The organism is Leifsonia sp. LS1 (assembly GCF_020521355.1).
In the GTDB taxonomy this organism is placed as follows: domain Bacteria; phylum Actinomycetota; class Actinomycetes; order Actinomycetales; family Microbacteriaceae; genus Leifsonia.
Window position 1 is genome coordinate 108,327 of sequence record NZ_BPER01000001.1, and the last position, 114,786, is coordinate 223,112.

Below are 114,786 nucleotides of genomic sequence, written 5' to 3' on the forward strand. Positions count from 1 at the left end.
CCGCGGACTATATCGAGGAGCTCCTCGACATCGCCGACATCGACGGGGATATCGACATCGACGCCCGCAACGGCCGCGCCTACATCTCCGTGAATGCCGAAGACGGCGCGAATCTTCAGGTGCTGTCGAAGCCCGAGACTGTCGCCGCTCTGCAGGAGTTGACGCGTCTCGCCGTGCAGAACCAGACGGGCGGCTTCTCACGTCTGATCCTCGACATCGCCGGCTCGCGCGATGCGCGCCAGGCCGAGCTGGGCCAGCTGGTGGCGCGCGCGATCGCCCGTCTCGAGGAGGGCGCCGCGGAGGCCTCGCTTCCCCCCATGTCCTCGTATGAGCGGAAACTCGTCCACGACATCGTCTCGGAGCGCGGCTTCGTGTCGAACTCGCGCGGCGAGGGTCGTGACCGCCACACGGTCATCACCGCTGCCTGACGCCGCCGCATCGTGACGGACGCCCTCGAATCGGAGCCCTCCGCTGCCGCGGCCCTGTTCGGTGATCGCCTGGACGTTGCTCGAGCGTTCACTGGGAACCTCGCCGCGCAGGGCGAGGAGCGGGGTCTGATCGGTCCGCTGGAGCTGCCGCGACTGTGGTCGCGTCACATCCTGAATTGCGCGATCGTCGCTCCTCTCCTGCGGCCCGGTCTCGTCGGTGATATCGGGAGCGGTGCTGGATTGCCGGGCCTCGTCCTCGCGATCGCTCGCCCCGATGTGTCGTTCGTCTTGATCGAGCCCATGGAGCGTCGGATCGCCTGGCTCGACGAGCAGGTCACCGAACTCGGTCTTACGAACGTCGTCGTCATGCGGGCTCGTGCGGAAGAAGCCAGACTCGACACCCCGCTCGATCAAGTGACGGCTCGCGCGGTGAGCGCGTTCCGCAAGCTGCTCCCCCTCACCGCACCCCTTCTTCGCGACGGCGGCGAGCTCGTCCTCATGAAGGGCGCCGGTGCACAGGCCGAGGTGGAGGCGGCGTCCAAGGAGATCCGCAAGTACAAGGTTCACGATGTGGTCGTCGAGACTCTCGGTGAGGGCATCCTGGACGAGGTCACGCGCGTCATCCGCGCCACCGTCCGCTGACACCCGGCGACCGACTGGTTCGCGCTCGGTCTCGATGCTGGAGTGATTTCGACCCTTTCGTGTCGTGTTCCTGTCCGACGCGGTGCGCGGTGTGAGCCGGAGGATGGCTCTGTGAGCGACGAAACAGGGTGCTTCCGCGCTGTGGGAGCCATTCTCCGGGCTCGCCGACGAAGTCGTTCGGACGGAATCGAGCCCCGATTCGGCTGATTCTCGGCACCGGGACCGCTTGTCGTTCGGTCGACGTTCGCTCTGTGAAGGTCGGTGGATGATGATCCGAAGGGGCGGCGCGGGAGCGCGAGGAGGGAGGCGGGAGGGCTGTCTCTGACGCTCGCTCGAGTCGGCAGTGTGTCCCCATGGGCTGCCCGCCGCCATTGAGTTGAGCTGGTGAATGACGGATCGAGAGCGCTCGCGCTGCTGCTGCACTCCCCTGCGATCGGACGACCTGTGGTCTCGCGAGCGTGGTCTCGCTAGCGGTGCGACGTGTAAAGCGATGACGCGTGACCGTGCGTCGTGTTCGTCTGTGCGGGGAAGTCGGGGGTGGTGGAGTGTCACGGCGAGCGTACATCCACGCGGCTGGAGCGCTTCGTCGCACCGATCCGAGTTCGATCATGACCACCCCGCGTGCGTGCAGGTGATTTCGCCGCTTCCTCTGGTCGCCGTAGAGAGGCGAGGAGCGTGGACGTGTTTCACGTGAAACCCATGCTGTTGGTCAGCTACCTTCCGTCAGCCGGCGTCGGCGGATCCGCCTCCTATGCTGAGCTCGCGGGACATCTCCCTCCCCCACTGTGGTCGACCGGGCAGCTATGCGCGGTCGCTGAACGAACGAACGCGGCGATGAGGACGGGCGCGGAGTCGGAGGTCGGCGTGTCCCCTGTGTCCGCACCCGAGGCGACAGGGGCCTCGATGCCACGGCTGACAGGTTGGTACCGATCCGCCAGATCTGTGGGTGCTTCGCGGAGATCACCGAGCCGGCGAGCTTGCGGGACGGAGGGTGCCGAGCAGTTTCACGAGAAACATGCTCCGTGGTCCGCAGGTGCCGAAGCGGGTAAGCCCGTATGGCGGAGGTGCGACGGATGGGCCAGTGGCGACCTGAGCGGTCGGCAGTGAGAGGGCCGAGTGGCGGGGAGCGCTCGGGCGACCTGCTGACAGACCGTCAACCTCGGTCGGTGGACGAGCAGACGGGCGACCCACGAACAGGCCGACCATCGGATAGATGAGCAGGTGGGCGGGGACGCGGAGAGGCGTGTGAACGGGCGGTGCCGGAGTGGGCTCGGATGATGTGAAGAACAGGCGGGTTGAGATAGGAACAGGCGGGTCGCCCACGGCGCGCGAGCGTCGCCGGTGGCGCCAGTGGGAGCGCAGCGGGTACGAGAGTCGTGAAGGATGACCGACGTCCGGGCGGGTGCGGGACACAGCGCGCATGACGATGAACGCAGGACCACCAGATAGGCCCGCGGAATGCACGGACGTCGAGAAGGGAGGGTCAGGAACGTGCAGCTGGAAAGGGGCGGAAGGCAGGGATCGGGAGGGTGCACTGAGCGGTGGCCGCGCCGTCGGTATGTACGTGTACGGACGGGCGGGAGCGTCGACGGCATGGCAGACGCCTCGACGGGCGAGGAGGAATGCGGGCAATCGTGTGAGTAGCCGGGGCGGCGGCGGGCGGCATGGCCGGCTCGGCGAGCTGACGTGGGGATGATCATCGGCACGGGAGCGAAGGCGGCGGGCAAACTCGTAGGCAGGAGGCCGCCTGACCGGTTGATGGGTTGGCGGCCCGCGGGCTGATGGGCTCACAGATCAGCGAGGGGATGAGTGCCCGACTCCCTCGGCAGGTGCACAGCCGACAGTAGGGAAGCGGCCTCGAAAGCTGGCGGCGTGCTGATGGGGTGCCGGCGACACGGCATCCTGGAATCGTCGAACGACGGGCAGCTCCTCGTATGAGCGGCACGCGCCAGGTCCCGTCCCGGTGACCACTCCCCCACCATGCCCGCTCCCACGATGCCCTCACCCACCATGTGCGCACTCGCGGGCGGCAGCGATTGTTTCACGTGAAACACAGGCGCCAACGCGACGTCGACCATGCCACAACCCACACGCCTCATCGCCGAACTCGGGGAGTTGAGGCCACGTCGATGTATCAGAGAGAGGAAAGTCATAAGCACCGTCACCCAGAGCTGGCGCGCCCGTCCACCTCGTCCTGGCTGTGTCCTCGTCGCAGACGAGGTGTCCACAAATGGCCGGACGCCTCGCCGATCGCCGACAGGCGCCATCTTCCAGCCTTCCGCTCGCTGAACCCGACGGTCCCGTCGGTCGCGCAAGATAGAGTTGAAGGGAAGCGCGCCCCGGTGCGCTCCCCCGACCAGACCGGTGCGGCGCACCAGATCGAGCGACGAGGTTTCACGTGAAACAACCGGACCAGGATCCGTCCATCGCGGTGGAGACGCCCGCCTTCGATGAATCGACGCCTCTGGCCCGGGAGATCGAGGATCTCGCGCGGAGGAGGCAGGCGATCGCTCAAACAACTCTTCCCCTTCCCTCTCGAACGCGAGTGTTCACGATCTCGAACCAGAAGGGTGGAGTGGGCAAGACGACCACGGTCGTCAATCTCTCGGCCGCCCTGGCGAAATCCGGCGCGCGGGTGCTGGTGATCGATCTCGATCCGCAGGGGAACGCCTCGACTGCTCTGAGCGTCGAGCACCGCGAAGGAACCCCGAGCGTCTATGACGTGATCGTGAACGACAAAGAGCTGGAGGAGGTCATCCAGAAGAGCCCGGAGTTCGACGGCCTCTTCGTGATCCCCGCGACCATCGACCTCGCCGGGGCGGAGATCGAACTCGTGTCGATGGTGGCGCGTGAGCAGCGACTGGAGCGGGCGCTCCGCCGATTCCTCGACGAGTACGACATCGACTACGTGCTCATCGACTGCCCGCCCTCGTTGGGCCTCCTGACGATCAACGCCTTCGTGGCGGCGACCGAGGTCCTCATCCCGATCCAGTGCGAGTACTACGCGCTGGAGGGGCTCAGCCAGCTGCTCAAGAACATCCAGCTGATCGAACGGCACCTGAACCCGAAGCTGCGCGTGTCGACGATCCTGCTGACCATGTACGACTCCCGCACCAACCTGGCGCACCAGGTGGCAGCGGACGTGCGCGACCACTTCCCCAACGAGGTGCTCGACACGATCATCCCCCGCTCGGTTCGCATCTCGGAGGCGCCGAGCTATGGCCAAAGCGTCATCAGTTACGACGCCAACTCGTCCGGCTCGCTCTCGTACCTCGAAGCGGCCGCCGAGATCGCACGAAGAGGAGCACCACGTTAATGGCAGCGAAGCGCACCGGACTGGGCCGCGGCATCGGCGCCCTCATCCCCACGTCCGACCAGTCGTCCCGGCCCGTCGACGTCTTCTTCCCCGACACCAGTTCAGCCCCGTCGACGGATGACCTCGTCGCCGTACCGGGAGCGCGTCTCGCATACCTCTCCCCCGTCGACATCGTCCCCAACCCGGTCCAGCCGCGCACGGAATTCGACCGGGACGCGCTCGACGAGCTCGTCGCGAGCATCCGCGAGGTCGGCGTCCTCCAGCCCGTCGTGGTGCGCCCTCTCGCCGGTCAGAGCGACAAATACGAACTCATCATGGGCGAGCGCCGCCTGCGGGCGACCAAGGAGCTCGGGCTCGCGAACATCCCCGCGATCATCAAGGACACCGCGGATGATGACATGTTGCGCGACGCTCTGTTGGAGAACCTCCACCGCTCGCAGCTGAATCCGCTGGAAGAGGCGTCTGCCTACCAGCAGCTCCTCGCCGATTTCGGCATCACGCAGGAGGAGCTCGCGAACCGGATCGGGCGCTCCCGCCCGCAGATCACGAACACGATCCGGCTCCTGAAGCTCCCCGCTCCGGTGCAGACCCGCGTCGCAGCCGGCGTCCTCAGCGCCGGGCACGCCCGCGCGATCCTCTCCCTCGGTGATGACGCCGACGCGATGGTGCGGCTCGCCGACAAGATCATCAACGAGGACCTCTCCGTGCGCGCGGCGGAGGCCGTGGCGGGCAAGAGCCCTAAGCCTGCGCGCTCCAAGGCCACCGCGGGAAAGCACCGCGGTCACCTGGACGAGATCGCGGAGAAGCTCGGCGATCGCCTCAACACGCGCGTCAAGATCACCCTCGGCGCGCGCAAGGGGCAGATCGTCGTGGACTTCGCGACGATCCAGGACCTCAACCGCATCCTCGACGAGATCGGCCAGCCCAGCTACAACTGATCAGCGGCGACCGCGCGGGGTGCTGACAGGGAGCCGGCCCACTGCGCTATCTATCCGCTATCCCTCCGCTATCGCTGCGACCGCGAGTGCGGCGTAGACCTCGCCGAGGTCGCGCCCGGAGGCGGCGATCGCCTGCGGCATGATCGACGTCTCGGTGAGCCCCGGCAAGACATTCGCCTCGAGGAACCACGGCACGCCGGCATCGTCCACGATCAGGTCGATCCGCGACAGGTGCCGTAGGCCGAGCGCCTCGTGAGCAGCTGAGGCGGCCGCCGCGACGGCTTCCCCGACCTCCGGGGCCAGCCGTGCCGGCACATAGAAACGGGTCTCACCCGCGTTGTAGCGGGCATCGAACGAGTAGACCCCGTCGACGGGCTCGATCTCGACCGCCGGGAGCGCCTCCGCGCCCGAACCGGAATCGATCACGGCGACCGACACTTCCACACCCTCGACCTTGCGCTCGATGAGCGCGATCTCGGAGTAGGTGTATGCATCCACCATGGCACGCGGGAGCTCGTCGGCGGAGGCGACGATGGTCACGCCCTGCGCCGAGCCGCCCTGAGCGGGCTTCACGACGACGGGCATGCCCAGCCCGGCGATGACGGCGGAGAGCACGCTGTTTGCGCCCAGCTCGCGGAAGGTCTCCTTCGGGAGCGTCACGGAGTCCGGGGTGGCGACGCCCGCGCGGCCGACGATCGTCTTGGCGGTGGGCTTCGACCACGCCAGCCGGGACGAATCAGTCCGTGAACCGACGAAGGGGATCCCGGTCAACTCGAGAAGGGCACGCAGCGCGCCGTCTTCGCCGCTGGCGCCGTGCAGTGCGGGCCAGACGACGTCCGGGCGCGACCCGGTCAGGAAGCCGAGCAGTTCTCCGTCGGGCTCGCGCACGGTGACGCGGTGGCCCAGAGAGTTCAGGCCGTCTGCGACCCGGCGGCCGCTGCGGAGGGAGATGTCGCGCTCGTGCGAGATCCCGCCGGCGAGCACGACGATATCGAGGGCGTCGAGGGCTTCTTTTTCTGCCATGATCAGCTCTTTCTCGTTGTGCGTGCGCTCAGCGCAGATCGGTCGGCGGGTTCGCGCTGGTCCGGCTCGGACGCGCTGCGGTCAGCGGGCCCGTTCCGGCGAAGGTGTCGAGCAGATCCTGCTCGCCGTTGATGACGTTGGCGAGACGACGGATGCCGACCTTGATGTTCTCGGGGGTCGGGTAGCAGAACGACAGCCGGATGTTCTGGGCGCCCGAGCCGTCACCATAGAAGGCGGTGCCGGGCGTGTATGCGACGAGCTCCGTCACCGCGCGCGGCAGCATCGCCTTCGAGTCGAGATGGGGAGGAAGCGTCAGCCACACGTAGAAGCCGCCGTTGGGGTTCGTCCAGCTCAACTCGGGCAGATGTTCCTCGAGTGCGGAGATCATGGCCTCCTTGCGCTCCCGGTACACGCCGCGGAAGGTGTCGATCTGCGCCTTCCAGTCCGCATCCCGCAGATACTCGGAGATCACCAGCTGACTGAAGGAGCTCGGACTCAGCACGGCGGCTTCGTTGGCGAGGATGAGCTTCTCGCGGATGGCATGCGGGGCAAGGGCCCAGCCGACTCGGAAACCAGGCGCGAGCGTCTTGGAGAACGTCCCCAGGTAGACGACACCCTCCTTCTCGACCGACCGCATCGCCGACGGAGGCCGTTCGCCGAAGTACAGCAGGCCGTACGGGTTGTCCTCCAGCACGAGGATGTCGTTCTCGCGCGCGATCTCGAGGATCTCGAGGCGGCGCTCCCAGGTGAGCGTCACGCCGGCGGGATTGTGGAATGTCGGCACCGTGTACAGGAACTTCACGCGACGCCCGGCGGCCTTCAGACGTGCGATGTGCTCGCGCAACGCCTGCGGGATGAGACCGTGCTCGTCCATGGGCACGTGATCCACCTCGGCCTGGTACGAGCGGAAGATCACCATCGCGGTGACGTAGCTCGGACCCTCCGCGAGGACGACGTCTCCGGGATCGATGAAGAGCTTGCTGAAGAGCTCCAGCGCGTGCTGAGAGCCGGTCGTCACGATGACGTCGTCCGCACTGCCGCTGATTCCTTCCAGCGCCATCACGTCGAGGATCTGCTCGCGGAGCGCGGGGACGCCCTGACCGGAGCCGTACTGGAGGGCCACGGGGCCCTGCTCGCGCATCACGCGATCCATCGCACCGACGACGAGGTCCTCCGGCAGGGCGGCCACATAGGGCATGCCGCCGGCCAGCGAGACCACCTCGGGGCGGCTGGCGACGGCGAACAGGGCTCGGACCTCACTGGCGGCCAGGCCGCTGGTGCGCTGCGCGTAGTGGCTGTACCACGGGTCCAGATTGTTGCCCCGCTGCTGCGGGATGCCCTGTTCGGTCACGAGTCATTCCATTTCTAGTGGCGTTTAGTCATGCTATTTGGGTGGTGCGTCCCGCGGAAAATCCGAGGGAGGTCCGAGTGCCGGCGGATACGAAAAAGACCCGCCCGGCGGGTGAGCGCCGGACGGGTCTGCGAAGAGGCTGGTCGGCTACGCGAGGTAGGCGGCCAGGTCGGCTTCGAGGGCGGGCTTCGGCTTGGCGCCGATGACGGTCTTGACGACCTCTCCACCCTGGTACACCTTCATCGCGGGGATGGAGGTGATCTGGTACTTCGCCGCGGTCTGCGGGTTCTCGTCGACGTTGAGCTTGACGATCTCGATCTTGTCCGAGTGCTCGGCGGCGATCTGGTCGAGGATCGGGCCGACGGCGCGACACGGGCCGCACCACTCTGCCCAGAAGTCCACGAGGATGGTCTTCTCGTTGTTGAGGACGTCCTGCTCGAACGTCGCGTCCGTGACCGAACGTGCTGCTGACATTGTCTGATTCTCCTTAGGCGGTGGTCGAGAGTTCACGATCGCTGGAGGCGGTCTCGACCGTCTGCTCCAGCAGGTTCTGGGGAAGCGAAGCGAGGTAGTGCTCCGCGTCGAGGGCGGCGACGGTGCCGGACGCTGCAGCGGTGACGGCCTGACGGTACGTCGGGTCGATCACATCCCCGGCGGCGAACACGCCGGTGAGGTTCGTCTTCGACGAACGGCCGTCGACCGCGATGGTGCCCTCGGCGGTCAGATCGAGCTGACCGTGGACCAGGTGCACGCGCGGGTCGTTACCGATCGCGATGAACAGCCCCTGCAGGTCGAGCTCGCTCTCCTCGCCGGTGATGAGGTTGCGCAGCTTGACGTGCTGAACCTGCTCGCTGCCGCCGATGCCCACGACCTCCGAGTTCCAGACGAACTCGATCTTCTCGTTGGCGAAGGCGCGATCCTGCATGATCTTGGAGGCGCGGAGGCTGTCGCGGCGGTGGATGACGTACACCTTGTCCGCGAAGCGGGTGAGGAAGTTGGCCTCCTCCATCGCGGAGTCGCCGCCGCCGACCACGGCGATCGTGCGCTCGCGGAAGAAGAACCCGTCGCAGGTGGCGCACCAGGAGACGCCGTGTCCGGAAAGGCGATCCTCGTCCTCCAGGCCCAGCTTGCGGTAGGCGGAGCCGGTCGCGAAGATCACGGCGAGGGCCTCGTGCACGGCGCCGGAGCCGAGGGTGACAGTCTTGACCTCACCCGTCAGATCGACCGACACGACATCGTCGAGCACGACCTCGGTGCCGAACTTCTCGGCCTGGGCCTGCATCTTGAACATGAGGTCGGGGCCCATGATCCCGTCGGGGAACCCGGGGAAGTTCTCGACCTCCGTGGTGTTCATCAGTTCACCGCCCGCCTCGACCGAGGAGGCGATCAGCAGCGGCTTCAGGTTGGCGCGGGCCGCATAGATGGCCGCGGTGTACCCGGCGGGGCCGGAACCGATGATGATGATCTGCCGCACGGCGGAACTCCTTGACTGTCTGCGGGGCCTTCGGGACCGGAGGCACCGACCAATAGAACACATCCTAGGCGGATGCTATTCCGTCTCACCCGCCCTGTGGAGTTCGGCGCCGAAGGCGATCGAGGATTGGTCCGACCCCCGCCTCCAGATCGCTCGAACGGAGCATGGCGAGGAATCCGACGTACACGACGAGCATCACGACACCCACGACGGCCGACGAGACGATCGCGCCCAGGATGCCGCTCACCGGGAAAGCGTCCGGCTCCACTCCCCCGAGCAGCACCAGGAACCCGGCGCCCGCGACCATCGCCGCCACCGCTGCGAGAAGGAACCGCCACAGTCCGCTCGCGATGCGCCTCCCGTCCACTCCCCCGACGCGGCGACGCAGGAGTGCGAAGGCGAGCACCGCCTGGATGACGCTCGCGAGCGAGACGACGAGGGCGACGGCTGCGGCGCGCATGTCGGGGCCCACAGCGAAGCAGGCCAGCACGCCGACGATGATCACGACGACCTGGGCGAGGGTGAAGAGGAACGGCGTGCGGGTGTCCCCCAGCGAGTAGAAGGCCCTCTGCGCCATGAACACGAGCGAGAAGGGAACGAGGCCCACCAGATAGGCGATGAGGACGAGTCCCATCGGCTGATAGCTGGAGGTGAAGACGCGAGCAACGGGGTACGCCACCACGATGAGCGCGGCAGAGGAGAAGACGATGAGGAACATGATCGACCGCGCAGCGCTCGAGAAATCACCGCGGAAGTCGGAGACGGCACCGCGGGCGGCATGCTCCGCCATCCGCGTGTAGTACGCCGTGACGATCGAGACCGCGATGATGCCGTGCGGGAGCATGAAGATCAGCCAGGCGTTCGTCATCACGAACGAGCCGGCGTAGCCCTCCCCCGCCGAGTTCGAGACGTTCATCTCGATGAGCCCGGCGATCTGGGTCGCGATGAGCATTCCCAGCGTCCAGCCGGCCGCCCGGCCCGCGCTCCCCAGGTTGACTCCGCGCCATCCGAAGTCGAAGCGGAACCTCAGACCGATCCGCCGCCAGAAGAAGAACAGCACGAGGGCCTGCACCGCGATACCCAACGTGGCTCCGCCCGCGAGAAGGGCGATCATCCCGATCGACCATGTGTCGTGGGCATTGCCGGAAGCGGAGTACGCGCCGAACAGCAGTATGAAGCCGCCGAGCATGAGGATGGCGACGACGTTGTTGATCACCGGCGCCCAGGTGAACGGCCCGAACGACTTGCGGGCGTTCAGGACTTCGCCCAGGAGCGTGTAGAGGCCGAGGAAGAAGATCTGCGGCAGCGACCAGTACGCGAATGTGGTCGCCAACTGCGCCTGCTCGCCGCGTAGCCCGTACAAGGTCATGAGCAGCGGCGCCGCGACCGTGGCGACGACCGCGACACCCGCGAACACCACCATCCCCAGTGTGACGAGCTTGTTGATGTAAGCGCGCCCGCCGTCGGCGTTGATTGATGCGCGCACGATCTGCGGCACCAGGATCGCGTTCAGGATGCCCTGAGCGATGATCGCGTACAGGCTGTTGGGCACCTGCGTCGCCGTGCCGTACGCGTTCGCTGCGAGGCTGAGAGTGCCGATCGCCTGCACCAGCAGCCACGCCTTCGCGAATCCGAGGATGCGCGAGACGAAGGTGCCGGAGGCGAGCATCGCGCTGGCGCGTCCCACGCTAGCCACGCGGTTCGTCCTCCTGCGGTGCGCCGGAGGTGTCGCCGACTCCGGGGTCCGGCTCTTCCTGCTCCGTGTGCGGAGGGGCCTCCGGGGCGATCTCCGCGCCGGCGGTCTCGTCGCCGTCCTCCGGCTCGCGGCGCTCCTTGCGGCGTCTCAGGATGTTGCGTACGACGCCGAAGCCGAAGAGCAGGACGAGCAGGATGCCGAGGATCAATGCGCCGAGCCCCTCCCAGTCCGCGTGCACGTCGACGGTGACCGTCGTCGGGTCGCCGATCGGCACGCCGGTGGGGCTGTAGAGGCGCAGCGAGAGCACGACCTGGCCGTTGCCCACCTTCGCCTTCACCGGGACGAGGAGCGTGGCACGGGAGTCCTGCGGGATCCGCTTGGTCGTCGCGTCGTCGATCTCCAGGCGGCTGTTCGAGGGCGACGCGGTCAGCACGACCGTCACTGCCTCGTCCTTCAGCTCGTTGCTGACCGTGAACGGGATCGACCCCTGGGCGCTGACGAGGTTGATGTTCTCCGTCGGCAGGATGTGGATGGAACCGAGGGTGTCCCGCGTCGTCTTGTGCGACGCGGCGACCGCGGCGGCCCAATCGGCCTTGGGGTTCTGCCAGGAGACCGCGAGCAGGGTGAGCAGCTGTGCGCGCACCCGGCCGGTGAGGGTCGTCGGGTCGTCGAGCACCGAGGAGAACGCCCCGAGCGACGTCTCATCCGAGAAGAGGGCGCGGATGGCGTCGATCCGAGCATCCGCCTCCGGAGCGTCGGTGAGAGCCAGCCCGCTGGTGGCGGCCGCCGCACGGACTGCGACGAGGGTCGACGACGTCGCCCACGGCGACGACGACAGCGCGTCCAGCGTGCGCTTGAGCTGGGTCCCGCTCGACGGCCACGACCGGTCGAGTCCGACGAGCAGGTGGCGGGCGTCTCCGCCTTCCGCGCCGATCAGCTGGAGCTGGGCGTTGAGCTTGCCCATGGCCGTGTTCCAGGCGACGTCGCTCGGCGCGGAGACGGCCGATCGCAGAGCATCGGAGAGACGCTGATCGAAGGCCACGACCGTGCTTCCGCTCGTGGACACGGCGGCGTTCGGCGTGGTGTCCAGGTCGCCGGCGTTGGTGTTGTCACCCGAGACGATCACGCTCGTCAGCCCGGCGGCGGCGAGCGGGGCCAGGTCGGCCGCACGCGCGCTCCGATCGCCGGGCCAGGCGATGCCCTTCAGGGTGAAGTCCCAGGCGGTGAGCTGCTCGAGCGTGGGGAGCACCGGTCCGGAGGTCGGCGTCGGCGTCGGCGTCGAGCCTCCCGTGATCGCCGTCGTCGGCGCCGTCACGGGCTGGCCGATCGAGGTCGGAGTGGGTGAGAAGTTCTTGGGGTCGAGGGCGTACTGCAGAGAGGTCGGAGTCAGCGGGGCGGCCCCTCCTGCCTGGATCTGCCCGGTCGGGTCGGCGTCGCCGTAACCGAGTGAGAAGGTGTCATTGGGCAGGGTCGCGAGGCGCGACAGCCAGTCGATGGCGGTCGCCGGAGCCGCGTTGCCGAGCGCGCGGATGGACGCGATGATCATCGGGTCGATCCCGACGGTCACGGCGCTGTGCCCGTCGAGCCCGTCCAGATCGCGGGTGAGCACGCCGTTCGCGGCCGTGTAGGTGGCGAGATCGTCGGCGGAGATGAGGCCGTCCGCGCTGGAGGGGCTGACGATGGGCATCACGACGCCCACACTCGACCGCGTGCCGGTCTCCGCCGCGCTCCACACGACGGAGCTGCGCGCCTCGATCCGGGAGTCTGCGGACGTCACGGTCGCGCCGATCCCGAACACCGCCGAGTCGGGGCGCGTCCCGAACGGGACCGCCGCGGCCGGGACGGTCACCCGGACGACGCTGCTGGTGCCGCTCTCCAGAGGAGGGAGGGTCGCCTCCCCCAGCGGCACCGGCGCCGTGACCGGATCGGCGGACCCGAGCCAGTCGGTGAGGGTGTTGCGTGAGGCCATCGCCTTCGGGTCCAGCCAGACCGAGACCGTTCCGGTGGAGACGGCCGACCCGGTGGGATTGGAGACCGTGACGGAGACCGAAAGGTCTTGACCGGTCGCGAGCACGCCCGCATTGTCGGCCGCGACGCTCGCGGTCAGGCCCGACCCGTCCGACGTGCGGGGAGACGGGGTCGCGGTGACGGAGGAGGTGGAGGGGCTGGGGGCGTCGGTCGCGGCGGTCGCCGCCGTCGGCGTCACCGTGACCAGCGAGAGCGCCGCGACCACGGCCGCGACGACACCGGCGAGTCGGCCGCCCGCGCGCCGGCGACGGGCACCCCGGAGGAGGGTGGGGTCGGCTGCGCTCATGCGACGACGCACGATCCCTGCTCGGCCTCCATGACCACGATTCTAGATGCCACCCCCTGAGAGCCCGGCGAGCACGCCCGTAAACTAGGTCACCATGCAGAGCGTCGCCGAATCCCTCGAACGTCTCGGCGACCTCGCGGCGTCGCCCACGGTCAGCCGGGTCGCCTCCCTGTTCGCGGCCTCCGGCCACGAGCTGGCCCTCGTCGGCGGCCCCGTTCGCGACGCGCTGCTGGGCCGGTCCGTGCACGATCTCGACTTCACGACGGACGCGCGCCCCGACGACATCCTGAAGATCGTCTCCCCGCTCGCGGACGCGGTCTGGGACATCGGCCGGCAGTTCGGCACCATCGGGGCGCGGTTCGGCGACGACACCGTCGAGATCACGACCTATCGCAGCGACAGCTACGACGGCGAGACGCGCAAGCCCGACGTGGTCTTCGGCGACTCGCTGGAGGGCGACCTCCTGCGCCGCGACTTCACCGTGAACGCGCTGGCCCTCCGCGTGCCCGACGTCCGGCTCGTCGATCCGTCGGGCGGTGTGGAGCACTTGCTCGAGCGGCGGATCACGACCCCGTCGACCCCGGAGGTGTCGTTCGGCGACGATCCGCTGCGCATGCTCCGCGCGGCGCGGTTCGCCGCACAGCTCGGGTTCGTCGTCGACGACGAGACCGTCGGCGCCATGGGTCGCATGGCCGATCGCATCCGCATCATCAGCGCCGAGCGCGTGCGCGACGAGCTCTCCAAGCTCCTCACCGCGGATGATCCACGGGCCGGCATCGAGCTGCTGGTCCAGACCGGGCTCGCCGACGAGGTGCTGCCGGAGGTGCCCGCGCTGCGGCTCGAAGTGGACGAGCACCACCACCACAAAGACGTGTATCAGCACAGCCTGACCGTCCTGGAGCAGGCCATCGGATACGAAAAGGAGCGTCATCCGGGCGAAGCCCCCGATCTCGTCCTGCGTCTCGCGGCCATCCTGCACGACATCGGCAAGCCGGCGACCAGGCGGTTCGAGCCGGGCGGCGCCGTGAGCTTCTACCACCACGACGTCGTGGGTGCGAAGCTCGCCAGGAAGCGGCTGACCGCACTGCGCTTCGACAAGGCGACGATCGACGCGGTCGCGCGGCTGATCGAGCTGCACCTCCGCTTCTTCGGCTACACCGACGCCCACTGGACGGACTCCGCGGTGCGCCGCTACGTGCGGGACGCGGGCGAGCAGCTCGAACGCCTCCACATGCTGACGCGTGCCGACGTGACCACGCGCAACCGCCGCAAGGCCGACCGTCTGGGGTTCGCGTACGACGACCTCGAGCAGCGCATCCGGGAGCTGAAGGAGCAGGAGGAGCTGGATGCGGTGCGTCCGGACCTCGACGGCCAGCAGGTGATGCGTGTGCTCGGCATCACGCCGGGGCGCGAGGTGGGCCAGGCGATGAAGTTCCTGCTCGATCTACGGCTCGACGAGGGGCCGTTGGGCGAGGAGGAGGCAACGCGTCGTCTGCTCGACTGGTGGGGCGCCCGCTGACGCATCGCCCCATTCACAGCGCACGCCGCGCGCCGACTTCTCCACTGTTCCGGTCGAAGGCCGACGGCGGCGGGCCGGCGCATCGAGGCTGGGGACATGACGAAGCTCCTCGACTCCCCCGCCTCCCGCACCTCCACACTCCGCAAGCCGGCACTCTGCGAGCCGGCTCCCGGCTGGCGGGATGACGCGCCGTCGGGTACCCTTGGAAAGTTGCCTGGGCAGAAGTCTGCCCGCGCGACCGATGTACAACCCTCCTGCTGCAGAACGTCTGCAGCCGCTGAGACCAGAGGAGGTGGGTTAGTCATGCATCAGTACGAGCTGATGGTCATCCTCGATCCCGAGATCGATGAGCGCACCGTTGCTCCCAGCCTTGACAAGTTCCTCAACGTCGTTCGTAACGACGGTGGAACGATCGACAGCGTCGACATCTGGGGTCGCCGTCGCCTGGCCTATGAGATCAACAAGAAGTCCGAGGGCATCTACGCCGTCGTCCAGCTGACCGCGAACGGCGACACCACCAAGGAGCTCGACCGCCAGCTGAAGCTCAGCGAGGCCGTCATGCGCACCAAGGTGCTCCGCGCCGAGGAGGCCATCGCCCAGGTCGCCGCCGCTCAGAAGCGCGCCGACGAGAAGGCTGCCCGCAAGGCCGCCTCCGCCGGCACCGAGAAGGCCGGCGCCTAGTCCGATGGCCGGCGAGACCGTCATCACCGTGGTGGGCAACCTCACGGCCGACCCCGAGCTGCGTTACACGCAGAACGGGCTGGCCGTCGCCAACTTCACGATCGCGTCCACTCCGCGCACGTTCGACCGTCAGGCGAACGAGTGGAAGGACGGAGAGGCTCTGTTCCTCCGGGCGAGCGTCTGGCGTGAATTCGCCGAGCACGTCGCGGGCTCGCTGACCAAGGGGTCCCGCGTCATCGCTCAGGGGCGGCTCAAGCAGCGTTCCTACGAGACGAAGGAAGGCGAGAAGCGCACGTCCATCGAGCTCGAGATCGATGAGATCGGGCCGTCGCTGCGCTACGCCACCGCTCAGGTGACCCGTGCTCAGTCGTCCGGCGGCGGTCGTGCCGCCGGCGGATTCGGTGGCGGTGCTCCCGCTGTCGAGGAGCCCTGGGCCGCCTCCGCCCCCGCAGACCCGTCCGCGGGCGCCGACGTCTGGAACACTCCCGGTTCCTACAACGACGAGACCCCCTTCTAAAGGGCCCTCTTACATTCATCAGCCCTCCCGGTTCGGCCGGGATGGGCGGAAAAGCAAAGGAAATCATGGCTGGAAAGTCGAGCGGCGACCGCCGCAAGCCGATCCGCAAGGGCAAGGACGGCAAGAACGCCGCTCCTGCGAAGTCCGTTCGCGTCGGCGTCATTGACTACAAGGACGTCGCAACCCTGCGGAAGTTCATCTCGGAGCGTGGAAAGATCCGCGCCCGTCGCATCACCGGTGTCTCCGTCCAGGAGCAGCGCCTGATCGCCCGCGCCGTCAAGAACGCGCGCGAGATGGCTCTTCTCCCCTACGCCGGCTCGGGCCGTTAAGGAGAACCCCCATGTCGAAAGTGATTCTGACGCACGAGGTCACCGGCCTCGGTTCGGCCGGTGACGTCGTCGACGTCAAGAACGGCTACGCGCGCAACTACCTCGTCCCGCAGGGCTTCGCGATCGCGTGGACCCGCGGTGGCGAGAAGCAGGTCGAGCAGATCAAGGCGGCCCGGGCCGCTCGCGAGCTGCACACCGTCGAGGCCGCTCAGGACCTCAAGGCCAAGCTCGAGGCGACCAAGGTCAAGCTGGTCGTGAAGGCGGGCCGCGAGGGCCGTCTGTTCGGCTCGGTCAAGACCGGCGATGTCGCCGACGCCGTCAAGGCGGCGGGCATCGGCGAGCTCGACAAGCGCAAGATCGAGATCCCCAACGCCATCAAGGTCGTGGGCGACCACGAGGCCACCGTGCGCCTGCACGAGGACCTCTCGGCCGTCATCACCCTTCAGGTGGTCGCTGCCAAGTAGGCGCGAAAAAGAGTCAGTGTAGCGGCGGGCGGTGGCCCGCCGCTACACCTCGTTAAGGGAGATTTTCACCGCTCTTGTACACAGGTCGACTCGCCCGGGCCACAGCAAACACCACAGCGAACGAAGTAGTTTTTACACACACCCTGGGGAAAGCTTAAGGGCTGGTCAGGGCCTATTTCCTCAGAGAAATATCTTCTCTCTCCACAGTTTTTCCCACATGTTCTGCACAAGCTCCGCGGCGTTTCGCGCAGTTTCTTCACATAGTTATCCACAGGCTGAGTTGTGGATGACCCAGCGGGTTCGTAGGGTGAAGCGACGCCGATGGATCGCCCGCCGGATGGACCGGTTCTGTCGGTGGTCGGCAGGACGATCGGACTGCGGCGCGAGATCCGCGAGCCGCAGGATCCGGTCACGACATCCGCGGCGAGCCTGCACCCGGAGCCGCACCGGGCGGCGAAGCTGAGACGTGTCCACGCGTGCGTGGACAGCGGCAGAGAAGAGGAGTGCACGTGTCGATCGCTCACATCGGCCTCGCCGACGGCGGTGCCCCCGCGACCGAGCCGCGGAACGCGGAGCGCACTCCCCCGCACGACCTCCTCGCCGAGCAGAGCGCCCTCGGCGGCATGCTGCTCAGCAAGGACGCCGTCGCCGACGTGGTCGAGGTCGTGCGCGGTACGGACTTCTACATCCCCAAGCACGAGATCATCTACGACGCGATCCTGTCTCTCTACTCGCACGGCGAGCCGACGGACGTCATCACCGTCACGGACGAGCTCACCAAGCTCGGCGAACTCTCGCGCGCCGGCGGCGCCGAGTACCTCCACACGCTGACCAGCCTCGTGCCGACCGCCGCCAACGCCGGGTACTACGCCAACATCGTCACCGAGAAAGCGCTCCTGCGCCGACTGGTCGAGGCGGGCACCCGCATCACGCAGATGGGCTACAAGGCCGAGGGAGAGGTGCTCGACCTCGTCAACAACGCGCAGGCGGAGATCTACTCCGTGACGGGTGCGCAGGAGGCGGAGGACTACGTCCCGCTGACGGAGGCCGTCACCGTCGCCATCGACGAGATCGAGGCGGCCAAGCACAAGGACGGGTCGATGACCGGCGTCCCGACCGGGTTCACCGAGCTCGACGAGCTGACGAACGGCCTGCACCCCGGCCAGATGGTGATCGTCGCCGCGCGACCAGCGCTCGGAAAGTCGACCCTCGCCCTCGACTTCGCGCGCGCCGCCGCGATCAAGCACGACCTCCCCACGATCTTCTTCTCCCTCGAGATGGGGCGGAGCGAGATCGCGATGCGCCTCCTCTCGGCGGAGGCGACCGTCCCCCTCCAGCACATGCGCAAGGGAACGGTCGACAACCGCGATTGGACCACCATCGCCGCCACCCGCGGCCGCATCAACGACGCTCCGCTCTACATCGACGACAGCCCGAACATGACGCTTGTCGAGATCCGCGCCAAGTGCCGCCGACTCAAGCAGCGCGTCGGACTCAAGATGGTCGTCATCGACTACCTTCAGCTCATGACGAGCGGAAAGCGCGTCGAGAGCCGCCAGCAGGAGGTCAGCGAGTTCTCCCGCGCCCTCAAGCTCCTCGCCAAGGAGCTCCAGGTGCCCGTCATCGCCCTCTCGCAGCTGAACCGCGGCCCCGAGCAGCGCGCCGACAAGCTCCCCGCCTTGAGCGACCTCCGCGAGTCCGGCTCCATCGAGCAGGACGCCGACATGGTCATCCTCCTCCACCGCGAATCCGCCTACGAGAAGGACAACCCCCGCGCCGGCGAGGCCGACCTCATCGTCGCCAAGCACCGAAACGGCCCCACCAAGACCGTCACCGTCGCCTTCCAGGGCATGTACTCCCGCTTCACGGACATGGCTCCGGTCTAGTCGGTTGTGAACGGACCATGGAAAGTGTCGCTGGCTCTCACAATTTGTCGCCGCATGTCCGGCGCGACAGATTGCGCGGTTCCTGCGCCGAGCGCCATCCTTATGCTGCCCACGATGTCGGGCCGTCTTCGGTTCGTGTCCTGGCAGCCGTGTGTCGGACTGGCGACACGCCCGGAATTATTTCGCAGATGAAACGCGAGATTGTTTTCTGTGTGTTAGGTTGCTCCTGTGGATAACATGCTGGTCGTAAATGGGGAGACGCTCTCCATGCTCCGAACAGCCCGCGGCTTCTCGCAGGCCGGGCTGGCGGAAGCTGTCGGCATGGCCCAGAGCCGTCTCTCTCGTGTGGAGCAGGGCACCGAGCTGCTCCGTGTTTCGGACGCTGGTTGGTTGGCTGCTGAGCTGGAGGTTTTGCCGGAGGTGCTTGCGGAGAAGAGCGGTGAGTTTTCTTCGGCGCGGGTGTTCCATCGCAAGCGGGCGAGTTTGCCGGTGAAGTCGGATCGGCAGATTCGTGCTGAGGCGGCTGTACGTCGTTTTCAGTTGCGGCGCGCGATCGGCGAGGCGTTACCGGGGTTGCAGTTGGAGTTTCGTCCGCTGCCTGCTGATGGCACGTACAGTCCGGAGGATCGGGCGATGGAATTGCGCCGCGGGCTCGGATTGGGCTCGGAGCCGATTGAGAGCATGACGGAGGTGTTAGAGCGGGCCGGCGTGATGGTGGTTCCGGTGGAGCTGGACACGGTGAAGCTCGACGCGATCGGGGGCTGGCCGGAGGATGGCGCACCGATTGTGATGGTCTCCACCCACGCGCCGGGCGAGCGGCAACGGTTCACTCTCGCTCACGAGCTCGGCCACGCGATCATGCACGACGGGACGGGTGATGACCAGGAAGCGGAGGCTGACCAGTTTGCCAGCGCCTTCCTCATGCCGGTTTCGATGGCGAGGAGCGAGCTGGTGAATCCCACTCTGTCATCCTTGACCGCACTCAAGTCCCGGTGGGGTGTTTCGATCGCTGCCCTCGCACGGCGCGCTCGGGACCTCGGTCTTATGACCGAGCGCGAGTACCGGTCGTTCAACATCCAGCTCAGCAGCACGGGAATGCACCGACGCGAACCGCTCCCGATCCCGCCGGAGCGTCCCACCCTGATTACTCGAACCATCGACCAGCTCATCGCGCGTGGGGATACCCTCGGCGAGATCGCCGCCCGCGCCGGGATGAGTGCCGACAGCTTCACCCGAACTTATGTGGAGGCACGATGACACCCGCCCAGACGATCACCCTCAACCAGATCGGACACGACCCCTCCCGCCGCGGCGCACCTTCCACCCCGAACCGCGGGATCGAAGAGATCCGCGGGAAGGTTCTCTTCGCTGCGGGCGAGGACGCCTACGCGGTCGCCGCGCACCTCCGCGGCAGTGGGACGGGCATCGTGCTTACCGGGAGTGAGGCCGCTGGTCAGCTGCGCCGACTCCGCGCCACCTACCCGAAAATGCCGCTCATCGCCGACCCCAAGGTCTACCAGGACTACACCGCCACCCTCGAGCGGCCGTTCGCGATGCCGGACGCTGACGACCAGCTCAGCGGCTTGCCGGCCGCGAGTCTGGCCGAGATCGCTCAGGCGCAGCTGGATCAGGGAGCAACGCTCGCCGTGCTGCCGATGGGGTACCTCGCTCCGGGCGACGCCGGACCGTTGCGGTCCGCGGTCGCCGAGGCGAACGAGCTCTCCTTGCGGGATGTCATGCTTGTGGTTCCGGCGGACTGGTCGTGGCTGCGTGGCAGCCACCTGAAGCAGTTCATCGCCATCGTGCGGCAGAGCACGCACCCGGTCGCGGTCGCGCTGAACAACAAGGGAAACGCACTGGATGACGCAGCCTGCTTGCATGGGTACCGGTCGCTGTTCGAGCAGGTCCCGAACGCGATCGCGTGGCGCACCGACCACAACGGGCTGGGCGCCGTCGCGCACGGGGCAGCGGCGGCCGTCATCGGCTTCCGCGCGAGCCTGCGTCACATCTCCGTGGAGGGCGACTTCTCCCGCAGCCCGGAGAACAAGCACCCGCAGGTGTTCGTCCCGGATCTGATGATGTGGGGAAAATCCGATTTCTTGCGGGCGACCTACTTCACGACGGTGCCCGCGGCAGGATGCACCTGCGGGGGGTGCAAGGGTGCCGCCCCGGATCGGTTCCGGGACACCCCAGCGGACATCCTCGCTGGGAACCTCCACAACGTGGACGCGTTCCTCGCCGACAGCCGTGCCATGTTGACGGACCCCGCGGGAGCGCGGGAGTGGTGGCGGCAACGCATCCTCACCGCGGTGCAGGCGATGGAGCGCTTCAAGCTGGAGGCTCAGCGGCCCAGGCTGAAGCCGCGCGCTGATATCGAGAACTGGTTCAACGAACTGGTCTGAGCGCGCGGATCACCGGTGGTGACCAGGTGCTCCCGATACATGTTTTCCACGAACAGCCACCACTCGGGCGACACCCGGTGCACCCGCATCGGTATGGGGGCAATCAGCGACGTGCACCTCTCGGCCGTGTCACCGACACAGACGCCGAGACCATAACAGCCGGCCTCGGTCAACATGCGGTCTGTCGGTCGGCTGCCTGGCGGCAGGAGAACCGTGCGGGCGGCGTAGCCGGCGAGCCTCTCGGCACGAGTGAGACCCTCATCCAGGCGCCGCGCAGGGATGACCGCCTCGACCGGGGTGAGAGGAACAGCGCCGACACGATGCGCCCAGACCATCTCGTCCACGTCGTGCACCGCACTGATCAGGGTGGACGCCAACACCGAGGCAAGGTCCGTGCGGGCGCCGCATTCGAGCAGACCGATCTCCGCGGTGGGCACCGACAGGGCGGTCTCCAACACGGCGACATCAACGATGGCACCGATCCCGGCCGTGCTCCGGCGCGTGTCCTCACCCGTTTCAATGGCGTATCGCAGCGAAAAATCCACGCCCCGCCATCGCGTTCGAAGCATGCCAGGGACAGCCCCCACCTGTTCCCTCTCGTACGCCAGACCGGTGGGGGGACGTGTCATGTGGCCCTCTCCCTCCCGGTGTGCGTGCGATCTCAACCAGGCTCCCGGCGCCCAGAAGCGCCCTACGAGACCTGCTTGTACCGTTCTACCCGGTCGAAGGCAGTTCGACCAAGCCCGAGGATCCGCCGCTGTGCGGCGTGGACCCCTGGCCACGCCCGTGCCGGAGTGAACGCTGCCCGAGGGGGAGCACGGCTCGCGGCGAACAGCGTCCACCCTCGGGAAACACCGGCCGAGCTGCTCGCACGAGCAGGTCGCGCGTATGGTGGCCCACAAGCCGCGTCTGGAAATCCCGCCTGATCGAGGGTCGACTGGTTCAGCGACTAAACCCACGGGGAAGGCGAGGAGTCGACATGCCGAGAACACGAATTCCGGTGGCCATCCAGCGTGCCTTCGACGAGCTTGTGCGGGCGGCGGCTGCCGAGGGAAGGCGTGGAGAGGTTGTCGCGGTTCTGCGCACATTGGCCGACCTGGTGACAACCTCATCGGTCACTGGTCCACAGAAGTCGGATCCGGAGACCCACCCGGAGGGGTGAGGGTCCGTCCCGGTTGCGCTGCGCGTTCATCTCAAGGCACATCCACGCCCGTCTGGCGTGACCTCCCGCGCGGGCGCGCCGGTCGCTCGGAGGACCCGACCACGCTCGACTCAAATATGCTCGTAGATGAGCGAAATGCGAGTTCGGGTGGCACGCTTCGTGGGCGTGATGGAGGTGAGTGGCTACGATGGCTGATGGGCATGCGTCGTCGCCGTCGCCGTTGACGGTTCTGAGCGCGACTAGCGGGTCGCGCGTGATGCCCGTTGCAATCGAAGAGTGGCCCTCGGATCCGAACGAGTCTCGTGTCGGATCATTTCACGCGCCTGCATGCGTTGCAACCGCCGGTCCGGCACTCGCCCAAAGGAACGGAATGACGCACACATGACATCACCCTTGCCTCCTCGGCGCACACGGAAACCCCGCAAGATCGTCAGCGACGAAGCCCGCGCGGCGGAGATTCTGGAGCAACTTCGCGTGACGGAGCTGCAGATCCGGGAGCTGGCCGAACGCCGGTTGGAATTGATGCTGGAGGCCAACGAGATCGGGTTGACCACCGCGAAGATCGGCGAGGCTGTCGGTGCCAGTCAGACGGCCGTCTCCAACTGGGTCCGCACCGCCCGGCACAACCGGCAAGCCACATGACAAGCATGCTTATGCTTGCTTAGTTTGCTTAATAGTTGGTGAAGCTTACTATGTAGACATGTGGGCTGTTCTCCAGAGTGTTAATTCCCGTCTCCACGACGTCGGCAGTCACTGATGGGGACGCTCAGCCTGGGCCCGGATCGAGTCCTCTCCACTGTTGGCCGCATGTCACCGGCGGAATCGTGGGAGGCGGCGATTGCGCAGGGTGGCGCTCGCACGCCGATGCCGGTGGAGTTGCAGAACGCGCTCGCGCTGCTACATGCCGAGATTGTGCAGGGCGAAGGTCGTCGGGCGCGGCTGTTCCGGCCGGTGAAAGGTCCACGGCGTATTCGATTGCCGCAGCGGCAGCCGCATGAGACCGGCATCCGGATCCTGCTGTCCCGGGACGGGCGGACCGCGTACGGACGCAGCGTCGGTCACCTGGGGCTGGAGGACCTGGTGCACTGCCACCCGATGCGGGACTTCTCCCGCCGACACGGCCAGCCAAACAAGCCGGTCGCCTTCTTCAGCCGCACCGTCGGCGACTTGATCTCGTGCGAGTCGCAGCACGAGCGACGGTTCGCGATCCTGGCGGACTGGAACGAGGATGTGGTGCACATTGCGGCGCAACCGTTCACGATCGATTTCCCGCCCGGACACGAGTTCGATTCGCACACACCCGACTTCGTCCTCATCGGTCGAAGCGGCATCGTCGTCGTCGTCGATGTGAAGTGGCCGTCCGCGGCTCTGACACCAGAGGCGGTGCGTCGTCATGCCGCCGTCGAGCAGGCCCTCCGGGTGGCGGGGATCCGCCATGTGGTGTGGACGGATGCGCCCTCGGTGGTGACCAGCAATCTGGCGCTGTTTGCGGCCGCGCGCGTCCCGCAGCAGATGCTGGCCCAGCTTGAGCCGGCCGTGCTCGCGGCCCGTCGTCCCGGCGTACGTGTGCGGGATCTGGTCGAGACGGTGACCCGTGGTGAGCAAGTCCCGGCGCCGGTCGTTTTGACCGTTGTGCGGCGGATGCTGTGGGAGCACCACCTGGACGCTGATCTGCTCACCCCGTTCAGCGCGGATTCGGTGCTGCTGTGAGCCCAAGTGACGTGCACTGGATCCGGCAGGGCATTGAGTTCGGGTGGCTGGGCGAACGGGCGGTGATCCGCAAGGTCGGGGCGATGGTCACCGTCTCAGACCTCGACGGTTCACGGGTACGCGAAGTGCCAGCGGCGGAGGTCGCCGCAGTGCTGCGTGGGGAGGGCGCCCCGGCAGATCTGGGGCACCTGCACGAAATCGAGAAACGCCTCTCCCCCGCCGCCCGGGCGCGGTTGACGGAGGATTCCGAGTTGCTGCACATCATGCTCACCGGCCGGCGCATCGACCAGCCGGATACCGACAAGCCACCCCGCGACCTGGACCCGGCCTACACCCCCCTGGGGGTGCGTCGGCGTCGGCTGGCGGTGCTGATGGCGCAGCAGCCGCGCACCAAAGGCAGCCGGAAAGGGTTCACGGTGACCGTCGACACGGAGATGCGGCGGTTGCAGCGGATCATGAAACGGTGGGAGGACGGCCAGAACCTGCTGGATGGACGGTACCAACGGCCGCGCAGCTGGCACACCCGGGACGAGGTGGTCGACGCGCTGCTCACCTTCTTGAACGACCACGCGCTGAAGTCGACGAAATCCGATACCGCCTTGGTGCGTGCATTCCAGATCCATTGCGCACGGGCGCTTCCCACCCTGGAACTGCCGTCGATCGCCACGTTGCGGCGACGCGTGAAGGAGCTGCGTGCCGGCTGGTCGCACCTGGGAGCCAGCGCCAAGAACCGGATCTCCGAACTCAACATCCCCGAATCCGCCGCACTGACCCGGTTGGCCACCCGTCCGGGCGAGCTTGTCCTGTTCGACACGACGACGTCGAATGTGTGGGTTCAAGATCCCCGAACACGCAAGAAGTTCCGGTTGGATGTCACCCTGGCCATTGACCTGGCCAGCCGGTGCATCGTCGGGATGGCGATCACCCACAGCACCACCAAGTTCGCGATCGGCCTGTGCCTGGCGGATGTGCTGCGACCAAAAACCGCGGCGCTGGCCGCCGAATGGGGCAGCGACACGGCGCAACCGTTCATCGGGAAACCCTCGGCGTTCGTCTCCTTCTACTCGACCGCGTTCCACCCGGAGGGAGTCGTGGTCGATAACGGCAAACCATACGTGTCCACCTACGTCACCGCGCAGATGGCCCGGCTTGGTATCCACTACGAACCGCAACGCTCCTACAGTCCCACCGACAAACCCCAAGTGGAACGAGTCTTCCGAACCGTCAAAGACATGTTCGAAGCGCAGATGCCCGGATTCACCGGCGGCTCCGTGCATGAGAAAGGGCAGAATCCGCAGAACGAGCAGCTGATGTCACCGAGCGAATTCGAGCGGCGCATGCGGCAGTGCATCGACTTGTACAACCACCGAACCCACGAGGGTCTGGTCCTGTACGACGACCCGTTCGCACGTCTGAGCCCGTACGTGATGTACGGCATCCTCGCCGCCCGGGCCGGGGCGATCCCCGACATCCACTACCAATACGACTGGGTCCGGTTCCTACCCTCCGTGACCGCGAAGATCTCCCCCAGCCGGGTGCGGGTGCGGCGGCTGAACTACACCAGCCCCCTTTTGCGGCGGATGCAGGGCGATCCGCTGGTGATGGAGACCGGAAGCCTCCGCGTGTTCTACGACCCGTTCGATCTGCGCATCACCTGGTGTTTCGAGGCCGACGGGACACTGCACCCGTTGCGGTGGCACTACCTCACCGACACGACCCCACGCTTCGGTGAGTTCCACACCAACCACGTGGTCGAGCAGTTCGCCGACAAGAAAATCAGCAGCCAGCAGGCCGAACGCGCTCTGGTGCAGATCTTCTCCGGCGCCTACGACGACGGACAGGCCCTCGAAGCCATCCGCCACGACGATCTCGCCGACGACCTGATGCGCACCAACGCCGGCCACCTCACCCAGACGGTGGCGATCGACGCCCCTGCCACGCTCGCCCTCCCACCGGCCGCCGGGTCCTCACCCGATTCCGCGCTCAGCCTCGTCGAGGACGAGCCGGAAGCCCACACCGCCCAGGCAGAACCGACCGTGATCGCGCCAGCACCGCCCCGCCGGCGTCGCGCGCTACGCCCGTACTCGCAGGACCGATTCTGATGCCGCCGACCGCCGAGCACACCGATCATTCTCATCTGCAATTGCTGACCGCGCGGGACCGGGAGTGGATCGACGAGGTCTTCGCCACCAACGTCCCCGACCCGGGCACCTGCACACCGGAACAGTTGGAGGTGATGGAACTCCGGGTGCGGGAGCGGTATCGCATGCAGCGCACCCGGTACTTGCGGATGATGCCGCTCCTGGAAACCCCGGTCGTCACCGACGTGATGAGCCGTCTGCGCTTGATGGCAAACTCTGCCATCGACTCGGACATGCACCAACAGGACATCCTCATCCTGAACGGTGAGCCAGGGGTGGGAAAGACCATGATCCTGCGTACCCACGCCGGCGATGAGATCCGCCGCCTCGCGCTCCACCGCAGCCTCGCCCTGGAAGACGGACACGCCCCACCACTGGCGACGTTCCGGCCGGTCCTTTACGTACACCTGCGCGGACCGATGACCCGCTTCGACCTGATGCGGCTGTTGTGCGACGCCCTCTCCTGGCCATCAGACACCAACCCGCAACGCGGCCTCGAACGAGCCATCCAACAATGCGGGGTGCAGCTGATCATCATCGACGAGATCCAGCATGTGAACTTCGACGGCAAGACCGGCCGCGACGTGCACAACATCATCCGCTGGATGTCCAACTTCGGGTTGCGTGTCATCCTCGCGGGCACCGACGTCGACTGGGTGCTGAACGGAGCAGGAACCCCCGCGGTCGAAGTGGCCGCCCGCAACTCCCGCGGGCGGTGGATCCGCGTCGAGGTCCCCAAACTCGAGGTGAGCACCCGACAGCAAAAAGAGAACTGGCTCGACCTTGTCTACGCGTTCGAATGCCGGCTCCGGCTCGCGAACGCCCCGACCAGCGACGGCTGGCTCACCGACCAGTTCGGGCTCTACATGTATGCGCGCACGCAGGGATACTTCAACTCGCTGGTGCTGATGATCAACCTGGCGGCGGCATACGCCATCGACACCGGCTCCGAGACGATCACCCGCACCATGCTCGACTCCATCGACCTGGAATACGAGGTCGAACGACAGCGCGTCCAACGGATGGCACTCTTCGACGCCGGCGCCTATCCGGTGATCTGCGAACCCTGATGAACGCCGCCGCCCCCGGCCGGCTTCTCGGCGCGCCGGTCACCCTGCACCAAGGTGAGTGGCTGCAGAGCGCGATCAGCCGGTGGGCGTGGGACATCTTCGGGGTCTCCCGCGGCGCGCTCATCGATGCCATGGGGCTTGCCCATTTTGGCGTGGAGATGATCTCCACCCTCGGCACCCGGCTGTATGCGGAACCCGCCCAGGCTCTGGCTTACGCCACAGGGCTCCCCCGGGCGCGCCTGCACGAGGCCACGATGGAGAGCCAGGATGGAAAACTGATCTGGCTCAACCGCACCCGTGAGGATCTCACCTCCGCTACCGTTCTCAAGGACGGAATGTGGACGTGGCAGGCCGGCACCCGCTACTGCCCCGACTGCCTCGCCGAGGCCCCGGGAGTGTTCCAGCTGATCTGGCGCAGCCCCTGGGTCTACGCCTGTCTCCTGCATAAACGGATCCTGCTCGACGCCTGCCCGGTGTGTCACCACGACCTGGTGGAGATGCGCAGCCGCAACCGCGACCCGTTCGATCCCTCCACCTGCCGGGCGAACATCGCTCCCGGAGGAGCGACCCGTCAAATCCACTGCCTGGCGGCACTGACCGAGACGTGGGATAACACCCCGATCCGACCTGATAGTGCCCCGTTCCGCGCCCAGCAGCACATTCTCACGGGACGCGGCGCGCCCGCTCAAAAGCAGTTGCTCTGGTTGCTGCAATCCGCTGCCACTGGTCTTCGCGGGGCGAAAGCGTTCCAGGAGATCGCAGAGCTCAGCGGCATGGACCCGGACTCGCTTGCCGGGTTGTTCGATGAGGAACCTCATGTGGGAATCAGTCCCCCTAAGAACGCGTACGCGATGGCGGCCCTGATCGGAGCCGCGTATACGCTCACCCACTCCGACGAATCGGCGGTAGCGCAGATCATCCGGTCGGCAACCTTCACCCGCCCGCCGGCACGGCCGCCCCGGGATGTCGGCTTCGGCCCCGGCAGCCCGCGCGAGCTCCTGGCGCGCTGGCCGCATGCGCCGACCGGGTTCCGGCAGCAAATCCTGCGATCCCTGGACCCGGACCTCACCACCGGTCAACGCATCCTTTGGGACACCGCCGGCTCCGGGGGCTCCGTCAGCACCCATGGCGGCCTCCGCGCGAACGGGGACAAACGCGCAACCGGAATTCCGCTCCTGCTGTGGCCGGAATGGTGCAGTCGGTTCGACCTGGACGGCCCGGTAATCGGGCCGACCCTGGCGGCGGCGTTGGCGACCGCCGTTCGCGCGGTCGGCACGGCAGAAACGGACCCGGACGAGACCCGGCTCGCGCGGGTGCTGCGGCCCCGCATGCTCGGGACGCCGGAGCAGACGGATCGGTTGCTGGCCGGGATCAGCGAACTCGCCGGCGTTATCGACCGGACCGACCCGATCATCAACTACCAACGCCGGCTTAGCCTGCCTGCGGCAGAGCTTCTCCCCCAGGAGCATTGGCGCCTTCTCGCCGAGAGCATCGCAGTGGCACCCGGTCACACACGCCTGCACCGGAATGCCCGCCGCTACCTCTGGCAGCGCCTGACACTCACGCCCATCCCACCCGAACTGCGCGCCGCAGCCCGGGATGATGCCGCCGAATACACCGTCTTCACCACCCGGATGACCGCGGAACTGCAGGCAGCGTTGGATCAGTACGGTGAAGCGTTCCTGCACAACCACGCCATCTACGAACCGGTAACCTGGTCACCGGAAACCGCGGCGACGCGAGTCTGGCCCGGAGCGGACATCCTGGACCTGGACCTCGAGCTGCTCCACAGTCTGCTTTCGGACGGGGTGTACACCCACCATCGCCTTCGCGATGCCCTTCGAATTCCGATCAGGCGCGTCCTGCGAGCGATCGACGCCGCGCCACCCTCCACCGGCAAAGCAGTCACCACGGCGGACTGGAGCACACTCCTCCCTCCAACGGGACCCGACGCTTCGCGGCGACCCCAGGGATCAGCGTCGCCGGGGAAGACTGGGGCGTCGTGATGGACATGCAGCACCGGACGAGCTCCTTGACGCCGGAGCAGGTGGACTACCTTCTTCGGTCCGGGGACTTCACGCCCGAGGAACTGGCTGAGGCACAGGCCAGCATTGCCCGAGGCGAACTAGCCGCCGAAGAAAATCTCACACGGCGGCAAGCAGTGGAGGCCTCGCTATCAGAGAATGAAACCGCCCGTCGGCTCATCATCAGTGACGACCAACTCACGCGACTCCGGACAGACGGTGACCTCTACGCGTTCCGACTCCATGGGAGGTTTCGCTACCCCCTGTGGCAATTCACGAACGAGCCGGGACGTCCGGTCCTCCCCCACCTCCGCCCTCTCAGCCATGCCTTCCCCCACGACTGGCACCCAGCGGGCGTTCTGGCATTCATGTCCACCCCTAAGTCCAGCACCCGAATCAATGGCGAACCCGTCACCCCCATCCAGTGGCTCATCGCGGGCGGCGACCCGAATCAGCTCGTCCACATCATCGAGAGCTTCCTTCAGTCCTGAAGGGCACAGAGCGCGGCCGTGCCCGTGAACAAGGCGGTCAACGCGCTCGCCTATGTCTTGGGATTACGGGCAAGATCACGGCGCCTCGGCGCGAGAAGGACTACGCCGATGTCGTCACGGCCGCCCTTTACATGATCATCCACCGCCACCTGGACGATTTCGAGAAGATGAGGGTTCGCGACATGGCGCTGGAGTTAGTCGGCCATGCGCCCGAACTCACGCCGGTTTTGGAAGGGATCTAACAGAATAGAACTCGCACATTCCAAGATCTTCGCAACGATTACGCTCAGTCGAATCAAAGCCCGAGTGGCACTCAGTTCGTTCTCGCCGTAACCCTTCGGACGCAGGTACCAGCCACAAGGAGAAGTCGAAGTAGATCGAATCAGCAGCATGGAACGTCGCGCGCCAGGTGCTCGGGGTCACCGGGCTCACGACCAGGCTTGTGCATCTTCGTGAGCCGGTCGACCCGTTGGTGCTCGCGTTTTGGTGCTGCCGCAATTGACCTGACTCTGCTTCCAGGTCCCGCATCATCGCATGGTGCCCCTGAAGGGACTCGAACCCCCAACCGTTTCCTTAGGACGGAACTGCTCTTCCATTGAGCTACAGAGGCTGGCCGTATGAGTATATCGGGGAGGCCAACACGGCTCCTAAGAATCCCGGCCGAGCCAATCGGGTCCGAGATTTGTGAGAACTCGTTCGTTCAAGCGATTCGCGACGTCGCTGAGGTCCTCTTCGAACAAGTCGGCATAGGTGTCTAGCGTCATTGCGGCCGACTTATGCCCGAGTATTCGTTGCAATGCCTTCACGTTCGCGCCGGCGCTGACCGCCAAACTAGCGGCTGTGTGTTTCAGGGCGTGCGGTGTCACGTGACCAACCCCGGCTTCACGCGACGCCTTCAACCACCATGATTGTCGGCCCTGTGCGGTGTCCGGACGATGCAGGAATCCGCCCTTCGAGTTCGGGAAGATGAGATCCGAGAGATTCTTACCGGTGGCTAACTCCGCCAGACCCGCGTCGAGGAAGGCGGGGAACGGCACCCAGCGCGCTTGCCAGCTCTTTGGCGTGCCGACGATTATCTGACCGTTCACCTCGGTGGCAGCCCGGCTAATTCGCAATCGGCGGCCCATAAGATCAACGTCGCGGACGGTAAGTGCAATGGCTTCGCCCCACCGGACTCCTGTGTACGCGAGCGTCAAGATCAAGGTGCTGCGCTGACGGTCCGCAACACAGCGTGCAAATCGAAAAACTTGTTCGTCCGTCAGATACGGTCGCCGCACAGCGACGTCTCGTCGTGGCATATTTGTGACGGCTCGGGCAGGATTCGATCTGATTCGGCCGTCGCGAACGGCAACGTCGAGAATGCCGGCGAGGATGCCCACGCTGCGAAACACGACGCTCGCCGACCGAGGCTTTCCCGCGTAGCTGCTGCGTACTCGATCAGTTACAGCCACGCCCTGGCCCAGCTCACGGATCCAGTTCTCTACGGCGGACGGTCTAACCTCGCCGATCGGAGTGGAGGCCCAGCGTGGTGCGACATAGACGCGCCACGCGGTCCGGATCGGCGCGAAACTCGACGGTTTGAGAGCTTGCTCCTTGTTCGCTAACCAGTCCGCCGCGAGCTCGAGAATCGTTATTCGCGCTTCTTCCGGAAGGCGTCCCTTCCGGACAACGGACCAAGCCTCGGCATCGACGACGTAGGCTCGCGCCTCCCGCATCGTTGGAAATCCGCGTCTCTCATGCTGGCGCCCGGACTCGTCGCGCCACCGAGCACGGTACCGTCGGCCTCTGGCGGCCTCGTATGCGCTAACGCTCCCCATGGCTGAATTGTTCTCCGACACGGCTTGGGTGCGGGAGGGTGACATTTGTCCCCTTCGACGGCAAGACGATCGCGAAGGACGGAGTCGTCCGCGGACGGCGAACGACACCGCGTCCTGGCATACGTCGTGAAGGACTGAGTCTGCGTCGCGATGAACCGCCGAGAGGTCCGATAGACCTTGGTGGGTGGTGGGTTTGGAGACTATCGGTGCTCGCCGTCGCAGACGGCGGGCCTCCACGCCGCCCCTTGTGACTTACCGCTGCCGCTAGGGGCTTTTGCGTGGAAGGCGCTCGGCGCCAGGACGGGACAGTCCCAGAGAAGCCATGGCCAGTCGCGTCGAGCGTCCCGAAGGCTCATCGGTCTTGTTCCTCGCTGCCACCCAACCCAAAGAACCGCTCGAAAAAGACGCCAAGCTTGTCGAGAACACGTTGTTTCTTTTCTGCGTGGCCACCGCCGGGCGCGAACCTCGAGACTGGCGGCAACACCTTCGTGATCTCCGTACCGGTAATCTTCACCTCACCGTCACGGAAGGCCGTTGCTATGAACGCGCGCGTCTCGTCAGGCCGAAGGTTTTCGTCCTCGATGATGGCGTCTAGCTCTGCGGCGCGCCGGGCAGCGACGTAAGCGGTCCACTGCTCGTCTATGTCGCCATTGGCAGAGATTGAATCGACGAAGTTCTCTACTAGGTCCTTCTTGTTGCGTAAGCTCGGGCTGGCGTCGATGGCATGCGAGATGTTCGCGCGAATTTCGCGGTCTTCGCCGTCACCCTTTGCCTCCCGATACTTCTGAACGAGCATCAGAATATAGTCGACGTTTATCTCAACCTGCTTGATCAGCTCAATCTCGAAGACGACGTCATCGACGATCGACTCCTTGACGCCGTCCTTGCCCTTCCGGAACTCGGCGTACAGATCGAGATACACGCTGCGATAGTCCTGCCCTTGCCGGTCGGTCAGGATCTCATTTCCGACGAAGTCGTCGAACGAGCTCAGGATGTTTTGCAAGCGCAGGATCTGACCGAACAGCGCGATGAAGGTCTTCTGTGCTGATTCGCCAACGATCGGGTGTCCGAGCGGGAAATGAGCGAGCAGCTCGTGCACCTTCTCTGAATATGTGTCGTAGTACTCGGCGTACGGCTTTAGAAGCACTATCCCTTTGGCATCCTTGTTGCCGAAGAGGGCAATGGCCTCGTTGGTTTCCTCTTCGAGGTCGCGAAAGCTGACGATATTGCCGTAAGTCTTGACCGAGTTGAGGATGCGGTTGGTCCGTGAGAAGGCCTGGATGAGTCCGTGATTAACCAGCCGCTTGTCGACGAAGAGCGTGTTCAGTGTGGTGGCGTCGAAGCCGGTCAGGAACATATTGACCACGATGGCGAGGTCGAGTTCCCGGTTCTTCAGTCGCAGCGACAGATCCTTGTAGTAGTTCTGGAACTTGTCTGACGAGGTGTCGAAGCTCGTGTTGAACATCGCGTTGTAGTCCTGGATCGCGGCCTCAAGGAAGTCACGTGACGACGGGTCAAGGTTGGCCGTCTCGAAGCCCTCGTCGTCGAGGTAGTTGTCGTCGACCGCTTCATTGGCAGCGTAGGAGTAGATGATGCCGATCTTGAGCCTTCGCTCCGGCGTCAGGTCCGCCTGCTGTTCCTGGAAACGAATGTAATAGCTCCTGGCAGCCTCGATCGATGCAGTCGCGAACAGCGCATTGAAGCCGTGGACTCGACGCTCCCCCAGCGTGTAGTGCTCTCCGCGGCGGGTCTTTTGATCGAAATGCTCCAGCGTGTAGTCCACGACTTTGCTGAGGCGTTCGTGCGCGAGGAGCGCCCTCTCAGTGTCAATCGCAGATACCTGAGCATCAGTGACTGCGCCCACCTGGACCGTGTTGACGTAGTCGATACGGAACGGCAAGACGTTCTTGTCGCTGATGGCGTCGACGATCGTGTACGCGTGGATCGCCATTTGGTGGCTCTCGGGCGGGCAGTTCTTGGGGTTTCCGTGCAGGAAGCAGCCGAAGGCTTGGGCGGTCGTGCGCAGCTTTGGGTTACCGCTCGCGCCCGCATTGATAGCGAATATCGGAGTGCCCGTGAATCCGAATAGGTTGTATCGCTTGAACGACTTGGTGATCGCCGTGTGCATGTCACCGAACTGAGAGCGATGGCATTCATCGAAGATGAGCACGACGTGACCGTCGAAGATGACGTGACCTTTGTTAGCCGGCGCACTGACGAAGGTCGCGAGCTTCTGGATCGTTGTGATGATGATTCGTGCGTTCGGGTCCTCGAGCTGCTTCTTGAGCACCGCGGTTGAGGTGTTCGAGTTGGCAGCACCCTTCTCGAAGCGGTCGTACTCACGCATTGTCTGGTAGTCGAGATCCTTGCGGTCGACGACGAAAAGTACCTTTTCGACGCTAGGTATCCGACTGGCCAGCTGGGCAGCCTTGAAGCTCGTTAGCGTCTTGCCTGAACCGGTCGTGTGCCAGACGTAGCCGCCGGCCTTGAGCGTGCCGAGCTGCTGGTAGTTGGCAGAGGTCTCGACGCGGTTGAGGATCCGCTCCGCGGCGACGATCTGATACGGGCGCATCACGAGCAGCATGCGATCGGCGGTGAGCACGCAGTACTTGGTGAGGATGTTCAGAAGAGTGTGGCGGGCGAAGAAGGTCTTGGCGAACGCCGAGAGGTCCTGAATTGGCTGGTTCAGGGCGTCGGCCCACCAAGAGGTGAACTCGAACGAGTTGCTCGTCTTGCGCGTCCGCTTCTTACCCTTCAGATCCTCAACATGCTGACGCCGCGTGGTGTTGCTGTAGTACTTGGTCAGCGTGCCGTTGCTGATGACGAAGAGCTGAACGTACTCGAACAGGCCCGAGCCGGCCCATAGGCTGTCGCGCTGGTACCGGTCGATCTGATTGAAGGCTTCTCGAATGTCAACGCCGCGGCGCTTGAGCTCGATGTGCACCATCGGGAGCCCGTTGACGAGGACCGTGACGTCGTACCGGTTGCCGTACTTAGCGCCACCCTCATGAGCAGCAAGCTCATATTGGTTGATCACCTGCAAGCGATTGTTATGGACGCTTTTCTTGTCGATGAGACTGATGTTCTTCGTCGTACCATCGTCACGCTTCAAGGTCTGAATGTGGTCATCTTGGATGCGGACGGTCTTTTCCGCTATGCCGTCGTTGGCGGCAGCGATCTTTGTCGTGAAGAACTGCTCCCACTCGGTCTCGCTGAACGTGGTGCGATTGAGCGCCTCGAGCTGCGTCCGCAGGTTCGCGACGAGCTGCTCCTCGCTGGTGATCGGAAGGTATTCGTATGCCTGTGACTGCAGGAGCTTGATGAATTCCTTTTCTAACTCGGCTTCGGACTGGTAAGCAGTCGAATCGCCCCCATCGGCAACATACTCGGCAACGACCGTGCTATCGGCGCTGAGCGCGATCGGGGCGTACTGACGAGGACGGGTATCACTCATGACGCAAGCTCCTCGAACGTAAGCAGGCGGTCACGGTAGTACTCGCGCTGGGTGCGGCGGCCGACGATTTCACGATGAACACCGCTGCAAAGTTCGGCGTTGAGTGTATCGAGCTCGCCAAGGGTGGCGACGATAGCCTCTTGATCCTCAATTGGGTGAACCGGAATGAGGACTCGCGAGAGAATGTCATCGTTCAGGCTGACCCGCGTAGAGAGGATGGCCATCCGCGCAATCTGCGTTCTGAAGAGCTCAGAGCGGAAAAAATACGCGGCAAACTGCGGATCGATGATGCCCTTCACTTTAGGGCGCAACCGCTTTGTAAACCCGTTGAAGGTCGCCGTCGGATAGTCCCGGAGCGCGGCGCAACTAGTACCAAGGCCTTCGAGGTCTTCACTTGTCCGGGTAACGAAGACATCGCCGGCCTTGATCGAGTAGCGAGCTTGCTCGGCTTCTGTCGAGTTGACGAGATCAGGCAGCTCAGAGGGAACAACGGCGTTGTTGAAGACCGTCTTGAAGGAGAGAAACGGATGGCCAAAGCCGAACTGATCGCCGCTCTTCGAAAGACCGGAAGACGGATCGTAAAGCTTACCCACAGGCGTCCAATTTTCTCTGTCCGTTGCCGGCCCTGTCAGGAGGGAGTCACGGTAGTGCGCGAACTGGAGACGACGGACGTCGAGCTCACGGCGTAACTCTGCTGCAAGCGACTCCTCCTGTGAACTGAATTTATCCAGGATCCTGACTACCTCCCGCTGTATTTCGAGGTGCGGAACGGGAATCCGATAGGCACGAATGGCGGCGTCCGAAATGGACGGATAATTGCCGGGAACCTGGTTCGCTTCTATGTAGCGGCGAAACGTATCCGTGCCGAGAATGTGGGCCAAGAAGTTCGTCAGCACCTCAGACGTGTTCGGACGGAGCACACAGTAGCCGGTACTGGCAATCTGCCCGTCGTACTCTGATGGGATCACCGCCCAGCGCATCTGCGCGGGCCGCGTCGTCGCAAAAATCACATCCCCGCGAAGCACGATCTGCCTCGCGCGACTGGGGGCATCCTTCGCTGTGACAACGTCGGTGTCGCCGATCCTGTGTGTGACACGGTCGACCGACGAGAGATCGATGTACTGGAACGCCCTGTCACCGGTGTCCGACCATCTGATGTTCGATCCTTTTGCGGTCACGTCTCCGATGGCCTTGAATCTCACGCCATTCGGCGCGAGCTGACGGATCAGTTCCTCGACCTCGCTCATGACGTGACTCCCTCAGACGCGATCTGCCCGATGTCATCAACGGCCCACCCGAGCGCCTCGATCGCCTTGGCGTACTCGTTGTCCTTGTTGACCTGATCGACGACACCAAGCACCAGCTGTCGACATGGCGCGTACTTGGCCAGGGCCACTTCCTCGTCGGATTGCCCATGGATGACGTCACTCAGTTCGCCAAAAAGCTTGTAACCGCTGCCCGAGAAGCGAAGCGGAATGATGTTGCGCTTCTGGTTAACCTCCTGAAGCACGTCTTTGAAGGGCCGGCGCTTGCCCCTTGCGGTGTGGATCGGAACTTCCGCGATGTCGGCAACCTGATGAGTCACCAACTCGAATATCTTGCGGAGGTAAATCATCGAGCCGGCGCCCAGGCCGAGTTCGAAGGCCATCTGGGCACGCGTCAGAAGATCGGCGAAGGGCCCCGTGTCTGACTGGACTCGGTCTGCCCGGTCGTGCAGGTTCTCGGTATAGCGCTCGACGCGAACGAGTGGTGCAGAGGAGTAGAAGTCATCTTCGGCAGCGACGAGAAACCACGCCTCCACAGTGCTCGCACAGCTCGAGCACCTGAGAGTGACGTCGATGCTGAGTAGCCTCTCTCCGACCACCAAACAAGAAAGCCGGGCACTTGAAAGAAACGTTCGGGTCCCTGCACAGCTTCTGCATCGGAAGTTAAGCGCTACCTGACCGGCCCGAATCGTCGTAGTCCGCCCCCAGCCAAGCGGGCGGTCACCGAAGAGGAAGCGATCGACCCGCGACTCCGCACGCTCGGGCGCCGCGGAGAGCAGATCAGACAGCAGCATTTCCGCTCGCTTCCAGATGAGCGACGATCTCATCGATGGCCGCCCGAAGCTCACCTTGGCGACTAGTGATCTGGATGAGTTCCGCGTTGAGGCTTTGAATGTCGACTTCCTCGCGGGTGTCTTTGCCCTCGACGTACGAAGTCACTGAGATGTTGTAGCTGTTGGCCGCGAGATCGGCATTCGAGACAACCTTGGCGAAGTGATCCACGTCTTCACGCGCTACGAACGCATCGAGGATCGCTTTCTGGTTAGCCGTGCTGAGCTTGTTCTTGTTGCCGGGGCGAGTCACCTCATCGGTCGCATCGATAAACAGGACAGAGTTGTCCTTCTTCGACTTCTTGAGCACGAGGATGCAGGTAGCGATCGTTGTGCCGAAGAAGAGGTCTGGTGGCAGCTGGATCACTGCATCGACGTAGTTGTTCTCGATGAGGTACTTGCGGATCTTCTGCTCGGCGCCGCTCCGGTACATGACGCCAGGAAACTCAACGATGGCGGCTGTCCCGTCAACGGCGAGCCAACTGAGGATGTGCATGGTGAATGCAAGATCTGCCTTGCTCTTTGGTGCCAGGACGCCGGCGGGCGCGAAGCGTGGATCGTTGATAAGGAGCGGGTTGGCATCCCCCTCCCAGTTGATCGAGTAAGGGGGGTTCGAGACGATTGCCTCAAACGGCTCGTCATCCCAGTGCGCCGGCTCGACGAGGGTGTCACCATGCGCGAGGTTGAACTTCTCGTAGTTCACGTCGTGCAGGAACATGTTGATGCGGGCGAGGTTGTAGGTTGTGAGGTTGATCTCCTGGCCGTAGAAGCCCTGGCGGACGTTCTCCTTACCTAGCACCTTGGCGAACTTAAGCAGCAGTGAGCCCGAGCCGACGGCGGGGTCGTAAACCTTATTCACCGACTTCTTGCCTACGACCGTGATGCGCGCGAGCAGCTCCGACACTTCCTGAGGCGTGTAATACTCGCCACCGGATTTGCCGGCGTTCGCCGCGTACATCTGCATTAGATACTCGTACGCGTCACCGAAGGTATCTATGGCGTGACTGTCGAAGTCGCCGAGGTTGAGGTCGCCAATAGCGTTGAGCAGTTTTACCAGCTTCTCGTTGCGTCGAGCAACGGTATTTCCAAGCTTGGCGCTGTTAACGTCAAGGTCGTCGAATAGGCCTTTAAGGTCGTCTTCCGAGTCCGTACCCATCGCCGAACCCTCGATGTTGCCGAAGATCCGCTCGAGCGTCTCATTAAGGTTCTCATCATCGGCGGCGCCTTCACGGACGTTGACGAAGAGCTCGCTCGGGAGGATGTAGAAGCCCTTCTCTGCGACCGTCTCCTTTCGACCGAACTCTGCGTTTTCGTCGCTCAGCTTGACGTAGTCGAAGCTCTCGTCACCAGCCTTGCGTTCGCCCTCATTGATGTAGTTCGCGAGGTTCTCCGAGATGAACCTGTAGAAGAGAATGCCCAAAACATAGCTTTTGAAGTCCCACCCGTCGACGGAACCGCGAAGGTCGTTTGCGATGCGCCAGATTGTCCTATGGAGTTCAGCGCGCTGCGCTTCCTTCGTCGTGGGTGCCATGCTTTGTTCTCCTGCGCAACGACGTGTGTCATCTTGCTTTGTTCGATTGGTCTCCCTCACCGTACTAGGGAGCGCAGACCTCGAACCCTGCGCCACGCAGCTCGCGAGTGGCGACTACCCTGCCACGGGGCCGTGTTCGATCCGAGCAACAGACGGTGACGCGTGATGATCGGCGTGGCCCACGATCGTGGGCTTGCGCCCGGACGTGTTCAACCGACATGCTGGCAATCGTTTCAGGCGGGAACGCGCGCGGATGGGCGGGGCAACTAGCGATGGGTCTATTCGACAATCTCGGTTCCTCGTCACCAACAAAACGGATCATCGAACCGGTGCGGCTGTTCCGCGCTCTGCCGAACCGTGAAGATCGGTTCGTCGCGCCGAGAGACATTCAGGCGGAAGTGTGGGACGCGTGGTTCAAGCGCCGGACCGAACACGACCTCATTCTCAAAATGAACACCGGCAGCGGTAAGACAGTCGTCGGACTTCTGATCCTGCTGAGCTCCCTCAATGAAGGAGTTGGACCCGCGGTCTACCTGGTCCCTGATCGTCACCTGCAGCGGCAAGTCGTCCGCACAGCCGAAGCGCTTGGTGTCCCGGCCACCACAGAGTTTGACGACCCGGGCTTCCGCCGTGCGGAAAGCATCCTGATCGTCACTGTGGCCAAACTCATCAACGGTCGTTCCCGCTTCGGTATCCGTGGAGCGCCCGGGGTCCGACCGCTACAGCTCGGCGCTCTTGTGGTCGACGATGCTCACTCCAGCATTCCCTTTGTCGAGGACCAGTTCTCGATGACCATCCCTGCAGGTGAAACGTACAGGGCGATTCGCGATCTTTTCGCGGACGATATCAAAGACCAGTCTCTGTCCGGGTGGAACGAGATCCGGGCGGGCGCCGGATCAGCTGTGGTTCCGATCCCGTACTGGAGCTGGCAGGCAAAGCTCGATCGCGCGGCAGCGCTCCTCGCCGGTCAAGCCTCGGACGACGAGAATCAGTTCCGGTGGCCGTTGCTGAAGGACCATCTTGAGCTGTGTGACGTTGCCATTACCCCCACGGAACTTGAGATCGCGCTGCCCACACCCTATCTGGACGCTGTCCCAAGCTTCACTGGTGCTCAACGACGGATTTACATGACCGCGACACTCGCAGATGACTCGGTCGTGGTGTCGCGCCTCGGCGCCGACCCCGCCACGGCCTTGACTCCCGTGACCCCCGCGGATGCGTCGGACCTTGGCGACCGAATGATTCTGACGCCGCTACAGACCAGCCGTTCCGTATCGATCAGCGACCTGCAACTGTCGATGGTGGCGTTCGCGCGCTCGTACAACGTTGTGGTCATCGTGCCGTCACGATTCCGCGCAAAATCGTGGGAGCCGTACACAACCGAAATTCACCGCGCCGACACAATCTCGGCCTGCGTCGATCGTCTTGAAAGCGGACACGTCGGCCTGGTGGTTTTCGTGGCCAAATACGACGGCGTCGACCTTCCCGGGAATGCATGCCGAATTCTGGTTATCGATGGTCTGCCAGAGCGATACTCGCCGTTGGAACGTGTAGAAGCGGCGGCCCTGGGCGACACCGACGTGATCCGTACGAATCAGATCCAACGTATTGAACAGGGAATGGGGCGAGGTGTTCGCTCGGCGACGGATTTCTCTGCGGTGATCCTGCTTGACCCGCGCCTAGTTCAGCGGCTTGATTTGCGTGCAGACCTTGACGTTCTCAGTCCTGGTACTCGGGCGCAGATTGCACTCTCACGTGAGCTCGAACCTGCATTGAAAGGTCAGCCGATGGCGCGGTTCGATGACGCGATCCGCGACTTCCTGAACCGGGATCCTGCATGGACAGGGCCGGCGAAATCTGTCCTCGACGCGCTCCCGTACCCTCCGCCTGCACCGCTTCCGGCGTACGTCCTGGCCGAACGAGAAGCGTTCGAATTCGCAACGATGGGGCGATTCCTACAAGCCGGCGAGCGTCTCCTCGCTGGCATCGATGAGGTTGACGATGCGTGGCTGCGTGGTTGGTTGAAACAGCGTGCCGCCTCTTACCTGCAGCATGTTGACGCCAATAGAGCCAGGGATATTCAGCGCAGCGCGCTCATCGACAACAACTTCATTCTTCATCCTGCGCTTGATGTTACGGTCCCCAGGCTCACGCTCGCGGGTCAGCAAGCAGCGCTTGCTACCGCGTACCTGGATCACACGTTTAGCGATGCTCGGTCCCTCGAGATCCACGTCGAAGCCGTCCTCGCTGACCTAACCCCTGCGCCAGTTCCCGGGACGCACAAAGCGTTCGAGAAGGCCGTGCAGGAGCTCGGGCAACTCTTGGGTTTCGGATCGGCCCGTCCCGACAATGACTACCGGGTGGGCCCGGATAACCTGTGGGCAACTGGAAATGACCATTACATGGTCATCGAGTGCAAGAGTGAGGCAGTGTCCACTCGCATCAGCCGAAGCGAACTCGAGCAGCTATCGCATTCTGTGGACTGGTTCGACAGCGAGTACTCGGAGCCCCGATACACCGCTACCCCAGTACTGATCCACCCTTCGCGCACGCCGTTCGCGGACGCGATTCCACGCCAAGGTGCCCGAGTACTAACGTTCGAGAAACTGGCCGAACTGCGTGATGCGGCCCGAGACTGGACACAGGCGCTCACAGTCGACGCCGCTTTCAAGGACGAGTCCAAGGTCAAGGCAGCCCTGGCACAATTCGGATTTCTCGGCAGCCAGTTCGAAAGCCGCTGGACTCAACCGCCGCTCCCATCAACCTGAGCCAAGGGGGATGCAACTCCCGACGGTCCATCTGCGTCGGGCGGCGCGCCCGACTACTACTCGTTATCCGCGTGGGCAGAATGTCAACCATGAGGTGGCATCGCCGAAGCTTCGAAAACCTCGAACGATCTGACGTCGTTGAGTTCTACCCCAATGGGGTCGACCCAAACAATGACGACTCCGCGGATCCCTGGCTTGGTGGGCCGGTGGAGATTCACACCGAACCCGAATCACCAGGGCCGCTAGATGGGGCGCCTGCTGGTCAGATGGTGAGAGCAGGTTCCCAGTCCTATCGTGTCCGATCGGACGCATACACTCCTTGGATCCGTGAGGGCGGATACAGGGTCGATCGGTTGCGTTAGAGCAATCGAACGTTGGATATGGAGCGGTTAATGAGGTCAGCCAAAAACGCGCGTGACCGCTACAGCCGCGTAGCGGATTGGGCTGTGCCTTTCGCAGACCAGCTCAGGTACGCAGGCATGACGATACGGACGCCACTTAGCTGCTCGTTCGATTCTGGGGCACGCTCCTCGACAGGACCGTTTCCAATCTGTGGGGCAGAGGCCCTGGCGAGTATCGCTAGGACGCGAAATCCCGCATAGATCCGATCGTGCGCGCGTACCCTACGCGTTTCTAGCGATCATGGAGCGTACGAAGCGCTGGGTCTTGAGCCAATCTGAAACGTCCCCTAGCGCCTGGTCTGGAAGCACCCAATCGCTTGGCATGGCCACGAATGAACGCGCGGCATAGATCGTGCGTTGGTTCACCTGCTGCGCGGAGACGTACTTCCGCACGCTACCGGCGTGAAGGTGGATAGCTACCTGAGGCGTGAGTGGGATCGTGAATGCCGATGCCTGATGTTGGGGGACGCCAACTCCGTGCTTCGCCCAATTCTTTTCCGTGGAGCCGTAGCGGTCAGCGTGCTTCGCGGCGACGCCAAACTGCGCCGCAAAGCCATCTGAGACGAGAAGACGTGGTCGCTCGTAGCGCATGACATCCCATCGAAGACTCCTCAGCACACTCACCATAGGGTCCCACTGGTCTTTCGGGTCGCCCAGTGCTTCTTTCGATGCCTCCCACGCCGAAAGCACGCGGTATGCCGTGACATTCAGGATCGCCGTCTGGACTTCGAGGTCCGTTCCCGTCCCGCCATCCGCTGGAACCCGCGTCTTGAGGTAGCCCATGAGGGCTCTGCTGCGGTTGAACTGCAGGCTCGCTAGCCAGGGAAGGGTTGGGAATTCGTCAGGCGAAATCGTCAGATCGCGCGAGGTCACAATCGTGGCGATCTCTCCGGCTGCGGCGCCTTCGAGCCGCGACATCCACTGCTCAAGGAATTCGCGGTCGACAGTGCCATCGAACGCAATCCTGTCGTGCCCACCCTTCACCTGGCCAACGCCCGCGGTCTTAGAGATGTAGCTCGCGTCGCGATCAATCGCGAACACGCGCAGGTTGCCGTCGGGCCCCCTGAAATTCCGTAGAAGCATTTGCGGCACGAAGTGATGCTTCCTGGGCGACGACACGTTGCCAGTATGACGAATCCCGGTCAGCCGAGCCATAAGCGGACGGCGGCCCCTCCGGGTGGTCGGTGCCGCCGCGGGAGCACCTGTGACACCAGCACAGCTGATCCACGAGCGGCCGCATACAAGAGGGGAACGCGGCCGCACAAGCAGCAAGTCGCAGCCAGCGCCTCAATGCCGCGCATAGATGTAGAGAAGGCCGCCTTCAAAGCAATGCAACCAACCAACCGTTCACACAGCACAGAAAGGCATACCGTGAACTTCGATACCCTCATCCGCTTCATCCGCTTGGTCCACAACAACCTGGACATCCTCGGGGCCGCAGCCCTCGGCTACCTCGTGCTCGGCTTCGGCGTCGGATACGTCCTGCACCAGCAGCACACGTTCGGCGGCTTCGGCGGCGGTTTCGCCGTGGCGACCGTCGTCTACGCGAGCGGAATCACGCTTCTCTGGCTGCTCAAGACCAGGTAGCGAGTTGGCATCAGTCCGAGAGGTGCATCCTCTCGGGCTGATGCTTTCAGACGACCGACACTACCTTCGGGGGACAGCTGCTCCAGCTAGATAAAAAAGGTGGGCATCCTGGCTTCAATCTTCGTCGCAAGCGCTTCGATTGGTGCTGTCGACCATCCAAAGTATGAAGTCACATAGGTCAGTGCGTTGTAGAAGGCTGCGAGTGCTGCCCTAGCTTGGTTCTCAACAAAGTCCATGTCGAGGCGCAGGTTTGCGATATTGAAACCGGTCCCGGGATCGACGACCCAAGATCGCATCTGCCTCGCAGGGTAAAGGGTCGGATGGGTTAGGTTCGAGAGAAACCCATAGACGCCGATACCGGCTCGGACACTGATTGTCCCTCCGGACCGCTCGGTGAGGTCGTACATCCACGCCACTGTCGCCTCTGGCCCCAGCAAAGCTTGGCCGTTTACGATGTGCTTGCCGAGAGCGACGTTGTCCGTCGTCGGGAACCGGGTTTGAATTTGGCGTTTGATCTCCGTGTACGTTTCCTTCGCCGCATCATAGGTCGGGTGGGTCTTGAGCCGCATTCTGCCAGCGTTCTTCTTCGCCTCTTCTGCGCTCAACAGATCTTCCGCATATGCCCGTGCCAGTCGGTTTTCGGGGGGTTCATCGGAGTCATCACCGAGTACCCAGAGAGCATGAGCGCAGTTCTCTATCACTGCTCGAATGAGGGCCGGCGGAGAGAAGAAGACCTCACCGCTCGAGTAGAGGGCTGCGAGCCCGCCCATATGACCGGACGCTGTCAGCAGGTAGGTCTGGACGACTTCCACGATTAGACGATGACCGGTTTCTCCGGGTGCAGCCTCAAGGAGAGGATCGGGCGAGGGCATCATTTCGGCGTCGATTGCAGCTGGCGAACCAGGCTGCGGAAGCCACCGAAATTGACTGCTGACGTCGTGGAACGTATCCCGACACAACAAGTAGAGTTCCGCAATCTCTTCCAGCCGCTCGTTGGTTTCCGGCGAGCCGTCATGCCAATACCCCATTACGCCACGTTAGCGCCCCTGGCCGCGGGTCCTTGAGCGCCGGAGTTGTCCCTGTTACGCACGGCACGACAAGTTATTTGGACAAAGGCGGCGACAGTTTATTTGGCATGCCGGTCGTTCTCCGACCTCGCGGCGACAGATTGCGTGGCCGTTCACATCGGTGGCGCGAGCTGTAGGTTCCCGCTACAAATGTCCATTTCTCATGCAAAATGTCCACGTCATGTCCATTTGGACATTTCGATGGGCCCGATCGGCATCCCGGTGGTCGAGAAGAGGCGCGGGTGACAGTCGCAGCTGAGGGTGTCGATCCGCGAGATGTGTCGTGGGAGGTTGAGGATCCTGCGTACCGTGTGTACTTTCACGGCCCGGCCGGTCGCGCGGATGAGTGGCGTGTCACAGACGCAAGGTCGGTCAACGAGGTCGTTGCTTGGGCGAATGAGCGTGCAGACGGGCGGTCATACGTCCTTTACGTCGAGGTGAAGACGGCCGAAACCGGTCTTGTGCGTTTGGATGGGTTCGATCCAAACGGAGGCTGATGGGGAGGGGAGAGGCGGTCATGCTGACCCATCACCGTTCGACTCGTCGCTCCGAACCCGCACGCCGAGCCAGACGTCGTATAGCCGTGGCTTCCTGAGCATCGCGGCCACCTGGCCGCGGGTGAGTCGGGGATCCTGTTCCCGCAACCGCATGAAGAGCGGGTCCGCCAGGTGCAGGAGACCGACCGGACTTCGTCGCAGCAGGATACCGACCACGGGTGACACGGCGATCACGGCGAAGAGGGTGGCGACGGCCGTCGTCACCAGCGCGTGCCGGCCTGTGCCTCCTGCGACGATCGCGACAACGCCCAGGACCATTGCGCCGATCGCGACCGCGATGAGCGCGCCCAGGGCCAGGCGCCTGATGACCACGGCCCGCGCGTAGCGAGAGGCCAGCTGTCCTCCGAACCGTTGGATTCGTTCGTGCCGGCTGCCTGGCCGGTTACGGGCGGCGATGAGCAGCTGAAAGTACCGATCCCGGTCCAGGAGGTCGTCGACCGGAATGACCCGCCACGCACCACTCTTCACCTGGCGCCGGAGAATTCGCGCCAGCGAGGCGTTGCGAACCCGGGCACCGCGCTGGTCCACGACTTGGCACGACGCCAGAACGGCCGCGAGGCGCGCATGCCGTCGCGCGCTCGAGAAGGAGACCGCGGCCGCGCACCAGAGCAGCAAGCCTGCCACGATGACCACCCCGTCGATCGGACCCCAGGGATCCTCCGCCGTCGGCGACGAACGCAGCCCGACGACAAGGCGCATCATCGGCACGATGCCCGCACCCAAGGCGACGAAGGCCAGAACGGTCTGCCGGGACGCTCGGCGCTGGTGCCAGCAGACATCGTCCAAGAGCAATGCCAGGTCGGGGACGGCCGCCGTCGTGCCCTCCTCCGAACTCACCGATGGTCATCCGCTCGGGCGCCCGATTCGACGTCGTCGCCTGGCAGACGCTGGATCGTCCCGCCGCTCGGGAGCCGCCTCGCCGGGTCCGCTGTGAGTCGTCCCGGCGGAGGCTCGTACGCGCGTTCACGCCTCCACCACGCCGTCAGCCGATGCCAGAGGGTCGCCATATCCCGTGACGCTACCTCGGACGTACGCGCCGCAGTGCTGAGAGTGCTCTCATCCTGGGTCTCTCAGGCCACGCAGGTGCGTCGCATCCCGCTACAGTCGTGCGAGCCGACAGGGTGCGTCGCAGGAGGGGGCCACGGTGGATGAGGGCGAGCTGGTCGCGGGTCAGCAGGCGAACGTGGAGGGGGCGGCTGCGCAGCCGGTCCAGCGGCCGCCGTTCAGCCAGCTGGCCATCTGGGGATTCGTGATCTCCTGTCTGAGCCTGTTCGTGTTCGGCTTCATCGGCTCGCTGGGGGCTGCGCTCTCCGGCCGCGGCTTCCGGGCGGCGGCACAGGGTCGCGCCCGAGGGAAGGGCCTGGCCCTCGCCGGCATGATCATCGGAGCCGCGGGGTTCCTGTTCTGGGCGATCGTCTTCATCGTGTCTCGCTTCCACTGAAACACTCGCCGCAAGCTCCTCCGCCTGATCGTCGTCGATGAAGACGGACAGCCCATCATCGGCTCGACGCCGCAAGGTTCCGTCTAGGCGAACTCGACAGGCACGGGCGTTGCCACCCGAGCGAGCCATGGGCGCGGGTGGGCGCCCGCTTGGACATTTCTGACGACCCCTGGCGGATGGCTCGGGTTGGTAGCTGCAGCCGCGTGTCCTGTGTCGGGGGTGTTGCCTAGCATGACCCCATGTCGTTCGAGCCACCGTCGCCTCACTACGCCCAGTTTCGTCAGGCGGTGAGGCGGTTCGCGCCGTCTGCGTTTCTGCCTGCGTTGGCTGCTCATACGGCACGGCTGGACCCGTTGGTTACGGGCCGCGGGCATCGCAACGACGGACGGTGGCCGTGGGCTGCGGCGGCGATGGCGAGGGAGTCGGTGCTGTATTCGAACGAGTTCCGGCACGGTGGGACACCGACTGAGAACGACTTCGCGAAGCTCTACAACCTGTTCAACGCGACCTACGATGTCGAGGACGATCCGAGCATCGCTGACATTATGATCCCGTTGGTCTACGAGCAGTTCGGGTATTGGGAGTCGGATTTCGAGGAGCTTGCCCGAGTGTGGGCGCTCTTCGGCGACTCGACTCTGGGTCCTCCCATCGCGTGGGGTGACGTGTTCGGAATGGAGCTCGAGAAGGCGGCCCGCGCCGCACTGGTCCTCCATGGGTTCGCAGTGCACAACGGCGGGCACATCGATGCGGCGCTACTGGACGCCCCGCATACGCAGGACATCTACACGAAGGTCGCCCCACGCCACGAGCTCGAGGCTCTGATGAGGTACTTCACCGTCACGGTTGAGGGTGCCCGGGAGCTCAGCGGGCAGGCACCTGTTGTCGCATCGAACCGACAACGCTACGCATTCAACCCCTTCGTCGCAAAGCCCCTGATCGATCTTGGGTGTGGAGGGGTGTGGGCTCCGCAAAGCTTGCTGGTGTCGCGTGCGATCTTCCCCACCAACCTCTACTACGTCGGGATGCGGCAGTGGGGTGCCCCGTTCGCGGAGAATCTCGGGGCCCGGGTGGAGCGATACGTGGGTCGGCAATTGCGGCTGATCGGCGGCGATCACGTGGAGGGGGAGATCACCTACGGCAAGGGTGACAAGTCGGTCGACTGGATTTGGGTGACGGACGCCTGCGTTATTTTGGTCGAGTGCAAGAGCGCCCGAATGACGTTCGGGGCTAAAGCGGCTGACTCTTCTCTGGGCACGATCGTGTCCAGGTCGATCGGGAAGGCTCGAACGCAGATCGATCGGACCGCACAGCTGATCACCGGGCGGGATCCAGCCTTCCGGCACATCCCCGCCGACCGCCCGATCGTAGGCATGGTGGTTACGGCGGAGCCCTTCTATCTCGGCAACGCTGGGGTCATGCCCGAATACGGGCTGCCCAGCCAGACGCCAAGCCAGGTCGTGTCGCTACGCGAGCTCGAGCACTTCGTCTGCCTCGACGAAGCCGCGGCCGTCGACTTGCTGCGCCGGACGCTTGCGGATCCGGAGAAACGCACCTGGGCGCTGGCCAATGTCATGCAAGAGCTCGGCGACCTCGGCAAGAATCCGTTGTTGGCCGACGCTTGGAAGCGATTCGACTTCCTCGACCCCACCGAAACCGACGCGGTCGCGTAACGGCATCGCATGCTGTTTGACGCGCGCATCGCACGCAGCTGACGGAGTAGATCCGGAGGGCACCCACGTTCCGGGGCATCGCCGGAGGCGGTGAGCTACTGATCCGAATCGACCTAGGCGTTCAGCGCCGATCATTTGCACGCTTGCGTTACGCGTAACTCAGGTAACGAGTTACAATCACTGGATGGATGGTAGGGTCGCTGCGAAGTCGAAACTGCTGTTCAACAACGTCCACATGCTCGCTGTCGCTAGAGCAATCGGTGTCGGTGAGGAAGTTGTGGACTCGAAGACTCTACAGATGCGGCTAGCTCTCGGACAGTCCGCGGTTCAGCGGATCTTGGTCATCCTGGAAGGAGTAGGACTCATGGAGCGTCTCAAGCGTCAAGCCCGGACGGAGCCTGTTCGTTACCGGCGGGTCACCCATGCCTTTTGGGACGCAATCCGGGCACTCGCCGATGCTTGAAGCCCTCCACACTCCGCATGAATCGGAGATGATCTTCCGTCACCAAGGGAGCTTTGATGGTGCCGAGCTGACAGTCACGTATGCGGTCGATCGGGTTGAACACGAATACCGGCTAGACAACGGCATGGCGGCGGTCGCAGACGAGTTCCTCCTCGCCGCGCTCCTTAGCGTTCCGGAGGATCGCCTCGTCAGGGTCGATTCACGCTTTGAGAAGGCTCTAAGTACGTCATCCGTCGCCCCTCTTGCAACTGTGCTCCAGGACCCGGAAGGCGGGGTGTGGGCCCAACGTCGGGCGCATCCAGCGGCGAACGTCATAGGTATTGAGATCGTGTCGTCGAGCCTCCGTCGAGGCTGTTCGGCGGCACAGCGTTGGGCTGGTTATGGACCCCGGACGGTACAGGCACCTGCGAAGGCAAGCACCTTCGAACTTACCGAGGCTGCGCATTATGGAATCGGCGTTATCACAGACGAGGGCCAACAGCTGCTCTCGCCAGCGCCGTTCGTCCCGGTGAGGTGGTCGTCGGCACGTTGGCGGTTCGCTGAACTCGTCTACGCGCAGTTCCGCGAGCTGGCCGGCTAGGACGCCCAGACCGTGAGAAGGTTGTCGACCTTCACGCTCCGCCCGATGTGCGATTCAAGCTGCGGGTAGGTGTCGAGGGCGCCGGCGGTCTGCCTCGCCCACAGCGCGCGCCGTCCTGCGCCGTCGAGGTTAAGGTAACCCGAGAAGAGGTTGTCGACGGCGACCACGTTGTGATTGTGGCCGATGCGTCGTTCTTCTTCGCTGCCATGGAGGCGGTCAAGGTCATCCCCGCGGCAAATCACGCAGAAGCACTTGATGGAAGCAGCGTTTGGGAACCACTCGCGACGCATGTGCGTGGAGCGGACGAATCGCAGCATGTCGGTGATGAGCATGTGCGGCGACATGTCTTCCGGGTCGATGGACGAGCCGCGGCCGCCGACGGGCGTCAAACGGCGCAAGGACGGGTAGGAGCCGATCGCGGAGGCGAGTGCTCCGTGTGCGAGGGCGTCGAAGCCAACCAGATCAGCCCGGTATGCGACGACCGGGACAGTCGCCTCCATGAAGATCCGTCGGTAGGCGCGGGCGCGGGACATGCTGCCGACCGGGTTGGTGGGGTCCGTGAACGCAAGGAGGACGGGATGACGGCTGCGGTTGATGACGGCGATGAGCTGCCGAGTGAGGAGTTCATCGCTCAACCATCCGGCGGACGTCGGCAGAGCGAACAGCACGTCCTCGCGATCGAGCGCGTTCGCGCCGGCGAGTGCGGCCTTCAGAGCAGCAGAGTCTCCCTTACGGATCTGGCCGGTCGGGGTGATCGCGAGATCGCTGCTCATGCGCTGCCGGTCAAGTTCTGCGTCGAGGTCGAGCTGGAACGCCCCCTCGGTCCCCTCGCCCTGGAAGGGCTCCGTCGCGCTCGCCCAGTGCCTGCGAAGCGCGCGAGGCTCGACGATGAGCGGCAGGCCCGGGTTAGCCCGCCGAATCTGGAGGACGTACTTCGATGCCTCCTCGCCGACGAGGAACGCTCCGCCCGCGCTTGCCTGGATGAGGGGCGCCTCCCCCCGCATGTTCACACCGCAGACATGGAACTGCCGGTTGGCGAGCAGCGCGCGGGCGTTGCCGGATTCGACCGGGCGAGGCGCAACGAGCGCCTGGCTCGGAGCGGTGTTGGGGTTGTTGACAACGGTGAACATCATGAAATCTCCTGGAGGAAGGTCAGTTCGAACTCGCGCGGGTACATGTAGGCGCGGCTTGCTAAGTCCTCGACGCTCGCGCCGGCGTTGAGGAAGTTCTGGATGGCGGAGGCTAGCGCGACGGGATTTTCCCTTCTCGAGGGCTCGGGTTCTTGGCGGTGCATGCCAGTTGTGCTGAGCCGGATACTCCAGGTCCGGTAGTCGGCCTCGCTAAGAAGGCCCGCGTCGAGACCGCGCCGGATGAGGGCAGACAGAGACAGACCCCACTTCCTCTTGAGGCTCATCAGCGCTTCAAAGGTCACCAGCGACGGCCAATCCTTGAGTAGGCGGGCGGCAGGCAGGAGGAACTCGCCAGCGAATGCGTCCGCCTCCCCCTCTTGTTCCGGAGTTGCCTCCGTTTCGTGCATCACCGCGTGGCCCAGCTCGTGGGCCATCGTGAACCTCTGTCGATCCGCCGGAACGTGCTCGCCAATCAGAATGACCGGGATTTCGTCCTCCTGCCAGGAGGCGACGGCGTCAACGCGGATGCTCTCCAGCGGCCAGCGAAGGACCACGGCTCCCGCATCTTCGAGGACAGCGACGAGATCGTCGATTGGGTCGGTACCGAGCTGGAGTTCGTCACGGACACGCTGTGCGACTTCCTGCGGGGTAACAAACCCGTCCTCCAGTTCGTGCCGGTGGAGAGTCGTAGGTTGCCGCCCAAGAAGGTTCTTCACACGCAGCCGCACCAACGCAAGGTCGGCGGCGATCTTATTAAGTGACGTCTTGGGTGTCGACTTGAGTTTGCGATGGAATATGCGGGCAGGGGCTGCCGAGGAAGTGACTCTGAAAAATGCCTCGACGGGAACTCCTAAGAGATCGGCCAACTGGACCCACTTCTCGTCATCGAGCTCAGCGCCGGACTCCGCCTTTGACAGCGCCGCCTGCGAGACGCCGATCGCCTCGGCGACTTGCATCTGGGTCAGTCGGCGGGAAAGGCGCAATGCCTCCAAGAAGTCACCTCGGGCGTTGTCGTTCGGCATGCGGCCATCATAGCATGGGCTGGAATATTCTGTCCCTAAACTATCTGACAGATAGGGCTGCCGCTTGAGGCGCAGGGATGAGTGAGCCAATCCTGACAACGCGCCTAGGCCGGTCTCCGAACTTGACGCAAGTTCTCGTGCGTGTGACACTTGTGACATCTAGGGGATCGCGCTGGCGCGTGAATCCCCTGACTTATTGGACATGGACAGGTGATACTGATGCCTACGCTCACGCTTGCCGCAACGTCGACGAATACCGAAACGCTTAATGCGATCGATGCCTTCGCGGGGACCCTACCTGAGGGCCAGGCCCGCGAAGCCCTTGATGCGGTGATCAATACGCTCCGGTCTGGCACCGATGTGATCATCGCCGGTGCTGATGATGGTGTGACTCCGACGCAGGCCGCGAAGGTGCTCGGCGTGAGTCGGGCGCACCTCTACAAGGTTCTCGATTCCGGTGCACTGCCGTTCACTGTCGTTGGCGCTCGTGACCGACGCATCTCGATGGCTGATCTTCGCGAGTATGTCGACCGGACAGAGGAACTTCGTCGTAGCATGGCGCGCACGGCGGCGCAGAGGCGCCAGGTGCGCGCGTTGTCCGTCGACGAGATGTAGTTCTGCGCTGTTCGGTACTCTGAGCCGATGGGTTACCTTCGGCGGGTCACATTGCGATGCCTTTGTGAGGACCTCGTGTCCGATTGGCGCGACGTCGCACAGCAGCGCGCGTTTCTCGCGTTGCGTGCGGCGGCGATCAGCGCGGAGAAGGACAGTGAGGTGGCCTTCGCGCTGGATGAGGTCCCTACAACCGCTCTCGCCGGGCACCCGCTCGTTGAAAGCTTCTATGCGGCATTCGAAAGTAGCGACTCGTCCCTTCATCGGGAAAGTATTAGCGGCCTGACCAATCCGCACTGGTGGAAGCAGAAGACGTCGCGGTGGCGTGGTGCTGCGACGGACGCAGCCATAGTGGGCGACGACGAGGCTTGGTTATGCGCAGGAGGACTCCGTGCAGGTAAGGAGGCGCGCGATTTCTACGTCAGCTTCACCTCCGCGGTCAACCATCACGGTGCCGGCCCGTACCTTCCCGCGCAAGAAGACAGGCGCGTTCAGGCGGTGGAGGCAAAGCGCACCCGACTGGAAGCGTGGGCGGCGCAGCTGCGGTTAGCTGCCCTCGTGTGCCTCGCTGAAGCTGACACGAGCGGCGAGCGGCGCATGCTGCACATTCCGCACCCCAGTCCGGCTCCGCAGGATGCCCCACTCGCGCATGTCACGTTCGAACTCGAGCGCATCAGCGACGAGGCCGGCGAGGAACTGGCGGAAGTTTTCATCATGGTCGTTGTTGAAGACCATGCTGCGACAAACTTGATGCTTTCGGCCATGGAAGCTATACGTAGCGTGATCGAGCCCGTAGCTGATGCTTGGCGTGTATTGCCCGGTGCGGGAGCGAGTGAGATCTGGTCTGCGATCGTGGCGCCCGAGGATCTTGCTGCCGCTCACAACGCAGTCGAGTTTGGAGCGGTTCCAGAGGAGCGCGCGGCGTCCGTGCTCGCGCTAGGGGTCGTGGCGCACTACGCGCCCAAGGGGCACATCGTTGACGCGACAATTTCCGGTGACCCCGTGCGAGGCCTCTGTGGCCAGTGGTTTGTGCCGACTGCGAATCCGGACTCGCTGCCTATCTGCCCGACTTGCAAGCACAAGCACGCCGCGCTCGCGGATTAGAAACGGCGACAATGTAGTCGACTGCCAGCCGTCTCGAACCCTCAGGCAGACTCGACTTCTAGCGAAATCTAACGTTTTCTAAAGCCGGATCGATAGAAAAAGGGTCCGGTATGTGATTTATGGCGGCGGGGCACGAAGAGAGTCGTCGACGGCCGGACCCGGGCCTTGGTTCAGGCGGGGTTGTCCGTGTAGTAGCGTTTCAGGGCTCGGTGCAGTGCTTGTCCTTGGCGCGTGAGTTCAAGGGCTCGTCCGCGTTCGGCGTGCGTTAGGAGGGTCGCGCCGGTGTCGGCCGCTAGGCGCGTCAACTGGGTGCTGAGCGTGGATGGTGCGCAGCCGATTTCTCGGGCAGCGTCGGCGAGGGTCCGGTGGCGGGCGACGACGAGGAATCGGGCTGCGCGCTGTGGTGCACCGATTCCTGTTAGAGCGCGGCGCAGCAGTTTGTTGGAGGGGACGGTGTCGTCGGGTCGGAGAGCGGAGCGTCGGCTTGCGGGGCCAGGTGGTCGAGCGGGGATTCCTGCCGCCTTCAGCGCGTTGCTGATCGCACTCGGGCTGCTCTTTGTCTCGGCGGCGAGTTCATTGAGGGTGCGTTTGTCCTCCAGGTAGCGGGTGCGCAGCCATTCTGGTTCGATTTGGGCTGGGGGTCGGCCGGGTCGGCGGAGTGCGTGACCGCCATCGAGGAGCAGGCGGGACAGTGTTTGTTTGCTTACGCCGGTTTCTGCGGCGATTTGGCGAAGGGGCTTTCCCGAGAGGTAGTCCGCCACGACCGTCGGGAGGATGTCCCTGGCCGTCGCCCGGGTGGGTGCCCAGACGTTGCTGTTGTCTGCGGATGCGGTCGATGCGGAGAGGGGAGCGCTCGAGGCGCCGTCGATGAACTCGGGTGGGAGGGGCGGATGCCAGACGGTGGGCTCTGAGATACCGGCATCTTTGAGGTATTGCTGGGCGTGGCCGTGGAGGAGATCGAGAAGTATAGGTGGGGCCGAGCTATGAAATCGGGCGATTGACGCAGCTGTGCTGGCGCGTTCATTGGGGTTCGTGGTCGATTTTGCGAGAGGGGCGCCCGCGGTGAGCAGGGTGTGGACGCTCGCGTGGGCGACTTGCCAGCGTGGAGTGCCGCCGGATCGTACTCCGGCTCGGCGGCAGAGGATGCGCCATTGGTCGGGTGAAAGCAAGGTGGCGTAGTCGAGGGAGCGCCGGCGTGCGTAGTCGATAGGAACGGTTGTGTCGTCCAGCCATTCGGCCAGTTGGCTGATTCGCTGAAGGACCCGTGGACCATCGGTTGAGGTGTGCAGTGTTTTGAGGACATTGCTGGCTTGGCGGGGTGAACCCACCTGGTGCAGGAGGCTGCGTGCTTCGGCGTGGGTGAGCGGGGAACGGACGATAACGACGGCGACCGCGAGTGCTTGGGCAACCTGCTGGGTGGCCCGCGTGCCGGGCATGCAAGCCTCCACCCATTCGGTCCAAAGCAGGCTGGGAATCTTCGCCGATCGGTTAGTGGCGGTGCTGCGGTCGCCCCGGGTGTGTGAGCGAAGGATGGTAGTTGGGCGCCTAGTTCGATGGAGGGAACGGCTGAGGAGGGCTTGCAGCTGCGGGGAATGCCCAGCGAATGAGGTGTGGACACTGACGCCATCTGTGAGGATCGCCCGTGTTCGGTCGCCTACGAAGCGGCAACTCTCGGCACTCTCTATTGGCGTGCTGGCCAGCTGGATCTGGCTGAGCCCCTGCTGCGCCAGACCGCTGACGCCGACGCCCAGGCACGCGCCGACCTCGGTCATTTGCTCCTCGCCACTGGTCGCCGTAATGAGGCGGTGCAGGAGTGGGGGAAAGGTGTCGTGGACTCACAGCCGGAGAGCATGGTCCCTTTGGCTAATCTGCTTTCCCGGGAGGGTGATCAGGCCCACGCCGCGGATCCGTATGAGCGTGCCTATGAACTTGGGGATCCTCACGCCGCGCTGAACCTCGCACTCGATCTGTACAGCGACGAAAGGTTGCCCGACGCTCTGAGTTGGGCCCGAAGGGCCTCGGAACGAGGGGATGAGCAAGCGAAGGCCTGGCTGCCAGCCCTGGAGGAGGAAATGGGCGGCGGGAAGCCCAGGTGAGGGACGGCCAAATCTGGGGGACGAGTTTGCTGTTGACGTGTGAGGGTGCAGCTGATGCTGGCCGTTGTCCGGCATTCTCCATGGTGAGCTCCGGTGTTGCTGCCGGTTCCCGTCAGACGGGTTTCCCGTCCGATGGTCTGCAAGGCGGGATGAAAGCGTGGGATGCCGTTAGGGAGAGCCTGGCGGATGGGACCCATCGCGGCGGTGAAGCCTTTGCTTCTGCTGTCGACGCTTTCGTACCTTAGCGATCTGCGCGGTGCTGGGAGGTTGTGTTTGATCTCGACTAGCGATCCACCTCGGACACCTCGGTCGAATTACCGGACGAAGAGCTATCCGCGGGCACAATGAGAATGCTTCGGACTTCTGTGACAGCCGGCAAGCTCGCTCGCCTCAGTTCACCGGCGAACTCCTTTGACCGCGACGGCCACAGATTGATGTTGAATTCCAGCGGGTTATCAGGGATGGGCGTTGGATTCCACATCACGCGCTCGTGGACCAGGCGACCATCGACTCGCCAACGAATATATTCCGGCCGCCACTCAATTTCATACATGTGGAAGTCATCGCTGGCGTCAAATCCCAGAACGATCTCACTAGGAGTTCCTCGGTAACCATACTCGAGCTTTGTGCCGGGGGGCCCAGGGTTGTAGAACACATTGACCAGCATCCTGGTAGTGTCCTTGCCTCGGAACTCGATGTCGATTTCCTGCCGAGGCCCGTTGCGGTGCAAGAACAGTCCGGTAATAACGCCGGGGGTCCTCGCGGGTCGCAGCTTTGCCGCGAAGGTGCCGTAAAGAAACTCCTCGTTGCTCGCAATCGCCGCGGCCGAAAAATCTCGAACCCGCGTCGGCCTCTCACGCAGCACAAACTTCGCGGGCGCGTCAGGCTTCGTTACAACGTTCGCTGGGTCAAAGAGAGCTAGGTTACTCGGGAATGTGTCGTCCCGGAGTGTCCACGTCTTCTCATCAAGCGTCCGAGCGGCACGCCACTCTATGGGGATGCCCTGCACGCGCTCAACAGCACCGTCGTGAAGTCTCACGCCGCTTTCAGCTAGGCGACCGCGGATCACCCAGGGAGACTTGTCCCATCGGAGAGCTGGTGCAACTGCGGCCAGTGATCGCACACGGTTGTTGTCGGTTCTCCGCTGGCCGAGATCGCGCTGCTCAGGATAGGAGAACGATGGGTAATCGATGTTGAGGAATCGCGCCAGCGCTGCCCATTTGTCTTCGATGCTCGGTTCCAGTGCCAGCAGACGGTCAGCTTGTATATCGCCTAGTTGGTGTGACCCCCCGGTTCTTATGAAAAGGCTAGATGGGAATCGGCTTGCGATCCGAGCCAATCGCTCTTCGGTCAGTACTGCCACGTTCACGTAAGCGGAAAACGCTTGACCCTTGGGGCTCTTAATTTCCGGGATGCCTGTCGCCGGCAGCGTATCGACATCGCTGATCGTGGTGTAGCCAAGCATCGAAAGCGCCGTAGCGAGTGAGGAGAGTCCTGTGTCCGGTGGCCCGAAGGCGAATATGGGGCCAGGAAGCTTCCCTCGCGCTGTCGCCAACGGCTTCTCACGGGTGATCGCGCCTACTTGCGACAGAACGGGAAGGACCGAGTAGGAGTTAGTCGACGGTTCGTCTGCGCGTTGTTCGATCAGCGGACTCGCTGATGTGTATGCGCCGAGCTCGGCTAATTGAAAGTTCAGCCACAGATCGACGGGACCGCGGACAGGAATCCTGTCGAGAAGCTTCTTAGCACCTTGCCGGGTAAGCACATAGCCCGCGGCCTCCCATAGCCCGGGGGCTTGCCGTCGAACGGCGGGAGCTCCTCGCGAGGCGTCTCTCTCCGGCCGCACGTCATTAAACGCAAGGTAGAGCAGGTCAAGGCTCGAGGCGCTGCGCTCCCGTTCCAGCGACTGCCAAACTTCTCGAAGCCTGCGGGCGAATCCCCAACCCATGAAGACGTCATCTTCCAAAACCAGCGCAGACGGGACGTCGCCGCCAGCGATGAGATGCCAAACGGCTATGTGCGAGAGTGCCACTGCCACCTCCTCGCGAGACATCTTGATCACGCGTGTGGTGGCCGCAGCATCTATCTGCAGCAACGGGTTCGGGTGAACCGTCAGCTGCTCAGCAAGAGTGAACTCAGCGATCACGTCGGAAGGGTTCGCCTGGGATGCGAGGGAGTGGCGGGCGTCAACCGCCGAGAAGCGGCGGGCAATCGCAGTCAGAGGTACACCGTGACGGTCGCGGAACCGGCCGAGCTCGCGACGTAGGAGACGCCACCTGTCAATCTTGCGATCCAAGTTGATCACATAGATGCGGCGCAAGGCGTCCTGTTCAGCGCCACTGGAGAAGACGTTCGATTGTCGGCGCAAGTCGAGCAACCTCAGCATGCGTCTGACTCGATGTGTGAACAGTTCGCGCACGTCAGCGAAGGAATGCACGTTCACGGGGCCGTCTCCGAGACATCGCCCGCGATCTGTTCAAAGTCTCGCCGAGCCCATTTGCGCCAATCGCGTGCGCTTTCCCGATACTCCAACTCCCACTCACTTCGAGAGATAGCGTCCCAAGAGCGGAGCAGCGAGAAGTCGAACGGTCTGCCGAGGCGCCGCAATTCAACGGCATGGGAAACCAGCGTCGCCGTCAGGTTACCCGGCCCGGTTAGCGACTGAATATCGCGGTCATCCCTCCCCGCCGAGAGAAGCGCACGCGTCGCCCCTTGCAAAGCATTGACCACTACAGGGTGCCTCGGGGGAGCAATCATTGGATCGTTGTTGACGTAGAAGACCCGGTCAGAGTCACTGCCCAACGCGGCCACGGTGAGCGCGTCCGCCATCGCATCCTCCGGAATGCTGTAACACAAAGGATGAAGCTTCAAGTCCCCATCGGAGAAGAGTTCGTCAATCTGCGCACCGATAAAAACGTCGTCGGCATCTACGTAGAAGCCGCCCTCCCGCGAAATGTAGGCGAGACGGAAGTAGTCTGCGCGCATCGCGGGGTGCGAGCATCTGGCGAACGCTTCTGAATACGTCGGCGGGAACCTTGCGGCGATGTACTGCTTGGCCCCGGTGTCGTCGAACAGTATGTGACGAAATCCCCGCTGGTCGAGGAGCCTCCAACTATCAACGCACGCCTGAACATCTGAAGGGAGCGTCGCTTCATCCCAGAACTGGACGAGCACTCGGGGAACCGTTCCCTTCGTCGGCGTCGTTCGAGCGGGATCAGCTATCAACGCGCGCATAACCTCCGACCTGAGCTTGTGGTCACGGGCGATCTCCGCCGGCGTAGTGTTCGTCGCATCAAAAGCATCGGAAGGCATCTCTTGGAAGTGTTGTGGATGCAGTATCGGGCGTCAACGCCCCTAGCGCATCACAATTCCACGTGGAGCGCGCCCGCGCCTCTTTCAGCGGGTCGTGGCATGGGCGTGCACCACTGATCTCGAGAGTGTTGCCCGGTGGTTGTGCTTTTCGACGATCTTCGATATTCGTACCCCCCTTATGGCTAGGTTGCGAGAACTCGAACTCTGTTGATCGACTCTTTGGCGAGTGACGAAATCATCCGGCCAAGCCGTCGCCGTCGTCGCTGATCCACGCTAGGGCATCGTTTCGAGACCGGCATACTTCTGGCTCGGTAGTCGGGATTGTGCCCGCAAAGCCCAGCCAGACATCCTGCCGACGGGCCACGCGCCCGACCCGTAGTGCGCCAAAATCGAGCTGCGCGCCCTGCTTGGTAACTACCCAGTCCTGGGTCTCCTCCTCCAGCCATGCGACAAACGTGTTGCCCGTACGTGTGTTCTCAAAGATGATCTGGGTCGGGGTTTCGTTCAGTATCAGAATCATGGCAATTACCGTAGATCATGGGTGGCAGAGCAGTTGAAGCTGGACCTGTACCCGTTAGTCCAGTTCGTCCGAAGAGCCCACTGGCGAGGGTGCTGGAGCGCGAGATCGTCGCCAGCCTGGTTGTGGCTCGGACTGTTACTGCCCCATGATTGTCGCCAACCGACGTCGCCGACACCATCACCGATTAGCACGAACCCCTTCCCGGGTAGTGTTTGGTTCCTGCTAGCCGGGGGTATGAGGATCGGGCCATCGTCCTAGGGGGTCCGTGGCCTGGCTCTCGTCGTGCGCGCGGGCGGCAAAGGCACCACTGGTGACGATCGTTTACGGAAGACGAGCGGGTCGCAGCTGGCACAATCGTCGTCATGGGTGACTACTTCGAGGAGGCGGCCAGGCCGCGAGTCCTCACGATGGGCCTAACGGAGCAGGAACTCGCTATCGTGGCTCCGCTGGTTGGGACTGTGACCGCCTACACGGACGACGAGAAGTTTCGTGCGGAAGAATTCGACGGATCGCATATTTGGTGTGTTTATCGTCGGAGCCATGAAGCCGTTGTGAGGAATAGCGACCGTTCCCTTCCAAATGTCTCATCGCTTAGGCCGAGTCAGATGTCAACTTAGGAGTGGGCCCGCTTGGCGGCCGCCATCTTCGAGAAGGTCGAGACCGACGGAACCTCTGTTTTTGGACAACTCCGCCGAGAACCACCGCTCATGCTCGTGGACATATGGGCGCGAAATCCGCGGATGCTGGGGGTGCTTTGGACATTTCCGCCGAGAACCTACACGAGCGGGCCGAGCGCAGCTTCGTTCGACAGGCACGGTGCCGACGGGTCGGCGGACGGATAGCCGGGTTCGCCGCGGACAGGGGCCGAGAGCGCGAAGACCATGATGCCGACAGCTCAGGGACAGCAGGAGCCACACGCCCGTCGCGAGGGCGTATTCGGACGGGCGTAGCCACAACGGCGCCCTGCGCGCCGGCGCCGGCTTCGCGACCGGTGTGGGCTCACGCAGGTCGGCGTGCGCTCGAGGACGAGCCGTACGCGGATCCTCGGGGCCTGACCGGAGCGGCCCGGTTCCGTCATTGTCGGTTGCGTGCCGATCAGGTGACGGAGCGCGCCGCGGCGACGCCTTCTCGGAGGGCGGATAGGTCGCTGGGCGCGTAGTGACGTCCCTGGCGGACGACACCCACGATGTCATGAAGGTGCGCGGCCGATTCGCGGGGGTCGCGGGCGAGGAAGACGAGGTCGGCGAGCTTGCCGACCTCGATCGTGCCGGAATCCTCCGAGCGCCCGACGAGGCTCGCGGCGTCCACCGTCGTCATCTGGAGGATGCGGAGCGGGTCGACGCCGGCCGCGGCGAGGAGGTCGAACTCTCGGTGAAGCGACGGGCCGGCGATCACCCAGCCGGCGCCGGTGGCGTCGCTGCCGGTGGTCATGCGAACGCCCTCCTCGGCGAAGATCTTCACGAGCCGAAGCTCGGTGTCGTGTTGTGCCGCGAAGGTCGCGTGCTGCTGGGGTGTGTACTTCTTCGAGAAGTGATCCGCGGACCTGGTCCAGAATCTCACGGTGCCCGGCTTCACGTAGCGGAGGTCGGGGTCGTCGCGGAAGGACGGGATGTCGGCCCGCTGTGACGTCAGTTGCCGGACGAGCGTGGGGGTCACCCACGTGTCCTCTCGGACGAACAGCTGCGCGAGCTCCCGGGCCTCGCCGTCATCGAAGGTGTCGAGGGCGTGCTGAAGCAGTGCGATCGAGCTGTCGGTCGCCCGGGCGGTCGGATTCACGACGACGCGCGGGAGCGCCATCGTCAGGATGCGCGCGAGCACGGGCCGGGGAAGGCGCGGCAGCCGGAGCTCGCTCCCGCTCCGGAGCTGGGCCCGTATGGCCTGTTCGTCCGTGGAGCACGCGGCCAGGAGCGGAATGCCCGGACCCAGGTGCTCGATCGTGAATCCGAGACGCGCCGCCGCTCGCGGATCAGCGCCGGCGGGAAGATGCCCGGCCACGGGGACACCCCATGCGGCGGCCTCCCGTTGCACTGCGGTCAGGGTGTACGGGCTGACGGCTGCGACCTTGATGAAATCCGCGCCGTCCGCCGCCTCCGAGCGCACGGTCTCTCTGGCCTCCGCGGGGGTCGCCGCGTTCGCGGGCGAGAGGATCTCGCCGCAGAGCGCGGTCAGCGCTGGAGAATCGGCCGGGAGTCCCAACTGGTCCCGTGCGCGCCGGCGAAGAAGGTCGGAGCTGCCGGACATCTGCCGAAACGACGTGATCCCGAAGGCGAGCATGAGCGCCAACGTCCCGTCCGGCTCGGTGAGGTTCAGGGCGTGCGCGTGCGAGTCCGTGAACCCGGGGACGACGAAGACCGGGCCCGGCGTCAGCACGTCGTCGTGATCGGTGCGCGGGGTGGTGCCGGCGCGCGCCACCGCGGTGATCAGGCCGTCGCTGATCACCACCTCGCTGTCCGGCAGCAGGCCCCCGGTTCGCACGTCGACGACGGTGACTCCAGCGATGATGGTTCGCGTGGCCAAAGCGTGCTCCCTCCTCGGGCCCACGGCGAGCGATCCCGCTCGCGAGTGCTCGAGCCGCCTGATGCGGACCCGGGCCCGATACCGGAGGGTGCGTCGTAGGCCGTCCAACGTGGTGACGATGGCAATGGTGGCCTCATTCCCCGGAGGGCGGGCCGACGATTCCACTCAGCGGTAATCGAGCTTTCGTGACAGACTCCCTCCCATGGAGGAACCCTCGGCAGCCGTCGCCCGCCGCACCGGGGTGGTGGATCGGGCGTTCTCGATCCTGGCGGCGTTCGACGAGCGCCATGCAGCGCTCTCCCTGACCGCGATCGCAGGCCGTGCCGGTCTGCCGATCAACAGCGCTCTGCGGATCGTCCGGTCACTCGTCGGCGTCGGCGCTCTCGAACGGCGCGACGACGGGTTGTATGTCGTCGGTCTCCGACTTTTCGAGATCGCAGCGCTCGCTCCGAGGAGCCAGGGCATTCGACGAATCGCCATGCCGTTCCTGCAGGACCTCCATGCCGTCACCGAGGAGCACGTCCTCCTCACCGTCCGCGAAGGCGACGAGGCGGTGCTGATCGAACGCCTGTCCGCTCGTGGTGCGGGCCGCGTCGCCTATCGCGTCGGCGGGCGCCTGCCCCTGCACGGAACCGGTGGCGGCCTCGTCCTGCTCGCCCACAGCCCCCGTGAGGTGCAAGAGGCCATGATCGCTCACGCCGATGTCGATCTGACAGGACCAGGACGATTGGCCTTCCCGACCGGTGACGAGCTCCGCCGTCGGTTGGCCGCGATCCGGCAGGAGGGATCACTGGTCTTCGCCGCCTCCGCCGTCGACGGCATGGGCACCGTCGCGGCACCCGTCTTCGGGAGAGCGCGTGAGGTGGTCGCGGCGGTGTCGGTCGTCGCACCGGCGGACAAGCAGGTGCTGGAAGGCCTGCTGCCCGCCGTGCGCGTGACGGCCAGGGCCGTCTCCGGCGCTCTCGAACCGCGGCGCCCTACCGCTGGGTGGAAGTCGCCCCCCCGCTGATCGGCAGGCGACATACCGTGCCTGCATGCCTTCGCCGCTCGTCGATGTCCATGCGCACTTCGTCACGGACGACTATGTCGCGGGTGCCAGAGCCGCAGGAATCGAGCATCCCGACGGGATGCCGGGCTGGCCGGGCTTCGATGTCGGCGATCAGCTTGCGAGCATGGACAGGCGGGGCATCGCCCGCGCGGTGCTCTCGCTCTCGTCGCCCGGCGTGCATCTCGTCGCCGGGCGGGATGCTGAAGCAGCGGCGATGGCGGAGCACGTCAACGACGTCGCACTCGGATACGTCGACGACCATCCGGGGCGCTTCGACTGCTTCGCCTCCGTTCCCCTGCCCGATGTGGACGCGGCGCTGCGGGAGCTGACGCGGGCGATGACGGCGGGCGCGATCGGAATCGCGGTGGAGTCGAACGCGCACGGGCAGTACCTCGGGGATCCGGCGCTCGAGCCGCTGTGGGCGGAGCTCGACCGGCGGCGAGGGATCCTCTTCATCCACCCGACCTCGCCGGTGTCGTGGGAGTCGACGGGACTGGGGTTGCCACGCCCTCTGCTGGAGTTCCTCTTCGACTCCACCCGCACGGTCGTCGACCTTCTGCGAGCCACAGTGATCCACCGGTACCCGGGGATGCGTGTCATCGTGCCGCACTCGGGAGCGGCACTCGGGAGCCTCGCCGACCGCGTCACCGCCCTCCTCCCGCTCGCTGTCGGCGTCGACGCCGAGGCGCTCCACCTGTGGGAGCAGCTGACGTCCCTGTGGTTCGACACGGCCGGGACGCCGTTCCCGCACGCGATCCCCGCATTGACGTCGCTGGTCGGCACCGACCGGATCCTGTACGGCAGCGACTCCTGCTGGACACCGCCCGCCGTGGTCGACGCGCAGCTCGCCTCCCTCGACACGGCTCCCCACCCCAGCGGCGTCTCCTCCTGGCGTGAGCTGGCTGGAGCCAATGCCGCACGCCTCCTGAACGCGAGCGGACACCCCCATCCCCGTGCCGACCGTGAGAAAGCGTGAACAGCCCATGACCTCGCACCCTGACGACCCTCGTGAGACGCCCGCCACGTCATCACGCCGAACGTTCCTCAAGACCACCGGCTTCATTGCACTGGGTCTCGGGGCCGCCGCGGCATCGGGTGGGCCTCTCCTGTCCACGTTGACGAGCGGGAACCTTCCGCCGCAGTCGCCGCACGCGACCGCGCCTGCGTTGCGGATCGACCACGTGACCATCGTGGATCCGCGCGACGGGAGCCGCCGACCCGATATGTCCATCGAGACGCGCGGCGGCAGAATCGTGGCCACGACGGCCTTTCCCGGACCCGCGGTCTCTGGCCTGCGGGTCGTGGACGGTGAAGGCAGGTACGCCGTGCCGGGCTACAACAACATGCACACCCACGTCCTGCAGGAGGAACGCTCTGAACTGTTCATGGCCACGATGCTGCGTGAGGGGACGACCGGGATGCGGCAGATGGCCGGCCCCGACGAGGTGCTCCGGCGCCGTGCGCAGAATCGGCTCTCGCTCGGGCCCCGAACGCCCGCTCTGCTGACGATGCCCGGGGCGATCCTGATGCCCTTCAACTCACCCACCATCGGGAGGGTGCGCCGCGAGATCAGCCGTCAGAAGGCTCTCGGCGCCGACTTCATCAAACTCATCATGGTGGAGCGCGACGTGTTCTTCGCCGCGGTGAGCTGGGCGCACGCCCAGGGGTTGACGATCGGCGGCCACCTGCCGCCGTCGGTCAGTCCGGGTGAGGCGTCGGACGCCGGCTACGACTTCCTCGAACACCTCGGCACCAGTGCCAACATCTGGATCGAGACCTCGAGCGACCGCGCAGCGCTCCGGGCCGCGGCCGACACCTCTCTCGCGCTGCCGAACGCACTCGGCTACGTGCCGTTCGCCGAACAGCTCTTCGGGAGTCCCTTCGTCACCAAGCTGACCGCGACGACGCTGCTGAACCCCGCCCTGTCCGATCGGGCCGACAACATCCCGGTGCTCCAGCAGGCGCTGAACACCTTCGACGACGGCGCCGCGCGGGATCTCGCGCGAACCTTCCTGAAGAACAGCACCTGGCAGACGCCCACGCTCTCGCGACTGCGCACCGAGTACAGGATGGACGCCCCGGAGTACACGGACCACCCGCGGTTGAGGATGCTCTCACCACAGGTGAGGAAGGACTATCAGACCACTCGGACGAAGTTCCTCGATCTGCCCGCCCAGCGGCGAGACGCCTACCACCAGTACTACGACACCGCCGTGACGTTCGTCGGAATCCTCCACGAAGAAGGAGTGCCGATCATGACCGGAACCGACGGTCCGGGCGGCAACCCCGGGCAGGACCTGCGGTCCGAATTCCGGGAGCTGGCCTCCGCCGGCCTCGCGCCGCTCGACGTGCTGCGGGCGACCACGACCGTTCCGGCGAGCTTCCTCGGCCGCTCCGACCGCATGGGGGCTATCGACGCGGGGATGCGGGCCGATCTCCTCCTCCTCGACAACGACCCGCTCACGAGCGTGGAGAACCTCATGGACATCAGCGCCGTGGTGAACGCCGGGCACTACACGACCGCCGCCGAGCTCGACCAGACGATCGACCGGCTGCTCGCATCCGAGGAGGACGCATGACGGCACGCGCAACCCCGCCGAAGGCTTCCGGCACCGCACGTGCTCGGTGGACCCGGGTGGCGGGCTGGGCCCTCATCGGAGTGGGCGTCGTCGTCTCGTGGGCATGGTCGGCCGAGCTCGGCATCGCCGGCGAGCCCGTCGGGGCGGCCATCGCGGGTGCGTCGACGATGCTCCTCTTCAGCGCGGGCATCCTCGTGATCGGGCGCGCATCCCCGCGGCGCGGGCGCATCGCGACGCGGGCATTCCGCATCGGCGCGCTCGCGGCCGCACTCGGAGCCATCGCCGCCGGTGTGATCCCCGTCGCGGTCGTCGGCGCGACCACCGGCGCGGTGACAGCCGATGTCGTCTCCGGCAGAACCGGAGACGACTATCGCGTCTCCGGCACGGCCGTCGTCTCCAGCGACACGTATCACCAGACGAACATCGAGATCACGGTCCGGGCGACCGACCGCACCGCCCCGTACCTCGCCGCGACCGTCTCTTTCACCGACGGAACGTCTCCGGTGACCTGCACGAACACCCGGCAGACCTGGATCCATGAACTCGCGACAGTGGGCCTTCACTGCGAGAGCTTCCTCCCGCGCACGACACTCGACGCCATCTCGGGAATCGCGCTCTCTGAGCCGTAGGCGTCCCACGGAGGGGTAGTCCGGGTCGCGCGCCTGCACCGCGGCGGCCCTTCCGATAGCGTGAGACCAACACACGTGACACGGGGTGCCCTGCGGGGCTGAGATCACACCCGTCGAACCTGCTCTAGTTCGTACTAGCGAAGGGATGTCGCGCATGACGCGCACGCCACGACACCAGATCGAGTCCATCGTCTCCCTGCACGCGGAGGTGCGCACCCGCGCGCCGCTCGTGCAATGCATCACCAACGCCGTGGTGACGAACTTCACGGCCAACGTCCTGCTCGCCCTCGGCGCTGCCCCGGCCATGGTGGACATCCCGCGAGAGGCGGGCGTCTTCGCCGGGATCGCGTCGGGCGTGCTCGTCAACCTCGGCACTCCGAACGCGGACCAGCGCGAAGCGATGCGGGAGGCGGCGTCGGCCGCCACCCACGCCGGCACCCCGTGGGTGCTCGACCCCGTCGCGATCGGCGCCCTGCCGGTGCGCACGGCGCTCGCCGCAGAACTGAAGACCGCACCGCCGACGATCGTGCGGGGGAACGCCTCCGAGATCATCGCGTTCGACGGGGCGGGCGCGGGTGGTCGCGGCGTCGACGCGACGGACGTCGTCGAGGACGCGGCGTCCGCCGCCCGTCGGATCGCCCTCGCCACCGGCGGCGTGGTGGCGGTGTCGGGGCCGGTGGATCTTGTGACCGACGGCATCGACGAGTCGCGTCTCGGCAACGGGGATGCGCTGCTGACCCGGGTCACCGGAGGGGGGTGCGCGCTGGGTGCGGTGATGGCCGCGTTCGCGGGCGTGACGGCGGACCGGTTCGCCGCCACGGTCGCGGCGATCACGGTCTACAACGTCGCGGCAGAGCTCGCGGCCGAGCGCGCCGGAGGGCCCGGGACCTTCGCGTCCCTGTTCCTGGACGCGCTCGCGGGGGTCGACGCGGAGACCCTGCGTGCACGGGCGGTGGTCCGATGACGAGCGATCTCTCCCTCTACCTGGTCACCGATTCCGGCCTGGCCGCAGCGGCCGGTCACGATCTCGTCGAGCTGGTCCGGGCCGCCGCGGCCGACGGCGTGACGGCGGTGCAGCTCCGAGAGAAGGAGGCCACGGCCCGCGGGTTCCTCGACACGGTGCTGCGGGTCTCGGAGGCGATCCCGGATCGAGTCGCGCTGATCGTCAACGACCGGGTGGACGTGTTCCTCGCCGCCCGTGCTGCGGGAGCGCGGATCACGGGCGTCCATGTGGGGCAGTCCGATCTTCCGCCCGAGGCGGTGCGAGGGCTCATCGGCTCCGACGCCGTCCTCGGGCTGAGCGCCTCGACGCCGGAGCAATTGGCCGCGGCGTCCGACTCCGGCGTCGTCGACTACGTCGGCATCGGCGCGCTGCACGCGACCGCGACGAAACGCGACGCTCCGCCGCCGCTCGGTCACGAGGAGTTCGCCCGGTTGGTCGCGCTGAGCGCGCTCCCGGCGGTCGCGATCGGAGGGGTGCACGCGGCTGATCTGGGAGCGCTGCGCCGGGCGGGCGCCGCCGGGGCGGCGGTCGTGTCGGCGATCTGCGCCGCCGCCGATCCCGGACGGGCGGCCCGCGAGCTGCGCACGGCATGGGATGCCGCATGAGCCGGCAGCGTGTCGTACCGCGAGTGCTGAGCATCGCCGGCACCGACCCCACCGGCGGCGCCGGCATCCAGGCGGATCTGAAGAGCATCGCCGCGAACGGCGGTTACGGAATGGCGGTCGTCACAGCGCTCGTCGCCCAGAACACCCACGGCGTCCGTGCCGTCCATGTGCCTCCCCCGGCGTTCCTCGCCCAACAACTCGATGCCGTCTCCGACGACGTGGAGATCGACGCGGTCAAGATCGGAATGCTCGGCACCGCCGAGGTGATCGGGGCGGTCGCCGATTGGCTCGACCGGGTGCGGCCTCCTCTGGTCGTGCTCGACCCCGTGGCGGTCGCCACCAGCGGCGACCGCCTCCTCGACGCCGATGCGGAGGACGCGCTGCGTCGACTCGTCTCGCAGGCGGACCTGGTGACACCGAATATCCCCGAGCTCGCGGTCCTCGCGGAGTCGACCGTCGCCGTCTCCTGGGAGGAGGCGCTCGCGCAGGCGGGTCGGGTCGCCGCTCGGCACGGTGTTCGGGTGCTCGCCAAGGGCGGACACCTGACAGGGGAGCACCTCCCCGATGCGCTCGTCGAGGCCGTCGACGGCGCTGTCTCGGTGACCGAGTTCCCGGGGCTGCGCATCGCCACACGCAACACGCACGGCACGGGGTGCTCGCTGTCCTCCGCGGTCGCGACCCGGGTCGCCGCCACGGGGGACTGGGTGCGAGCCGCGGCGGAATCCAAGCAGTGGCTCGCCGAGAGCATTCGTCACGGGTCCGAACTCGAGGTGGGCACCGGCAATGGGCCGATCAGCCACTTCGCCGGTCTCTGGCGTCGAGGGGGCACCACGACGGCCCCGACGGCGGAGGACGTCGAGAGCGCCTGGTGGAACGAGATCGGCGGCCTCCGCGCCGACATCGACGACCTGCCGTTCGTGCGCGGGCTCGGCGACGGGACCCTGCCCCGCGACGAGTTCCTGGGGTTTCTGGCCCAGGACGCCCTCTACCTGCGCGACTACGCCCGGGTGCTCGCCGATTCCGCACGCCTCGCGCCGGCCTCGGACGAGCTCGTGTTCTGGGCCGACAGTGCGCAGGGGGCGATCGCGGGAGAGCTGCAGCTCCACGAGAGCTGGCTGACTGAGGAGGCACTGCGAACCGTGGAGCCGGACCCGGCGACGACGGCCTACCTGAACCACCTGCTCGCGACGGCGGCCCGAGGGGACTACCGGGTGCTCGCTGCGGCGCTCCTCCCGTGCTTCTGGATCTATCAGGACGTCGGGGAGCGCCTGCACGCGCTCTCGCACGAGCGGCACCCGTACCGGTCGTGGCTCGACACCTATGCCGACCCCGCATTCGCCGCCGCCACCCGGCGGGCGATCGGCATCGTCACAGAACTCGCCGCGACCTCCGATGAGGCGACACGGCGTGCGATGGGGCTCGCGTTCCGCGAGTCCGCCGCGCACGAGCGGGCGTTCTTCGCCGCACGCCGCGGGACGCCGCGGGCATGACGCGCGACCACGACGATGAGCTGCCGGTGCTCGCGTGCGAACCTCACCCTGCGTGGTGACGCGGCGACGGGGCGATGAGCCGGGCCGCATCGGCGCCGGACGCCTCCCGCAGCCACTGCGCGAAAGCGTGGATGGCGGCGTCGAACTGGGAGCGGGGCGGTGTCGCGAACCCGACGACCGCCGACGGCGGGTGGTCGTCGGTCCGGGAATACCGGCCGAGCGTGTGGAGCACCGCATCGCCCGCGCGAAGGGTGCCGCCCTCGTCACCGTGTGACCGGGGAGGAAGGGGGACGATCGCCTGTAAGCCGGCGGAGATGCCGGAGGCGGTCGACCCGGCCTGGGCCAGCACCTGATCGAGGATGACGCGACGCCGAGCGTACTCGCGCCGCTGGCGGCGGATATGGCGCTCGTAGTCTCCGCTGCGGATCAGCTCGGCCAGCGCGAGCTGATCCAGCACTGGCACACCGCCGGTCAGCGCCAGGGTCGTCGCAGCGACCGGCCCGACGAGATCCGGAGGAAGTACCATCCAGCCGAGCCGGAGTCGGGGGTCGAGTGATTTGCTCGTACTGCCGATGTAGATCACCCGGTCCGGTGCGGAGCGCTGCAGCGCGGCGACGGGGCGGCGATCGAAGCGGAACTCACCGTCGTAGTCGTCCTCGATGACGACGGAACGCGAGGCCGCCGCCCACGCGAGCACGTCGCGCCGCCGCGCGGCGCTGAGAACGACGCCGAGCGGGAACTGATGCGCCGGAGTCAGGACGGCGGCATCGATCGAGGAGTCGAGCAGATCGACGCGGGCGCCGGCCGCATCCACCGGCAGGTCGACGGTCTGCACACCCGCCCAGCGCCAAGCCGTGTCCAGCGCGGGAAGCGCCGGATCCTCGATCGCGACCCTCTCGGCTCCCTGTCCGCGCAGCGCGACCGCCAGCACGTTCGTGGCGGAGCGGTAGCCGGCGCAGACGACGACCGAGTCCGGCGTCGTCTCGACGCCGCGGGCCCGCGCGAGGTAGGCAGCGAGTTGAGCCCGAAGCTCCAGGCTGCCGCGCGCGTCCTCGTCGGCGCCCGTCGGCGTCCATCCCGCTGCCGCCCGGCGAAGCGCTGCGCTCCATCGCGCGAGCGGGAAGGAGCCGGCCTCGGGCCGGCCGGGGCGCAGGTCCCATCGCGTCGTCGGCTCCACAGGGGCAACGCGGGCTGCATCCGGCGCGCCGGGTGCGCGGGCCACGAACGTTCCCGCGCGTTCCCGCGTGACGAGTACCCCGTCGGCCACCAGATCGTCGATCGCGGCGGTGACCGTCCCGCGGGCCACGCCGAGCTCGGTCGCGAGCTCCCGGGTGCCCGGCACACGGCTGCCGACCGGGAGCTGCCCGAGGGCGATGCTCCGCCGGAGCGCCGTCTCCACCCCACGACGTTTCGGAATCGACGGGTCCAGCGAGAGGAAGAGGTCCACTGGACCACAATACCGGGCACCTTCTGGCCCTCTTGTCTGATCCAGATCATGCCTAGCATCGACCGCGTAATCCGGAAGAAGGAGGGAACATGAAGCTTTTCGTCGCCGGAGCCTCGGGAGTGCTCGGGCGTGCGTTTCTCCCGCTCGCACTCGCCGCCGGTCACGAGGTGGTCGGAATGACGAGGTCCGAGCGCGGTGAGGAGGCGATCCGCTCGCTCGGTGCGACACCGATGGTCGCCGACGCGCTGGACCCGGGCGTCGTGACGCGGGCGCTGTCCGCCGCGCAGCCTGACGCGATCGTCGATCTCCTCACCGACCTCGCCTCCGGAGACTCGGCGAGCAACGCACGGCTCCGCGTCGAGGGGACGCGGAACCTCGTGGACGCCGCGCGCGCCTGCCATGTTGAGACGACGATCGCCGAGAGCATCTCGTGGATCTATCCGTCGGGCGCCGAGGCCGCCGATGAGGACACGCCGCTCGACCTGGACGCGGTCGAGCCCCGCCGTACGACCGTCCACGCGGTCGCAGCGCTCGAGGACGCGGTGCGTGAGCTCCCGCACGCCGTCGTCCTGCGCTTCGGCCTGTTGTACGGGCCCGGAACCTGGTACGCGGCCGACGGCCGCTACGGCGACGCCGCGCGCGCGGGGAGCCTGCCGGCGACCGAGACCGCCGCGTCGTTCATCCACGTGGACGACGCCGCCCGTGCGGCGCTGCTCGCTCTGGAGTGGCCGAGCGGGACATGGAACATCGTGGACGACGAACCGGCGGCCGGCATCGAGTGGACGCCTGTCTTCGCGGCGTCCGTCGGCGGTCCCGCACCGCAATCCCGCGAGAGCGGCGACGTCGGCCGGCCGGTCAGCAACGCACGCGCGAAAGGGCGGGGACTCGTGCTGCGCCATCCGAGTTGGAGAGCGGGATTCCTGCAGTGACGCGAACGGCCTTCCGAACCGGCACCTGGAGGCAAGCGGTCGCCACCTTCTCGGGGGTGCTTCCGGTCAGCATCGTCCTCAATCTCGTACTCGCGCCCTTTCTCAGCGGCCTCCTGCCGCGCGCCGCCGTCGTGGTGGTCAACGCCGCGATCCTCGTCGCCGCACTGAACTGGCTCGTTCTGCCGGCGATCCAGTGGGCGACGAACGGCTGGGCCACACGGCCGCGGCGCGGCGGGGAGGCCGACCCCGGGTCCGGCCGGCACGACCGCGGGCTCAGGCGCGGGGGCGCAGGGTCTCGGCGAGTCCTTCGGCGAACTGCTCGGTGACGGCCACGATGTCGATGTCGTCGGGGTCGAGCAGCCACTGGGTGTTGAGCCCGTCGATGACCGCGATGACCTCGGCGGCTTTGAGCGCGGGATCGATGCCGGGCTCGAAGACGCCGGTGCGCTGGCCCTCGGCGATGAGTCCGGCGACGATCCGGCGCAGGCGGCGGTACCGCGTGACGAAGTGGTCATGGGCGACCGCATCGCGCGAGAGGTTCTCGGCGACCAGGACGGCGAAGAGGCGCACCAGGTTCGGTTCGGCCGCGTTGCGACGTGCGGAGTCGGGGAGGGCGTCGATGGCGTCGAAGCCGCCGATCGCGGCGAGCTCCTCGGCGAAGGCGACGGCGGCCCCGTCCCGGTCGTCGATGACCGCGTCGAGCAGGGCGGGCTTGCTGCCGAAGTAGTAGAGCAGCGCCTGCTGCGTGACGCCCACCCGCTGGGCGATGTCCGCGATGCTCGTGTCGCGGTAGCCGTTCTCGGCGAAGAGCTCGCTCGCCACGTGGACCAGCTCGTCGCGGCGGGAGTCGCCGCGCTCGGTCCCGCGGTGGCGGCCCCGACGAGAGGACGGCGCCTTCTGGGTGCTCTCGGTCATCTCCCCATTGTGCCCGGCTTGCATTTGACTTACCACTCGGTAAAAATAGCTGCCATGTCATCGACGACCTGGCCGGACGCATGGACCGGACGCTGGATCTGGTCCGACCGCCCCGCGCTGGCGGGTCCGAGTCGCGAGCACCCCTACGGCGCCGCCGACCCCGCACGCTTCGACACGCGCGTGCTCTTCCGCCGGACCCTGCAGCTGGATACCGCTCCGCGGACGGCCCGGCTGCGGATCACCGCCGATTCCGACTACCGGCTCTTCGTCAACGGACGCGAGCTCGGCTCCGGGCCGATCCGGCACGCGCCGCGCCGCATCGAGTACGACGAGTATCGCCTCGACGGTGCGCTCGTCGCCGGTGAGAACGCGGTGGCCGTGATCGGCCGGTTCCGCGGCTTCCCCTCGCCGTGGTGGGAACCCTCCCCCACCAGCTACACGCTGGGCGGCGGGAGCCTGGCGGCCGAGATCGCCCTCGACGGCACGATCGTCGGGACCGACGAGAGCTGGCGTGTGCGGGAGGCGGCCGCGTGGACGCCCACCGCACCGGCAGGGTTCCTCGTCACGCAGCCGGAGGAGCTGCTCGACGCGCGGCAACTCGACGCCGACTGGGCACAACGCGGATACGACGACGGCGACTGGCAGCCGGCGACGGTGCTGCGGGAGCACTCCATCGTCGGACCGGCGGGGCGCACGACCCCGGGTGGCGAGCCCTGGGGCGCGCCGCGGAGGCGCCCTGTCGCTCCCCTGACCGGCGGACGCCGCCTCCCGGCAGCCCTCGCGATCGCCGACGGCGGCCCGACGGCCTGGGACGGCTCGGCTCTCGACCCCGCCCGCGCGCTGCTCGCCGACCTGCTCGCGACGTCGCCGGCCGTACCCGCCGGGGCACCGGGTGACCTCGCGCAGCCGGCCGACATCCCGGGCGGCCGGCGCCTCCTCGTCGTCGACTTCGGTGCGATCGTGAGCGGGAGGCTGGAGTTGCGCGTCGACGCGCCCGCCGGGACCACGGTCGCCGCGGCTCTGCTCGAGGCACCGACGGCCGCAGCGCTCGACTCCGCCGCCGTGCTCGGCTATATCGCCCGCGGCGCCGACGATCGCTTTCTCTCCTGGGAACGCATCGGCGGGCGCTGGCTCGTGCTGCTCGTGGACGCCGCGACGGACTGGCGGCTGGAGGAGGTCTCGGTGCTCGAGCGCCTCCGCCCGCGTGAGGCGGTCGAGCCGTTCCGATCGGACGATCCGCGCCTCGACCGCATCTACGACGTCGCTCTGCGCACGGCCGACCTGAGCTCGCACGATGCCTACGTCGACTGCCCGACGCGCGAGCAGCGCGCCTGGACGGGCGACTCCGTCGTGCACCAGTCCGTCGACTTCGCGGCCAACCTCGACTGGAGCCTCCCCCGCTGGAGCCCCCGGCTGCTGGCCCAGCCGCGCCCGGACGGCATCCTCCCGATGGTCGCGGCAGGGGACTTCGCGACGCCGGCAGTGCCGACCATCCCCGACTGGTCTCTGCACTGGATCCGCCAGGTGCACCGCCTCCACGAGTACACCGGCGACCGGGAGGCCGTGGCAGAGCTCATGCCGGTGGCCGAGAACGTGTTGCGCTGGTTCGACCGGTTCGTGGGCGACGACGGCCTCGTGACCGAGGTGCCCGGGTGGGTTCTCATCGATTGGTCCCCGGTCCAGGTGACCGGCCGGAGCGCGGCCCTGAACGCACTGCTGGCCCGCGCCTTCCGCGACGTCGCGGAGCTCGCCGAGGCCCTCGGCGACCGTGGCAGGGCGGCCTGGGCCCGCGCCAGGCACGCCTCGATCGCCGACGGCTTCGAGGCCTTCTGGGATGAGGAGCGCGGGGCCTACCGCGACACCATCGTCGACGGCGAGCGCGGCCGCTCCGTCAGCGAGCACACCGCGGCGGCCGCGGTCTGTGCGGGCATCGTGCCCGACCGTCGCCGCGCCGCGGTGCGGCGGCTCCTGCTCGACCGTGCGGCCGTCTTCACCCGCAGTCCGCTGGCCGATCACGGCGCGGACGCCCTCGGGCCGGTCGCCGGCACGCCCGTCTCGGTGCGGGACGCCCCCGACTGGGACACCGAGCGTCTGACCGTCGGCGCGCAGCCCTTCTTCCGCCCGATCGTTCACGAGGCCCTCGACCTGCTCGGCGAGACCGACAGGCTGCCCGACCTTCTGCTCGACTGGGACGCGCTGCTCGACGACGCACCGACCGCCTTCCGCGAGTGCTGGGAAGGTGGATCGTACTGTCACGGCTGGAGCGCCACCCCCGCCCGGGATCTGATCGTCTTCACCCTCGGCATCCGGCCGGCCGAGCCCGGCTGCACGCGGATGCGGATCGCCCCGCGGCCCGGTCGTCTCACCAACGCATCCGGCGCCGCCGCCACCCCGTTCGGCCCTGTCCACGTCACGGTGGCGGGCGACCGGGTCGAGATCGTCTCTCCCGTGCCGTTCACCTTCGTGGATCGCGACGGCCGGGAGAGCGAGCACCACGCGGGAGCCGCGACGACGCGGCTCTGACCCCTGTGCGCACCCCCGTGCGCCGACGAAAGGAGGCAACGATGCCTTCCCCGCTCCTCGCGATCGCGGCGGCCGCCGCGCTGGCGTTCTCCGCCGGTGCGGCCCCCGCCGCCGACTCCGCACCTCCGTCCCTCTCCCTCACCGCGCCGCTCGCGAAGCCGGTGTGGCTGTGCCATCCCGGCGACCCCGCGTCGGCGTGCGGCGGCGCCGTGGGCCGCTATCCCGACGGCAGCACCGTTCCGCTGTCGACCACCGTCGCGGCGGGAGGAACGAGTGCGGTAGTGCAGCCGACGACGGGCGACGAGCCTCCGGTCGACTGCTTCTATGTCTATCCCACGGTGGATCTGCTCCCGAACCCTGTGCTGATGCTCGGCTCGGCCGCGCCGTCGGCGCGCGACGACGAGGTCGCCGTGCTGCTCGCGCAGCTCGGTCCGCTCGCGGGGCTCTGCCGCGTGTTCGCTCCGCTCTACCGGCAGAGCACTCTGCTCCAGCTTGCGGCGAGCGGCGCGACCGGCGGCGACCCGTATCCGGGCCCGGGCTTCGCCGACGTGCAGCAGGCGTGGGACGACTACTGGGCCCATGACAACATCGATCCGGCCACCGGTCAGCGCCGAGGGGTGATCGTGCTCGGCCACTCGCAGGGAAGCGTCGCGGTGGAGAAGCTGCTCCAGCACTCCGTGGACGGCGATGCGGCCGCCACGGCGCAGCTGGTGAGCGCGGTCGTGCTCGGCGGCCAGGTGCAGGTGCCGCTCGGCGCCGCGTCCGGCGGGGGCGCCGACCCCGCTTCGACGTTCCAGCACCTGCCCGTCTGCGAGCCGAAGCCGGGCGGTGTGCCGACGGGATGCGTCATCGCGTACTCCAGCTACGGCCAGCCCGCCGGGAGCGCGCCGGTGTCGGGAAGCCTGGCCGCGAACCTCGACGCCGGACACCGGATCGCCTGCGTCAACCCGAGCGCTCTGCTCGCCGGCGGACCGGCCGACGCGACCGCGGCGCTCGACCCGATCCTGCCCACGCGCACGCTCGTCCGCGGGAGCCTGCTGGCTCCCAACGGCGCCTTGACCCATCTCCTCCTCGGCTACACCCTCCCCGCCGATCCGACCGGGTACCGGTCGACCCCCGGCGCATTGAGCGGGCACTGCGCCTTCGCCGGCGACGCGACCGCCAACACCAGCTGGCTGCAGATCGATGACCCCACCGGGATGCTGCCCGACACCTCCACCTCTGCGCTCGGGCTCCACGTGGTCGACTACAACGTCGACCTCGGCGGGCTCCGCGCGCTCCTCGCCGCCCAGATCAGCCAGTGGGCGCAGACCCGATGAACGCAGACCCGATGAACGGAGACCTCCGCATGACCGACCCCACCCCCATCACCGCCGGGACCGAACCGGGCGGCCTCGTCGGCTCCGCCTCGACCGACCCGCAGTCGCGCGCACCCTGGCGCACCGCACTCCTGGCTGGCATGGCCTCGTACCTCGACGCCGGCACGATCGTCGCGGTCAGCGCGAGCCTCACCTTGTGGAAGGGCCAGTTCTCGCTGGATGCCTGGCAGCTCGGCTTCCTCTCCGCCGCGCTCACGGTGTGCATCGGCATCGGGGCGATCGTCGGCGGTCGGATCGGAGACCGGGTCGGCCGCAAGCGCGTGTACTCGTTCGACCTTCTGCTGTACGCGTTCGGCCTGCTGTGGATCGTGTGCGCCGTGGTCCCGGCCATGCTGTTCGTCGGCGTGATCATCGTCGGGCTGGCCGTGGGCGCCGACGTCCCGACCTCGATCACCGTCGTCGGCGAGACGGCGCCCGGCAAGCGACGCGGCCGGCTGGTCACCTTCACCCAGCTGCTGTGGGGCCTCGGGCCGCTCGTGGTCATCCTGGTGGTGCTGGCCTCGACCGGCTTCGGCGAGTGGATGCCGCGGATCGTCTTCGGGCACCTGCTGGTCCTGGCGCTGATCACGTGGGCGCTCCGCCGGCGTATCGGCGAGCCCACCGCGTGGACGAACGCACGCACCGCCGGCGCCACACGGGAGGGCGTGCGCGCTCTGTTCCGCGGGCGCCTGCTGCGGAGCACGCTGTTCATCCTCGCGTTCTACGCGCTGCTGACCATCGGGACGAACTTCTACGGCTCCTTCGGCCTGTACGCTCTCGAGACCGTCGGCGGCCTGCCTCCGGCGAGCGCTCTGCTGGTCTCGCTCATCGGCGTCCCGGTCATCCTCATCACGGTGCTCGCGATGATGCGCGCGATGGACAGCGCCGCACGCAGACCGATCTTCATCGTCGGGGCGATCGTGCAGGTGGCCGCCTGGATCCTCCCTCTCGTCCTCCCCGTCGGCGCCGGCACCCTCGTGATCGCGTTCGTGACCTACGGCATCGGCACCACCCTCGCCGGGGAAGCGCACTACAAGGTGTGGTCGCAGGAGCTGTTCCCGACCGAGCTGCGCAGTACCGCGCTCGGCCTGAGCTTCGGCGTCGCCCGCATCGCCTCCGCCGTCTCGCTGGTGTTCGTGCCGACTCTCCTCGCGGCGGGATTGGCTGGTGTCTCGGTGCTGATGATCGTGGTCACTGTCGGGTCGGGAATCCTCGGCATCCTCTTCATGCCGCGCACCCGCGGTGAGTCGATCGATGAGATCGACGCACGACTGCGGGCCGCCTCCCTCCCGGGTGAGTAGGCGGGCCGGCGCCCCTTCGCACCCCCAGTTCGAGGGAACGAATGCGTTCACAGACTGTTCGGAGCCTGAACGTTCACTAATGTCATAACGACTGAGCACCGAAGTCGCTGTGACCCGACTCGTTTCCCGACCGGTCCGGTCAGCGGCGGCACCTACCCGACACCGGCGCGTCCCGGCGCGCCGCCCTACCCGCTGAGGTTTCCTTGCGCCCGAAAACCGACGACCGCCGCGCCTCGGCGACGGTCACCCATCTGACCCGCACCGTCCTCTCGAGCGTCGCCGCCGTCGGCGTCGTCGCGCTCGCCCTCACCGGCGCGAGCGCGTCCTCCGCCGACCCGGCCACGCCGCCGGCGCAGACGACGTTCGTCAACGAAGGCTTCACCGGCACCACCGCGGGCAGCGGCTACACGCTGCCGGGTGCGCCGTCCGGCCCCAACAGCGCGTGCCTCACGGCACGCACGACGACGTCGTCCAGCGCCACCGACACCATCCCGGGCTGCGGCGGGACGGCGGATCCCGACCAGCAGGGCGCGCTGCGGCTGACCTCGGCGACGCTCAACATGACCGGCGGCGTCGGCGCGAAGCAGTCGGTGCCGATCACCAAGGGCATCGACGCGATCTTCGACAGCTACCAGTACAACGGCGTCGCGGACCAGACCGGCATCACGGCCGACGGCATCGTCTTCTACCTCGCCGCCACCGACCCCTACAACCCGGCCGTGCCGACCCAGATCGGCATGCTCGGCGGCTCGCTCGGCTACAGCGGCACGAAGTCCGGCAGCGGCCTCGCCCACGCCTACCTCGGCGTCGGGCTCGACCGCTACGGCAACTTCAACCACCCCGACTTCGAGGGCAACGGCTGCAGCACGACTCCGACGCGCGTGCGCTACCCGAACAGCGTCACCGTGCGCGGTCCGGGCAACGGCACCACCGGCTACTGCGTCGTCGCCTCCACCGCGAACACCCCGCTCACCGGCTCGCTGAGCACGGTCGGGGCGGCCTCGCGCGCCGATGCCAAGGTCCCCGTCGAGATCGTCATCAACCCCACCGCGACTGCGATCTCTGCGCAGCGCGCGACCGCGATCTCCGTCGACCCGGGAACGTTCGCGGTCATCTTCACCCCGATCGGCGGCAGCCAGCAGGTCCTGAAGGGAACCCTGCCCACACTGTCGGCCACCGGCAACGCGGCCGCGATCCCGGCATCCTGGATCGACCCCGCCACCGGCTACCCCTACAAGCTCACCTACGGCTGGGTCGCGGGCACCGGCGGCGCCTCCGACGTGCACGAGGTCAACTACCTGGAGGCGAAGACTGCGGCCGGGCCCGTTCCCGTGCTGACGGCCGCGGCCTCCGGGTCGAGCACCGTGGCGCACGGCGGAACCGGCACCTACACGATCACCCCGACGGTCACGGCCGACGGGGGCACCGAGTCCCAGCTCGTGCGAGCGACCACCACCTTCCCCGCCGGTGTGCAGCCGACCGTCCCGGCCGACCTGCCCGCGGGCTGGACCTGCACCCTCTCGGGTCAGACCGAGACCTGCGACTTCGCGGTGGATGCGGCGGCGCCGATCCAGCCGGGAACCTCCCTGCCCGCGCTGTCTCTCCCCTACACGGTCTCCGGTGCGGCTCGCACGGTCACGATCTCCTCGATCGTCGCCTCGACGGACGCCGAGGCCGTCACCGCGTCGGCCTCGGTCGCGATCAGCGCGCAGCCCGTGCGCCTCACCACTGGTGACGTCACGGTCGAGAAGGGCGCCACGGCGACCCTCTCGGCGACCATCGCCTCCTCCGCCGCCTCAGCGCCGACCGCGCCGACCGGGACCGTGACGTTCACGGACGCGAACAGCGGAGACACGATCTGCACGGCGACGGTCGCGGACGGCGTCGCCAGCTGCACCACGGTGGGCGGCGCCGTCGGACAGCACGCCGTCCTGGTGTCGTACTCCGGTGACGCCGACCACGACGCGGTCACGGGCGCCGACCGTGCCTCGCTCACGCTCACGGTCACGAAGATCGCGGTGGCCGTCGACCTGCAGGTCGCGCCGACCGAGGTGCCGTACGGTACCGCCGCGACGCTCTCGGCCACCGGCATCCCTGCCACCGCCGAGGGCGAGCTCACGTTCTCGACGGGAAGCACGACCCTGTGCACGACCACGCTCCCGGTCACGAGCTGCCCGACCGCTACGACCCTGGCGGCCGGCCAGTACGACGTGACGGTCGCCTACTCGGGCGACGCCACGCACGCGGCGGCGGAATCCGACTCGGCGACCCTCACCATCCGCAAGGCGGTCTCGACGATCGGCGGCGGCACGGGCGGCGGTCCCGGCTCCGGCGGCGGGACGGGCGGAACCGACCCCGATCCGGTGACCGTGACCCACGGCACGACGATCGACGTCACCGTCGACGGAGTCCCGGAGGACGCGACCGGCACCATCTCGTTCGTCACCGACGACGGCACCGTGCTCTGCACCGCCGCCTTGCCGGAGACGACCTGCGCTCTGCCGGACGACCTCCCGGGCGGAACGTACACGGTGCACGCGGTCTACTCGGGCGACGCCAACCATGAGCCGGCGACGGGCACCGCGTTCACCCTGGTGGTGGCGCCGCAGCCCACCGCGCTGGCCGCACGCCACGCGCTGTCCACGGGAGGGGCCACCCTCACGGCCTCTGGTCTGCCGGCGGGCGCCACCGGGACCGTGACCTTCACGGACGCCTCCGGTCGCGTGCTGTGCACGGTGACGCTCCCGGCGACGTCGTGCAGCACGGACGCGCTCGGAGCAGGGACGCACATCGTCACAGCTCGCTACAGCGGGGACGCCTCGTTCGCCGCGTCGAGCATGCAGCTCACCGTCACGGTCGCCGGGGACCCCGTCCTCGCGTCCACCGGATCGTCGGTGGCGACCGCCGTGTTCGTGTCGACCGCAGCGGCGCTGGTCGCACTGGGAGGAGCGCTGGTCCTCCTCCGTCGACGCGCGGCGCAGCGGAACCGTCGCGGGGCCTAGCGGCGCGAGTCGCAGAGCAGGGGAGGGCCGGCTCGAAGGAGCCGGTCCTCCCCTGCTCGATGGGGATCATCCTGCGGGATGACGCGGGAGTCCCCACGGCGCGGGTCTAATGGAGGCATGGACACGATCCTCCTCCCTCTCCTGCAGAGCGCAGGCGCGGTCGCACTCGCGGTGGTCGCGTTCTCCCTGGCGTTCACCTGGACGGCGCTCACCCCGTCGCTCGACCGGATGCGCACGGAACGCGGCCGCCTCCTCGGCTACCTCGCGCTCGGCGCCGTCCTGCTGCTGGCCGCGGCGACGATCTACCTCGTCCCGGGCCTCCTGATGCGCGACACCGTCGGGCTCGCGCTCGCCTTCCCGCTCGCGGCGGTCTGGCTGATCGCGGCAGCGGCGCTGCTGGTGACGGGGCTGGTGCACACCGGTGCCGCACGCGCCGTCTCCTCCTCCTTCGCCGTGGTCTCCGTCGCCGGAGTGGCCGCGGGGATCGTCTCGGCGCTGTGCGCACAGCACGGGCTCGCCGACCGGGTCACGCCGACCGGCGCCTTCCTGCTGGTGATCGGCGGGATCGCCGCGGTGGTCGTCTGGTCCGGGCGCGAAGGGGATCAGGGGGCGCCGGCGTCGACCGGGAGCGGTCTGCTGCCCCGCCAGCGCCGCGAGACCCACACGACGCCGTAACCGGCGCACAGGATGACCGCGGCGATCAGCACGATGTAGAAAGCCACACTGAGATAGCCGTTGGCCGACGTCGCGGGGTTGAGGAAGGGGTACGGATACCACGGCTGCCTTCCGGTGGTCGGCTCGGCCGCGATCGGCGCGCGCAGCAGCGTGTAGACGGCCCACACGATCGGGAACGCCGCGATGCCCCACACGACGCGGCGCCGCAGCGGTGCCCGACCCGGCGCGAGCAGCCAGTCGAGCAGCATATAGAGCGGCGCGATGACGTGCAGCACCTCGTTCGACCAGGCGACCGTCTGACCCTGCGGCAGCGCGATGTTGCGCAGCAGGAGGTTGTACACCACTCCCGTCGTGACCATGTAGGTGACCACGGCGGCACGGAGCGCCGTGAACCAGGCCGGGTCGTCGCCGGAACGGCCGAAGAGCAGGACGGCCCCGATGGCGAGCACGACGACGGTGGCGACGTTGGAGTCGATCGTGAAGAAGCTCAGAAAGTTGGCGATCAGTCCCGGGACGCTTCCGCCGGCCCGGGAGGTCTGGGCGATGCTGCTTGCGAGCTGGGCGATGATCGCCGCCAGGGTGACCAGCGCCATGACCGCGCGCAGGGCGCCGAAACCGATCCGCATGGCGCGATCGTAGCGGCCGTGCCGCCCGGCGCGCGGCAAACGCGCAGGTAGGCCACGGCTAGACTGGACGGGAAACCTGTATGAGAGAGGTCGCCGAGTGGCACCCGCCGTTCCTGCCCAGATCCCGGGGATTCAGACTCCGAGCCGCTACTGGGTCGTCCCCGCCGTGCGCGCCGTCATCGCGCTCGTCACTGCTGTCGTCGTCACCTTCACCCAGGGCGCCCACACGGCCGTCTTCGGGCTGATCGTCTTCGGTGTCTTCGCGATCGCCGACGGGATCGCGACTGCGGTGCTCACGCTCCTCGCCGGCCCGCGCAGTCTCAGCCGCACCCTCTTCGTCATTCAGGGAGCCGTCGGCGTGATCGCCGGTGTGCTCGCCCTCGCCCTGGCCGGCAGCGGTCTCGGGCTCTTCCTCTACCTCGTCACCGTGTGGGGTGCGCTCACCGGGTTCCTCGAGCTCTACAGCGGCCTGCGCGACCGGGGCCGTGACGCCGCGGCGCGCGACTGGCTCGTCACCGGGGCGCTGACCGCCATCCTGGCGCTCGTGCTGCTGCTCGTGCCCGCCGACGCTCTGCTCGCCGTCGGCCTCTTCGGGGCGTGGGCGGTCATCGTCGGCGTCTTCCAGGGCATCGGCGCCGCCTCCCTGCGCTCGGCGGCACGCTCTCAGGAGGCCGCACGGCAGGCGGAGGCATCGTGACCAAGCGCGACAAGAAAGACCCCAGCGTGACCTCCAGCCTCCAGCCGACCCGTCGTGACCGCTTCCTCCCCGTCGAGCTGCTCGCCATCTCGGGGGGCCTCGGGATCTTCACGGGCCTCATCGTGTTGATGTCCACGCGCGACATCCTGCTCGCCGGCATCTTCTTCGGTGTGGCCTTCATCCTGGCGCTCGTGCTCACGGCCCTCTTCGCCCTCGCTTTCAAGCCGAATGCGGCCGAGGTGGAGGACATCCTCGAACAGGACGCCGAAGCGCGCGACAAGGACAAGCCCTCCGGTCACTGACCAGGGACTGCGAACGACGAGAGGCCGCCGGCAGGTCGCCGGCGGCCTCTCGCATGCTCTGCTTCGCGCGGCTCAGAGCAGCGCGACGAGCTCCGACGCGAGTCCGACGTAGCCGGCCGGGGTGAGCTCGAGCAGGCGGTTCTTGGCCGCCTGGCTGATCTCGAGGCCGTTGACGAACTCCGTGAGACCGGCGTGGTCCACGCGCTTGCCGCGCGTGAGCTCCTTGAGCAGCGCGTACGGATCGGAGATGGTCGAGCGCCCGGCAGTGACCTCGGCGCGGATGACGGTCTGGATGGCCTCGGCCAGCACCTCCCAGTTCGCGTCGAGGTCGGCGTCGAGCGCGGCGCGGTCGAGGGAGATCTGCCCGAGGCCGCGCTGGATGTTGTCGAGGGCGAGCACCGAGTGGCCGAGGCCGACGCCGATGTTGCGCTGCGTGGTCGAGTCGGTCAGGTCGCGCTGGAGGCGGCTGGTGACGAGCGTCGCAGCCAGCGAGTCGAGCACGGCGCTCGACAGCTCGAGGTTCGCCTCGGCGTTCTCGAACCGGATCGGGTTGACCTTGTGCGGCATCGTCGACGAGCCGGTCGCGCCGGGCTCGGGGACCTGACGGAAATAGCCGAGCGAGATGTAGGTCCAGATGTCGGTCGCGAGGTTGTGCAGGACACGATTGGCGTGCGAGATGCGGGAGTACAGCTCCGCCTGCCAGTCGTGCGACTCGATCTGCGTCGTCAGCGGGTTCCAGTCGAGGCCCAGGCTGCCGACGAACTCGCGCGAGATGCGCGGCCAGTCCGCACCGGGGTCGGCGACGAGGTGGGCCGCGAACGTGCCCGTCGCACCGCTGAACTTGCCGAGGTACTCGGTCTGCTCCACCTGCTTGCGGATGCGCTCCAGGCGATGCACGAAGACGGCGATCTCCTTGCCCATGGTCGTCGGCGTCGCCGGCTGGCCGTGGGTGCGGGCGAGCATCGCGTCGTCGCGGTACTGCAGCGCCTGGGCGCGCAGCTCGGCGATCACGGCACGGAACTTCGGCAGCCACACCCGGTTCACCGCGGCGCTGACCGTGAGGGCGTAGGAGAGGTTGTTGATGTCCTCGCTGGTCGCCGCGAAGTGTGTCAGCTCGGCGATGTGGTCGAGGCCGAGCGCGTGCAGACGCTCGCGCACGAGGTACTCGACGGCCTTCACGTCGTGCTTGGTGGTCGCCTCCAGCTCGGCGAGCCGGTCGATCTCCGGCTGGCCGAAACCATCGGCGAGGGCGCGCAGCGAGCGGATCTGCTCAGCCGTCAGCGGCGACGAGCCGAACATCCGGTGGCCGGTCAGATAGATGAGCCACTCGACCTCGACCTGCACGCGAGCCCGGTTGAGGCCCGCCTCGGAGAGGAAGTCGCCGAGCTCGACCACGGCCGAGCGATAGCGGCCGTCCAGGGGGCTCAGGGGCTGGGGAGGCAGGGCGGTCATGGGGCTCCTCGCGAGGATCGGCGTGTGGGGTTCGCCGCCTATTCTCCCATCCCCGTGCGCCCGGCGCTCCCGCGGCCGTCAGCTGCGGTTGGGCCGCACGATCAGGCCGAACAGCCACGCGATGATGCCCAGCACCAGCGCGCCGAGCACCCCGGCCCAGAAGCCGTCCACGTGCAGGCCGAACCCCATGGCGTCGCTGATCCACGAGACGATCAGCAGCAGGAGGGCGTTCACCACCAGGGAGATGAGCCCGAGCGTGATGATGTAGATCGGGAACGCCACGATGCGGATCGCAGTGCCGACGATCGCGTTGACCACGCCGAAGATCACCGCGATCAGCAGGTAGGTCAGCACGGTCGCGGTCGTTCCGTCCGCGTACGGCTTCACGGTGACGCCGCTGACGATGAACGTCGTCAGCCAGAGCGCCAGGGCGTTGATGATCACCTTGAGCAGGAATCGCATGCGTTCATCATCCCAGGATGGGGGTGTGGGAGACAGGGGTCCCGCTGCCGAGAAAGGAATTCCCCCGCCGGAATGCGGGCGAGACTAAGTTGGTCAGGTGACTTCCGAAGACGCGCTCGGCGTGAAGCTCCGGCCCGAGATCGTGGCGGTCCCCGCCTATCGGCAGGGGCGGGCCGCACCGGCGGACGGCTTCAAGCTGTCCAGCAACGAGAACCCGTACCCTCCTCTGCCCGCCGTCATGGAGGCCGTGGCCGCCACGCTCGGCGAGCTCAACCGGTACCCGAACGCGGGCGGTGCCGATCTGCGGCAGCGGCTCGCGGAGCGGCACGGTGTCGGCGTGGAGCAGGTGCACCTGGGCAGCGGCTCAGTGGCGCTGCTGGCGCAGCTGATCTCGGCTGCCGCGGGCACGGGCGACGAGGTCGTGTACGCGTGGCGCTCGTTCGAGGCGTACCCGGGGCTGGTGACGGTGGCGGGTGCGACGAGCGTGCAGGTGCCGAACCGGGCGGACGGCGGCCATGACCTCGCGGCGATGGCCGCGGCGGTGACCGAGCGGACCCGCGTCGTGATCGTGTGCACGCCCAACAATCCGACCGGGCCGGTGGTGACGGCGGACGAGTTCGCGGAGTTCATGGCCGCGATCCCCTCCGACCTCCTGGTGCTGCTCGACGAGGCGTACTACGAGTTCGTCACCGACGACGCGTCGGTCGACGGCATCCCGCTTCTGGAGCGCTACCCGAACCTCGTCGTGCTGCGCACGTTCTCGAAGGCCTACGGGCTGGCCGCGCTGCGGATCGGTTACGTCGTCGGGCCGGCCGCCGTGCTCGACGCGGCGCGCTCGGCGGCCATCCCGCTCTCCGTGACCGATGCCTCCCGCGTCGCGGCGCTCGCGTCGATCGACGCGGAGGACGAGCTCATGGAGCGCGTCGCCCGGGTGGCGATGCGGCGCGACCGGCTGCGGGAGGCGCTGCTCGCGCAGGGCTGGGCCGTGCCGGAGGCGCAGGGCAACTTCGTGTGGCTGGCCACCGGGGAGCAGACCGAGGCCGCCAACGACGCCTTCTTCGACGCCGGGCTGACGGTGCGTGCCTTCGCCGGCGAAGGCATCCGGATCAGCGTGGGAGAGCAGGAATCTGTGGAGAAACTCCTTGAGGTGGCCGCCGATCTTGTGCGGAACCTACCAAATGACCACCCGGCCAAGCGGTTAGGTTAGAACGGTGGTTGCGACGAACGATACCCCGCGCCCGGCGAACACCGTCCAGCTGCTGACCGCAGACGGCCTGTTCCAGCCGAGTGACGCCGCGGGCGAGTACCTCCCCTACCTCGAGCGACTGGACGAGGACGACTACCGGCGCTTCTACCGCGACATGGTCCGCGTGCGCGCGTTTGACGTCGAGGCGGCCAACCTGCAGCGGCAGGGACAGCTCGGGCTCTGGGTCCCGAGCATCGGCCAGGAGGGCGCCCAGGTGGGGTCTGCGCGCGCCGCCAAGCCGCAGGACAACCTCTTCCCCTCCTACCGCGAGCACATCGTCGGGATGATCCGCGGGATCGACCCGGTCCGCATCCTGGCGCTGCTGCGCGGCGTGACGCACGGCGGCTGGGACCCGACCGACGCCGCCGTGAACAACTTCCACCTGTACACGCTCGTGATCGGCTCGCAGACGCTGCACGCCACCGGATACGCGATGGGCGTGAAGTTCGACGGCAAGGTCGGGACGGGCGATCCGGAGACGGACGAGGCGGTCATCGCCTACTTCGGCGACGGCGCGACGAGCCAGGGCGACGTGAGCGAGGCCTTCGTCTTCGCCGCGAGCTACCAGACCCCGCAGGTCTTCTTCTTGCAGAACAACCACTGGGCGATCTCGGTGCCGGTGTCGACGCAGTCGCGCACGCCGCTGTACCTGCGTTCGAGCGGCTTCGGCATCCCGGGCGTGCAGGTGGACGGCAACGACGTGCTCGCGTCGTACGCCGTGACCGCGAAGCACCTCGACGACGCGCGCAGCGGCGAGGGCCCGAGCATGATCGAGGCACTGACGTACCGGATGGGCGCGCACACCTCGAGCGACGACCCCTCCAAGTACCGCACCGACGAGGAGACGGCGTATTGGGCGGAGCGCGACCCCATTCTGCGCTTCCGGGTCTTCCTGGAGCAGCAGGGGATGGGCCAGGCGTTCTTCGACGCGGCGGACGAGGAGGCGACCGACCTCGCCGCCGACGTGCGCCGCCGGACGCTGCAGCTCGGGCCGCCGCCCATCCAGTCGATGTTCGAGAACGTCTACAGCGAGCCGCACCCCGTGATGGAGGAGCAGCAGCGCTGGCTCGAGGAGTACGAGTCGTCGTTCGGAGGTGACGCATGAACGAGGTGAGAAGCGGAGCCGAGTACGTGGAGGCCGAGCTGATCGAGGGCCAGGACGGCCACGACCAGATTCAGGCCGCCGAGCCGCAGGCCGACACGGAGGCGATCGACGTGGTCGAGATCATCGAGAACGACCCCGACTCCCGCGTCCTGGCGGAGCATGTCGCGGAGCAGGAGTGGTCGCGCGAGTTCTCCATCGACGACGCGACGCAGGTCGACGACGCGGCGCAGGTCGACGACGCGGCGCAGACGCAGGAGCGATCGCAGTCCGACGGCGACGGTGCCGCCGCGGCCCAGGAGGTTCCTGCCGCGGAGGACGTGCCCGCCCCGACACCGGTCGCTCCCGAGGAGCCGGTGCAGAACCTCCCTCTCGTGAAGGCGCTCAACGCCGGGTTGCGCCGTGCGCTCGCCGACGACCCCACCGTGCTCGTCCTGGGTGAGGACGTCGGCCCGCTCGGGGGTGTCTTCCGCGTCACGGAGGGGCTGCAGAAGGAGTTCGGGCCGCAGCGCGTCGTCGACACCCCGCTCGCGGAGGCCGGCATCATCGGCACCGCCATCGGTCTCGCCATGCGCGGCTACCGTCCGGTGGTCGAGATCCAGTTCAACGGCTTCGTCTTCCCCGGGTTCGACCAGATCACGACGCAGCTCGCGAAGATGACCAACCGGCACGAGGGCGCCCTGAAGATGCCGATCGTCGTGCGCATCCCCCACGGCGGCCACATCGGCGCCGTCGAGCACCACCAGGAGGCCCCGGAGGCGTACTTCGCCCACACCGCCGGCCTGCGGATCGTCGCCCCCTCCACGCCGCACGACGCGTACTGGATGATCCAGGAGGCCATCCAGTCGGACGACCCCGTGATCTTCTTCGAGCCGATGAGCCGCTACTGGCCGAAGGGCGAGGTCGACCTGGTCGAGAACGCGACGCCCCTGCACGCCAGCCGTGTCGTCCGCACTGGCACCGACGTCACCGTGGTCGCGTGGGCGGGCATGGTCAGCGTCGCGCTGCGTGCGGCCGAGATCGCCGCCGAGGAGGGGCGCAGCGTGGAGGTCGTCGACCTGCGCTCGCTCTCCCCCATCGACTACGGCCCCGTCGTCCAGTCGGTGCAGAAGACCGGTCGCCTGGTGATCGCCCAGGAGGCGCCCGGGAACGTGTCGGTCGGCTCCGAGATCGCCGCGACCGTGTCGGAGCGCGCGTTCTACTCGCTGGAGTCGCCGGTGCTGCGTGTCGCCGGGTTCGACACCCCGTTCCCGCCGGCGAAGCTCGAAGAGGTCTACCTGCCGGACGCCGACCGCATCCTCGAGGCCGTCGACCGCGCGCTCGCCTACTGAGCGCGCCAACCGAAAGAAGTCGCACATGAGCGAGTCCCAGTTCCTGCTGCCCGACGTGGGCGAGGGCCTGACCGAGGCGGAGATCGTCTCGTGGAAGGTCGCACCTGGCGAACCCGTCGCGGTCAATCAGGTGATCGTCGAGATCGAGACGGCGAAGTCGCTCGTGGAGCTGCCGTCGCCCTTCGAGGGCACGGTCGGCGAGCTGCTCGTCAGCGAGGGCCAGACGGTGGAGGTCGGCACGCCGATCATCACCGTGACCGGCGACGCCGGCGCGGAGGCCCCCGCCGCTCCCGTCAGCGAGGTGGCGGAGGCCGCGGCCGACGCGGCGGCGAGCGTCTCGCACGAGGCGGACGAGCCGAAACCGGGCGCGGTGCTCGTGGGCTACGGGTCGGCCGGACACGGCGCCAGCCGTCGCCGCCGGGCGACCCACCCGGGCACCAGCGCGCTCCCGGTCGTGACGCAGGCGACGATCGCACCCAGCGCTCCTGCTGCTCCTGCGGCCGCCGCGGCTTCCGCGGTCGAGGCGGCGCCGCCGGCCGCGCCCGCACCGAAGCCGACATCCGCGGCGCCGGCCGCGCCGGTCGCCGCTCCCCCGTCCGCGCAGGCGCCCGCCGGGCACACGCTGGCGACGGGCGCCCCTGTCATCGCCAAGCCGCCGATCCGCAAGCTCGCGAAGGACCTCGGTGTGGACCTCTCGACGGTCACCCCCACGGGCCCGATCGGCGATGTGACTCGCGACGACGTGCTGCGCGAGGCGACCCAGGCGAGCGTGTTCCGCAACATCCAGACGCCCGAGTGGCCGGACGACCGCGAGGAGCGCATCCCGGTCAAGGGGGTGCGCAAGGCCATCGCCAACGCGATGTCGACCAGCGCGTTCACCGCCCCGCACGTCAGCCTCTTCGTGGACGTCGACGCGACCCGCACCATGGAGTTCGTCAAGCGCCTCAAGAACTCGGCCGACTTCGTGGGTGTCAAGATCTCCCCCTTGCTCATCGTGGCCAAGGCGATCATCTGGGCCGTGCGCCGCAATCCGACCGTCAACTCGTCGTGGACCGACGAGGAGATCATCGTGCGCCACTACGTCAACCTGGGCATCGCGGCGGCGACCCCGCGCGGCCTGATCGTCCCCAACATCAAGGAAGCCCAGGGTATGACCCTGCTCGAGCTCGCCACGGCGCTCGAGCAGCTGACCCTGACCGCCCGCGACGGCAAGACGCCGCCCGCCGACATGGCCGGCGGAACGATCACGATCACCAACATCGGCGTCTTCGGCATGGACACCGGCACGCCCATCCTCAACCCGGGCGAGGTCGGCATCGTCGCGCTCGGCACGATCAAGCAGAAGCCCTGGGTCGTCGACGGCGAGGTGCGCCCGCGCTACGTCACGACCGTCGGCGCCTCGTTCGACCACCGGGTGGTCGACGGAGATGTGGCCTCCCGTTTCCTCGCCGATGTCGCCTCCATCATCGAGGAGCCCGCGCTGCTGCTCGACTGAGCGTCGCCGCGCCCCCCTCGGGCGAGCGCGCCTCTGTGGGACGAGCGCGCCGGGGCGCCCCGCCGCGGACGTCCCGAACGACCGCGGGGGCGCCGTGGACAGACGAGAAGCCCCGCCCGGGACCGTGCACGGTCGACCGGGCGGGGCCTCCTCGGTTGGGGGACACCGAGGTCTCGGGAGCCGTCAGCCGATGCCCTCCAGGACGTCGGTCTCCGTCGAGCCGATGGCGTCGATGACGTCCGGCCGATTCCTCGCGACCCAGGCGTAGCGGCCCACGCCGGCGATGACGGCGACGAGGAACAGCAACGGGATGATGTTGAGCGGGAAGGCCGGGATCGGCACGACGTTCACCCAGAACACGTACGCCATCCCGCCGACGGCGATCACGACGCAGGGCCAGACGAGCCAGTTGCGGATTCCCATGCGGCGCAGGAAGATCGGCGCGGCGATCGCGACGGCGGCGTAGGCGACCATGTAGCCGAACGTCCCGAAGGTGTCGACCCACACGAGGACGTCGTTCGCGTCGACGCCGAACAGGTAGAGCACGACCGGCACGAGGATGACCAGCGGTGCGAAGACCAGCAGGGCGCGGTGCGGGGTGAGCAGCGTGGCGTGGGTGGTGCCGAGGTACTTCGGGGCGATGCCCTCCTTGCCCATCACGTAGACGATGCGGCCGATCACGTTGAGCGGGGCGACGACCACGGCGAAGAACGAGGCGGCGATGCCGAGGTTCAGGACGGGGTTGAACCAGCTGGGGAGTCCCACGATGGTCGCGATGTCGTCGAGCGGGCTGACGGACTCGCCCAGCTTGTCGCCGAGGACGGCGACCTGGGTGTACGCGGCGAACACGTAGAGCACGCCGACCCCGAGAGCGCTCCACATGATGGCGCGCGGGATGGCCTTGAACGGGTTGCGCGCCTCCCTGCCCAGCGCGTCGGCGCTCGAGAACCCGACGAAGCCGAGGATGGCGAGCACCATGCCGATGGCGACGCCCTGCGGCTCCACGCCTTCGAGGGTGAACTGCGACGGGTCGAAGGCCGCGGGGCCCGCATTCGCCAGCGCGATGACCAGCAGGATGGTGATGATGGTCACCGAGACGATCTCGAGTACCAGCGAGACCCGCGCCGAGACGCGCACGCCCCACACGGTGAAGAGCGCGGCGAGACCGCCGAGCACGACCGCGAGCAGGATCTGCCCGGCCGTGCCGCCGATCCCGACGCCGACCTGGTTGAGGAAGGCGCCGAAGTGGATGACCGCACCGCTGAGCGAACCGGCAGCGATGCCGAAGCAGCCGATCACGAGCGTGAGGCCGGTGAGGAACGCGCCGAACGGGCCGAGGCCGGCGGCGGCGTAGTTGTAGAGCGAGCCGGCGGACGCGCGGCGCTTGGCGAACTGCGAGATGCAGTAGCCGACGGCCAGGATGACGACGGTCGCGAGGGCGAACGAGAGCCAGGTGCCCCTGCCCGCTGTGACGAAGATCGCGGCGGCGGTGAAGGCGATGACGGCGGAGGGGGCGATGTTGGCGATGGCCTGGGCGACGAGCTCGGCGCCGCCCATGGCGCCGCGGCGCAGGCCGCTCTCACTCGCCGCCGGGCGCGCCGGGGAGGTGGTTTCGGTCGAAGACAACGGTGTCCTGCCTTTCGGGGGAGAGGACGCGGGATGGAGGGGAGGGTGGGGCTCAGGGGATGAGCAGGGTGCGCAGCGCGGTGCCCTCCTGCAGGGCATCGAGCGCCTGCTCGGCCTCGGCGAGCGGACGGCGTCCGCTGACGAGCAGGTCGAGCTCCAGGTCGCCGTCCATGTAGCGGTCGACGAGCGCGGGGATGTCGATCGACGGCCGCACGCTTCCGTAGTTGGAGCCCAGGATGCGCTGGTCGGCCTCGGCGAGCACGAGCGGCTCGAACGAGGCGCGGGCGCCTGTCGGGGGCAGGCCGACGATGACGGCGGCCCCGCCGAGGCCGAGCATGCGGATGGCCTGCTCGGTGGTGGCGGTGTTGCCGATGGCGTCGAACGCGTAGTCGACGCCATCGGGGAGGATCTCGCGGAGCGCCTCGACGGCGTCCTGCGTGGAGGCGTCGATCTCGTCCGTGGCGCCGAGCCGGCGGGCGAGCGCGGTCTTCTCGGCGCGGACGTCGACGGCGACGATGCGGGAGGCGCCGGCGAGGCGGGCGCCCTGGATGACGGAGAGACCGACGCCGCCGCAGCCGATGACGACCACGATGGAGCCGGGTTCGACGGCGGCCGTGTTGGTGACGGCGCCGACGCCGGTGGCGACTGCGCAGCCCACGAGGGCGATGACGTCGAGCGGGGCGTCGTCGCGCACCTTGATCGCTCCGGAGGCCGGGACGACGGCCTCCTCGGCGAACGACGAGACGCCGAGGTAGTGGTGGAGGGGCTCGCCGTCGATCGACAGGCGGGAGGTGCCGTCCTGCAGCACGCCGTTGGGGGCGACCACGTTGGCGGCGACCTGGCAGCGGGCCTCGTGGCCGGCCAGGCAGTAGCGGCACTCGTTGCACGGCGCGACCCAGGAGAGCACGACGTGGTCGCCCTCGGCGAGGGTGGAGACGCCCGGGCCGACCGCGGTGACGACGCCGGAGCCCTCGTGTCCCATCACCAGGGGCGACGGCGCGTCCCACTCGTTGCGGCGCACGTGCAGGTCGGAGTGGCAGACGCCGGCGGCCGCGATCCTCACCCGCACCTCGCCCGGTCCGGGCTGGGCGAGGTCGACGTCGGTGTACTCGATGGAGCTGTCGGTGCTGTCGAAGACGATGGCTTTCACTGCGGGTTCCTCAGGGGTTCGGGGCGCGTCATTACGATGGTGGAAATGCTATGAGCAGTGCTCAGCGCCGGATACCCGCCGTTTCGTCCACCCCGTTGCGCCGCGCACACCGAAACGTCGTGCGGCCGCATGCGCACGCAGGAGAGGACAGGCGATGGATGCCGTCGACGCCGCCGAGGCCCGGCTCGTGGCGAGCGGCATCATCTCCCTCACGCTGGCGGCGAGGCGTGGCGGCACCGAGGGCGTCGTCACCACCCTGTCGCGCCTCCTGAACGGCTGGGCCGTGCTTGTCGACCGGTACGGCGAGCCGATCGCGGCCGTCGGGGCGGGCCGCATCCACATCGACGACGCGATCACCGCCGCGACCCAGCGCAGCAGACGGCAGCGCAACGTCGAGCTGCAGACCTTCCCCGTCGGCCGGCCGGAGGATCCTCGGGCGACGCTCGTGGTCTCCGCCCGGCGTGGCGCCACGAGCCGCACCAGGGATCTCGCCACGCAGGCGGCGGCTCTGCTCGACCTCACCTACTTCCCTCACCGCGACGCGCGGCTCGAGCAGCTCGCGCGGCAGGATGCGGTCGAGGTGCTGCTGCACGCACCCGCCGCCCTCGCCCGATCGGTCGCAGCGCGCTGGGGGCTGACCGGCGACCTGGTCGTCTGCGTCGTGAAATCGCGCTCGCGCGCGGTGGTGCTCGAGACGAAGGCGCTCGACTGGCTGGAGGAACTCGAGCTGCCTCCCGTCGCGGGTGTGCTCGACGGGGACGCCGTTGTCGTGATCGCCCCGGAGGCCGTCGGCGCCTGGATCGATCGGGTGGTCGTCGCGGCGACGACGGAACGGGTCCCGGTGCGCTGTGGGATCAGCGCTCCGGCGGCACCGGGCGCGCTCGCCGAGGCGCGGTCGCAGGCCGACCGTGCCGTCGGCGTCGCGCTGGCCGACGACCGGCCCGCCGTCGAGTTCGCGCGCATGGCGAGCGTGGCCGAGCTGCTGCGGGCCCTCCCCTCGTCAGCGGTGACGGCGCTCGTCGAGCCGCTGCGCCCCCTCGCCGCGGAGTCCGATGGCCAGCTGCTGGAGTCGCTGCGGGTGTTCCTCGCGGAGAACGGCAGCTGGGAGGCCGCGGCCACACAGCTGGGCGTGCACCGTCACACGCTGCGCAACCGCATGCAGAAGATCGAGGAGCTGACCGGGTTGTCGATGACGAGCGCCGAGGACCGTGCGCTCGCCTGGCTGGCGCTGCAAGCCCGCAGCTGATTTTGACAATCATTCTCAACAAGGCGTAGGTTCGTAGTGGCCCGGAACTCCGGCGCCCGCCCGAACCCTCCCCGCCGACTTAGACAGGTCCCGCTCATGCAGAAGCGCCCCCTCCTCGCGATCGCCCTCACGGCCGCCGCGGCCCTCGCCCTCACCGGCTGCTCGGCCGGATCCTCCGGCTCCTCGACCGACGACGGGAAGGTCCGCGTCGTCGCCAGCACGAACGTGTACGGCGACATCGCGCACACCATCGCCGGCGATGCGGTCGAGGTCACGTCGATCATGTCCGACCCGAACCAGGACCCGCACTCGTTCGAAGCCAGCGCCCAGAGCCAGCTCGCGATCTCGAAGGCCGACATCCTCATCGAGAACGGCGGAGGCTACGACGACTTCATGGAGACGCTGCGCAAGGGCGCCAAGAACTCGAGCCAGAAGGTGCTGAACGTCGTCGACATCTCCGGGAAGAAGCCCGTGGACGGCGAGCTCAACGAGCACGTCTGGTACGACTTCCCCACTGTCGCGAAGTTCGCGGGCGAACTCACCGACGCCCTGAGCGCGGCCGATCCCAGCCAGAAGAGCGTCTTCGAGAAGAACGCGGCCGCCTTCACCGACAAGCTGGACGCCCTGGAGAAGAAGGAGTCCGACCTCAAATCGCGGTATGCGGGCGAGGGTGCGGCGATCACCGAGCCGGTGCCGCTGTACATGCTCCAGGCGATCGGCCTGGAGGACAAGACGCCGGAGGACTTCAGCAAGGCGATCGAGGACGGCACCGACGTCTCGCCGGCGGTGCTGCAGCAGACGCTCGAGCTCTTCTCGAACCACACGGTGAAGCTGCTCGCCTACAATGAGCAGACCAGCGGCCCCGAGACCGAGAAGGTGCTCGCCGCCGCCAAGCAGGCCGGCGTGCCCGTCGTGCCCGTCACCGAGACCCTCCCGAGCGGCAAGGACTACATCGGCTGGATGAACGCGAACGTGGACGCCATCGCCACGGCACTCGGCGAATGACCGAACCCCTTGCGCGGGTCGCCGCGCCCACCGAGCGAGGTGTCGTGCTGCAATTGCGCGACGCCTCGCTCGGTTTCGGCGACCGCACCCTCTGGAGCGGCCTCGACCTCGACGTCCACGCGGGCGAGTTCGTCGCGGTCCTCGGGCCGAACGGATCCGGCAAGACCAGCCTCCTGCGCGCCATCCTCGGTCAGCAGCGCCTCGACGGCGGTTCGATCGTCTTCGACGGGCACCCTGTGCGCCGCGGAGACCGCCGGATCGGCTACATCCCGCAGCAGAAGCTCATCCCGGCGGGCACGCCCATGCGCGCCCGCGATCTCGTGCGGCTCGGGGTGGACGGGCACCGCTGGGGCATCCCGCTGCCGAACCGTGCCGACCGGGCACGCACGGAGGAGCTCATCGACGCGGTCGGGGCCCGCCGCTACGCGGACTCCCCCGTCGGCTCCCTCTCCGGCGGCGAGCAGCAGCGCCTGCGGGTCGCTCAGGCGCTCGCCGGTGACCCGGTCATGCTGCTCTGCGACGAGCCGCTCCTCTCCCTCGACCTGCAGCACCAGCGCGGCGTGAGCGAGCTGATCGACAAGCGGCGCCGCGATCAGGGCAGCGCCGTGGTCTTCGTCACGCACGACGTCAACCCGGTGCTCGGGATGGTCGATCGCGTGCTCTACCTCGCGGGCGGCCGGTTCCGCACCGGCACCCCGGACGAGGTGCTGCGCAGCGACGTGCTCACGGACCTCTACGGGACGCCGGTCGACGTCATCCGTAGTCGCGGACGGATCGTCGTGGTCGGCATCCCCGATTCCGAGACCCACGCGCACCACGACCACACCCACGCACCGCACCCGGAGCCGGCCGCATGATCCTCCACCTCGCCGCCTCGGGCGACCTCTGGTCGCAACTGTTCTCGTTCGCCGACTACGGCGAGCTGCTCGCCCTCGTGAAGAACTCGATCTTCGCCGGCGCGGTGCTCGGCGTCGTCGGAGGCCTGATCGGCGTCTTCGTGATGCAGCGCGATATGGCCTTCGCCGTGCACGGCATCAGCGAGCTGTCGTTCGCCGGCGCGTCGGCGGCGCTGCTGTTCGGCGCGAACGTCGTCGTCGGCTCGCTCTTCGGCTCCCTGCTCGCCGCCGTGCTGATCGGGCTGCTGGGCGCGAAGGCGCGCGACCGCAACTCGATCATCGCCGTCCTGATGCCGTTCGGCCTCGGCCTCGGCATCCTCTTCCTGGCGCTGTACCCGGGGCGCAGTGCGAACAAGTTCGGCCTGCTCACGGGCCAGATCGTCTCCGTGGACGACCCCCAGCTCGGCTGGCTGATCGGCATCGGCGTGGTCGTGCTCATCGGCCTGCTGCTGATGTGGCGCCCGCTCTCGTTCGACAGCCTGGACGCGGATGTCGCCGCCGCCCGTGGCATCCCGACCCGCTTCGTCGCGCTGGCGTTCATGGTGCTCCTCGGGCTGGCGGTCGCGGTGTCGGTGCAGATCGTCGGAGCCCTCCTGGTGCTGTCGCTGCTCGTCACCCCCGCCGCCGCCGCGATGCGCGTGTCGTCGTCGCCCCTCCTCGTCCCCGTGCTCAGCGTCGTGTTCGCCCTCGTCTCGGTGGTCGGCGGCATCCTGCTCGCCCTCGGCAGCTCCCTGCCGATCAGCCCCTACGTCACCACCATCTCCTTCGTCATCTACGTCGTGTGCCGCCTCGTCGGCGTGCGGCGCGAACGCGGTTCACGGCGACTCGTGAGCCAGGCGGGCTAGCCTGAGACCGTGAAGCGGAACACCTGGCAGCGGGAGGCCGTCCGAGAGGCCCTGTCCTCGACGGAGGGCTTCATCAGCGCGCAGTCGCTGCACCTCAACCTCCACGAGACCGGCTCCCCGATCGGCCTGGCCACGGTGTACCGCGCGCTCGCCGACCTCGCCGCGGAGGGGGATGCGGACTCGCTGCAGTCCCCCGAGGGAGAGAGCCTCTACCGCGCCTGCACCGGCGGCCACCACCACCACCTCATCTGCCGCAACTGCGGCCTCACCGTCGAGATCGAGGCCGACGCGGTCGAGGAATGGGCTCGTTCGGCGGCAGCGGCGCACGGCTTCACGCAGGCGCAGCACGTCGTCGACGTCTTCGGGCTGTGCGCGAACTGCTCCCGCGGATTTGCCAGTACCCCGGGCGTGTCGTAGAGTTGTTCTTTGGCTGAGTGGGCTCCTCCTGCTCAGATCGCGTTCGAAACCCTCACACCCTTCCAAGCGTGGGGAAGTCGTGCGCCGACAAGTGACCTTGGGTGAGGCCGTCCGGCCTCACGGTATTGGAGAAGAAAGCAATGGCAGCAGTGTGCCAGGTGACTGGAGCCGTCCCCGGCTTCGGTCACTCCATCTCGCACTCGCACCGTCGCAACAAGCGCCGGTTCGACCCGAACATCCAGAAGAAGACGTACTACGTTCCGTCGCTTCGCCGTAACGTCACCCTGACCCTGAGCGCCAAGGGCATCAAGGTCATCGACGCCCGTGGCATCGAGGCCGTCGTGAAGGACCTCCTGGCCCGTGGGGAGAAGATCTAATGGCAAAGCAGCAGGACATCCGTCCGATCATCAAGCTCCGTTCCACGGCGGGCACCGGGTACACCTACGTCACCCGCAAGAACCGCCGCAACAACCCTGACCGTCTCGTGCTCAAGAAGTACGACCCCGTCGTGCGCAAGCACGTCGACTTCCGAGAGGAGCGCTAAACATGGCCAAGAAGTCCAAGATCGCCAAGAACGAGCAGCGCAAGGTCGTCGTCGAGCGCTACGCCGCCCGTCGTGCCGAGCTCAAGAAGGCTCTCGTCGACCCGAACGGCACCGACGAGTCCCGCGAGGCCGCGCGCGTCGGTCTGCAGAAGCTCCCCCGCGACGCCTCGCCGATCCGCGTCCGCAACCGCGACGCCGTCGACGGCCGTCCGCGCGGAAACCTCAGCAAGTTCGGCATCTCGCGCGTGCGCTTCCGCGACATGGCGCACCGTGGCGAGCTGCCCGGCATCACCAAGTCCAGCTGGTAATCAGCGGGCGACGCACGAAAGGGGCGTCCGGTTTCCGACCGGGCGCCCCTTTTCGTCGTCCCGGGAGGCCTCCGCAAGGTGAAAGAGCGGTGGGAAACGCCGAAAATCCGCGTGTTTCCGCGGATTCCTGATACATTCGAGGCGGTCATCCGACCAAACGTTATGGCCCTCCGCGGCCGTGGCTGTTCCACTGCAAGCTGGAGATCCAGCACAACGTCCGAGGAGGACACTCAATGGCTGACAAGTCGCTGAACAAGACCGAGCTCGTCGCTGCCGTCGCCGCGGCGTCGGGGCAGAGCCAGGCCACCGTCTCCGGTGTCGTCGACGCTTTCTTCGCGACCATCTCCGAGACCGTCGCCGCCGGTGGCAAGGTCACCATCCCGGGCTGGCTCGCCGCCGAGCGCACCGAGACCGCTGCCCGCACCGGCCGCAACCCGCAGACCGGCGCCGAGATCTCGATCCCGGCCGGCCACCGCGTCAAGCTGACCGCGGGCTCGAAGCTGAAGGCTGCCGTCAAGTAAGTCCCCTTCGCTTTGCCCGAGGGCGGCGCCGCGCACTGCGGCGCCGCCTTCGTCGTATCCGGGAGGGGCGCGGCGGATGCTGTGGGCGGGCGCCCAGGCCCGGGGCCGTAGGCTGGTCTGGTGCCCCGAATCGTCCGTGTGATCGGCCCTGCCGCGCTGCTCGTCGCCGCCCTGGCGTCCGTGCTGGCCGGCCTCGCCTTCGGCGGTGGGGCGACGGCTCCGCTGCTGGCCGACCCGGGCGCGCTCGTGCGTTACGGTCTCCCGATCGCGACCCTGATCGTCAACCTCAGCCTCTCGGGAGCGGTCGGCGCTCTCGTCCTCGTCTGCTTCGTGTTCACACCGGATCGCGAGGAGTTCGGCAAGGCCCTCGACTTCGCTGCGGGATGCGCCGCGGTGATGACGGTGGCTGCCGCCGCGACCGGCCTCTTCACCTTCGTGAGCGTGTCGAACGTGCCGTGGTCGTTCGACGAGACCTTCAGCAACGGCCTGAGCTCCTTCATCACCAGCGTCTCCCTCGGCCAGGCGTGGCTCGGCGTCACACTGATCGCCGCCGCCGTCACCGTGCTCTGCTTCGCCGTGCGCAACCAGACGGCCCTGATCTTCGTCACCGTGCTGGCGATGGCCGCCGTCGTCCCGATGGCGCAGCAGGGCCACAGTGCGGAGGCTGCGGGTCACGACGCCGCCGTCACCTCGTTCGGTCTGCACGTGCTGTTCGCCGCCATCTGGCTGGGCGGTCTCGTGACGATCATCGTGCTCCGCGGCGTCTTCGGCGGCGACCGGCTCGTGACGGTGATGGAGCGGTACTCCTCGATCGCGCTGATCTCGTTCATCGTGGTCGCGGCCTCCGGGTATGTGAACGCGGAGCTGCGCATCGGCGACCTCGCCCAGCTCGCCACGCCGTACGGCATCCTCGTGCTCGTCAAGGTGGCTGTCCTCGTCGTGCTCGGTCTCTTCGGGGTCTCGCAGCGTCGCATCCTGATCGGGAGGCTGAAGGCGGGCGGCAAGCGCGGCACCTTCTGGTGGATCGTCACGGCGGAGCTCGCCTTCATGGGCATCGCCTCCGGTGTGGCGGCCGCTCTCGCGCGCACCGTCACGCCCGTCCCGCAGACGCGCGCCGCGACCCCGACGCCCGCCGAGATCCTCACCGGCGAGAAGCTCCCGCCCGAGCTCACCTGGGGCCGGCTCTTCACCAGCTGGAACTTCGACCTGCTCTGGGTGCTGGGCTGCGCATTCGCGTTGTTCTTCTACCTCGCCGGAGTGTGGCGCCTGCGGCGGCGCGGCGACGCCTGGCCGATCTACCGCACCATCCTGTGGGTGCTGGGAATCGCGTTGCTGTTCTACATCACGAACGGCGGCGTCAACGTCTACGAGAAGTACCTGTTCTCGGCGCACATGTCGGCGCACATGGTGCTGACGATGGCCGTGCCGCTGCTGCTCGTTCCCGGCGCGCCCGTGACCTTGGCCGCGCGCGCCATCCGCAAGCGCACCGACGGATCCCGCGGCGGCCGCGAGTGGATCCTGCTCGCCGTGCACTCGCGCTTCGCGGCGATCGTCTCCAACCCGATCGTCGCGGCGATCCTGTTCGCCGGCTCGCTGTGGGTGTTCTACTACACGCCGATCTTCCGGTGGGCGACGACGGACCATATCGGGCACGAGTGGATGGTCGTCCACTTCCTCATCACCGGCTACCTGTTCGTGCAGTCGCTGATCGGGATCGACCCGGTGAAGTTCCGGCTCCCCTACCCGTTCCGGTTGCTGCTCCTGCTGCTGACGATGGCGTTCCACGCGTTCTTCGGCCTCTCGATCATGCAGATGCACGGCCTCCTGCTCGCCGACTGGTTCGGTGCGATGGGCCGCACCTGGGGCGACCCCCCGCTCGTCGACCAGCAGACGGGCGGCGGCATCGCCTGGAGCATCGGAGAGATCCCGACCGTCATCCTGGCGATCGTCGTCGCGATCCAGTGGAGCCGCAGCGACGAGCGCGAGACGCGCCGCCGCGACCGCAACGCGGACCGGACGAACGACGCCGAGCTGCGCGCCTACAACGAGCAGCTCGCGCGCCTGGCGCAGCGCGACGGGGCCGAGCGGCAGTAGCTACTGCCCCACGACGATGTCGAGCGACCCGTCCGAACGGATGGTGACGCTCGTGAGGGAGACGGCGAAGCGCTCGTCCGACTCGCGCTGATCGATCGTCCCGTCGAACAGCGACTGCACGGTGACCGAGAGGTGCGCCACTCCCACCGCCTGGTCCATCGTCCACGCGGTCGCGCCGGCCGAGAGGTGCACGGCGGGATACGTGGCCATGGTCCAGGCGGGGGCGCCCTGCACGCGGTCGTCGATCTCCACCCCGAACGGGCAGCCGGCGGGCTGGAGGACCTGCTGGGTCGCGCACTGGTCGAGGAAGGCGTTCAGCTGCTTCTGCACGGCGTCCGTGAACGCCTGCGTCGGCTGGGCGTCGACGGTCGTCTCCACGGTGCGTGCCGGGGCGGCGAGGACGACGGCGGGCGCGGCGTCGAGGTATCTCGAGGTGTGGCCGAGCACGTAGCGGCCGGGCGCGAACATGAGATAGTCGGCGGCGACGCTGAAGGCGTTCGCGGGCTGGTCGGGGGCGGCGGCACGCGGGTCGACCGTGTGGGAGGCGATGGTGAAGTCCTGCGCGTGGGCGACCGTGATGTGCGCGACGGTGAGCGGCGTCGTGGCGAACCGCCACAGGGGCAGGATGCCGAGAACCGAGCCCGACTGCTCGACGGCGAAGGTCGCGCTCACGGCGTGGCCGTCCGAGGTCGCCTGGACGGTGACGTCGTGGACACCGCTCGATCGGGTGCGGTCGGAGACGACGCGGATGTCGGCGATGCGTGGCAGGAGGTCGGCCCGCAGAAGCTCCCGCGAGGCGCTGGAGGGCAGTCCGGCCTGCTTCAGGGCGGCGGAGGTCGGCGCGGCACCCGGCATCCCGAGGGCTGCGGCGACATCGCGCGCGGCGAGGGTCTGCATGTAGCCGGCGACGAAGCCCGAGGCGCTGTAGTAGGTGCGCTGAACGGCGCCGAACGCCGCGAACAACGCGACGAGGAGCAGGAGCCCGATGCCGGACCAGACGATGAGCGTGCGCACTCGTCGCCCCGACTCATCCCCAGCCATGAAGCCATCCTATTGGCCTGTGTAGAAGCGGCTCCCGCTCGGCCACGCGGGTTAGAGTAGTCCGGCAGGTCGCGCGAGGGGAAAGGGACTCGGATGGGCCGACTCTCGCTCTCGCCGGAGCAGCAGGCGGTGTTCGAACTCATCGAGCACACGCGTGAGCACGTCTTCGTGACGGGTCGTGCGGGCACGGGCAAGTCCACCCTGCTCAACCACCTCTCCTGGAACACGGAGAAGTCGATCGTGATCGCGGCACCGACGGGCGTCGCCGCCCTCAACGTGGGTGGCCAGACCATCCACTCGCTCTTCCGGCTGCCCATCGGCGTCATCGCCGACCACGCCATCGAGCAGAGCGCCGAGCTGCGCAAGCTCCTCAACACGATCGACACCCTCGTGATCGACGAGGTCTCGATGGTCAACGCCGACCTCATGGACGCGGTCGACCGCAGCCTGCGCCAGGCGCGCCAGCGCCCGGCCGAATCGTTCGGCGGCGTGCAGGTCGTGCTCTTCGGCGACCCGTACCAGCTGGCCCCCGTGCCGGGAGACCAGGAGGAGCGCGCCTACTTCACCGACAACTACCGCTCGATGTGGTTCTTCGACGCCAAGGTGTGGCAGGAGTCCGAGCTGCGCATCGTGGAACTGCTGCAGGTGCACCGGCAGCACGAGTCCGACTTCCGGTTCATGCTCAACGCCGTGCGGCACGGGCAGGTGACGAAGGAGATCGCCGACCGGCTGAACGAGGTCGGCGCCCGGCCGGCCCCGGACGACGGCACGATCACCCTCGCGACCCGCAACGACACGGTCAACCGCATCAACGCGCAGGCGCTCGAGCGGCTCCCCGGCCGGGTGCTGACGGCGAAGGCCGAGATCAGCGGCGACTTCGGCGGCCGCAACTACCCGGCGGAGGAAGCCCTGGAGCTGAAAGTCGGCGCCCAGGTCATGTTCCTGCGCAACGACGTCGGGCATGGCGACGGGCCGCGCTGGGTCAATGGAACGATCGGCACGGTCACGCGCATCGACTCCACTGTCTTCGTCGACGTCGACGGGGAGGTCCACGAGGTCGAGCCCACGATCTGGGAGAAGTTCAAGTACAGCTACTCCCCCGAGACCAAGAAGCTCACGAAGGACGTGGTGGCGGAGTTCACGCAGTTCCCGTTGCGCCTGGCGTGGGCGGTCACCATCCACAAGTCGCAGGGCAAGACGTACGACGCGGCCATCGTCGACCTGGGCAGCCGGGCCTTCACCTCCGGTCAGACGTATGTGGCGCTCAGCCGTATCACGACGCTCGACGGGCTGTACCTGACGCGTCCGCTGCGCCCGAGCGACATCACGGTCGACCCCGACGTGGAGCGGTTCATGCGCGACGCACGACCGGTGAGGGTCCCGCTCAGCGCGAGCTGAGCGCGGCCGAGGCGAAGGAGACGCAGATGATCACGTTCGTGCTGGACTTCAGCGATGGGCAGCACGTCGAGACCACCGGCAACGGGGTCATCGGCCGCAACCCGGGCGTCCACACGCCGGGGACCGAGTTCGACGACCCGGCCCATGTGGAGCTGGTCGGGATCCGCGACGACAACACGTCCGTCTCCCGCGCGCACCTGGCGTTCGGCCAGTACGACGACGTCTTCTGGGTGATGGACCTGGGCTCGTCGAACGGCACGACCATCTCGTACCCGGGCGAGGGCACGTTCGCGTGCGATCCGAACACGCGGCACGAGGTCGACCCGGGGTCGATCGTGCGGTTCGGGAGCGCGAGCTTCACGCTCAGCCGCCGCTGAACGTCAGGCCGCGGCGGCCTTCGCCGCGGCGAGATCGTTGAACAGCTCGGTGTTGAAGCGGAACGCCAGCCCGACCTCCGCGATCACGCGCTCGCGCTCCTCCTCCGTCCAGTCGACGGCGTCGAGCTGGGAGCGGTAGACGTCTTTGAAGACCTTCGGCTTGGCGATGTCGGCGAACAGGTAGAACCCGACGCCGTTCGTCTCGAAACCGTACTGGCGCTGCAGGAGGGTGCGGATGATCTGACCGCCGGAGAGGTCGCCGAGGTAGCGCGTGTAGTGGTGGGCGATGAAGCCGCCCGGCCAGTCGTGGCCCACCTCGCGGATCCGCGCGGTGTAGCGGAAGGTGCTCGGCAGCGGCGCGATGCGGTCGCGCCAGTCGTTGCCGAGCAGGAACTCGAGGTCGGCCTCGATGGCCGGCAGGCGAGTGAGCTTGGGGGTGATGAACAGGGCGGCGACCGGGTCGTCGGCCATGTGGACCGCGGCCTCCTCGAGCGCCTCGTAGATGAAGTAATGCTGGGCGAGGAGGTGGATGTAGTCCTCACGGCTGCCCTTGCCGCTCATGAGGTCCTGCATGAAGTTCGCGCCTTCGCTCTCCTCGTGCACGGTCCGGGTGCGCTCGCGGAGCGCTTGCGAGAAGGGGATCAGTTCGGCCATCGGGTCTCCTGGTCAGGTAAGGCTTGCCTAACATCGTGACGGACGGAAGGGGGTCCCGTCAAGCTGGACGGCCCGGTCTGCGCGCCTCCTTCAGCGGGTCGGCAGGTGGGCGGCCTACGCTCGCCCCATGAACGCCTGCGCCGATCTCGTCTCGACAGCGGAGCGTCTCGCCCGCACCTCGGCCTCCTCCCGCCGCTTCTTCGTCGATCTCGGCGCCGAGGCCGGGGGTGTGCGCCGCGGTCCGCTCTGGTTCTGGGATGCCGCGCGCGGCGGCCGCAACAGGATCCGGGGGCGCGGCTTCCGCCCGCACGTCGACGACGGCACGGACGGCCAGGCGCGGCACTTCGCCGGCATCCTCGCCGTCGCGGCGCGGATCGGCGTGAGGGCGACGCGCTGGTTCGCCATCCACGTGCTCGGGGACGCCGAGGACTCCGCCGACGGACGCCTCACCGACCACGCGCTCGACCTCGTGCGGCTCGCGCGCTCCGGGGCCGTGACCAGGGCCACCGTCGGCGACTGGATCCGCCGCACGATCTGCGAGCCGGTGCACTGACGCAGAGAGGCCGTGCGGCGATCGCCGCACGGCCTCTCGCTGCGCTCGGCGCCGGTCAGCCGAAGCTCACCACGACCTTGTCGTCCTTCACCTCGATGTCGGCCGAGATGTAACCGGCCTTGCCGGTCAGGTTCTCGGTCGCCGGGTTGCCGCGATAGTCGGAGCCGGTCAGGACGGCCGTGAACGCACCGTCGCCGATCTTGAACTGGTAGTACGAGTCGCTGTCGTCGACCTCGACCTTCGGCGACTCGACGACCGTGACGGCGACGGTGGAGCCCGAGACGCTCATGTTCGAGGGGTAGCTCAGCTCGATGCCGCAGTCCTCGACGTCGTAGTACGAGGTCTTGGTCGCGCAGTCGGCGTAGTGCGCGTCGACCTGCTTCTGCACCTCGGCCAGGTACTCCTTCGAGGGCGTGAGGTCCAGCTTGAGGTCGGCGTAGGTTCCCGCGGCGATCGTCAGCTTCGGAGACCCTGCGAGCTCGTAGAAGCGGTTCGGGGCACCCAGCGTGTAGACAGCGGGATACGCGGAGATCTCGGAGTCCTTCGACGTCACGGCCTGCGTCGCGCCCTCGACGGTGAAACCGGGGATGGTCGACGAGACGTACGGCAGCTGATAGGCGAGGCCGCGGCTGACGTACCAGCCCTTGTCGTCCTTGTCGAGCTCGATGGTGTCGCGGTAGGTCTTGCCGGCGAGCTTGTACGTGACCGAGACCTGGGTCTGGTCGGAGCTGCGGCTGGTGAGGGTGCGGGTCACAGCGGGAGCGGTGATCCGCTCGGCCTTGGCGAGCACCGCGTCCGTGAGCAGGAAGTCGGACGCGTCGGCACGGCCCAGCTTGTTGGCCGCGGACGCGTTGCCCTTCGCGATGTCCTGCAGGTACTGCTCGGCGACGCCCTTCGCGCCGTTGCCGCCCGCGAGCACAGTCACGAAGAGCACGATCGCGACGATGACGACGATGACGAACGCCACGGCGCCGCCGATGACCCACCACACCCAGGGGCGGATACCGGAGCGCGCGCCCGGCGCGGGAGCGTACGGGTTGGGGGCCGCGGCGTACGCGCCCGGCTGCGGCTGCTGGGGCGGCTGCGGCTGCTGGTCCTGCGGCGGCTGCGGTGCCTGCTCCGGCGTCGGTGCCGGCGCCTGCTCGTGCGGCTTCTGCTGTCCGCCGCTCGGGTTCTGATCGTCGGTCGGTGTGTTCGGGTCGGTCATGTGATCCCCCTCTGGTCGCTGCGTTCTGGTGACGGCTCCCGAGGGGTTGCGCGCGTGGCGCGTGGATGCGGGCGCGGCCGAGGCCGGCCGGCGGACGACGGAATCCCCCGAGTTCCGTCCGACAGCTTAGCGGGCCGGTCAGTGGTGGTGGCCGACCGTCACCGCGGCGATGCCGGCATCCGTCAGGCCGAGCGCAGGGATGGTGACGGCGCACACGGCGGAGGCGCTGAGCGCCAGCGCGGCCACGAAGCGCAGCGCGCCTCCCCGTTGCGATGCGGGACGACCGCGCCGCAGCACCACGGCGCTCACGGCAGCCACAGCGACGTCGAGCAGGGAAGCCACTCCCATCGGGATCAGCGGCAATGCGAGCACGGTGCCGGAGGTCGCTGTGGCCCCCACGACGGCGAGGGACGCCCACAGCCCCACGGGGATCAGCGCCAGCACGGGCACGAGCCGGAACACGAGGGGCAGGTCGCGGGCCAGCGTCGTGACCGACCAGGCGAGCTCCGCTGCGGCGACGATCACGAGCAGGATGAGCAGTGGAAGAGGTGCGCTGGGGGCGAGCGCCGCGTGAAGCAGACCCGCCCCCAGCGCGGCCACGGCGAGGAACGCCCGGGTCGGAGGGACGACCGAGGGGGTCCCTGACATCCTGCTCAGAGGAGCCGTGGCCATGTCGGTCAGACGGCGGCCGGAGTGGAGCGCACGGTCCGCTCGGCACCGAGACCGACACCGAGGAGCACGATCGCGCTCGCCAAGTGGAGGAAGTGGTCCGGGGTGTTGAGCGCGAGGATGTTCGCGCCGGTCCCGACCAGGAAGAAGCCGACGATTCCGAGCAGCAGGTACACGGCGCCGACGGTGGTGTTGACCGCCTTCGCGGCCGCCGCCCGGGTGAGGCCGGCGATGAGCAGTGCTGCGCCGATCAGCAGATGGGCGACGTTGTGCAGCGGGTTGACCTCGAAGATGCCGAGGAGCAGCCCTCCCTGGGTGGCGACGAAGCCGACGCCGCCGGTGAAGGCGAAGCCGAGCAGGCCGACGAGCAGGTAGACGGCGCCGAAGATCGTGGCGACGAGACGGTTCGGTGATGTGCGCATGGTTCGTTCCTCCTTGGACGGCGCACGGATGCGCGCCTCATCTGGTCTTCGCAGCGTCGAACGGATCGGATTGGGACACCACCCGTTGCGTCCTGACCGGTTCCATGCCGCGGGCTACAATCCAGGGACGAGGACCAGAACGGCGGGGGAGTCCATGCGACGAGCGAACCGGATCGGACGGGCGATCGCCGCCGCGGCCGCGGCCGTGCTCCTGCTCGGCGTCACCGCCTGCACCTCCTCCTCCGCCTCCGATCTGCCGAGTCAGCGCCCCGGCGCCTTCCCCTCCGACGTCCAGAAGCGCATGGAGTCCGCGTTGACGGACGCGATGACGCTGGCGGACGCCTCCGCCGGGTTCGCGGGCGTGTGGGCGCCGTGGGCGGGCAGCTGGACCACCGCCTCCGGGACGACCACCCGTGGCGGTTCCGCCCCCGTCACGGAAGACATGACGTTCCGCATCGGGCAGAACACGCTCCCCATGACCTGCACGGTGTTCCTGCAGCTCGTCGACGACGGCACGATGGGGATCGACGACCCGCTCTCGAAGTGGATACCCGACCTGGTGGGCGTCGACGGCATCACGATGCGCGAGCTCTGCCAGGACACCTCCGGACTCGGCGACTACTCGGCGCAGCTGAACGGCCGCATGGTGATGAACCCCATCCGGCAGTGGCCGCCCCTCGAGCTCGCGAGCGAGGGCATCGCCGCCCCGCGCACCGGGAAGCCGGGCGAGAAACACTCCCCCGCCCGCACGAACGCCGTGCTCGTGGGCATGGCGGTGCGCAACGCGGCCGGAGCCGACTGGCCCGAGCTGTACGAGAAGCACCTCTTCGAACCGCTCGGGATGGACGCCAGCGTGCTGCCCGAGAGCTCGACTCTCGTGGTGCCGGGCGCGCATCCCGCCGGCTACTCCGCGAGTGTCGACGGCGTGGGCGCGGTCGCCTGCGATCCCGTCCGCGATGTCTCGCGACTCTCCCCGTCGGGTGGCTGGACCTCCGGAGGCGTGGTCTCGAACCTCCACGACCTGAAGGCGTTCAGCCAGGCGCTCGCCGCAGGCTCCCTCCTCGAGGAGAAGACCGCCGACGCCCAGATGACGGGAGTGACGAGCGGCGCCTCCTGGCAGAAGCAGGGGCTGGGAGTCGAGCTGCTCGGGCCGCTGCGCGGGAGCACCGGGGCGATCCCCGGTTACCTCTCGGCCATGTACACCGACCCGGCCTCGGGCCTCACGGTCGTCGTCGCCCTGAACAACTCGACCCCCGGCTCGGGGTTCGCCCGGGCGCTGGCCCAGCGGTTCGCCTCCATCGCCTCCAAGATCCCGGGGGCCGCCAAGGGCGCCAAGGTCGTCGCGGCGCTCCCGTGGTCGGAGGAGCAGACGGTCGACGCGATGACGAAGTCCGCGCCGTGCCCGGCGAAGGCGCCGGCCGCGAAGTAGGTCAGGCTCCGGCGAGTGCCGCCAGCTCGGCGCGCACCGGGAACGCGTCGTCGTCCAGCACCAGCTGGAGGGCGGCACCCGTCAGACGATTGACGATCACGGGGGCGAGCAGGTTGACGGTGCTCCCCTGCAGCGACGGCGTCACGACGACCAAGAGCTGCGCCTGGTCGGCCGTCTCGATGCCGAGCTCGACGGCGCGGTCGTCCGGCAGCTCCGGCGAGTAGCCGGGCAGGTGTCGTTCGGCGTCGAGTGTGAACAGCCGGATCTCCGGTCGCTCCGCCGAGGCCAGGGTGAACAGGCCCGCGGCGCCGTCGACGGGGCTCAGCTCGAAGTCGGCGAGCGGTTCGAGCCCGGGAGGCGGGCTGACGAAACGGATGGCGCTCATCGGAGGAAGTCCATCAGCGTCGGCTGCAGGACACGTGCCGTGACGGCGATCGCGGTCTGGTAGTTGACATCCTGCGTCTTGAGGTCGAGGAGCACCTTGCTCAGGTCGACGTCCTCGATGCTCGAACGCTGCGCCTCCAGCGAGTTCGCACCGACAGCGAGCATGTCCTTCGCCTTGTCGATGCGGGTCTGCCGCCCGCCGATCTCCGCGTGCTCTCCCACGATGGCCTTCGTCCTGTCGTCGATCTCGCCGAGGCGGGGACCGACGTTGACCCCCGTCCGCAGATCGTTCGAGATGGCGTCGAGCAGGGCGAACACCGAACCGGCGCCCGTGCCGAAGACGGCGGCCCCGTCGGCATCCACCCGCACCGTCGTGTCCGGGCCGATCCTGCGCTCCACTGTACTTCCCGAGGCTCCGGTGAAGGAGTAGTCCGGCTGGAACGCGACGCCCGCGTCCGAGTTTCCGGCGAAGACCGTGCGACCGAGGTAGCTGGTGTTCGCCAGCGACAGGAGCGACTTCTTGAGCCCGTCGAGCTCCGTGGCGATGGCCTCCTTCGCCTCTGTCGAGAGCGAGCCGTCGTTCGCGCCCGAGACGGTGAGGTCGCGCACGCGGCGCATGATGTCCTCCACGGAGTTGAGAGTGGAGTCGGCCGTGGTCAGCCACGCGTCGCCGTTGTCGGCGTTGCGCTTGTACTGCGCGGTCGCCGCCTGATCGGCGCGCACGCCGAGGGCGCTCGCCGTGGCCGTCGGATCGTCCGACGGCTTGGTGATCTGCCGGCGGCTCGTCGCCTGGTCGTAGAGCTGCTGCTGGCGTTGCAGGCTGAGCTGCAGGTTGCGCTGGGCGCCCAGCGTCTGCGTGGCGTTCGTCACACGGGTGAACAACGGTTTACCTCCCGACCAGTCCGGTGTGGTTGATGAGCACGTCGAGTGCCTCGTCCACAGCCGTCATCACGCGCGCAGCACCCTGATAGGCGTGCTGGAACGCGAGCATGTTCATGTTCTCCTCGTCGAGGTCGACGGAGGAGTTGGCGAGCAGCGCACTGGTGGCGGAGCTCGCGGAGAGCTCTGCGAGATCCCCCTGCTGCTGCGCGATCTTGCTCGCGACGCCGATGCGCACGACGAAGGACGACCACTGCTTGTCCACGGCGTCCGTGCCGGTCCCGAGCTGGGCGATCCTGTCGGCGATGCTGCCGTCCGTACCGCCAGCCCCCGGCGTGCCTGTCGCGATCTGCGAGACGCTCGTCGGCACGACCGAGAGGCCCAGGGCGGCGGGCTTGCTCGCGTCGATGGCGAAGAAGTCGAGCCCGGTCGCCCCGGTGCTGGTCGCGCCCGTGCGGTGGATGTCATTGACGCGCTGCGCGATCGTCACGGCGAAGGAGTTGAAGCCGGCGGCGGCCTCGGCGAGCACGCCCCCGGTGCCGGACGCGTCGGCCGGGGCGAGCGTGGAGATCGCGCCGGCGATCGATCCGCCCTCCATCGCGATGGCGGAGCCGGGACGGTACGCCCATTCGAGCCGCACCGCGTCGCCGCCGGCGTCGGACATGCGCTGCGCGCCTGCCAGGGCGACGGCGTTCGCCGAGGTGCCCTGCACCAGCGCGTTGCCGCCCACCAGCACGTCGACCGTGCCGTCCTGGTTGGCGCGCACCACTCCCCCGGCGAGCGAGGCGATCTTCGTCGTCAGCGCGTCCCGCTGGTCCATCAGCTCATTCGCCGAGGCGCCCGCGTTCAGCGCCGCGCGGATGCGGCCGTTGAGCTCGGCGACGGCGTTCGCGGCGGAGTTGAGGTCGTCGACCATCCCGCCGGCCTGCGTGCGCAGCGTCGACCACTGGTCGTCGACCGCCTGGTAGCCCTGTGCGATCTGCGTCACCAGGCTGCCCGCCTGGCCGAGCAGCACGCCGGCGGGCGCCTGCTCACCGGCCTGGTTGGAGACGTCCCCCCAGGCGGACCAGAACTTCTGCAGCTGTGTCGAGATGCCGTTGGTGCCCGGCTCGTTGAGCGAGGCCTCCAGCGACGCGAGCGCCTGGGCACGCGTATCGGAGTAGCCGGAGACCGCGGAGGTGGCGCGCACCCGGGAGCTGAGGGCGGCGTCGTCGAGCCGTTGCACGCCGCCGACGAACACGCCCTGACCCGGCTGCATGCCGCCGCTGAAGAGACCGGCCGAGCTCAGGGGTTCGACGGCGGAGGTCGCCACCCGCTGACGCGTGTAGCCGGCGGTGTTGGCGTTGACGAGGTTCTGGCCGACCACATCGAGGCCCGCCTTGGCCGCGACGAGGCCGGTGTACGCGGTGTTCAGGCCGCTGAAGGTGCTCATCGCCCTACGCCTCCGTGTCGAAGAATCGCGCGCCGCCGTCGCCGCTGCGGCTCTCGCCCGCGGCGCCGTACAGGCCGGGGTCGCCGCCGCCGGAGAGCCCGTTCAGGGTCTCCTGGGTGGAGCGGGAGGCCTCGCGCAGCAGGCGCTCGTTGGTGTCCCGCACCTCGGCGATCTGACCGGTCAGCTCCGTCATCGCCGCCAGGTGGGAGCCGAAGATGTCCGACCAGATGCCGTCGGGTGCGGCGGTCGCGAGCTCCCGGAGGGTGGCGTCCGGTCCGAGGCCCCAGGCCTCGGTGACCTCGGCGACTTCGACCGTGCGCGTCAGCCCGGCGACGCGCATCCGTTCCATGACCTGCTCGACCTCACGGGTGGCGTGGGAGATCCACCGCGACTTGCCGGCGACCAGCAGCAGCTGCTCCTCCTCGAGCTTGAACAGCAGCAGCTCCAGGAGCTCGCGCTCCTTCCAGAGCTGCGCGGAGAGTTCGCTCGCGGCCATGTCGCTCCTGACTTCCTCGTGAGTCGTAGTGCGCACTCGGTCCCCTCCGGTTCGCGAGACGGGCGGACCTGCCCGTCGACACCAGGGACAATCGGCACCGATGACCTCGATGTTAGGCGCGCACGGCTGCGAATACCCTCAGCGCGCTCCCCCTCTTCCCAGCTCGTCCTTATCAGCCGCATAGACCGTTCACGGGGATGTCGGTGATCCCATTTTTGGGGGTGCCTCCTGCCCTGTAGTGGGGGCATCCATCGCGAGACCGGAGTGCGCCGCCGTTGTTACCGTGAAAACGGAAAGACCCCTAGCACCTGCTCGGCACCCGACCCAGCCCGAGCAATCGACAGCACCGCCCGAGTACCCGTCTCAGCCCGCTCCTGGAGGGCTGCGCCGTGGTACCCGTCCGATGAAGAGGGGTCGCACGCGTGAACCGCAACGAACGAAACGCGCTCGTCGTAGAGAACCTGCCGCTGGTGGGGTACCTGGTCTCCGACCTGGTCTCGCGCGCCACCCACCTGTCGAGGGACGACCTGGCCTCCGCCGGCTCCCTTGCGCTGGTGGCCGCCGCCGACGCGTACGACGCGTCCACCGGCGTGCCGTTCGGGGCCTACGCCCGCACCCGCATCCTCGGCGCCCTCGCCGACGAGCTGCGGGCGAGCGATTGGGCCACCCGCTCCGCGCGCAAGCGCATCAAGGAGACGGTCGCCGTGCGCGAGAGCCTCACCGCCGCCCTCGGGCGCACGCCGACCGTCGACGAGATCGCCGACGCGCTGGGCGTCGACCGTCAGACGGCGGCGGCCGGCCTCGCCGACGCCGCCCGCACCGTGACCGCGCTCGACGAGACGGTCGAGCCCCTCCTCGTCTCTGACGCCGTCGGGCCGGAGGAGGCCCTCATGACCGGGGAGCGCACCGCCTACGTGCGCGCAGTCGTCGCCGCCCTCCCCGATCGGATGCGCTCCATCGTCGAGGCCATCTACTTCGACGACCGCACCGTCACCGAGATCGCCGACGAGCTGGGGATCACGCACTCCGCCGTCTCGCAGCAGCGCTCGGAGGCCATCCGCCTCATGCGCGAGGGGCTGGCGACCCACTACTCCGACGAGGGCGACCCGGAGGTCATCGAGGCCAAGACCTCGCAGGCCCGGCGCAGCGCCTACCTCGCCCGCCTCGCCCAGCGCGCGGTCGCGCACATGGGCGCGCATCCCGCGCCCCTCTCCCCCACCTCGCCCGCGCGAGCATCCTGACGTCCCTAACGGACCGGTGAGACCGGCCGATAGGGCTCCTCGCGGGCCACGGATGGGCCGCGGAACACAACCCAGATCATGGAGGAAACATCATGGGTATGCAGATCAACACCAACATCGCGGCCAACAACGCCTACCGCAACCTGAACAACACGCAGAGCGACCTCTCGAAGTCGCTCGAGAAGCTGTCCAGCGGCCTTCGCATCAACCGTGCGGCGGACGACGCGGCGGGCCTGGCCATCTCGGAGGGCCTGAAGTCGCAGGTCGGCGGCCTCACCGTCGCCGCCCGCAACGCTCAGGACGGCATCAGCGTCGTGCAGACCGCTGAAGGTCAGCTGACCGAGGTCCACTCGATCCTGCAGCGCGTGCGCGACCTGGCCGTCCAGGCCGGTAACGACTCGAACAACACCGACTCGCGCGCCGCCATCAAGACCGAGGTCGACCAGCTCCAGAAGGAGCTCACCCGGATCTCGGGCAGCGCCAACTTCAACGGCATCAAGCTGCTCGACGGCTCCAACGCCACGCTGACCTTCCAGGTCGGTGCCGGCGACACCGCGGCGAACGACCAGATCTCGGTCGACCTGTCCGGTGCGAACGTCGCCACCGTCGCCACCGCGGTCGGTGCCCTGACGTTCGACTCGGCGGCCAACGCTCTGACCTCGATCACCGCTCTCGACACGCAGATCAAGAACGTGTCGACCGCCCGCGCGAGCCTCGGTGCCGTCCAGAACCGCTTCGAGAGCACCATCCGCAGCCTCAACGTCTCCAAGGAGAACCTGTCGGCTGCGTCGTCCCGTATCACCGACACCGACATGGCGGAGGAGATGGTGAAGTACACCCGCTCCAACATCCTGTCGCAGGCCGGTACCGCGATGCTCGCCCAGGCCAACCAGTCCGGTCAGGGCGTGCTCCAGCTGCTCCGCTAGTCCGCGAGTCCCAGCTGACCAGCATGCAGTGAAGGACGGCCGGGATGCGACGCTCAAAAGCGCATCCCGGCCGTCTCACCGCAGCACCTGATCCACCGAGCACCACCAGCAGCATCACCCGCACCAGCCGTCCACCAGGGAGGGAGCACCGATGGGTTTGGCCGTCGACGGTCTCATCAGCGGTCTGCAGACCACCGATCTGATCAATCAGCTGATGCAGGCGGAGGCTGTTCCGCAGACGCTGCTGAAGAACAAGGTCACCACCTCCACCACCTACATCACGGCGATGCAGGCGCTGAACACCAAGGTGGCCGCCCTCGCAGACCTCGCGACGAAGACCGCGAAGCCCGCCACCTCCGACCTCCACACGGCCACGTCGAGCTCGACCGCCGTCACCGCGACCGCGGGGGCGGGTGCGGTGGACGGCACCATCGACTTCACCGTCGACAAGGTCGCCCAGTCGCAGGTCACCGTCACGGGCCCGCTCACACAGTGGCCCGACCAGCCGCCGGTTCTCACGTTCGTGGCCGCCGACGGGACGATGAAGCAGGTCACGGCCACGAGTTCGTCGTTGGCCGACGTCGCCGCGGCGATCAACAAGGCCGGAGTCGGCGTGACCGCCACCCGCGTCGCCGCCGGGCTCGACCCCTCGACCGGCGAGCAGCTCTACCGCCTCCAGCTGAGCTCCACCAAGACCGGCGCCGAGGGCGCCTTCACCGCCTACCGAGGCTCGACCGCCGATGTGACCGCCGGCACCGCCACCGACCTGCTCACGGAGCCGGGAGCGGCACAGGTGCGGCAGGCGCAGGACGCGCAGCTCACCCTCTGGAGCGGAACGGGCGCCGCCCAGACGGTCACCTCGTCAACCAACACCTTCGCGGATGTGCTCCCCGGTGTCTCGATCACCGTCACCGCCGCGTCGAGCACCCCGGTCACCCTCACGGTGGCGCGCAACGACCAGGCCATCTCCGATGTGGCGAAATCCTTGGTCACAAGCCTGAACGACATCTTCTCGTACATCGCGACGAAGCAGGCGGTCACGACCAGCACCGACACCGCGGGCGGCACCGTGGTCACCGCGGGCACCTTCACGGGCGACTCCACCGTGCGGGATGCGAACCAGAAGCTTCTCGACGCAGCCTCGGCCCCGATCGACGGCGTCTCCCCCTCCACCTACGGGATCTCGATCACCAGCGACGGCAACATGTCGTTCGACGCGGACACGTTCGCGACGGCGCTCGCTGCCGATCCCGAGAAGACGAAAGCGGCGGTCGCTGCGATCGCGCAACGGGTCGCCGACGCCGCCACCGCTGCCAGCGACAAGTACGACGGCACGATCACCACGAAGATCACCGGCGAGCAGTCCACGGTCAAGAGCCTCAACACCCAGATCACCGACTGGGACACGCGCCTCGCCGACCGCCGCTCCAGCCTCGAGAAGACCTACGCGAACCTAGAGGTGCAGCTCCAGAAGCTGCAGTCCCAGT

The 114,786-nt window shown here is 67.3% G+C and carries 100 protein-coding genes, 1 tRNA gene and 1 riboswitch (2 of these 102 running past the window's edge); of the genes, 62 read left to right on the forward strand and 39 right to left on the reverse strand.

Annotated features, from left to right (window positions below):
• The 4 genes from LLS1_RS00610 to LLS1_RS00625 all read left to right on the forward strand — a co-directional run.
• A protein-coding gene (locus LLS1_RS00610) for a R3H domain-containing nucleic acid-binding protein (RefSeq protein ID WP_226653143.1) crosses the window boundary here: on the forward strand, positions 1-428 show its 3' portion. The gene continues 139 nt to the left of window position 1, outside the view; the window shows 428 of its 567 coding nt (coding positions 140-567); the start codon falls outside the window, past its left edge; it ends in the stop codon at positions 426-428.
• Positions 429-440: 12 nt separating this feature from the next.
• A complete protein-coding gene (rsmG, locus tag LLS1_RS00615) occupies positions 441-1,070 on the forward strand; it encodes a 16S rRNA (guanine(527)-N(7))-methyltransferase RsmG (protein WP_226653144.1) in 630 nt (209 codons plus the stop codon).
• 2,431 nt (positions 1,071-3,501) lie between these two features.
• A complete protein-coding gene (locus tag LLS1_RS00620; protein WP_374758231.1) occupies positions 3,502-4,386 on the forward strand; it encodes a ParA family protein in 885 nt (294 codons plus the stop codon).
• A complete protein-coding gene (locus LLS1_RS00625) occupies positions 4,386-5,324 on the forward strand; it encodes a ParB/RepB/Spo0J family partition protein (RefSeq protein WP_226653145.1) in 939 nt (312 codons plus the stop codon). Before LLS1_RS00620 ends, LLS1_RS00625 begins: the two co-directional genes overlap by 1 nt.
• Positions 5,325-5,381: 57 nt before the next feature.
• Here LLS1_RS00625 and LLS1_RS00630 read toward each other — a convergent pair whose 3' ends face one another.
• The 6 genes from LLS1_RS00630 to LLS1_RS00655 all read right to left on the reverse strand — a co-directional run bounded on the left by LLS1_RS00630 (position 5,382) and on the right by LLS1_RS00655 (position 13,182).
• On the reverse strand, positions 5,382-6,347 hold the full coding sequence (locus tag LLS1_RS00630; protein ID WP_223358734.1) for a D-alanine--D-alanine ligase: 966 nt from the start codon (positions 6,345-6,347) through the stop codon (positions 5,382-5,384).
• Positions 6,348-6,375: 28 nt separating this feature from the next.
• Positions 6,376-7,698 carry a PLP-dependent aminotransferase family protein gene (locus LLS1_RS00635; protein WP_223358732.1) on the reverse strand — a complete coding sequence of 441 codons (1,323 nt, stop codon included), beginning with the start codon at positions 7,696-7,698 and terminating at the stop codon, positions 6,376-6,378.
• Between the two features lie 147 nt (positions 7,699-7,845).
• Entirely contained in the window at positions 7,846-8,172 is a 327-nt protein-coding gene (gene trxA / locus LLS1_RS00640) for a thioredoxin (RefSeq protein WP_021763557.1), read from the reverse strand.
• Between the two features lie 13 nt (positions 8,173-8,185).
• The gene (trxB, locus tag LLS1_RS00645; RefSeq protein WP_226653146.1) at positions 8,186-9,172 is read right to left on the reverse strand and encodes a thioredoxin-disulfide reductase; all 987 of its coding nucleotides are present in this window, start codon (positions 9,170-9,172) and stop codon (positions 8,186-8,188) included.
• 85 nt (positions 9,173-9,257) lie between these two features.
• The gene (gene murJ, locus LLS1_RS00650) at positions 9,258-10,868 is read right to left on the reverse strand and encodes a murein biosynthesis integral membrane protein MurJ (RefSeq protein WP_226653147.1); all 1,611 of its coding nucleotides are present in this window, start codon (positions 10,866-10,868) and stop codon (positions 9,258-9,260) included.
• On the reverse strand, positions 10,861-13,182 hold the full coding sequence (locus LLS1_RS00655) for a DUF6049 family protein (RefSeq protein ID WP_226653148.1): 2,322 nt from the start codon (positions 13,180-13,182) through the stop codon (positions 10,861-10,863). Before LLS1_RS00655 ends, murJ begins: the two co-directional genes overlap by 8 nt.
• A 94-nt stretch (positions 13,183-13,276) precedes the next feature.
• Here LLS1_RS00655 and LLS1_RS00660 point away from each other — a divergent pair, with 94 nt between their 5' ends.
• The 8 genes from LLS1_RS00660 to LLS1_RS00695 all read left to right on the forward strand — a co-directional run bounded on the left by LLS1_RS00660 (position 13,277) and on the right by LLS1_RS00695 (position 20,980).
• A complete protein-coding gene (locus LLS1_RS00660; RefSeq protein ID WP_226653149.1) occupies positions 13,277-14,701 on the forward strand; it encodes a CCA tRNA nucleotidyltransferase in 1,425 nt (474 codons plus the stop codon).
• Between the two features lie 303 nt (positions 14,702-15,004).
• Positions 15,005-15,382, forward strand: coding sequence for a 30S ribosomal protein S6 (gene rpsF / locus LLS1_RS00665; RefSeq protein WP_223358724.1), 378 nt, complete (start codon positions 15,005-15,007; stop codon positions 15,380-15,382).
• A 4-nt stretch (positions 15,383-15,386) separates the two neighbouring features.
• The gene (locus LLS1_RS00670) at positions 15,387-15,899 is read left to right on the forward strand and encodes a single-stranded DNA-binding protein (RefSeq protein WP_223358723.1); all 513 of its coding nucleotides are present in this window, start codon (positions 15,387-15,389) and stop codon (positions 15,897-15,899) included.
• 65 nt (positions 15,900-15,964) lie between these two features.
• Positions 15,965-16,228: a 30S ribosomal protein S18 gene (gene rpsR, locus LLS1_RS00675; protein WP_018189012.1), complete on the forward strand. Its 264-nt coding sequence runs from the start codon at positions 15,965-15,967 to the stop codon at positions 16,226-16,228.
• 11 nt (positions 16,229-16,239) lie between these two features.
• On the forward strand, positions 16,240-16,692 hold the full coding sequence (rplI, locus tag LLS1_RS00680; RefSeq protein ID WP_223358722.1) for a 50S ribosomal protein L9: 453 nt from the start codon (positions 16,240-16,242) through the stop codon (positions 16,690-16,692).
• A gap of 509 nt (positions 16,693-17,201) precedes the next feature.
• Positions 17,202-18,578 carry a replicative DNA helicase gene (gene dnaB, locus LLS1_RS00685; protein WP_223358721.1) on the forward strand — a complete coding sequence of 459 codons (1,377 nt, stop codon included), beginning with the start codon at positions 17,202-17,204 and terminating at the stop codon, positions 18,576-18,578.
• Positions 18,579-18,815: 237 nt separating this feature from the next.
• On the forward strand, positions 18,816-19,835 hold the full coding sequence (locus tag LLS1_RS00690) for an XRE family transcriptional regulator (RefSeq protein ID WP_226653588.1): 1,020 nt from the start codon (positions 18,816-18,818) through the stop codon (positions 19,833-19,835).
• The gene (locus LLS1_RS00695; RefSeq protein WP_226653150.1) at positions 19,832-20,980 is read left to right on the forward strand and encodes a hypothetical protein; all 1,149 of its coding nucleotides are present in this window, start codon (positions 19,832-19,834) and stop codon (positions 20,978-20,980) included. Before LLS1_RS00690 ends, LLS1_RS00695 begins: the two co-directional genes overlap by 4 nt.
• On the opposite strand, the gene LLS1_RS00700 is transcribed toward LLS1_RS00695, so the two are convergent.
• A complete protein-coding gene (locus LLS1_RS00700; protein ID WP_226653151.1) occupies positions 20,920-21,525 on the reverse strand; it encodes a hypothetical protein in 606 nt (201 codons plus the stop codon). The genes LLS1_RS00695 and LLS1_RS00700 overlap by 61 nt on opposite strands.
• A 998-nt stretch (positions 21,526-22,523) precedes the next feature.
• On the opposite strand from LLS1_RS00700, the gene LLS1_RS00705 reads away from it, so the two are divergent.
• The 6 genes from LLS1_RS00705 to LLS1_RS00730 all read left to right on the forward strand — a co-directional run bounded on the left by LLS1_RS00705 (position 22,524) and on the right by LLS1_RS00730 (position 29,578).
• Positions 22,524-22,784, forward strand: a complete 261-nt coding sequence (locus LLS1_RS00705) for a hypothetical protein (protein ID WP_226653152.1) — start codon at positions 22,524-22,526, stop codon at positions 22,782-22,784.
• Between the two features lie 165 nt (positions 22,785-22,949).
• Positions 22,950-23,852, forward strand: coding sequence for a TnsA-like heteromeric transposase endonuclease subunit (locus tag LLS1_RS00710; RefSeq protein ID WP_226653153.1), 903 nt, complete (start codon positions 22,950-22,952; stop codon positions 23,850-23,852).
• Positions 23,849-25,954 carry a Mu transposase C-terminal domain-containing protein gene (locus tag LLS1_RS00715; protein WP_226653154.1) on the forward strand — a complete coding sequence of 702 codons (2,106 nt, stop codon included), beginning with the start codon at positions 23,849-23,851 and terminating at the stop codon, positions 25,952-25,954. The genes LLS1_RS00710 and LLS1_RS00715 overlap by 4 nt, the downstream gene beginning before the upstream one ends.
• Complete coding sequence (locus tag LLS1_RS00720) at positions 25,954-27,063, forward strand: ATP-binding protein (RefSeq protein WP_226653155.1); 1,110 nt, start codon at positions 25,954-25,956, stop codon at positions 27,061-27,063. The genes LLS1_RS00715 and LLS1_RS00720 overlap by 1 nt, the downstream gene beginning before the upstream one ends.
• The gene (locus tag LLS1_RS00725) at positions 27,063-29,069 is read left to right on the forward strand and encodes a TniQ family protein (protein WP_226653156.1); all 2,007 of its coding nucleotides are present in this window, start codon (positions 27,063-27,065) and stop codon (positions 29,067-29,069) included. Before LLS1_RS00720 ends, LLS1_RS00725 begins: the two co-directional genes overlap by 1 nt.
• Positions 29,066-29,578 (forward strand): hypothetical protein, encoded by a 513-nt coding sequence (locus LLS1_RS00730; RefSeq protein ID WP_226653157.1) that lies wholly within the window; start codon positions 29,066-29,068, stop codon positions 29,576-29,578. The genes LLS1_RS00725 and LLS1_RS00730 overlap by 4 nt, the downstream gene beginning before the upstream one ends.
• 535 nt (positions 29,579-30,113) lie before the next feature.
• Here LLS1_RS00730 and LLS1_RS00735 read toward each other — a convergent pair.
• The 6 genes from LLS1_RS00735 to LLS1_RS00760 form a co-directional block, all read right to left on the reverse strand.
• Positions 30,114-30,188, reverse strand: a tRNA-Arg gene (locus tag LLS1_RS00735).
• Between the two features lie 37 nt (positions 30,189-30,225).
• The gene (locus LLS1_RS00740) at positions 30,226-31,293 is read right to left on the reverse strand and encodes a site-specific integrase (RefSeq protein WP_226653158.1); all 1,068 of its coding nucleotides are present in this window, start codon (positions 31,291-31,293) and stop codon (positions 30,226-30,228) included.
• Between the two features lie 454 nt (positions 31,294-31,747).
• Positions 31,748-34,849, reverse strand: a complete 3,102-nt coding sequence (locus LLS1_RS00745) for a type I restriction endonuclease subunit R (protein ID WP_226653159.1) — start codon at positions 34,847-34,849, stop codon at positions 31,748-31,750.
• Positions 34,846-36,096 (reverse strand): restriction endonuclease subunit S, encoded by a 1,251-nt coding sequence (locus LLS1_RS00750; protein ID WP_226653160.1) that lies wholly within the window; start codon positions 36,094-36,096, stop codon positions 34,846-34,848. Before LLS1_RS00750 ends, LLS1_RS00745 begins: the two co-directional genes overlap by 4 nt.
• Complete coding sequence (locus LLS1_RS00755) at positions 36,093-36,650, reverse strand: hypothetical protein (RefSeq protein WP_226653161.1); 558 nt, start codon at positions 36,648-36,650, stop codon at positions 36,093-36,095. The genes LLS1_RS00750 and LLS1_RS00755 overlap by 4 nt, the downstream gene beginning before the upstream one ends.
• Before the next feature lie 244 nt (positions 36,651-36,894).
• Entirely contained in the window at positions 36,895-38,475 is a 1,581-nt protein-coding gene (locus tag LLS1_RS00760; RefSeq protein WP_226653162.1) for a type I restriction-modification system subunit M, read from the reverse strand.
• A gap of 218 nt (positions 38,476-38,693) precedes the next feature.
• Between LLS1_RS00760 and LLS1_RS00765 the strand changes: the two genes are divergently transcribed.
• Positions 38,694-41,243 carry a DEAD/DEAH box helicase gene (locus tag LLS1_RS00765; RefSeq protein ID WP_226653163.1) on the forward strand — a complete coding sequence of 850 codons (2,550 nt, stop codon included), beginning with the start codon at positions 38,694-38,696 and terminating at the stop codon, positions 41,241-41,243.
• Between the two features lie 623 nt (positions 41,244-41,866).
• Here the strand turns inward: LLS1_RS00765 and LLS1_RS00770 are convergent.
• Positions 41,867-42,763, reverse strand: a complete 897-nt coding sequence (locus LLS1_RS00770; RefSeq protein WP_226653164.1) for a DUF4238 domain-containing protein — start codon at positions 42,761-42,763, stop codon at positions 41,867-41,869.
• 252 nt (positions 42,764-43,015) lie between these two features.
• On the opposite strand from LLS1_RS00770, the gene LLS1_RS00775 reads away from it, so the two are divergent.
• Entirely contained in the window at positions 43,016-43,231 is a 216-nt protein-coding gene (locus LLS1_RS00775) for a hypothetical protein (protein ID WP_226653165.1), read from the forward strand.
• 86 nt (positions 43,232-43,317) lie between these two features.
• On the opposite strand, the gene LLS1_RS00780 is transcribed toward LLS1_RS00775, so the two are convergent.
• Together LLS1_RS00780 and LLS1_RS00785 are read right to left on the reverse strand one after the other, a co-directional pair.
• Positions 43,318-44,259 carry a hypothetical protein gene (locus LLS1_RS00780; protein WP_226653166.1) on the reverse strand — a complete coding sequence of 314 codons (942 nt, stop codon included), beginning with the start codon at positions 44,257-44,259 and terminating at the stop codon, positions 43,318-43,320.
• A gap of 554 nt (positions 44,260-44,813) precedes the next feature.
• Entirely contained in the window at positions 44,814-45,692 is an 879-nt protein-coding gene (locus tag LLS1_RS00785) for a hypothetical protein (RefSeq protein ID WP_226653167.1), read from the reverse strand.
• Positions 45,693-45,999: 307 nt separating this feature from the next.
• Between LLS1_RS00785 and LLS1_RS00790 the strand changes: the two genes are divergently transcribed.
• The 3 genes from LLS1_RS00790 to LLS1_RS00800 all read left to right on the forward strand — a co-directional run bounded on the left by LLS1_RS00790 (position 46,000) and on the right by LLS1_RS00800 (position 49,009).
• Positions 46,000-46,296, forward strand: coding sequence for a DUF4190 domain-containing protein (locus LLS1_RS00790; protein ID WP_226653168.1), 297 nt, complete (start codon positions 46,000-46,002; stop codon positions 46,294-46,296).
• Between the two features lie 239 nt (positions 46,297-46,535).
• A complete protein-coding gene (locus LLS1_RS00795) occupies positions 46,536-47,966 on the forward strand; it encodes a hypothetical protein (protein ID WP_226653169.1) in 1,431 nt (476 codons plus the stop codon).
• A 455-nt stretch (positions 47,967-48,421) separates the two neighbouring features.
• Positions 48,422-49,009: a hypothetical protein gene (locus tag LLS1_RS00800; protein ID WP_226653170.1), complete on the forward strand. Its 588-nt coding sequence runs from the start codon at positions 48,422-48,424 to the stop codon at positions 49,007-49,009.
• Here the strand turns inward: LLS1_RS00800 and LLS1_RS00805 are convergent.
• Positions 49,006-50,142 (reverse strand): hypothetical protein, encoded by a 1,137-nt coding sequence (locus LLS1_RS00805; RefSeq protein WP_226653171.1) that lies wholly within the window; start codon positions 50,140-50,142, stop codon positions 49,006-49,008. The genes LLS1_RS00800 and LLS1_RS00805 overlap by 4 nt on opposite strands.
• Complete coding sequence (locus LLS1_RS00810) at positions 50,139-51,161, reverse strand: ImmA/IrrE family metallo-endopeptidase (protein ID WP_226653172.1); 1,023 nt, start codon at positions 51,159-51,161, stop codon at positions 50,139-50,141. The genes LLS1_RS00805 and LLS1_RS00810 overlap by 4 nt, the downstream gene beginning before the upstream one ends.
• 219 nt (positions 51,162-51,380) lie before the next feature.
• On the opposite strand from LLS1_RS00810, the gene LLS1_RS00815 reads away from it, so the two are divergent.
• A complete protein-coding gene (locus LLS1_RS00815) occupies positions 51,381-51,776 on the forward strand; it encodes a helix-turn-helix domain-containing protein (protein ID WP_226653173.1) in 396 nt (131 codons plus the stop codon).
• Between the two features lie 27 nt (positions 51,777-51,803).
• The gene (locus LLS1_RS00820) at positions 51,804-52,877 is read left to right on the forward strand and encodes a DUF3039 domain-containing protein (protein ID WP_226653174.1); all 1,074 of its coding nucleotides are present in this window, start codon (positions 51,804-51,806) and stop codon (positions 52,875-52,877) included.
• A gap of 170 nt (positions 52,878-53,047) precedes the next feature.
• Here LLS1_RS00820 and LLS1_RS00825 read toward each other — a convergent pair whose 3' ends face one another.
• Entirely contained in the window at positions 53,048-54,313 is a 1,266-nt protein-coding gene (locus LLS1_RS00825; protein ID WP_226653175.1) for a LysR family transcriptional regulator, read from the reverse strand.
• 174 nt (positions 54,314-54,487) lie between these two features.
• On the opposite strand from LLS1_RS00825, the gene LLS1_RS00830 reads away from it, so the two are divergent.
• Positions 54,488-54,973: a hypothetical protein gene (locus LLS1_RS00830; protein ID WP_226653176.1), complete on the forward strand. Its 486-nt coding sequence runs from the start codon at positions 54,488-54,490 to the stop codon at positions 54,971-54,973.
• 283 nt (positions 54,974-55,256) lie between these two features.
• Here the strand turns inward: LLS1_RS00830 and LLS1_RS00835 are convergent, their stop codons facing one another.
• From LLS1_RS00835 to LLS1_RS00850, 4 genes are all read right to left on the reverse strand, one after another.
• Positions 55,257-57,359: a family 16 glycosylhydrolase gene (locus tag LLS1_RS00835; RefSeq protein WP_226653177.1), complete on the reverse strand. Its 2,103-nt coding sequence runs from the start codon at positions 57,357-57,359 to the stop codon at positions 55,257-55,259.
• Between the two features lie 53 nt (positions 57,360-57,412).
• Positions 57,413-58,285 carry a glycosyltransferase family 32 protein gene (locus LLS1_RS00840; protein ID WP_226653178.1) on the reverse strand — a complete coding sequence of 291 codons (873 nt, stop codon included), beginning with the start codon at positions 58,283-58,285 and terminating at the stop codon, positions 57,413-57,415.
• 235 nt (positions 58,286-58,520) lie between these two features.
• A complete protein-coding gene (locus tag LLS1_RS00845) occupies positions 58,521-58,805 on the reverse strand; it encodes a hypothetical protein (protein ID WP_226653179.1) in 285 nt (94 codons plus the stop codon).
• Positions 58,806-59,900: 1,095 nt separating this feature from the next.
• Entirely contained in the window at positions 59,901-61,322 is a 1,422-nt protein-coding gene (locus LLS1_RS00850) for an amidohydrolase family protein (RefSeq protein ID WP_226653180.1), read from the reverse strand.
• Between the two features lie 202 nt (positions 61,323-61,524).
• On the opposite strand from LLS1_RS00850, the gene LLS1_RS00855 reads away from it, so the two are divergent.
• The 7 genes from LLS1_RS00855 (at position 61,525) to LLS1_RS00885 (ending at position 68,676) form a co-directional block, all read left to right on the forward strand.
• Positions 61,525-62,331, forward strand: coding sequence for an IclR family transcriptional regulator (locus tag LLS1_RS00855; protein ID WP_226653181.1), 807 nt, complete (start codon positions 61,525-61,527; stop codon positions 62,329-62,331).
• A gap of 25 nt (positions 62,332-62,356) precedes the next feature.
• Positions 62,357-63,346, forward strand: a complete 990-nt coding sequence (locus tag LLS1_RS00860) for an amidohydrolase family protein (protein ID WP_226653182.1) — start codon at positions 62,357-62,359, stop codon at positions 63,344-63,346.
• 205 nt (positions 63,347-63,551) lie between these two features.
• The gene (locus tag LLS1_RS00865; protein WP_226653183.1) at positions 63,552-64,949 is read left to right on the forward strand and encodes an amidohydrolase family protein; all 1,398 of its coding nucleotides are present in this window, start codon (positions 63,552-63,554) and stop codon (positions 64,947-64,949) included.
• Positions 64,946-65,578, forward strand: coding sequence for a hypothetical protein (locus LLS1_RS00870; protein WP_226653184.1), 633 nt, complete (start codon positions 64,946-64,948; stop codon positions 65,576-65,578). The genes LLS1_RS00865 and LLS1_RS00870 overlap by 4 nt, the downstream gene beginning before the upstream one ends.
• Before the next feature lie 71 nt (positions 65,579-65,649).
• Positions 65,650-65,741, forward strand: a riboswitch (TPP riboswitch).
• Positions 65,733-66,542, forward strand: a complete 810-nt coding sequence (gene thiM, locus LLS1_RS00875; protein ID WP_226653185.1) for a hydroxyethylthiazole kinase — start codon at positions 65,733-65,735, stop codon at positions 66,540-66,542. (Overlaps the previous riboswitch by 9 nt.)
• Entirely contained in the window at positions 66,539-67,186 is a 648-nt protein-coding gene (thiE, locus tag LLS1_RS00880) for a thiamine phosphate synthase (protein ID WP_226653186.1), read from the forward strand. The genes thiM and thiE overlap by 4 nt, the downstream gene beginning before the upstream one ends.
• Entirely contained in the window at positions 67,183-68,676 is a 1,494-nt protein-coding gene (locus LLS1_RS00885) for a bifunctional hydroxymethylpyrimidine kinase/phosphomethylpyrimidine kinase (RefSeq protein ID WP_226653187.1), read from the forward strand. The genes thiE and LLS1_RS00885 overlap by 4 nt, the downstream gene beginning before the upstream one ends.
• 43 nt (positions 68,677-68,719) lie before the next feature.
• Here the strand turns inward: LLS1_RS00885 and LLS1_RS00890 are convergent, their stop codons facing one another.
• The gene (locus tag LLS1_RS00890) at positions 68,720-70,123 is read right to left on the reverse strand and encodes a PLP-dependent aminotransferase family protein (protein WP_226653188.1); all 1,404 of its coding nucleotides are present in this window, start codon (positions 70,121-70,123) and stop codon (positions 68,720-68,722) included.
• 89 nt (positions 70,124-70,212) lie between these two features.
• Between LLS1_RS00890 and LLS1_RS00895 the strand changes: the two genes are divergently transcribed.
• Positions 70,213-71,052, forward strand: coding sequence for an NAD(P)-dependent oxidoreductase (locus LLS1_RS00895; RefSeq protein WP_226653189.1), 840 nt, complete (start codon positions 70,213-70,215; stop codon positions 71,050-71,052).
• A 273-nt stretch (positions 71,053-71,325) separates the two neighbouring features.
• On the opposite strand, the gene LLS1_RS00900 is transcribed toward LLS1_RS00895, so the two are convergent.
• A complete protein-coding gene (locus LLS1_RS00900; protein WP_226653190.1) occupies positions 71,326-71,967 on the reverse strand; it encodes a TetR/AcrR family transcriptional regulator in 642 nt (213 codons plus the stop codon).
• Between the two features lie 54 nt (positions 71,968-72,021).
• On the opposite strand from LLS1_RS00900, the gene LLS1_RS00905 reads away from it, so the two are divergent.
• From LLS1_RS00905 to LLS1_RS00925, 5 genes are all read left to right on the forward strand, one after another.
• Positions 72,022-74,490, forward strand: coding sequence for an alpha-L-rhamnosidase N-terminal domain-containing protein (locus tag LLS1_RS00905; protein ID WP_226653191.1), 2,469 nt, complete (start codon positions 72,022-72,024; stop codon positions 74,488-74,490).
• A gap of 41 nt (positions 74,491-74,531) precedes the next feature.
• Positions 74,532-75,809, forward strand: coding sequence for a DUF3089 domain-containing protein (locus LLS1_RS00910; RefSeq protein WP_226653192.1), 1,278 nt, complete (start codon positions 74,532-74,534; stop codon positions 75,807-75,809).
• Positions 75,810-75,838: 29 nt separating this feature from the next.
• The gene (locus LLS1_RS00915) at positions 75,839-77,149 is read left to right on the forward strand and encodes an MFS transporter (RefSeq protein ID WP_226653193.1); all 1,311 of its coding nucleotides are present in this window, start codon (positions 75,839-75,841) and stop codon (positions 77,147-77,149) included.
• Between the two features lie 203 nt (positions 77,150-77,352).
• Positions 77,353-80,151 (forward strand): Ig-like domain repeat protein, encoded by a 2,799-nt coding sequence (locus LLS1_RS00920; RefSeq protein ID WP_226653194.1) that lies wholly within the window; start codon positions 77,353-77,355, stop codon positions 80,149-80,151.
• Positions 80,152-80,268: 117 nt separating this feature from the next.
• On the forward strand, positions 80,269-80,826 hold the full coding sequence (locus LLS1_RS00925) for a hypothetical protein (protein ID WP_226653195.1): 558 nt from the start codon (positions 80,269-80,271) through the stop codon (positions 80,824-80,826).
• Here LLS1_RS00925 and LLS1_RS00930 read toward each other — a convergent pair.
• On the reverse strand, positions 80,754-81,452 hold the full coding sequence (locus tag LLS1_RS00930; protein ID WP_226653196.1) for a Pr6Pr family membrane protein: 699 nt from the start codon (positions 81,450-81,452) through the stop codon (positions 80,754-80,756). The genes LLS1_RS00925 and LLS1_RS00930 overlap by 73 nt on opposite strands.
• Before the next feature lie 97 nt (positions 81,453-81,549).
• Here LLS1_RS00930 and LLS1_RS00935 point away from each other — a divergent pair, with 97 nt between their 5' ends.
• Together LLS1_RS00935 and LLS1_RS00940 are read left to right on the forward strand one after the other, a co-directional pair.
• A complete protein-coding gene (locus LLS1_RS00935) occupies positions 81,550-82,149 on the forward strand; it encodes a DUF308 domain-containing protein (RefSeq protein ID WP_226653197.1) in 600 nt (199 codons plus the stop codon).
• Positions 82,146-82,451: a hypothetical protein gene (locus LLS1_RS00940; RefSeq protein WP_223358666.1), complete on the forward strand. Its 306-nt coding sequence runs from the start codon at positions 82,146-82,148 to the stop codon at positions 82,449-82,451. Before LLS1_RS00935 ends, LLS1_RS00940 begins: the two co-directional genes overlap by 4 nt.
• A 72-nt stretch (positions 82,452-82,523) precedes the next feature.
• Here the strand turns inward: LLS1_RS00940 and purB are convergent, their stop codons facing one another.
• Both purB and LLS1_RS00950 read right to left on the reverse strand, forming a co-directional pair.
• On the reverse strand, positions 82,524-83,903 hold the full coding sequence (gene purB, locus LLS1_RS00945; RefSeq protein ID WP_226653198.1) for an adenylosuccinate lyase: 1,380 nt from the start codon (positions 83,901-83,903) through the stop codon (positions 82,524-82,526).
• Positions 83,904-83,981: 78 nt separating this feature from the next.
• Positions 83,982-84,365 (reverse strand): phage holin family protein, encoded by a 384-nt coding sequence (locus LLS1_RS00950; RefSeq protein WP_223358656.1) that lies wholly within the window; start codon positions 84,363-84,365, stop codon positions 83,982-83,984.
• A 97-nt stretch (positions 84,366-84,462) separates the two neighbouring features.
• On the opposite strand from LLS1_RS00950, the gene LLS1_RS00955 reads away from it, so the two are divergent.
• The 4 genes from LLS1_RS00955 (at position 84,463) to LLS1_RS00970 (ending at position 89,539) form a co-directional block, all read left to right on the forward strand.
• On the forward strand, positions 84,463-85,572 hold the full coding sequence (locus tag LLS1_RS00955) for a histidinol-phosphate transaminase (protein ID WP_226653199.1): 1,110 nt from the start codon (positions 84,463-84,465) through the stop codon (positions 85,570-85,572).
• Positions 85,573-85,576: 4 nt separating this feature from the next.
• On the forward strand, positions 85,577-86,716 hold the full coding sequence (gene pdhA / locus LLS1_RS00960) for a pyruvate dehydrogenase (acetyl-transferring) E1 component subunit alpha (RefSeq protein WP_226653200.1): 1,140 nt from the start codon (positions 85,577-85,579) through the stop codon (positions 86,714-86,716).
• 317 nt (positions 86,717-87,033) lie between these two features.
• Positions 87,034-88,044, forward strand: coding sequence for an alpha-ketoacid dehydrogenase subunit beta (locus tag LLS1_RS00965; protein ID WP_374758232.1), 1,011 nt, complete (start codon positions 87,034-87,036; stop codon positions 88,042-88,044).
• 25 nt (positions 88,045-88,069) lie between these two features.
• Positions 88,070-89,539, forward strand: coding sequence for a dihydrolipoamide acetyltransferase family protein (locus LLS1_RS00970; protein ID WP_226653201.1), 1,470 nt, complete (start codon positions 88,070-88,072; stop codon positions 89,537-89,539).
• 183 nt (positions 89,540-89,722) lie between these two features.
• Here the strand turns inward: LLS1_RS00970 and LLS1_RS00975 are convergent, their stop codons facing one another.
• Together LLS1_RS00975 and LLS1_RS00980 are read right to left on the reverse strand one after the other, a co-directional pair.
• A complete protein-coding gene (locus tag LLS1_RS00975) occupies positions 89,723-91,165 on the reverse strand; it encodes an APC family permease (RefSeq protein WP_226653202.1) in 1,443 nt (480 codons plus the stop codon).
• A gap of 52 nt (positions 91,166-91,217) precedes the next feature.
• Positions 91,218-92,315 carry a zinc-binding dehydrogenase gene (locus tag LLS1_RS00980; RefSeq protein WP_226653203.1) on the reverse strand — a complete coding sequence of 366 codons (1,098 nt, stop codon included), beginning with the start codon at positions 92,313-92,315 and terminating at the stop codon, positions 91,218-91,220.
• A gap of 154 nt (positions 92,316-92,469) precedes the next feature.
• Here LLS1_RS00980 and LLS1_RS00985 point away from each other — a divergent pair, with 154 nt between their 5' ends.
• The 10 genes from LLS1_RS00985 (at position 92,470) to LLS1_RS01030 (ending at position 100,191) form a co-directional block, all read left to right on the forward strand.
• Entirely contained in the window at positions 92,470-93,561 is a 1,092-nt protein-coding gene (locus tag LLS1_RS00985) for a CdaR family transcriptional regulator (RefSeq protein WP_226653204.1), read from the forward strand.
• A 96-nt stretch (positions 93,562-93,657) separates the two neighbouring features.
• The gene (locus LLS1_RS00990) at positions 93,658-94,566 is read left to right on the forward strand and encodes a metal ABC transporter solute-binding protein, Zn/Mn family (RefSeq protein WP_226653205.1); all 909 of its coding nucleotides are present in this window, start codon (positions 93,658-93,660) and stop codon (positions 94,564-94,566) included.
• Positions 94,563-95,423, forward strand: a complete 861-nt coding sequence (locus tag LLS1_RS00995; protein WP_226653206.1) for a metal ABC transporter ATP-binding protein — start codon at positions 94,563-94,565, stop codon at positions 95,421-95,423. Before LLS1_RS00990 ends, LLS1_RS00995 begins: the two co-directional genes overlap by 4 nt.
• Positions 95,420-96,307, forward strand: coding sequence for a metal ABC transporter permease (locus LLS1_RS01000; protein WP_226653207.1), 888 nt, complete (start codon positions 95,420-95,422; stop codon positions 96,305-96,307). Before LLS1_RS00995 ends, LLS1_RS01000 begins: the two co-directional genes overlap by 4 nt.
• A gap of 9 nt (positions 96,308-96,316) precedes the next feature.
• Entirely contained in the window at positions 96,317-96,724 is a 408-nt protein-coding gene (locus tag LLS1_RS01005; protein WP_226653208.1) for a Fur family transcriptional regulator, read from the forward strand.
• A gap of 140 nt (positions 96,725-96,864) precedes the next feature.
• On the forward strand, positions 96,865-97,101 hold the full coding sequence (gene rpmB / locus LLS1_RS01010) for a 50S ribosomal protein L28 (protein WP_223358644.1): 237 nt from the start codon (positions 96,865-96,867) through the stop codon (positions 97,099-97,101).
• The gene (gene rpmG, locus LLS1_RS01015; RefSeq protein ID WP_021760158.1) at positions 97,101-97,268 is read left to right on the forward strand and encodes a 50S ribosomal protein L33; all 168 of its coding nucleotides are present in this window, start codon (positions 97,101-97,103) and stop codon (positions 97,266-97,268) included. The genes rpmB and rpmG overlap by 1 nt, the downstream gene beginning before the upstream one ends.
• A gap of 2 nt (positions 97,269-97,270) precedes the next feature.
• On the forward strand, positions 97,271-97,576 hold the full coding sequence (rpsN, locus tag LLS1_RS01020; RefSeq protein ID WP_223358643.1) for a 30S ribosomal protein S14: 306 nt from the start codon (positions 97,271-97,273) through the stop codon (positions 97,574-97,576).
• A gap of 233 nt (positions 97,577-97,809) precedes the next feature.
• Positions 97,810-98,097, forward strand: a complete 288-nt coding sequence (locus tag LLS1_RS01025; RefSeq protein ID WP_021760167.1) for an HU family DNA-binding protein — start codon at positions 97,810-97,812, stop codon at positions 98,095-98,097.
• 120 nt (positions 98,098-98,217) lie between these two features.
• Positions 98,218-100,191: a cytochrome c oxidase assembly protein gene (locus LLS1_RS01030; RefSeq protein WP_226653209.1), complete on the forward strand. Its 1,974-nt coding sequence runs from the start codon at positions 98,218-98,220 to the stop codon at positions 100,189-100,191.
• Here LLS1_RS01030 and LLS1_RS01035 read toward each other — a convergent pair whose 3' ends face one another.
• Entirely contained in the window at positions 100,192-101,232 is a 1,041-nt protein-coding gene (locus LLS1_RS01035) for a hypothetical protein (RefSeq protein WP_226653210.1), read from the reverse strand.
• 93 nt (positions 101,233-101,325) lie between these two features.
• Here LLS1_RS01035 and LLS1_RS01040 point away from each other — a divergent pair, with 93 nt between their 5' ends.
• The gene (locus LLS1_RS01040) at positions 101,326-102,630 is read left to right on the forward strand and encodes an ATP-dependent RecD-like DNA helicase (protein WP_226653211.1); all 1,305 of its coding nucleotides are present in this window, start codon (positions 101,326-101,328) and stop codon (positions 102,628-102,630) included.
• A 26-nt stretch (positions 102,631-102,656) separates the two neighbouring features.
• Positions 102,657-103,007 (forward strand): FHA domain-containing protein, encoded by a 351-nt coding sequence (locus LLS1_RS01045; RefSeq protein WP_223358639.1) that lies wholly within the window; start codon positions 102,657-102,659, stop codon positions 103,005-103,007.
• Between the two features lie 3 nt (positions 103,008-103,010).
• Here the strand turns inward: LLS1_RS01045 and LLS1_RS01050 are convergent, their stop codons facing one another.
• Complete coding sequence (locus LLS1_RS01050) at positions 103,011-103,661, reverse strand: heme oxygenase (biliverdin-producing) (protein WP_223358638.1); 651 nt, start codon at positions 103,659-103,661, stop codon at positions 103,011-103,013.
• Positions 103,662-103,788: 127 nt separating this feature from the next.
• Here LLS1_RS01050 and LLS1_RS01055 point away from each other — a divergent pair, with 127 nt between their 5' ends.
• Entirely contained in the window at positions 103,789-104,214 is a 426-nt protein-coding gene (locus LLS1_RS01055; protein WP_226653212.1) for a hypothetical protein, read from the forward strand.
• Between the two features lie 55 nt (positions 104,215-104,269).
• Here the strand turns inward: LLS1_RS01055 and LLS1_RS01060 are convergent, their stop codons facing one another.
• The 3 genes from LLS1_RS01060 to LLS1_RS01070 all read right to left on the reverse strand — a co-directional run bounded on the left by LLS1_RS01060 (position 104,270) and on the right by LLS1_RS01070 (position 106,512).
• The gene (locus LLS1_RS01060; RefSeq protein WP_226653213.1) at positions 104,270-105,421 is read right to left on the reverse strand and encodes a hypothetical protein; all 1,152 of its coding nucleotides are present in this window, start codon (positions 105,419-105,421) and stop codon (positions 104,270-104,272) included.
• A gap of 138 nt (positions 105,422-105,559) precedes the next feature.
• A complete protein-coding gene (locus LLS1_RS01065) occupies positions 105,560-106,069 on the reverse strand; it encodes a hypothetical protein (protein ID WP_226653214.1) in 510 nt (169 codons plus the stop codon).
• 29 nt (positions 106,070-106,098) lie between these two features.
• Positions 106,099-106,512, reverse strand: coding sequence for a DUF4383 domain-containing protein (locus LLS1_RS01070; RefSeq protein WP_223358634.1), 414 nt, complete (start codon positions 106,510-106,512; stop codon positions 106,099-106,101).
• A gap of 154 nt (positions 106,513-106,666) precedes the next feature.
• Between LLS1_RS01070 and LLS1_RS01075 the strand changes: the two genes are divergently transcribed.
• Complete coding sequence (locus tag LLS1_RS01075) at positions 106,667-107,941, forward strand: serine hydrolase (protein ID WP_226653215.1); 1,275 nt, start codon at positions 106,667-106,669, stop codon at positions 107,939-107,941.
• Position 107,942: 1 nt separating this feature from the next.
• Here LLS1_RS01075 and fliW read toward each other — a convergent pair whose 3' ends face one another.
• The 4 genes from fliW to flgN are packed head-to-tail and all read right to left on the reverse strand — an operon-like array spanning position 107,943 to position 111,132.
• A complete protein-coding gene (fliW, locus tag LLS1_RS01080; RefSeq protein WP_223358632.1) occupies positions 107,943-108,326 on the reverse strand; it encodes a flagellar assembly protein FliW in 384 nt (127 codons plus the stop codon).
• Entirely contained in the window at positions 108,323-109,207 is an 885-nt protein-coding gene (gene flgL, locus LLS1_RS01085) for a flagellar hook-associated protein FlgL (RefSeq protein WP_226653216.1), read from the reverse strand. The genes fliW and flgL overlap by 4 nt, the downstream gene beginning before the upstream one ends.
• A 4-nt stretch (positions 109,208-109,211) precedes the next feature.
• Entirely contained in the window at positions 109,212-110,636 is a 1,425-nt protein-coding gene (flgK, locus tag LLS1_RS01090; RefSeq protein WP_226653217.1) for a flagellar hook-associated protein FlgK, read from the reverse strand.
• Between the two features lie 4 nt (positions 110,637-110,640).
• A complete protein-coding gene (gene flgN, locus LLS1_RS01095) occupies positions 110,641-111,132 on the reverse strand; it encodes a flagellar export chaperone FlgN (protein ID WP_226653218.1) in 492 nt (163 codons plus the stop codon).
• A gap of 422 nt (positions 111,133-111,554) precedes the next feature.
• On the opposite strand from flgN, the gene LLS1_RS01100 reads away from it, so the two are divergent.
• From LLS1_RS01100 to fliD, 3 genes are all read left to right on the forward strand, one after another.
• Positions 111,555-112,373, forward strand: coding sequence for a sigma-70 family RNA polymerase sigma factor (locus LLS1_RS01100; protein ID WP_226653219.1), 819 nt, complete (start codon positions 111,555-111,557; stop codon positions 112,371-112,373).
• A 92-nt stretch (positions 112,374-112,465) separates the two neighbouring features.
• Complete coding sequence (locus tag LLS1_RS01105; RefSeq protein WP_223358627.1) at positions 112,466-113,299, forward strand: flagellin; 834 nt, start codon at positions 112,466-112,468, stop codon at positions 113,297-113,299.
• A gap of 151 nt (positions 113,300-113,450) precedes the next feature.
• A protein-coding gene (gene fliD / locus LLS1_RS01110) for a flagellar filament capping protein FliD (RefSeq protein WP_226653220.1) crosses the window boundary here: on the forward strand, positions 113,451-114,786 show its 5' portion. 50 nt of this gene lie beyond the right edge of the window; the window shows 1,336 of its 1,386 coding nt (coding positions 1-1,336); the start codon lies at positions 113,451-113,453; its stop codon lies beyond the right edge, outside the window.

Bases quoted from the DNA above. Each gene is read 5' to 3' on its own strand.
- LLS1_RS00765 (WP_226653163.1), top strand. From the start codon at position 38,694: ATGCTGGCAATCGTTTCAGGCGGGAACGCGCGCGGATGGGCGGGGCAA.
- LLS1_RS00760 (WP_226653162.1), bottom strand. From the start codon at position 38,475: ATGGCACCCACGACGAAGGAAGCGCAGCGCGCTGAACTCCATAGGACA.
- LLS1_RS01050 (WP_223358638.1), bottom strand. From the start codon at position 103,661: ATGGCCGAACTGATCCCCTTCTCGCAAGCGCTCCGCGAGCGCACCCGG.
- LLS1_RS00925 (WP_226653195.1), top strand. From the start codon at position 80,269: ATGGACACGATCCTCCTCCCTCTCCTGCAGAGCGCAGGCGCGGTCGCA.
- LLS1_RS00845 (WP_226653179.1), bottom strand. From the start codon at position 58,805: ATGATTCTGATACTGAACGAAACCCCGACCCAGATCATCTTTGAGAAC.
- purB (WP_226653198.1), bottom strand. From the start codon at position 83,903: ATGACCGCCCTGCCTCCCCAGCCCCTGAGCCCCCTGGACGGCCGCTAT.
- LLS1_RS01055 (WP_226653212.1), top strand. From the start codon at position 103,789: ATGAACGCCTGCGCCGATCTCGTCTCGACAGCGGAGCGTCTCGCCCGC.
- LLS1_RS00710 (WP_226653153.1), top strand. From the start codon at position 22,950: ATGTCACCGGCGGAATCGTGGGAGGCGGCGATTGCGCAGGGTGGCGCT.
- thiE (WP_226653186.1), top strand. From the start codon at position 66,539: ATGACGAGCGATCTCTCCCTCTACCTGGTCACCGATTCCGGCCTGGCC.
- LLS1_RS01000 (WP_226653207.1), top strand. From the start codon at position 95,420: ATGATCCTCCACCTCGCCGCCTCGGGCGACCTCTGGTCGCAACTGTTC.
- LLS1_RS01045 (WP_223358639.1), top strand. From the start codon at position 102,657: ATGATCACGTTCGTGCTGGACTTCAGCGATGGGCAGCACGTCGAGACC.
- LLS1_RS00860 (WP_226653182.1), top strand. From the start codon at position 62,357: ATGCCTTCGCCGCTCGTCGATGTCCATGCGCACTTCGTCACGGACGAC.
- LLS1_RS00885 (WP_226653187.1), top strand. From the start codon at position 67,183: ATGAGCCGGCAGCGTGTCGTACCGCGAGTGCTGAGCATCGCCGGCACC.
- LLS1_RS00625 (WP_226653145.1), top strand. From the start codon at position 4,386: ATGGCAGCGAAGCGCACCGGACTGGGCCGCGGCATCGGCGCCCTCATC.
- LLS1_RS00670 (WP_223358723.1), top strand. From the start codon at position 15,387: ATGGCCGGCGAGACCGTCATCACCGTGGTGGGCAACCTCACGGCCGAC.
- LLS1_RS01025 (WP_021760167.1), top strand. From the start codon at position 97,810: ATGGCTGACAAGTCGCTGAACAAGACCGAGCTCGTCGCTGCCGTCGCC.
- trxA (WP_021763557.1), bottom strand. From the start codon at position 8,172: ATGTCAGCAGCACGTTCGGTCACGGACGCGACGTTCGAGCAGGACGTC.
- LLS1_RS00655 (WP_226653148.1), bottom strand. From the start codon at position 13,182: ATGAGCGCAGCCGACCCCACCCTCCTCCGGGGTGCCCGTCGCCGGCGC.
- rpsR (WP_018189012.1), top strand. From the start codon at position 15,965: ATGGCTGGAAAGTCGAGCGGCGACCGCCGCAAGCCGATCCGCAAGGGC.
- LLS1_RS00915 (WP_226653193.1), top strand. From the start codon at position 75,839: ATGACCGACCCCACCCCCATCACCGCCGGGACCGAACCGGGCGGCCTC.
- LLS1_RS00740 (WP_226653158.1), bottom strand. From the start codon at position 31,293: ATGCGGGAGGCGCGAGCCTACGTCGTCGATGCCGAGGCTTGGTCCGTT.
- LLS1_RS00950 (WP_223358656.1), bottom strand. From the start codon at position 84,365: ATGCGATTCCTGCTCAAGGTGATCATCAACGCCCTGGCGCTCTGGCTG.
- LLS1_RS00825 (WP_226653175.1), bottom strand. From the start codon at position 54,313: ATGCCCGGCACGCGGGCCACCCAGCAGGTTGCCCAAGCACTCGCGGTC.
- rpsN (WP_223358643.1), top strand. From the start codon at position 97,271: ATGGCCAAGAAGTCCAAGATCGCCAAGAACGAGCAGCGCAAGGTCGTC.
- LLS1_RS00840 (WP_226653178.1), bottom strand. From the start codon at position 58,285: ATGCCTTCCGATGCTTTTGATGCGACGAACACTACGCCGGCGGAGATC.
- LLS1_RS00800 (WP_226653170.1), top strand. From the start codon at position 48,422: ATGCTTGAAGCCCTCCACACTCCGCATGAATCGGAGATGATCTTCCGT.
- LLS1_RS00630 (WP_223358734.1), bottom strand. From the start codon at position 6,347: ATGGCAGAAAAAGAAGCCCTCGACGCCCTCGATATCGTCGTGCTCGCC.
- LLS1_RS00705 (WP_226653152.1), top strand. From the start codon at position 22,524: ATGACATCACCCTTGCCTCCTCGGCGCACACGGAAACCCCGCAAGATC.
- fliW (WP_223358632.1), bottom strand. From the start codon at position 108,326: ATGAGCGCCATCCGTTTCGTCAGCCCGCCTCCCGGGCTCGAACCGCTC.
- LLS1_RS01040 (WP_226653211.1), top strand. From the start codon at position 101,326: ATGGGCCGACTCTCGCTCTCGCCGGAGCAGCAGGCGGTGTTCGAACTC.
- LLS1_RS00855 (WP_226653181.1), top strand. From the start codon at position 61,525: ATGGAGGAACCCTCGGCAGCCGTCGCCCGCCGCACCGGGGTGGTGGAT.
- rpmG (WP_021760158.1), top strand. From the start codon at position 97,101: ATGGCAAAGCAGCAGGACATCCGTCCGATCATCAAGCTCCGTTCCACG.
- LLS1_RS00995 (WP_226653206.1), top strand. From the start codon at position 94,563: ATGACCGAACCCCTTGCGCGGGTCGCCGCGCCCACCGAGCGAGGTGTC.
- LLS1_RS00720 (WP_226653155.1), top strand. From the start codon at position 25,954: ATGCCGCCGACCGCCGAGCACACCGATCATTCTCATCTGCAATTGCTG.
- LLS1_RS00745 (WP_226653159.1), bottom strand. From the start codon at position 34,849: ATGAGTGATACCCGTCCTCGTCAGTACGCCCCGATCGCGCTCAGCGCC.
- LLS1_RS00695 (WP_226653150.1), top strand. From the start codon at position 19,832: ATGACACCCGCCCAGACGATCACCCTCAACCAGATCGGACACGACCCC.
- flgN (WP_226653218.1), bottom strand. From the start codon at position 111,132: ATGGCCGCGAGCGAACTCTCCGCGCAGCTCTGGAAGGAGCGCGAGCTC.
- LLS1_RS01075 (WP_226653215.1), top strand. From the start codon at position 106,667: ATGCGACGAGCGAACCGGATCGGACGGGCGATCGCCGCCGCGGCCGCG.
- rplI (WP_223358722.1), top strand. From the start codon at position 16,240: ATGTCGAAAGTGATTCTGACGCACGAGGTCACCGGCCTCGGTTCGGCC.
- LLS1_RS00750 (WP_226653160.1), bottom strand. From the start codon at position 36,096: ATGAGCGAGGTCGAGGAACTGATCCGTCAGCTCGCGCCGAATGGCGTG.
- flgK (WP_226653217.1), bottom strand. From the start codon at position 110,636: ATGAGCACCTTCAGCGGCCTGAACACCGCGTACACCGGCCTCGTCGCG.
- LLS1_RS00990 (WP_226653205.1), top strand. From the start codon at position 93,658: ATGCAGAAGCGCCCCCTCCTCGCGATCGCCCTCACGGCCGCCGCGGCC.
- LLS1_RS00690 (WP_226653588.1), top strand. From the start codon at position 18,816: ATGCTGGTCGTAAATGGGGAGACGCTCTCCATGCTCCGAACAGCCCGC.
- LLS1_RS00795 (WP_226653169.1), top strand. From the start codon at position 46,536: ATGTCGTTCGAGCCACCGTCGCCTCACTACGCCCAGTTTCGTCAGGCG.
- LLS1_RS01065 (WP_226653214.1), bottom strand. From the start codon at position 106,069: ATGTCAGGGACCCCCTCGGTCGTCCCTCCGACCCGGGCGTTCCTCGCC.
- LLS1_RS01035 (WP_226653210.1), bottom strand. From the start codon at position 101,232: ATGGCTGGGGATGAGTCGGGGCGACGAGTGCGCACGCTCATCGTCTGG.
- LLS1_RS00900 (WP_226653190.1), bottom strand. From the start codon at position 71,967: ATGACCGAGAGCACCCAGAAGGCGCCGTCCTCTCGTCGGGGCCGCCAC.
- LLS1_RS00910 (WP_226653192.1), top strand. From the start codon at position 74,532: ATGCCTTCCCCGCTCCTCGCGATCGCGGCGGCCGCCGCGCTGGCGTTC.
- thiM (WP_226653185.1), top strand. From the start codon at position 65,733: ATGACGCGCACGCCACGACACCAGATCGAGTCCATCGTCTCCCTGCAC.
- LLS1_RS00815 (WP_226653173.1), top strand. From the start codon at position 51,381: ATGCCTACGCTCACGCTTGCCGCAACGTCGACGAATACCGAAACGCTT.
- LLS1_RS00810 (WP_226653172.1), bottom strand. From the start codon at position 51,161: ATGCCGAACGACAACGCCCGAGGTGACTTCTTGGAGGCATTGCGCCTT.
- LLS1_RS00725 (WP_226653156.1), top strand. From the start codon at position 27,063: ATGAACGCCGCCGCCCCCGGCCGGCTTCTCGGCGCGCCGGTCACCCTG.
- LLS1_RS00835 (WP_226653177.1), bottom strand. From the start codon at position 57,359: ATGCTGAGGTTGCTCGACTTGCGCCGACAATCGAACGTCTTCTCCAGT.
- LLS1_RS00870 (WP_226653184.1), top strand. From the start codon at position 64,946: ATGACGGCACGCGCAACCCCGCCGAAGGCTTCCGGCACCGCACGTGCT.
- rpsF (WP_223358724.1), top strand. From the start codon at position 15,005: ATGCATCAGTACGAGCTGATGGTCATCCTCGATCCCGAGATCGATGAG.
- LLS1_RS00905 (WP_226653191.1), top strand. From the start codon at position 72,022: ATGTCATCGACGACCTGGCCGGACGCATGGACCGGACGCTGGATCTGG.
- LLS1_RS01070 (WP_223358634.1), bottom strand. From the start codon at position 106,512: ATGCGCACATCACCGAACCGTCTCGTCGCCACGATCTTCGGCGCCGTC.
- LLS1_RS00820 (WP_226653174.1), top strand. From the start codon at position 51,804: ATGGGTTACCTTCGGCGGGTCACATTGCGATGCCTTTGTGAGGACCTC.
- LLS1_RS00660 (WP_226653149.1), top strand. From the start codon at position 13,277: ATGCAGAGCGTCGCCGAATCCCTCGAACGTCTCGGCGACCTCGCGGCG.
- LLS1_RS00985 (WP_226653204.1), top strand. From the start codon at position 92,470: ATGGATGCCGTCGACGCCGCCGAGGCCCGGCTCGTGGCGAGCGGCATC.
- LLS1_RS00930 (WP_226653196.1), bottom strand. From the start codon at position 81,452: ATGCGGATCGGTTTCGGCGCCCTGCGCGCGGTCATGGCGCTGGTCACC.
- LLS1_RS00895 (WP_226653189.1), top strand. From the start codon at position 70,213: ATGAAGCTTTTCGTCGCCGGAGCCTCGGGAGTGCTCGGGCGTGCGTTT.
- LLS1_RS01105 (WP_223358627.1), top strand. From the start codon at position 112,466: ATGGGTATGCAGATCAACACCAACATCGCGGCCAACAACGCCTACCGC.
- LLS1_RS00970 (WP_226653201.1), top strand. From the start codon at position 88,070: ATGAGCGAGTCCCAGTTCCTGCTGCCCGACGTGGGCGAGGGCCTGACC.
- LLS1_RS00805 (WP_226653171.1), bottom strand. From the start codon at position 50,142: ATGATGTTCACCGTTGTCAACAACCCCAACACCGCTCCGAGCCAGGCG.
- rpmB (WP_223358644.1), top strand. From the start codon at position 96,865: ATGGCAGCAGTGTGCCAGGTGACTGGAGCCGTCCCCGGCTTCGGTCAC.
- LLS1_RS00780 (WP_226653166.1), bottom strand. From the start codon at position 44,259: ATGGGGTATTGGCATGACGGCTCGCCGGAAACCAACGAGCGGCTGGAA.
- LLS1_RS01060 (WP_226653213.1), bottom strand. From the start codon at position 105,421: ATGACCGACCCGAACACACCGACCGACGATCAGAACCCGAGCGGCGGA.